A 111865-nucleotide genomic window follows, 5' to 3' on the forward strand; every position below is an offset into this window, starting at 1 on the left:
CTTTTGTAGCCGCTGCCGCAGGCTGCGAAAGGTCCGCAGGACCTCCAGCGGCATCACTATCAACGCTCCCGCTTCGCAGTATTCAGCGGTGCTTATCGGGCCTGATCAGAAAATGATCACCTGTCTGTAAGGCACAGCCAGCATGGTCTGCAGCCGCTTGCACTCAGGTTATCCACAAGCGGTTCCACAGAGATTGGGGGTAAGGCGCCCAGCTTTCAGTGACAACCTGATGACGTCCACACCCGTTGCGCACTGTGGTGGAGGATGCCGTGGCGGCGGGCCAGGGCCTGGCGGTCTTTGCTGTAGCCGCCGCCGATCACCCCGAGCACCGGGATGTCGCGGCCCAGGCAATGGCGCATCACCTGTTCGTCGCGGGCGGCGACGCCCTGGTCGGTCAGCTTCAGGTAACCCAGGGCATCGTCCTTGTGCACATCCACCCCGGCGTCGTACAGCACCAGGTCCGGCTGGTACAGCGGCAGCAGGTAATTGAGGGCATCGTCGACCACCTTCAGGTAATCGGCGTCGCCCATGCCCATCGGCAGGGGGATGTCCCAGTCGCTGGTGGCCTTGCGCGCCGGGAAGTTTTTTTCGCAGTGCAGCGAGACGGTCACGGCGTCCGGGGTATGTTCGAGAATCCGCGCGGTGCCGTCGCCCTGATGCACATCGCAGTCGAAGATCAGCACCCGGCCGACCCGACCGGCTTCGAGCAGGTAATGGCTGATCACCGCCAGGTCGTTGAAGATGCAGAAGCCCGCCGGGTGGTCGTAGTGGGCGTGATGGGTACCGCCGGCCAGGTGACAGGCCAGGCCATGCTCCAGGGCCTGTTCGGCGGCCAGCAGCGAGCCGCCGACAGCGCGCACGGTGCGCCGGGCGAGGGCTTCGTTCCAGGGCAGGCCAAGGCGCCGCTGGTCTTCCCGCGACAACTCGCCGGCCATATAACGTTCGATATACCCAGGATCGTGGGCCAGGGCGAGAATCTCCTTCGGGCACAGCTCCGGGCGCATCAGGTCGGCATCGCGGGTCAGGCCGCTGTCCACCAGGTGGTCGCGCAGCAGGCGAAACTTGTCCATGGGGAAACGGTGCTCCGCCGGGAACTCGGGGCTGTAGTCGTCGTGGTAGATCAGCGGCAGTGGCATGGCAATTTCATGTAGGAATCCGAAAAGGATCCTACCAGCGATGTAGACTGGCACGCATGGAAATGGAGGGGACGATGGAGCCGATACTGCAACTCGAAAGTGCTCGACTGCTGTTGCGCCAGTGGCGCGACGAGGATTTGCCGGCGTTTGCGGCGATGTGTGCCGACCCGCAAGTGATGCGTTACTTTCCGGCCCCCTTGAGCCGCCTGGAAAGCGCCGCGCTGATCGGGCGGATCCGTGGGCATTTCGCCGAGCACGGTTTTGGCACGTGGGCGCTGGAGCGCAAGGATACCGGGGCCTTTATCGGTTTTACCGGGCTGGGTGTGGTGGGCTTCGAAGCGCCGTTCACCCCGGCGGTGGAAATCGGCTGGCGCCTGGCGCGCGAGCACTGGGGCCTGGGCTACGCCAGCGAAGCGGCCTGGACCGCGCTGCGCTGTGGCTTCGATCGCCTGGCCCTGAAGGAGATCGTTGCCTTCACCACCACCAGCAACCTGCCGTCGCAGAAAGTCATGCAGGCCATCGGCATGCAACACGATGGGCACGACGATTTCGATCACCCAAAGCTCGGCAGCGAGCATCCGCTGCGTCATCATGTGCTGTATCGCATCAACCGCGAACAATGGTTGGAAACCTTGCATGGATAGCAGGTCGGGGGCATCTGGAGTGTGCCCATGTGTGTGAACCCGATTGAATCGACCGCGACAGCCAAGACTGCGCGGCATTGCTCTGTGTGAGGAGAGTCTGAATGAGCCACGTGTTGGATGATCTGGTCGACCTGTTGACCCTGGAACCGATCGAGGAAAACCTGTTTCGCGGTCGTAGCCAGGACCTGGGCTTCCGCCAGCTGTTCGGCGGCCAGGTGTTGGGTCAGTCCCTGTCCGCGGCCAGCCAGACTGTCGAAGAGGCCCGCCATGTGCATTCGCTGCACGGTTATTTCCTGCGTCCTGGCGATGCGGCGTTGCCGGTGGTGTACCAGGTCGATCGGGTGCGCGATGGTGGCAGCTTCAGCACCCGCCGGGTGACGGCGATCCAGAAGGGCAACCCGATCTTCACCTGCAGCGCCTCGTTCCAGTACGACGAGGAAGGCTTCGAGCACCAGGACACGATGCCCCAGGTGGTCGGCCCGGAAAACCTGCCGTCGGAGCTGGAGATCACCCAGCAGCGCGCACACCTGATCCCTGAGCACATGCGCGAAAAACTGCTGTGCCCCAAGCCCATCGAAGTGCGCCCGGTGACCGAAAAAGACCCCTACAACCCGCAGCCGGCGGACCCGATCAAATACGTCTGGTTCCGTGCCGACGGCGAGCTGCCGGACATTCCCGCGCTGCATAAATACCTGCTGGCCTACGCCTCGGACTTCGGCCTGCTGACCACCTCGATGCTGCCCCACGGCAAGTCGGTGTGGCAGAAGGACATGCAGGTCGCCAGCCTCGACCACGCCCTGTGGTTCCATGCCGACCTGCGTGCCGACGACTGGCTGCTGTATGCCATGGACAGCCCGTGGGCCGGCAATTCCCGTGGTTTCTCCCGCGGCAGCGTGTTCAACCGCGCCGGCCAGCTGGTGGCGTCGGTGACCCAGGAAGGCCTGATCCGCCACCGCAAGGACTGGGCATGAGCCTGGCCGAGGTTCGTCATTGGGTGTTCGACATGGACGGCACCCTGACGGTGGCCGTGCATGATTTCGCGGCCATCCGCGAAACGCTGGGGATCCCGCCGGAACACGACATCCTGACCCACCTCGCGGCCTTGCCCGCCGCCGAAGCCGCGGCGAAACACGCCTGGCTGCTGGAGCACGAACGCGACCTGGCCCTGGGTTCGCGCCCGGCGCCGGGGGCGGTGGAGCTGGTGCGGGAACTGGCGGCGCGGGGCTATCGCCTGGGCATCCTGACCCGCAATGCGCGGGAGCTGGCGCATGTCACCCTGGAGGCTATCGGCCTGGCCGACTGCTTTGCCGTCGAGGATGTGCTGGGGCGCGACGAAGCGCCACCCAAACCTCACCCCGGCGGCTTGCTGAAACTGGCCGCGGCCTGGGAGGTGGCGCCGGCCGAGATGGTGATGGTCGGCGACTACCGCTTCGATCTCGACTGCGGTCGCGCGGCGGGCACCCACACGGTGCTGGTGAACCTGCCGGATAACCCGTGGCCGGAGCTGGCCGACTGGCATGCCGAGGATTGCAGCGTTCTACGGCGGATGGTGTTGGCTTAAAAAGCATCGCGGGCAAGCCTCGCTCCTACGGATCTGCGGTGTAGCCCTCTGCCGGGTACGACAACGAACCTGTAGGAGCGAGGCTTGCCCGCGATAGCGTCCTTCCAGACACCACTACATCTACTGGCCGAACAACGCCTTCTGCCCCTCGGGCGAGGTGAACATCTTGTCGCCGTCATGCCCGACCCCGGGCACTTCGAGCAACTGCTGTTGCAATCCCTGCGGATGGCGCTGTTTCAGGTAGTCGAAATAGTTGTGCCCGCGAATCAAGCGGTAGGCGCCCTGGGCCTCGGCGGCGCAACTGGTGTCCAGCGCCGGGTGGTGCGGGTCGGTGTCCTGTTTGCCCAGCAGGTAGGTGATATCGCGTTTGACGTAGCGCTGCTCCAGTTGCTGCGCGGTCTGGCCGGCGGCGTAGGCTGGCAGCTTGAGCAGGCCGTACTTCCAGTGGTTGAAACCGGGGCACGCATTGGTGTCGACTTTCACTGGGCGCTGCTCGTCGAAGTAGGCATAGGACGACGGGTTGGCGATGACGTAGCGCAGCTTGATGCCGTCATCCACCAGGCCCGGATGATGCTGGCCGAGCAGGGCAAAACGCTGCACCACTTGGGCGCCACCGGAGTGGCCGGCGATGACGATCTCGGTCAGGGACGGAAACCGCTGGCGATCGCTCAGCCGCGTGATGATCGCGTCCAGCACCGCATAAGAGCTTTGTGGCTTGGGCCCGCTGGACGGCTCGCCGGCCATCCAGTCATTGCCCTGCCAGCGCAGCAGCGAACCGGGCAGCTGGTGACGCTCGATATCGCTCTGATTGAGAAACTGCGGCGCGATCACCAGGGTGGTCGCGCTTTGCCCGGCCTGGCTGGTGGCCTGTTCGGCGCTGTGCAGGTAGGTCTGGGCATTGCGCAGGCGCCCATGGACGATGATCAGTGCCCGCTGGATCTCAGGCAGCGGCTGTTGCCAGTCCTGGCTCAGGCCGACGGCCAGTTCGCCGCCTTCCAGGTTCAACCGCGCGGGGCTGATCGTCTTGACGCCACTTTCCGCTGCCTGCGCGCCGGCGCAGATCATCCATAACGTGAGCAGCACCAGTCCCCGGCGCATTACAGACTCTTCGCCGCGAAGGTGTCGCATTGGCCGATCTGGCCCTGAGTGAAGCCGGCCTTGAACCAGCGTACCCGTTGCGCCGAGCTGCCGTGGGTAAAGGAGTCCGGTACCACGCGGCCCTGGCCTTGCTGTTGCAGGCGGTCGTCGCCGATGGCGTTGGCGGCGTTCAGGGCTTCTTCGATATCCCCCGGCTCCAGCCAGTTCAGGCGCTTCTGCGCATGGTTGGCCCAGACGCCCGCCAGGCAGTCGGCTTGCAATTCCTGGCGCACCAGCAGGCCGCCGTCGCCTTCCATCTGCCGGCCCTGTTGGCGGGCCGCCTGGATCTTCGCCGAGACGCCGAGCAGGGTCTGTACGTGGTGGCCGATTTCGTGGGCGATCACGTAGGCCTGGGCGAAGTCGCCGGCGGCCGAGAAGCGCTGGTCCATCTCGCGGAAGAAGTCCATGTCCAGGTACACCTGCTGGTCGGCCGGGCAATAGAACGGGCCGGTGGCGGAAGTCGCCGAGCCGCAGGCGGAATTCACCCGGCCGCGAAACAGGATGAGCTTGGGTTGCTGGTAGGCGCGTCCGGCCTGCTGGAAGATCTGGCCCCAGGTGTCTTCGGTGTCGCCGAGGATGGAACGGACGAATTCCGCCTGCTCGTCATTGGCTGGCGGCGCCTGGCGGGTCTGCTGGGTGGTGGCGGGCGCCGAGGACTGATCCATCTGCCCGACGAGTTGTCCGAGGATCTGCAACGGGTCCTGGCCGGTGACCCAGCCGATGCCGACGATCAGGATGATGGCGGTCAGGCTCAGGCCCTTGCCGCCGCCAAAGTGCAGACCGCCGCCGCCACCGCCGCCACTGTCATCGCGAGCATCCACCACGTTGTCGCTGCGCCGTCCTTTCTTCCAAAGCATGGGTGAATCCTCGTTTTAATGTGCTGATCAGTGTTGCTGGTGAGCAGGGCCGACGCCAGTCCGATCGTCAGCCTTTTGCATGCACGCTACCATTGCCCGCAGCCGCATCGATTCTGTCGCGACACAGCCGGGGCCTCCTTTGAACATCGATACCCGCATCAAATTCCGTCACCTCGTATGTTTTCTTGAAATGTCTCGCCAGGGCAGCCTGGCGCGGGCGGCGGATGTGCTCGCGGTGAGCCAGCCGGCGATGTCGAAAACCCTCAAGGAACTGGAGGAACTGCTCGACACCCGGCTGTTCGCCCGGAGCAAGGCCGGGCTCAGCCTGACGGAGGCCGGCATGGCTTTTCTGCGTTACGCCGGGCCCTCGGTGCAGGCCCTGCGCGAGGGGGTCAACACTTTGCGCGGCGGTGAATATGCCGCCGGGGTGGTGCGCCTGGGTGTGCTCTCGACCGCCGAAAGCCTGCTGCTGCCGGAAGTGGTGCGGCGCCTGCACGAACGGCATTCGGCGCTGGTGGTGAGCGTGGTCACCGGCCCCAGCGCCTACCTGCTGTCGCAGTTGCGGGTCGGCGATGTCGACCTGGTGGTCGGGCGCATGACGGACAGCCCGCAGATCCAGGGCCTGAGCTTCGAGCATCTGTACAGCGAGTCCATGACCCTGGTGGCGCGCCCCGATCATCCGTTGCTGCACGGACCGCTGGATCGGCATGCGCTGGAGCAGTACCCGCTGGTGTTGCCGCTGGCCGGCACCACCATCCGCAAGTTCGCCGACAGCCTGTTCGTGCAGTGCGGCATCAGCCAGTCGCGCCAGCGCCTGGAAACCCTCTCGGTGGCCTTGAGCCGGCGCTATGCGCTGTCCAGCGATGCGCTGTGGATCGCCCCGCTGGACGCGGTGCGCCTGGACCTGGCCAACGGCGAGCTGCGCGAGATCGACCTCGGGCAGCGCGAGCCGGGTGGCTCGGTGGGCATCTCCAGCAATGCCAGCCTGCCGCTGTCGCTGGCGGCGCAGTGGTGCGTCGAGGTGCTGCGGGAAGTCGGGCAGGCTTATCGCGAGGGGCGTTATCCATAACCTTTTGGTTATGTTCTTGAAGGGCCTTTTCAATAGTCGTCGGGTTGCCGTTGTTTGAAACTGCGCGGGCTGCGCTCCATAAATCAAACAACAGGAGACCGACATGTCTGATGCAGACAGCAGTCGTTTCGTTATCCGTGACCGTAATTGGCATCCCAAGGCCCTGACTCCCGACTACAAGACCTCCGTGGCCCGTTCGCCGCGCCAGGCGCTGGTGAGCATCCCGCAATCGCTGAGCGAAACCAGCGGCCCCGATTTCTCCCATCTGAAGACCGGACGTTTCGATAACGACCTGCTGCTCAACTTCAATAACGGCGGCTTGCCGGTGGGCGAGCGAATCATCGTCGCCGGTCGGGTTTGCGATCAGTACGGCCAGCCGATTCCCCACACCCTGGTGGAGATGTGGCAGGCCAACGCCGGTGGCCGCTACCGGCACAAGAACGACCGCTACCTGGCGCCTCTGGACCCGAACTTCGGCGGCGTCGGCCGGGCCTTGACCGACCGTGACGGCTACTACAGTTTCCGCACCATCAAGCCCGGCCCTTACCCGTGGCGCAACGGTCCGAACGACTGGCGCCCGGCGCATATCCACTTCTCCATCAGCGGGCCGTCGATCGCCACGCGGTTGATCACCCAGCTGTATTTCGAGGGCGACCCGCTGATCCCGCTGTGCCCGATCGTTAAATCGATCGCCAACCCGGAAGCGGTGCAGAGCCTGATCGCGCGCCTGGACATGAGCAGCGCCAACCCGATGGACTGCCTGGCCTATCGCTTCGACATCGTGTTGCGCGGCCAGCGCAAGACCCACTTCGAGAATTGCTGAGGAGCCTGCCATGCCTATCCAATTGCTGCCTGAAACCCCCTCGCAAACGGCCGGACCTTACGTGCACATCGGCCTGGCGCTGGCCGCTGCGGGCAACCCGACCCGCAGCGACGAGATCTGGAACCGGATGGCCGGGCCCGACGCCCAGGGGGAAAAGATCCTGCTGATCGGCCATGTGTATGACGGCAACGGCCATCTGGTGCGCGACTCGTTCCTCGAGTTCTGGCAAGCCAACCATGAGGGTGTCTACGACCCGCTGTTCGATTCGGAGAAAGCCTTCAACAGCTTCGGGCGCACGGCCACCACCTTCGATGCCGGCGAGTGGACGCTGCACACCATCAAGCCGGGCGTGGTGAAGAATGCCGCCGGGGTGCCGATGGCGCCGCACATCAACGTGGCGCTGTTCGCCCGGGGGATCAACATCCACCTGCACACCCGCCTGTATTTCGCCGACGAGCCGGAAGCCAACGCCGCCTGCCCGGTGCTGAACCTGATCGAGCAGCCGCAACGGCGCGACACCCTGCTGGCGCACCCCTGCGAAGTGGACGGGCAGCGGGCGTATCGCTTCGATATCCGCATCCAGGGGGAAGGGGAGACGGTGTTTTTCGATTTCTGATCGGCCATCCTCGACCGCTCTCCCGGGGCGGTCTGGTCTGCCGCATCGGCCGGTTTGCGTCTCCTGCGGAGCCGATCGCAGCCTCGCGGGGCTCGGCAGCGGCTACAGGGATTCCGTGCTTCCTGTAGCCGCTGGCGCAGCCTGCGATAAGGCCCGCAGGGCCTTCCTGCGATCTCAAGTTTGCGTCTCCTGCGGAGCCGATCGCAGCCTCGCGGGGCTCGGCAGCGGCTACAGGAGTTCCATGCTTCCTGTAGCCGCTGGCGCAGCCTGCGATAAGGCCCGAAGGGCCTTCAAGCGATCTCAAGTTTGCGTCTCCTGCGGAGCCGATCGCAGCCTCGCGGGACTCGGCAGCGGCTACAGGGATTCCACGCTTCCTGTAGCCGCTGGCGCAGCCTGCGATAAGGCCCGCAGGGTCTTCCTGCGATCTCAAGTTTGCGTCTCCTGCGCAGCCGATCGCAGCCTCGCGGGGCTCGGCAGCGGCTACAGGGATTCCGTGCTTCCTGTAGCCGCTGGCGTAGCCTGCGATAAGGCCCGCAGGGCCTTCCTGCGATCTCAGGAACCACGCCCTTTTCAAGCTTGATTGCAGCCTTATTCGTAAGCGCTGGCCCCGGCGATATGCCGACCGGCGATGTAGCCGAAGGTCAGCGCCGGGCCGAGATTGATACCGCCGGCGGGGTAGTGGCCGCCCATGATGCTGGCCATGTCGCTGCCGGCGGCGTACAGGCCGGCGATGGCCTGGCCCTGGTCGTCGAGCACCTGGGCGTGGGGGTTGACCTTGAGCCCGGCGAAGGTGCCGAAGCATCCCGGTTGGACCTTCACCGCGTAGAACGGTCCCTGTTCGATGGGCGCCACGCACGGGTTGGGTTGCTGGCGCGGGTCGCCCTGCTTGCGGTTGTAGGGCGTCGAACCCCGGCCGAACTGCGGGTCCTGGCCTTGTCGGGCATGCCGGTTGTATTCCGCCAGGGTGGCGCGCATGCCGTCCGCATCGATGCCGCAGGCCTGGGCCAGTTCCTCGATGCTCTCGCCACGCTTCAGGTAGCCGCTGCGGATAAAGGGCGCCAGTGGCACCGGGAAGGGCCGGGAGATGCCCAGGCCATAGCGGCGCTGGAAGCTGTGGCTGCAGATCAGCCACGATGCCACTTCTTCACCCTCGGGCGCCGCCGCGACCATCGCCCGTACATAGTCGTAGTAACCGTCGGCTTCGTTGACGAAGCGCTGGCCGTTGCGCAGGACGCCGATGATCCCCGGTTTGCCGCGCTCGATGATGTGCGGGAAATGCCCGCGGCTGCCGTCCTTGTAGGGCACCGCGGAAACCGGGGCCCAGGCCACGGGAGATTCCATGTCGGTATCGACCCGGGCACCGACGCTTTCCCCCAGGCGCAAGCCGTCGCCCGAGACTGCCAAGGGCGGCAGGGCCAGATGCTCGTGGCCGGTGGGCGTGCGCGGGAACAGCGCCTTGCGCCGTTCGATGTCGTTGGGGAAACCGCCGGCCGCCAGCACCACCGCCTTGCGGGCGCGGATACGAATGGCCCCCCGGGTGGCGCTGCTGACAATCGCCCCGGTTACCGCGTCGCCGTCGCGCAGCAGCTCGGTGACCGGTGCCGATTCCCAGAGCAGCACGCCCAGGTCCTGCGCCGACTTGGCCAGGCGCGCCACCAGCGCCACGCCATTGACCAGTTGCAGGGCGCGGCGGTGAGTGACGAGGTCGCGCAGGTGGCGGCCGAAGCGCTTGCTCACGTGCCAGGCCGCCGGCAGCGAACGGCTCAGGTTGAGGAAGGCCGCAAGGTCGGCGCCGGCCATGATCGGCATGCCCATGAACGAGGTTTCGCGCAGGGTCTTGCGCAGGCGCTTGAGCAGCGTGCCGACCTCGCGCCCATCGTAGGGCGCGGCGATCACCGAGCGTCCGCCGGTGCCAGCGCCTGGCGTATCGCCGTGGATATCGGCGATGGCGTTGCCGTCGGCGAATTGCAGGGCGGTATGGCGCTCGAAGAACGACACCATGCGCGGGCCGGCTTCGAGGAAGGCGTCGATCATTGCTGGCTGGTAGCGTTCGCCCAGTTCGTGTTTCAGGTAGGTGCGTGGCAGTTCCACGTCCTCGACTATGCCGGCCCGTCGCGCCAGCGGGTTGCACGGCACCCAGGCCCAGCCGCCGGACCAGGCGGTGGCGCCGCCGAACACCGGGTCTTTCTCCACCACTATGACTTTCAGGCCATGCCAGGCCGCAGTCACGGCCGCCGAGAGGCCGGCGGCGCCGGAGCCGACGACCAGCACGTCGCAATCGATATCGGGGTGGTGCAGGGAGGCGGTGGCAGGCATGGAAGAAGCAACTCCGTTAAACGAACAGTTATTATTTTTGGAACTTGATTCCAAAAAATATACGGAGTCGAATAGTCGGCAGCAAGGCGAGGGCAGGATCATCTGCGCCGTGCCGAGGTTTTTATGGGCGGTTATCGAACGATGCCGCGGTGTGTTTCCCATTGCGCCGGTTGTCACTAGAATCGGCCAAATTTCGTCTGGACCCGACCATGGCCGGCAGTCAAATCGAGCGCGTCTTCAGCGTTCTGGAAAGTCTTACCAGCGACCCCCGCGGCCTGCCGATGCAGACCCTGGCCGAGCAACTGGACATCCCCAAAAGCGCCACCCACCGGCTGCTGGCGGAGCTGATCCGCCTGGGCTACGTGCGCCAGAACCCGGACAGCCTGCGTTATCACCTGTCGACCAAACTGGTGGCCATGGGCTTTCGCTACCTGTCCAGCAGCGGCGCGGACATCGTCCAGCCGGTGCTCGACCGGCTGGCCCAGGAAACCGGCGAGCTGGTGCGCCTCGGGGTGATCGAGGACGAGCGCCAGACCTGGATCGCCAAGTCCCAGGGCGCCCGTTCCGGGTTGCGCTACGACCCCGACATGGGGCGCGAGGCGCCGCTGTTCTACACCGCTTCCGGGCACGCCTGGCTGGCCTGCCTGAGCGATGCCGAGGCCTTGTCGCTGGTGGAGCGCCAGGCCGCCGAGATTCCCGCGGACCTGGGCCCGAACGCGCCGCGCTCGAACATCGAACTGCTCGAACGCCTGCGCCTGGCCCGGGAACAGGGTTATGCCTGGGTCGAGGAAAGTTCGGCGGTGGGCACCTCGGCGGTGGCCGCGGTGGTGCGTCATCCGGTCGATGGCCGGGTGGTCGGGGTGCTGAGCATCGCCGGCCCGAGCGCGCGCATGCCGCTGGCGCGCCTGCATGAACTGGCGCCGCTGCTGTTGAAGTTTGCCGATGAGCTTTCGGCTGCCAGCCAGGCTTCCGAGCTTTTCAGCTGAATCTGCAGAATTTCCTGTAGCCGCTGCCGAAGGCTGCGATCGGCCGCGCAGCGGCCGTGAAACTACCTGCCGAGTCTAGCCAGGCACACTGCGATGGCAGGCTTTGCGTCTCCTGTAGCCGCTGGCGTAGGCTGCGATACGCAGGGCCTTCATGATCTCAAGTCTTAAAGCTGTTCGCTGATCGGACACTATTTTGTTTTGCTCTTGTGTGAAAGTGGAACCGAGTTCTAAATATTTGGAATCTCGCGTTCCGATAACAATCACAAGAGGATCCCGTCTTGGACTCGCCTTTGCGCATTGCCCTGGTCGGCGCCGGCAACATGGGCCAGCAGCATTACCAGCACCTCAAGACCCTGACCGAAGCCACACTTTGCGCCGTGGCCGATCCCGGCCCGCAAGCCGCCGGGATCGCCGCGCAGTGGCAGGTGGCGCATTACCTCGACTATCGACAGATGCTCGACCAGGCCCGCCCCGACGCGGTGATAGTCGCCAACCCGAACAACCTGCACGTCGGCACCGCCCTGGATTGCCTGGCGGCCGGGGTGCCGATGCTGCTGGAGAAACCGGTCGGCGTGCACCTGGATGAAGCGCGTGAACTGGTGGCCGCCGTGAAAAACAGCGGCGTGCCGGTGCTGGTAGGCCACCACCGGCGCCACAACCCGCTGATCGTCCGCGCCCATGCGCTGGTGCAAGGCGGGGCATTGGGCCGGCTGACCACGGTCACCGCGCTCTGGCAATTGCAGAAGCCCGACAGCTATTTCGAGATTCCCTGGCGCCGTGAGCCCGGGGCCGGGATGCTGCTGACCAACCTGATTCACGACCTCGATCTGCTGCGCCACCTGTGCGGTGAGGTGCATCAGGTGCAGGCCGTCACCAGCAATGCGGTGCGTGGTTTCGCCAACGAGGATTGCGCTGCCGTCCTGCTGCAATTCGCCAACGGCGCCCTGGGCAGCCTGACCGGTTCCGACGCAGTGGCGGCGCCCTGGAGCTGGGAGCTGGATTCCGGCGAGAACCCGGTGTATCCGCGCCAGGCCGACCAGCCGTGCTACCTGCTGGCCGGCACCGCTGGCGCCCTGAGCATTCCGCAACTCAAGCGCTGGCATTACGCCGAGGCCGGTGCCGGCTGGCATCAGCCGTTGCTGGCGGTCGAGGAACCTTTCACCGCCGCCGAAGCCCTGCGCCTGCAATTGCAGCATTTCGTCAAAGTGGCGCGGCGCGAGGTCGAGCCGCTGGTCAGCGTGGCCGATGCGGCGCGGACCCTGGCGCTGATCGAGGCGATCCGCGAAGCGGCGGCGACCGGTCGCGCCTGCGCCCCGGCGCTGATCGAGGGATGAACATGAGCGAACGCATTCTTTCCCTGGCCAGCCTCACGGTGCTGGAAATTTCACCGCCGCAGATGGTCGAGGTGGCGGCCCGCGCCGGTTACAGCCACGTCGGTTTGCGCCTGGTGCCGGCGACGCCGCAGGAGCATCACTTTGCCCTGGTGGCCGATGCCGAGCTGCGCCGGCAGACCCTCAGCCGCCTGCGCGACACCGGCATTTGCGTGCTGGATGTGGAGATCCTGCGGCTCAAACCGCAAACCCGGGTCGCGGATTTCGAAGTGGTGCTGGCGGTCGGCGCCGAGTTCGGCGCCAGCGAGCTGCTGGTGGCCGGCAACGACCCCGACGAGGCGCGCATGACCGAGCGCTTCGCCGAACTTTGCGACCTGGCGTCGATCTACGGCTTGCACCCGCACCTGGAGTTCATGCCCTGGACCGATGCGCGCGATCTGCAACAGGCGGTGCGGGTGGTGGAGAACGCCGGTCGCGACAACGCCGCGGTGCTGGTGGACGCATTCCACTTCGATCGCTCGGCCTCGCGCCTGGAGGATCTGGCAAAGGTCGCGCCGTCACGGCTGCGTTATGCCCAGCTGTGCGACGTGGCCGGCCCGCGCCCGGACGATATGCAGGAGATCCTGCGTCAGGCCCGCAACGAGCGGCGTTTCCCCGGGGATGGCGATTGCGACCTGGCGGGGCTCTTGCATTGCCTGCCGGCCAACCTGCCGTTGAGCCTGGAGATTCCCACGGTGAAATTGCTCGAGCAGGGCGTCGGCGCCCTGGAGCGGGCACAGATGGCGTTGGACAAGACCCGGGCGTTGTTGGCCCGGATTTAATGGATAGCCCTGATGGCCCTATCGCGGGCAAGAACTGGGCGTCCCCCCTGCTCCTACAGACGGTGTTGACCGTAGGAGCGAGGCTTGTCCGCGAAGCTGTTTCTACAAACAAACCCTATCTTGAGAGACCCCGCGGATGACCCTCAGCACACCCCTTTCCGGTGTCAACCAGCCCTTCAAGGGCATCCTGCTGGTCGTCGTGGCGACCTTCCTGTTCGCCAGTCACGACGCCCTGTCGAAATACCTTTCGGGGTTCTATCCGATCGTGATGGTGGTCTGGGCCCGCTACCTGGTTCATACCCTGCTGATGGCCGGGATCTTCCTGCCGCAATCGGGCCTGCGGGTGTTGCGCACCAAGCGGCCGTTGCTGCAGCTGGCGCGGGCCTTGTGCCTGCTCAGCACCAGCCTGCTGTTCACCTCGGCGCTGCTGTTTATCCCGCTGGCCGAAGCCACCGCGGTCAACTTCCTGGCGCCGGTGCTGGTCACTGCATTGTCGGTGCCGCTGCTGGGCGAGCGGGTCACGAAGGGCCAGTGGCTGGCGGTGATCTGCGGTTTTATCGGCGTGCTGATCATCGTTCACCCGGGTGGCGACCTGTTCACCCCGGCGGTGCTGCTGCCTTTCTGCTCGGCGCTGTTTTTCTGCTTTTACCAACTGCTGACCCGCAAGCTCGCCGAGCACGACAGCCCGACCACCAGCAACTTCTTCGCCGGCCTGTGCAACACCCTGGTGATGAGTGCGCTGGTGCCGTTCTTCTGGCAGGTGCCGAGCGTTATCCATGGCGTGCTGATGCTGGCGCTGGGGGCCTGCGGCATGACCGCCCACCTGTTCCTGACCCAGGCATTCCGCCACGCGGCACCGGCGCTGCTGGCGCCCTTCGGCTATTGCCAGATCGTCTTCGCCGGGCTGCTGGGTTGGTTGTTGTTCAGCCATACGCCGCAGCCGATCACCCAGCTGGGCATCGCGGTGATCTGCCTCAGCGGCCTGGCGGCTGCCTGGCAACAACGCCAGCGCTGAGCGGCATTCGTAACGGGGCGTCAGTTGCCGGCGTTGGGCGGCATCGACCGAGAGAAGAGGGCGGAGGGAGAAAAAAAGCAGGCCCGGAACCGGGCCTGCGAGAGGAAAGTGTCAGTCTTCCACTTTCGGAATCTTGCGCGGAGCCATGAAGTACATCCAGGTCAGGGCGATGAAGTACATCGCCGGGATCAGGGTGAACAACACGGTGTAGTTGTTGTTGGTGACGGTCAGGATATGGCCCACCAGCTGGGTCATGAACATGCCGCCGATGGCCGCGCACATGCCGCCGAACCCGAACACCGTGCTCATCATGTGCTTGGGCGTGTAGTCCATCACCAGGCTCCAGATGTTGGCGGTCCAGGCCTGGTGCGCGCCGATGGCCAGGGAGATGGCGAACACCGCCAGCCACAGATTGCTGGCGCCCGCGGCCATGATCACACCGACGATGCAGCAGGCGAACAGCAGCATGGACATCAGGCGCGCCTTGATCGGGTTGACGCCGCGGCCGATCAGGAACGACGAGAGGATGCCACCGCCGACGCTGCCGAAGTCGGCGGTCAGGTAGATGATGATCAGCGGGATACCCATCTGGGTCACGTTGATGCCCAGGTTGTACTGCTGGTTGAGGAACGGCGGCAGCCAGTACAGGTAGAACCAGAACACCGGCGCGGTGATCGAGTAGGCCAGGGCGAAGGCCCAGGTGCCGCGCATGCGCAGGATGCGCGAGAAAGGCACGCGGGTCTGTTCCGGTTCGACTTCTTTCTGGATGTACTCGAGCTCGGACTGTTTGACGCTCGGGTGATCTTCCGGGTTGAAGTACTTCAGGCCCCAGAACAGCAGCCAGATACCGCCCAGCGCGGCCATGCACAGGAACGCCGCCTGCCAGCCCCAGGCGTGCAGGATCAACGGCAGCAGCATCGGGGTGAACATGGCGCCGACGTTGGTCCCGGCGTTGAAGATGCCGGTGGCCACCGCGCGTTCGCCGGCCGGGAACCACAGGCGCGTGGTCTTCACGCAGGCCGGGTAGTTGGCGGCCTCGGTCAGCCCGAGGATGAAGCGGCAGACCATGAAGCCTGCGGCCGAGGTGGCCAGGCCGTGGGCGCCGGTGGCCAGGCTCCACAGCAGCACGGCGAAGAAGAACACGCGCTTGACGCCGACCCGGTCGATCAACCGTCCTTGCAGGACGAAACCGACGGCGTAGCCGACCTGGAACCAGAAGTTGATGTTGGCGTAGTCCATCGCCGTCCAGCTCATTTCCTTGGCCAGGATCGGCTGCATCACACCCAGGGCGGCGCGGTCGATGTAGTTCAGGGTGGTGGCGAAGAACACCAGGGCGAGCATGCCCCAGCGGGTCTTGCCGACCGCCATGGCGCCGCGGATCTTGTCGCCGATGCCGCCGGAGGCGGTGCCGAGGCTCGGGGCCATGCGGGAGCTTTGAGAAGGAATCATGTGTGCCATCCGTTCAATGACTGACGAGGGACAACTCGTCGGGACTCAAGGGCGCGTGATCGATCGTCGGCTGGGCGGCCGGGCCGCGGGTGAACTCGATGATCGATCGGCTGAGTGCTTTGCTCGACGCGCACCGGGCGCGACGATTGAAAGCGGTCGGGTCAGCGTGCAAGCACGGTTCAGCCCAGGGGCCGTAGTGTGTCCGTCTGAAGGCGGCTGTTGGAAGTCTGGCCAGGTGAAAGCCGGAGGACCGGGCAGAGAGGTGTGGCGTTGAGTGCAAGCATGAGGGTGTACCCGATTTTTGAAATTTTTATGGTGTGTTCTGGGTCTTTGGCGATTGAAGCCGGCAGTTCGGTGCCGGCTCAATGTGCTGTCGATGGTGCGCAGTGGACGAAAAGTCGTCAATTCGCCAACGGCCATTTTGTTCGATAATCGCACGAAAAACTAACTGGTTCGTACACTTTGAATTGCTGTCTGTAATGCCCGGCTCAATAATCCGCCCCATCCAATAACAAACGTGCACCTGTAGCCGCTGCCGCAGGCTGCGATCGTCCGCGAAGCGGGCACGGGATCTTCAGTGCGCTGGAGGACCTGCGGCAGCGGCTACAGGCACGGCGCCCGATCTGTGGTCATTACCGGGAGTTGAAACATGCAGCGTTCCATTGCCACCGTCTCCTTGAGCGGTACCCTGCCGGAAAAGCTCGAAGCCATTGCCGCCGCCGGTTTCGACGGCGTGGAGATTTTCGAGAACGACCTGCTCTATTACGACGGCAGCCCCCGGGAAATCCGCCAGATGTGCGCGGACCTGGGCATCGCCATCACCCTGTTCCAACCCTTTCGCGACTTCGAAGGCTGCCGCCGCGACCGCCTGCAACGCAACCTGGAACGTGCCGAGCGCAAGTTCGACCTGATGCAGGAACTGGGCACCGACCTGGTGCTGGTGTGCAGCAATGCCGCCGCCGACAGTGTCGGCGATCGGCAGATCCTGGTGGACGACCTGCGCCTGCTGGCCGAGCGCGCCGGCAGCCGTGGCCTGCGGATCGGCTACGAAGCCCTGGCCTGGGGCCGGCACGTCAATACTTATCAACAGGTCTGGGACATCGTTCGCGAGGCCGACCATCCAAGCCTCGGTGTGCTGCTCGACAGCTTCCACACCCTGTCGCTCAAGGGCGACCCGGCGGCGATCGCCGAGATCCCGGGGGACAAGATCTTCTTCGTGCAGATGGCCGACGCGCCGATCCTGGCCATGGACGTGCTGGAGTGGAGCCGGCATTTTCGCTGCTTCCCGGGGCAGGGCGATTTCGACCTGCCGGGGTTCCTCGCGCCGATCATCAAGAGCGGCTACACCGGGCCTTTGTCCCTGGAGATCTTCAACGACGGTTTCCGCGCCGCGCCACCTCGGGCCAACGCCGCGGACGGCCTGCGTTCGCTGCTGTACCTCGAGGAGAAGACCCGCCAGCGCCTGGCGCAGGAAGCCACGCCGGTGGCCAATATCGATACGCTGTTCGCGCCGCCGCCGGCCAGTGAATACGGCGGCACCGAGTTTCTCGAGTTCGCCGTGGACGAAGCGCTGGGCGCCAAGCTCGGCGGCTGGCTGGAACGCCTGGGGTTTGCCAAGGCCGGCCAGCATCGCTCGAAGAACGTCAGCCTGATGCGCCAGGGCGATATCAATCTGATCCTCAACTCCGAACCTTATTCCTTTGCCCACAGCTTCTTCGAAGCCCACGGCCCCTCGGTGTGCGCCACGGCGATCCGGGTCAAGGACAGCGCCAAGGCGCTGGAGCGCGCGGTGGCCTACAAGGGCCAGCCGTACCGCGGGCTGGTGGGCCCCAACGAACTGGAACTGGCCGCGGTGCGCGAGCTGGATGGCAGCCTGATCTACCTGGTGGATCAGGAGCAGGGCGGGAACCTGTACGACACCGATTTCAATATGCTCCCCGGGGTCGTGGCCAAGGGCGGCCTCAAGCGCATCGACCACATGGCCATGGCGCTGCCGGCCGATAACCTCGACAGCTGGGTGCTGTTCTACAAGAGCCTGCTGGATTTCACCGCCGACGACGAAGTGGTGCTGCCCGATCCCTACGGGCTGGTGAAGAGCCGGGCGCTGCGCAGCCGTTGCAGCACCATCCGTCTGCCGCTGAACATTTCCGAGAACCGCAAGACCGCGATCTCCCATGCGCTGTCCAGTTATGGCGGCTCGGGCGTGCATCACATCGCCTTCGATTGCGACGACATCTTTGCCGAAGTCAGCCGGGCCAAGGAGGCGGGCGTGCCGCTGCTGGACATCCCGCTGAACTACTACGACGACCTGGCGGCGCGCTTCGATTTCGACGACGAGTTCCTCAGCGAGCTGGCCTACTACAACGTGCTCTATGACCGCGATGCCCAGGGCGGCGAGCTGTTCCACGTCTACACCGAACCGTTCGAGGGGCGCTTCTTCTTCGAGATCATCCAGCGCAAGAATGGCTATGTCGGTTATGGCGCGGCGAACGTCGCGGTGCGCCTGGCGGCCATGGCCAAGTCGCGCAGTGGCGGGGTGCGACAGGCCAAGTTGTAGGAGTTTCGTAACGGCGGCGGCAAAGGGCCGCCGTCCTGCTTTCCTTCGCTGCGCGACGCGGCCCATAATCGCCCGCGTGTGCAGCGATGGCCGTGAGCCCCAGAATGACAATGACCACAGAACTCTCCGTAGCGCCCGAGCAGTCCGTGAACGAGCCGCGCAAGAGTCGCAAGAACAACCCGGAAAAGACCCGCGAGAACATTCTGCAAGAAGCCATTGTGGAGTTTGTGCAGCAGGGCCTGTCCGGCGCTCGGGTGGATGCCATCGCCGAGCGCATCCACACCTCCAAGCGCATGATCTATTACTACTTCGGCAGCAAGGAGCAGCTGTACGTCGAGGTGCTGGAGAAGCTCTACGGCGATATCCGCAGCACCGAGAGCCGCCTGCACCTGGCGGAGCTGGCGCCGCGCGATGCGATTCGCCGGCTGGTGGAGTTCACCTTCGATCACCATGATCGCAACGTCGATTTCGTGCGCATCGTCAGCATCGAGAACATCCACAACGCCGAGTACGTGAAGCGCTCCGAGGCGATCAAGGCGATGAACAACACCATCCTCCATGCCCTGGGCGAGATCCTGCAGCGCGGGGTCGACGAGGGCGTGTTCCGCGCCGGCCTGGACGCTCTGGATGTGCACTTGCTGATCAGTTCGTTCTGCTTCTACCGCGTGTCCAACCGCCACACCTTCGGCGAGATCTTCCAGATCGACCTGCCCGACGAGGCGATCAAGCAGCGTCACCGCGAGATGATCTGCGAGTCGGTGCTGCGTTACTTGCAGGCCTGATCGCCTAGAGGGATGAATCCCGTTGCCGGTCGATCAGACGGCACAGGGTTGCAACCGCATCCTGCATCGACTCCGCCCGGGTATTGCCAAAGCCCATCAACAAGCCAGGACGTGGCTGACCCTGGGCGCCAACGAAAAAACCTGACAGCGGCGCGACGCCGATTTTTCGGGCATGGGCGGCGGCAGCGATAGCCTGGTCGTCGAGCCCATCGGGCAGTTCGGCGAGCAGATGCAACCCGGTAGCGCTGCTGGCTACCGTCATACGCTCGCTGCCGGCGTCGTGAATGGCCGCCAGCAAGGCTGCGCGACGTTGCGCATAAACCGCCTGGCTACGCCGGATATGGCTGCCGAGGTGGCCATTGCCGATGAACTCCGCCGCCGTCGCCTGGAGTGACAAAGGTACGCGGTGGCCGCTGCCATTGCGCACGTCGCGCAACAGGTCCACCACCGCCTCGGGGGCGACCAGGAACCCCAGGCGCAGACCCGGCGCCAGCAGCTTGCTCAAGGTCCCCACATAGATCACCCGCCCCTGATTGCCGTCCAGGGCCTTGAGCGCCGGTGTTGGCGCGCCGCCGTAGCGAAACTCGCTGTCGTAATCGTCTTCGAGGATGAAGGCATTGGCGTCGTGGGCCCATTGCAGTAAGGCCAGGCGTCGCGCCAGGCTCATGCCGACCCCCAGGGGATACTGGTGCGAAGGCGATACCAGCGCCAGCCTGGCGTCTGGCGCGAGCCGGCGGCCGGCCTGCACATCCAGCCCTTCTTTATCCACGGGAACGCCCACCGCCTGCACGCCAGCCAGCAACACGCTGCGGTAGGCCGCATCGTAGCCGGGGTTCTCGACCCAGACGCGATCCCCCTGGTCGGTGAGCGCCAGTGTTGCAATCGACACCGCCGCTTGGGCGCCGGGGGTAATCACGATGTGACGGGCCTGGCAGACCACCCCGCGTGCCGCGCCCAGGTAAGCCGCCAGGGCTTCGCGTAATGGCAGGAAACCCTGTGGGTCGCCGTAGGACAGGTCGGGAAGTGGCCGGCGTCGCCAGAACCGGCCCTCCAGGCGCCCCCACAGGGCATAGGGAAAGGCGTCCAGCGCCGGCAGGCCCGGAGTCAGCGGCCAGGCGGCGGGGACCATGGACATCGAGTCGTTCCCCGTCAACGCCCGGGCCCGGGTGGAGCCGATGACGGCCTCTGTCCGGGCGGGCGGCGAGGCCGTTGGTTCGGCGATGCGGGCCATGACATAGGTGCCCGAACCTGTCCGGGCCTCCAGGAACCCCTCGGCGATCAACTGCCCATAGGCCTCGGTCACGGTCATGCGGGACAGCCCCAGCTGGGCCGCCAACACACGTGAGGCTGGCAGGCGGATGCCGGCCTTGACGCTGCCATCGGCGATGCCTTTGCGCAGGAACAACAGCAATTGCTCGCGCAAGGACAAGTGGCCGTCCTTGGCCAGTTGCAGACGGTTCCAGATGGGATAGGCGGTTTTACGGGTTTTCATCGGGGGCCTGTGGGTCGTCGGACTGCGCGACAAGCTGGAAAAGTGGTCTGGGATATTGATGGAAAGTGGATATTTTATATAGACCATTACCTGCCGATACTCCCTCGCCTTGCCAACACATCCAGAGGGGCCCACCGATGAAAACCGCCAGCATCAGAATCGCTGACCTGCTGCATCCGAGCGTTGCCGCGCTGATTTCGGTCATCGTCAATTACGGGGGCACCTTTATTCTGGTTTTCCAGGGGGCCAAGGCGGCCGGGCTGAGTCCCGAGCAAACCGCTTCGTGGATCTGGTCGATCTCGATCGGCGTCGGTCTGACCGGCGCCTGGCTGAGCTATCGCTACCGCGAGCCGATCATTACCGCCTGGTCGACACCGGGCGCGGCCTTCCTGATCGCGGTACTGCCGAGCACGCCTTACCCGGAAATGATCGGCGCCTTCATGTTGTCGGCTGTCGGCTTCGTCGTGCTGGGGATATCGGGCTATTTCGAGCGGGTGGTGAAGCTGATCCCGCCGGGAATCGCAGCGGGTCTGCTGGCGGGCATTTTGCTGCGCTTCGGGATCGGCGCTTTCGACGGGGCCGGGGTCGATCCGCTGCTGGTGGGCGCGCTGCTGCTCAGCTATGTGCTGCTACGCCGCTTTACCGCGCGTTATGCGATTGTCGGGGTATTGCTGATCGGCATCGTGCTGTTGCTCGGGTTGGGGCAGGTCAGTTTCGCCAGCCTTGAACTCAAGCCGGCCCTGCCGGTGCTGACCTTGCCGGTGTTCTCGCTGAATGCGCTGCTGAGCGTGGCCCTGCCGTTGTTCCTGATCACCCTGACCGGCCAGTACATGCCCGGCATGCTGGTGCTGCGCAACGATGGGTTCAAGACCAGCGCCAATCCGATTCTCACGACGACGGGGCTGGGCTCCTTGTTGATGGCGCCGTTCGGTTCCCATGCATTCAATGTCGCTGCGATTACCGCCGCCATCTGTACGGGCAAGGAGGCGCATGAGGAGCCCGCCAAGCGTTATCTGGCCGGGCTCGCTTGTGGGGTGTTCTATCTGCTGGTGGGGATTTTCGGCAGCACCCTGGCGGCGCTGTTCGTGGTCCTGCCGGCGACCTTTATCACCACCCTGGCGGGCCTGGCCCTGTTGGGTGCGATCGGCGGCAGCCTCGCCACCGCGCTGGTCGAGCCGAGTGGCCGGGAAACCGCCTTGATCACCTTCCTGGCGACCGCTGCCAATATCACCTTGTTCGGTTTGGGCGGCGCGTTCTGGGGCTTGCTGGCGGGGTTGCTGGCGCACGGCGTGATGCACGGCCGGCTGCGGCCAGTCGGTCGTCAGGAACGTGCGTAGTCGCAAGGGGAGGAGTGCAACGAGGTGCCTGACCGTGCGGCAGGCATCGGTCGAGAGCGGAGCCGATCACAGCCCCGCCCTGAGCCGCTCATGCATTGTCAGCCATTCATGCTCTGGAAATGCGCGAGCATGCGCTGGGCATTTGGCGTTATGCCGCTGAACAGCTCGAACGCCTTCACCGCCTGAAACACCGCCATGTTGCCGCCGTCCAGGGTGCGGCAACCGAGGGCGCGGGCATTGCGCAGCAACTCGGTTTCCAGGGGGAAGTAGACGATCTCCGCGACCCACAACCCAGGGCGCAGCAACTCGACCGGCACCGGCATGCCCGGCAGCTTGGCCATGCCCATCGGCGTGGTGTTCACCAGGCCGTCGGCGGCGGCCAGGGTGGCGGGCAGGTCGACGCCGGCCTTGGCCCGGCCGGGGCCGAAATGCTGGTTGAGGTTGTCCGCCAGGCTCTGGGCGCGGGCGCTTTCCACATCGAAGATGCTCAGTTGCTGCACGCCTTCGCTGAGCAGCGCATGGGCCACCGCCGCACCGGCGCCGCCGGCGCCCATCTGCACCACACGCTCCAGGGCCACGCCCTGCAAACCGCGGCGGAAACCTTCGGCAAAACCCAGGCAATCGGTGTTGTGGCCGACGCGCTTGCCGTCCTTGAGCACCACGGTGTTCACCGCGCCGATGCCGCGGGCTTCCGGCGACAGCTCATCGAGCAGCGGGATGATGCTCTGCTTGCAGGGAAAGGTGATGTTCAACCCGGTGAAGTTCATGCGCTCGGCGGCCAGCAGCAGGTCGGGCAGGGCGTTGCTGTCGAGTTGCAGCTGGTCCAGGTCGATCAGTCGGTACAGGTAGCGCACGCCCTGGGCGTCGCCTTCGTGTTCATGCAGTGCCGGGGTGCGCGAGGCCTGGATGCCGGCGCCGATCAGTCCGGCCAGTACTGTGTTCTGCTGGGTCATGCCTGGGCTCCTTGAAAACGCTGGCTGAAATGCGCCAGTGCCAGGCGATAGCCATGGCTGCCGAAGCCGCACATTACCGCCAGGGCGATGCCCGAGACAAAGGAGTGATGGCGAAACGGTTCGCGGGCGTGGACGTTCGACAGGTGCACTTCGATCACCGGCAGCTCACTGGCCACCAGGGCGTCGCGGATCGCCACCGAGGTGTGGGTCCAGGCCGCCGGGTTGATCACGATCCCGGCGCAACGGCCACGGGCGCCGTGAATCCAGTCCAGCAGTTCGCCTTCGTGGTTGGTCTGGCGAAACTCCACGGTCAGGCTGAACTCCTCGGCGGCACGCCCGCACAGGGCGGAAATGTCGGCCAGGGTCTCGTGACCGTAAGTAGCGGGTTCGCGGGTGCCAAGCAGGTTCAGGTTCGGGCCGTTGAGCACCAGAACGATAGGGCGCATGAGGGGAATTCTCCGTTGTTATTGTGGGCGCGGCTTGAGCGGCCAGCGGTTGGAGCTAAATTGTACTAACTAGTTAATTTGGTCAATTGCGGCTGGATGGGGGACGGCGGGTCCTGTCATTAAGTGTTCGCTGATCGAACATATTCATGCCGCTGCCAGCAATAAAAGCCGGTACTGCAAGAAGGGCTTGCCACCTGGCCAGGGTTGCCGGAGCTTGCGGAACCGATCTCAATCACCCCAGGCGACGGTTCATCAATAAGAAAGGCGCAGGCGTTGGCATGCTAGGCAGTGGCCACAAAAAAGCCGTCGCAGGGACGGCTTTTTTGTGGTCCGCGACAGGCTATCAACGCCGGGTCAGCAAGACCCCGGATTCCATGTGGTGGGTCCACGGGAACTGGTCGAACATCGCGCAGCGGGTGATGCGGTGGGTGTCGTGCAACTGGGCGATGTTGGCCGCCAGCGTCTCCGGGTTGCACGAGATGTACAGGATGTTGTCGAAGCGTCGGGTCAGCTCGCAGGTGTCCGGGTCCATGCCGGCGCGCGGCGGGTCGACGAACACGCTGCCGAATTCGTAGCTCTTCAGGTCCACGCCTTGCAGGCGGCGGAACGGACGCACTTCGTTCAGCGCCTCGGTCAGCTCTTCGGCGGACAGACGCACCAGGGTGACGTTCTCCACCGCGTTTTCGCCGAGGTTGCTCAGGGCCGCGTTGACCGAGGTCTTGCTGATCTCGGTGGCCAGCACCTTGCGTACCCGGGTGGCCAGGGGCAGGGTGAAGTTGCCGTTGCCGCAGTACAGCTCCAGCAGGTCGTCCGGGCGATCGCCCAGGGCGTCGTAGGCCCAGTTGAGCATCTTCTGGTTGACCGTGCCGTTAGGCTGGGTGAAGGCGCCTTCCGGTTGGCGGTAACTGAAGGTGCGCCCGCCGACTTCGAGTTTTTCCACCACGTAATCGTGGCCGATCACTTCGCGCTTGCCCTTGGAGCGGCCGATGACGCTGACGTTCAGCTCGGTCGCCAGCTTGCTCGCCGCGGCGTGCCAGTGTTCGTCCAGCGGGCGGTGATAACACAGGGTGATCATCGCGTCGCCGGCCAGGGTGGTGAGGAACTCGACCTGGAACAGCTTGTGGCTCAAGGCGCTGCTGGCTTGCCAGGCGGCCTTGAGTTGCGGCATCAGCTGATTGATGCGCTGGCTGGCGATCGGGAACTCCTCGATCAGGATCGGCGTGCGTTTGTCTTCCTGGGAAAACATCGCGTAATGACGCTCGCCGGCTTCGCGCCACAGGCGAAACTCCGCGCGCAGGCGGAAGTTCTGCAGCGGCGAGTCGAAGACCTGCGGCTCGGGGGCATCGAACGGCGCCAGCAGTTCACGCAGGCGCGCGACCTTGTCGGCGAGCTGGGTGGCGTAAGCCTGGGAATCGAAAGTCATGCGTTGAACCAACCCAACTTGATCACAAACAGTACCGACAGGATCACCAGCGGCGCGTTCAACTCACGGGCGCGGCCCGACAGCAGCTTGATCGCGGTCCAGGCAATGAAGCCGAAGGCGATGCCGTTGGCGATGGAGTAGGTGAACGGCATGGCCAGGGCGGTGACTACCACGGGCGCGGCGACGGTGATGTCGTCCCAGTCTATTTCCGCCAGGCCCGAAGTCATCAGCACCGCGACGAACAGCAGCGCAGGCGCGGTGGCGAAGGCCGGCACGCTGGCCGCCAGTGGCGAGAAGAACAGCGCCAGGAGGAACAGGATCGCCACGACGATGGCGGTCAGGCCGGTGCGGCCACCGGCGCTGACGCCGGCTGCGGACTCGATGTAGCTGGTGGTGGTCGAGGTGCCCAGCAGGGAACCGGCCATGGCCGCGGTGCTGTCGGCGATCAGGGCCCGGCCCATTTTCGGCATGTGGCCGTCCTTGCCCATCAGGCCGGCGCGCTTGGCGACGCCGATCAGGGTGCCGGAGTTGTCGAACAGGTCGACGAACAGGAAGGCGAAGATCACGCTGACCAGGCCGATGTCCAGCGCGCCCTTGATGTCCAGTTGCAGGAAGGTCGGGGCCAGCGAAGGCGGCATCGAGGTCACGCCGCCAAACGGGGTGAAGCCCAGGGCGATGGAGACGATGGTCACCGACAGGATGCCGATCAGTACCGCGCCGCGGACCTTCAGGGCTTCCAGGGCGACGATCAGGGCGAAGCCCAGGGTCGCGAGGATCGGCGCTGGTTGCTTCAGATCACCGAGGCCGACCATGGTCGCCGGGTTGCCGACCACGATGCCGGCGTTGTGCAGGGCGATCAGCGCCAGGAACAGGCCGATACCGGCGGCGATCGCCGAGCGCAGCGGCAACGGGATGCTGTTGATGATCCATTCGCGGATCTTGAAGATCGACAGCAGGAAGAACAGCACCGCCGAAATGAACACCGCGCCCAGCGCCACTTGCCAGGTATGGCCCATGTGCAGGACCACGGTGTAGGTGAAGAAGGCGTTCAGGCCCATGCCCGGAGCCAGGGCGATCGGGTAGTTGGCGATCAGGCCCATCACGGTCGAGCCGATGGCGGCGGCCAGGCAGGTGGCGACGAACACCGCACCTTTGTCCATGCCGGTCTCGCCGAGGATGCTCGGGTTGACGAAGAGAATGTAGGCCATGGCCAGGAAGGTCGTGACGCCCGCAAGAATCTCGGTCCGCACGTTGGTGTTGTGTGCCTTGAGTTGAAACAGCCTTTCCAGCATGTCTGCTCCCCGTGGCGCGCTGGGCGCCGTGAATGTATCGACCCAGACAGCAAAGCACAGACCATAAAAAAGCGTCCGGGGATTTTGTGCGGGTCGGAAAAAGCCGCGCATCATACCAGCAGCGTAAGGCTATGGCTGCGATCGTCGGCGATGTTTTGCCCGGGTGGCGACTGGGGCATACTGCGCCGACGTTTTGGGGGGACTTATGCACAGCACGATAAAAGCGATGACCTTGGCGGTAGTGGCCAGCAGTCTGTGGTTGGGGACGGCGCCGGCCATGGCCCGTTCCGCACCGCCCTTGAGCCAGGTGGAAATCCTCAAGGTCGAGTCGTCGTCCTGCGGCCTGGAGGATGTGTCGGACGGGCGCGACAAGACCGCCTGCGATCACCAGGGGCCGAACATCAAGGTGTACGTGCTGGAAATCGGCTACGGCCGCCAGCCCCGCGTGGCGCTGGATGGCTTCGAGGTCAACGGCACGCGCGCGGCGGTCTGCGAAGAGGGTTCGAGCCTGGTGCCGTGCGGCAACTCCGGGATCACCGTCGGCTACATCTATACCTTCGACCTGGCCGGCAAGCAGGAAGGCACCTTCACCTTCAGCAACACCTCGCTGAATGCGCCGGGCAACAGCATGAGCGCGCAGATCTACATCAAGTAACGGCAGCGTCCGAACGCGGAGGGCTTTAAAGCTGACTAAGCTTTAAAGACCCTACCGCGGACACAGCCCATGACCTTTAGAGCCCTGATTCCCCTCGCCGAGGGTGTCGACGACCTGCAAAGCGTGACCCTGATCGATGTGCTGCGCCGCGCTCAAGTCGAAGTGCTGGTGGCCAGTATCGAAGGGCGGCGCATGCTCACCTGCGCCCGCGGCACCCGGATGACCGCCGACGGCATGCTGGTGGATGTGCTGGCCCAGAACTTCGACCTGATCGTGCTGCCCGGTGGCGCGGTTGGCGCGCAGCACCTGGCGGCCCATCAACCGCTGATGCAATTGGTCAAGGACCAGGCCGCCGCCGGGCGCTTGTTCGCCGGCATCGCCGAAGCACCGGCCCTGGCCTTGCAGAGTTACGGGGTGCTGCGCCAGCGGCGCATGACCTGCCTGCCCAGCGCCAGCCATCAGCTGTCGGGCTGCAACTTCGTCGACCAGCCGGTGGTGGTGGATGGCAACTGCATCACCGCGCAAGGCTCGGGGGCGGCCCTGAGTTTCGCCCTGACCCTGGTGGAGCAACTGTGCGGCAGGGGCCGGCGGACGGTGGTGGAGGGGGAGTTGCTGGTTTAGCGATCAGCAGACATGAGCGGCAATGGGCTCGATGCGCGGTAACAAGGCTTGTTCGGTCTGCCAGATATCGTAGTCCGCCTGTACCGCCAGCCAGACCTTGGCTTTACCTATTCCGGCGCGTTCCAGCCTTACCGCCAGTTCCGGCCGGATCGGCGCGTGGCCGTTCAGCACCTTGGAGAGATGGGGGCGGGCATAGCCAAGATGCCTGGCCAGTTCCGTCACGCTGATTCCCAACTCGGGCAATACGTCCACACGCAGTGTTTCACCGGGATGTGGCGGGTTGTGCATGGGCATGATCCTGCCTCCTGTTCAGTGGTAATCCAGATAGTCGACCAGCTCGATATCCGAACCCGTAAAACGAAAAATCACTCGCCAATTGCCCGATACGGTCAGTGACCAGTATTCGCGACGCTCGCCCTTGAGCGGATGCAACCGCCATCCCGGGAGGTCGAGGTCGTCAGGCTCTGTCGCGTGATCCATGAAAGGCAGCATGCGCGCCAGGCGCCTCGCATGATCGGCTCGGATCCCTCGAGTCGATCCCGTTTCATAGAAGGCCTTGAGGCCTTTGTGCTGAAAGGACTTGATCATGCGGCGAGTGTAAGGCGATACCTTACACTCTTCCCATCGGATATGTATTGCAGCGCGTGAATCGGACGATCAACGGCGACGTCCTGTGAGCTTCCTGCCTGTCTCGAATCAGGCCTTGGCTTCTTCTTCCGCCGGCGCATGCATGCGATCGCGATGGGCCAGGGTCGGGAACAGTTTTATCCACACCCCGGTCACCAGCAGGGTGCCGACTCCGCCGAGGACCACCGCCGGCACGGTGCCGAACCAGTGGGCAGTGAGCCCGGACTCGAACTCGCCGAGCTGGTTGGAGGCGCCGATGAACAGGCCGTTCACGGCGCTGACCCGGCCACGCATTTCGTCCGGGGTTTCCAGCTGTACGAAGGAGGCGCGGATCACCATGCTGATCATGTCCGCCGCGCCCAGCACCACCAGCACCGCAAGCGAGAACCAGAACGAGGTCGACAGGCCGAAGGCGATGGTGGCAACGCCGAACACACCGACCGCGGTGAACATCACTCGCCCGACATGGCGGTCGACGGCAAAGCGCGCCAGCCACAGCGACATCAGCAAGGCCCCCACCGCCGGCGCCGAGCGCAGCAGGCCCAGGCCCCAGGCGCCGGTGAGCAGGATGTCCTTGGCGAACACCGGCAGCAGCGCGGTGGCGCCGCCCAGCAACACGGCGAACAGGTCCAGGGAAATCGCCCCGAGGATATCCGGGCGGCTGCGAATGAAGCGCACCCCGGCGAGCAGCGAGTCCAGGGTGGCCTTGCCCTTGTTCAGCGGCGTCTGCCGCGCGGGCAGGTTGAGCATCAGGCAGCAGGCGATCACATACAGCAGCACGGTCGGGCCATAGACCCACACGCTGCCAAAGGCGTAGAGCAGCCCGCCGAGGGCCGGCGCGACGATGGTCGCCGATTGCTGGGCGGACTGGGCGGCGGCCACGGCGCGGGGGAACAGCGCGCTGGGCACGATGCTCGGCAGCAGCGCCTGGGTGGTCGGCATCTCGAAGGAACGGGCGGCGCCCAGCAGGAAGGCGAGGATGAAGATCATCTCGCGGGTGACATGGTGGGTGGCGCTGCCGATGGCCAGGGACAGGGCGATCAGCGCCTGTAGCGACTGGCAGATGGCCGCCACCTTGCGCCGGTCATAGCGGTCGGCCACATGTCCGGTGTGCAGCATGAACAGCACCCGCGGCGCGAACTCCACCAGCCCGACCAGCCCCAGGTCGAGCACGTTGCCGGTCAGTTGGTAGAGGTTCCAGCCAATGGCCACGGTGAGCATCTGGAAGCCGCTGGCGGTGAAGATCCGCGCCAGCCAGAAGGCAATGAACGGACGGTGATGGCGAAGCAGCAGAGGGTCTTGGCTGGGCATCTGAAAGGCAGGTCTGGGCGTGGAGTAGGGCGAGGTTATCACCAAGATGTAACCAATAGTTGCGCAATTGTTAGCTCCGCATCTATCCCTTTTGTTCGGAACAACCCAATCCCTGTAGCCGCTGCCGCAGGCTGCGAAAAGGGCCGAAGGACCTTCGACGGCGCAGAAATCGCCACGACCGCTCCGGCCGATCGCAGCCGGCGGCTGTTGCTACAGGGAGAGCAAAACTTCGGAGAAACCCCGTTCTTGACGTGGTGAGGCAACCTGTCACGCGACAAAAGACCACACAAACCGATGGCGAAAATAGGACTACTCTTTCAGCGTTGATTGATCCAGATCAAAACCTTTTCCAAGGTTAGGTCTGGCGGCCAGATGGCCAGACTCCCTGCGTTGCGATGGGTTTAAAAAGAACGAATTCGAATTCGCCACACTCCAGATCCGTGGGGGCAGTGGGTGCAGGCCTCCAGCCGGCAGCCGGTATTACCTGACAGAGGAAAGCTTATGTTCGGTTTGGAGGCACTAGATCTCGCCCGAATTCAGTTCGCGTTCACCATCTCGTTCCACATCCTGTTCCCCGCCATCACCATTGGTCTGGCGAGCTACCTGGCGGTGCTCGAAGGTTTGTGGCTCAAGACCCGCGACGATACCTACCGTGACCTGTACCACTTCTGGTCGAAGATCTTCGCCGTCAACTTCGGCATGGGGGTGGTCTCGGGCCTGGTCATGGCCTACCAGTTCGGCACCAACTGGAGCCGCTTCTCCGACTTTGCCGGTTCCGTTACCGGGCCGCTGCTGACCTATGAAGTGCTCACGGCCTTCTTCCTCGAAGCCGGCTTCCTCGGCGTGATGCTGTTCGGCTGGAACCGGGTCGGGCGCAAGCTGCACTTCTTCGCCACCGTGATGGTGGCCATCGGTACCTTGATTTCGACCTTCTGGATTCTCTCGTCCAACAGCTGGATGCAGACCCCGCAAGGCTACGAAATCATCGACGGCCGAGTGATTCCGGTGGACTGGCTGGCGGTGGTGTTCAACCCGTCGTTCCCATACCGCCTGGCGCACATGGCCACGGCCGCTTTTGTCGCCACTGCGTTTTTCGTCGGTTCGTCCGCCGCCTGGCACCTGCTGCGTGGCCGCGATAACCCGGCAATCCGCCGCATGCTGTCGATGGCGATGTGGATGGCCCTGATCGTCGCGCCAATCCAGGCTGTGATCGGCGACTTCCATGGCCTCAACACCCTCAAGCACCAGCCGGCGAAAATCGCCGCGATCGAAGGTCACTGGGAAAACGTCGGTAACGAACCGACCCCGCTGATCCTGTTCGGCTGGCCGGACATGAAGGAAGAAAAGACCAAGTTCGCCGTCGAGATCCCGTACCTGGGCAGCATCATCCTCACTCACTCGCTGGACAAGCAGGTGCCGGCGCTCAAGGAATTCCCACCGGAAGACCGGCCGAATTCGACCATTGTGTTCTGGTCGTTCCGGATCATGGTCGGCCTGGGCATGCTGATGATCCTCACCGGCCTGTGGAGCCTGTGGCTGCGCAAGCGTGACCGCATCTACCAGAACCGCGCGTTCCTGTACCTAGCGTTGTGGATGGGCCCATCCGGCCTGATCGCGATCCTCGCCGGCTGGTTCACCACCGAGATCGGCCGTCAGCCGTGGGTGGTCTATGGGCTGATGCGTACTGCGGACGCTTCGTCCGGGCACAGCCTGATGCAGATGAGCATCACCCTGGCGCTGTTTGTCGTGGTGTATTTCTCGCTGTTCGGGGTCGGTATCGGCTACATGATGCGCCTGGTGCGCAAGGGGCCGAAGACCAACGAAGGCGCGGAAGTCAGCCACGGTGGTCCTGGCCAGAAACGCACACCGGCCCGTCCGCTGTCGGCCGCCGACGACGATGCCGAAGACAACGGCACCAGCCTGAACAAGGGGAATTGAGTCATGGGTATTGATCTTCCGCTGATCTGGGCCGTGATCATCATCTTCGGCATCATGATGTACGTGGTCATGGACGGGTTCGACCTGGGCATCGGGATTCTCTTCCCGTTCGTCAAGGACTCCCGCGACCGTGACGTGATGATGAACACCGTCGCCCCGGTCTGGGACGGTAACGAAACCTGGCTGGTCCTGGGCGGTGCCGCGTTGTTCGGCGCCTTCCCGCTGGCCTATTCGGTGGTGCTCTCGGCGCTGTACATGCCGCTGATCCTGATGCTCATCGGCCTGATCTTCCGCGGCGTGGCCTTCGAGTTCCGCTTCAAGGCCAAGGAAGCCAAGCGCCACATCTGGGACAAGGCGTTCATCGGCGGTTCGCTGGCGGCGACTTTCTTCCAGGGCTTGGCGCTGGGTGCCTTCATCGATGGCCTGCCGGTGGTCGACCGCCAGTACGCCGGCGGTTCGCTGGACTGGTTCACGCCGTTCACCCTGTTCTGCGGCGTCGCGCTGGTGGTGGCCTATGCCTTGCTCGGTTGCACCTGGCTGATCATGAAGACCGAAGGCAAGCTGCAGGAGCAGATGCATGACCTGGCGCGGCCGTTGGCCTTCGTGCTGCTGGCGGTGATCGGTGTCGTCAGTATCTGGACGCCGCTGGCCCACCCGGAAATCGCTTCGCGCTGGTTCACCCTGCCGAACCTGTTCTGGTTCCTGCCGGTGCCGATCCTGGTGCTGGTGACCATGTACGGCCTGCTGCGCGCCGTGGCCCGCAATGCTCACTACACGCCGTTCCTGCTGACCCTGGTGCTGATCTTCCTCGGCTACAGTGGCCTGGGCATCAGCCTGTGGCCGAACATCGTGCCGCCGTCGATCTCGATCTGGGACGCCGCCGCGCCGCCGCAAAGCCAGGGCTTCATGCTGGTGGGCACGCTGTTCATCATCCCGTTCATCCTGGGTTACACCTTCTGGAGCTACTACGTGTTCCGCGGCAAGGTCACCCATGAAGACGGCTACCACTAGTCAATGCGCCGCTCCCTGTGCGGGAGCGGACGTGCTCGCGATGGCGCCCGAGCGACGCCATCGTCTCCATTCCGAGAGGAGTATTCGATGATGGCTGGCAAACCCACGTTGCAGGAAATCGAAGAAGCCGAGAAGAAACCGCTCTGGCAGCGCCTGGGCTGGCTCGCCGGAATCTGGGTCGGCAGCGTGCTGGCGCTGTTTATCGTCGCCAGCCTGATGCGCATGTTCATGAACGCCGCGGGCCTGACCACGCACTGAAATTCATCACCACTCATCCCATCCCGTTGCCTTGCGGCACGGTTTTATAACCCTCCTCTGGAGGGTTTTTTTTGGCCTGGGGTTTTATGAGAAAGGGGGGCTGGCGATGGCCGTGCAGTCGACCGCGAATGGGTCGGCTGCCGGGGGGATTATTTGCGCGCCTTGAGGATCACGAACTTGGGCGTGGCGGCCACTTGCTCGACGCCGCGGAACAGCCGCGCCAGCTTGCTGTGATAGCCCAGGTGACGGTTGCCGACGATGTACAGCGCGCCGCCCACCACCAAGGCTTCGCGGGCCTGCTGGAACATGCGCCAGGCGAGGAAGTCGCCGACCACCTGCTGCTGGTGGAAGGGCGGGTTGCACAGCACCACGTCCAGCGACTGCGGCTCCTGTCCGGCCAGGCCGTCGCCGGCGCGCACGGTCACTTCGCGCTCGCCCAGGGTTGCGCGCCAGTTCTCCAGGGCCGATTGCACGGCCATGAAGGACTCGTCCACCAGGGTGTAGTGGGCATCGGGGTTGTGCAGGGCGCTGGCGATGGCCAGCACACCGTTGCCGCAACCCAGGTCCGCGACCCGGGCCTTGCCGAGGTTTTTCGGCAGGTGCGGGAGGAAGGCGCGGGTGCCGATATCCAGGCCTTCGCGGCAGAACACATTGGCGTGGTTGAGCAGCTCGATGGCGGGCTCGTCGAGCTTGTAGCGGGTCGGGTAGGGCGAAACCGCCGGGGTTTTCGCCTCCGGCGTGGCGATCAGCAAGCGGGCTTTTTTCACCGCCAGCGAGGCCTGTACCGGGCCGATATAGCGCTCCAGCAGATCGCCGGCGGCCCGTGGCAGATGCTTGACCATCGCTGCCGCCACCACCTGGGCGCCCGGCGCCAGTTGGCCTTGCAGGCGAATCAGCTGTTCTTCCAGCAGGGCCAGGGTCTTGGGCACGCGGATCAGAACGCGGTCGAATGGCCCGGTCAACGGCTCGCTGGCTGGCACCACCGTGACGGCGTCGAATGGCAGGCCATTGCGCACCAGGTTTTTCTCCAGCGCCAGCGCGCCGAGAAACGAGTCGCCGCTGCTGCGCACCTGAACGCGCCCGACCAGGCTGGCCGCCAGCGCGCCGAAGCTGTCGTTGAGGACCAGCACCCGGGTGTCCGCCGTCGGTTGCTGTTCGGCCAGGTGATTGAGCAGGTACTCGTCCGCTGCGTCGAAAGCTTGCAGGGGCTCGTTCTGTTGTTCGGGCTGGCGGATCAGGTCGAGCTGGGCGAAGGGGCTTTCGAGCAGGGGCATGGGGCGGACTCTTGGTAATCGGTGAATGTCCTGCCGGCGGGAGGAGCGCGATGCGGGCTGGACCGTTCGGGCAGGTGGCGTGCAGGCCACGTGGCAGGTGCCCGAAGAGGGGGCCAATGGTACGTTTTTTTGCGCTCGATTGCCCGCGCTCTATGCCATTACAAACCGCCGGTGTTTCTGTCGCGCGCTTTGCGGGACACTAAGGGCATTCGCTTATTGGAGCCTGCCATGACTGCCAGTGCAGAAAAATACACGCGCCAGACCTTGCTCGACGTCCAGCCCCTGACTCCCAGCCTGTTTACCCTGCGCACCACGCGGGACGCAGGCTTTCGCTTTCGCGCCGGGCAGTTCGCCCGCCTGGGGGTGACCAAGGCCGACGGCAGCACGGTGTGGCGGGCGTACTCCATGGTGTCTTCGCCTTTTGATGAGTTTCTCGAGTTCTTCTCCATCGTCGTGCCCGACGGCGAGTTCACCAGTGAGCTGAGCCGGCTGGGGGAGGGCGATACCCTGATGGTGGACCGGCAGGCGTTCGGTTATCTGACCCTCGACCGTTTCGTCGATGGCCGCGACCTCTGGCTGCTGTCCACCGGCACCGGAATCGCGCCTTTTGTTTCGATCCTCCAGGACTTCGAAGTCTGGGAGAAATTCGAGCGGATCATCCTGGTCTACAGCGTGCGCGAGGCCAAGGAGCTGGCTTATCAGCAATTGCTGGCCGAGCTGAAGCAGCGCGATTATCTGGCGGAAGTTGCCCATAAGCTGCAAGTCATCACCACGGTGACCCGTGAGTTGCATCCTGGCAGCCTCAATGGGCGGATCACCCATTTGATCGAAAACGGTGAGCTGGAGCGCGTCGCCGGTGTGCCGCTGAGCGCCGAGCACTCGCGAGTGATGCTCTGCGGCAACCCGCAGATGATCGACGACACCCGCGCCCTGCTCAAACAGCGCGACATGCACCTGAGCCTGACCCGGCGGCCCGGGCAGGTGGCGGTGGAAAACTACTGGTAAAAAAATGGCGCCGCCTGACTTGCAGGGGCGCCGTTTTGTTGCGGCACAAGCCTCAGGGCTTGTTGTTCTGCGCCTTGAGCAGGTCGCGGATCTCGCCCAGCAGCGTTTCTTCCTTGGTAGGAGCGGCCGGTGCCACGGCTTCTTCACGCTTCAGGCGGTTGATCACTTTCACGCCCATGAAGATGGCGAAGGCAACGATGATGAAGTCGATCAGGCTCTGGATGAACTTGCCGTAGGCCAGCACCACGGCCGGTGTCTCGCCGACGGCGTCCTTGAGCGTGATCGCCAGATCACTGAAGTCCACCCCACCGATCAGCAAGCCGATTGGCGGCATCACCACATCGCCAACAAACGACGAGACGATCTTGCCGAATGCGGCGCCGATGATAATACCGACGGCCATGTCGACCACATTACCTTTGACCGCGAAGGCCTTGAACTCACTTAGCACGCCCATAGGTTATTCCTTGTTACAGATGAGGTTGGTGAACGCAGTGTAATTCAGCAAAAGGCATCTTGCTTGCAACAACTGCTTACAGCGTTCGGAGTTATCGACCGGGTTAACGGCAAATAGTTTACAAAGTGCCATCAATCGCGCGCGAAATACCCGCGCTTGCTCTTTCATACCAGAATATTTTTTCAATCAGACTGTTGCGACCTTTCTATTTAGATTTCGACTCTTTGGTCACTAGCCTCTGACAGGCGCACCTGGATGCGTTTGATTAAAACCAGAGGAATAAAACATGACCATGATCATTGGCCTTGGGAGTTTTTCCCAACGACGCATAGTGGGCGTACTCGCCGCCAGTATGCTTTCTCTTTCCGTACAGGCCGCTACTTTGACCCGGGATAACGGGGCCGCGGTGGGCGATAACCAGAACTCGCAGACTGCGGGCGCTACCGGGCCGGTATTGCTGCAGGATGTGCAGTTGATCCAGAAGCTCCAGCGCTTCGATCGCGAGCGCATTCCAGAGCGGGTGGTGCATGCCCGTGGCACCGGTGCCCATGGTTCCTTCACCGTGACCGACAGCCTGAGCGACCTGACCAAGGCCAAGGTATTCGCTGCCGGACAGGTCACGCCGGTATTCGTGCGTTTTTCCGCGGTAGTGCACGGCAATCATTCGCCGGAAACCCTGCGTGACCCGCGCGGTTTTGCCACCAAGTTCTATACCGCCGACGGTAACTGGGATCTGGTCGGCAACAACTTCCCGACTTTCTTTATTCGCGATGCGATCAAATTCCCGGACATGGTTCATGCGTTCAAACCTGATCCACGGACCAACCTGGATGACGATTCCCGGCGCTTCGATTTCTTCTCCCATGTTCCGGAAGCCACCCGGACCCTGACCGAGCTGTATTCCAATTCCGGTACTCCGGCCAGTTACCGGGAAATGGACGGTAATGGCGTGCACGCCTACAAGTTGATCAATGCCAAGGGCGAAGTGCATTACGTGAAGTTTCACTGGAAAAGTTTGCAGGGCATCAAAAACCTCGATCCCAAACAAGTGGTCGAGGTGCAGGGGCGTGATTACAGCCATATGACCAATGACCTGGTCACGCATATCAACAAGGGCGATTTCCCGAAATGGGACCTGTATGTCCAGGTCCTGAAGCCGGAAGACTTGGCCAAGTTCGATTTCGACCCGCTGGATGCCACCAAGATCTGGCCGGGCGTGCCTGAGCGCAAGGTCGGGCAGATGGTGCTCAACCGCAACCCGGCCAACGTGTTCCAGGAAACCGAACAGGTGGCCATGGCCCCGGCCAACCTGGTGCCGGGCATCGAGCCGTCGGAAGACCGCCTGCTGCAAGGCCGGGTGTTCTCCTATGCCGATACCCAGCTGTACCGCCTGGGCGCCAACGCCCTGCAATTGCCGATCAACGCGCCGAAAGTCGCGGTGAACAACGGCAACCAGGATGGCGCGATGAACAGTGGCAGCACCAGCACCGGTGTGAATTACCAGCCGAGCCGCCTGATGCCGCGCGAAGAGCCGCAAAGCGCGCGTTACAGCCAGCTGGCGCTGAGTGGCAGCACCCAGCAGGCGAAGATCCAGCGCGAGCAGAACTTCAAGCAGGCCGGCGATCTGTATCGCTCGTTGAGCCAGAAAGAGCGCCAGGACCTGATCGAGAACTTCGGCGGTTCCCTGGCGACCACCGATGACGAGAGCAAGCACATCATGCTGTCGTTCCTCTACAAGGCCGATCCCGAGTACGGCACTGGCGTGACCAAGGTGGCCAAGGGCGACCTGGCCCGGGTCAAGGCCCTGGCCGCCAAGCTGTCGGATTAACCTCAACCAGCGTCACGCCCCGGCGTGACGCTTCCTTTTTGTAGGAGCGAGGCTTGCCCGCGATGGGCCGCGCAGCGGCCCCAATACCGGTGACTGCGTTCTCCCTGACGAACGTATTTACCCGGGCCGAAGTCATCGCGGGCAAGCCTCGCTCCTACAGGTTTTTGCAAGGCAAGGGAGTCGCACCATGCGCTTGTTCATTTCGCTGCTGCTGGCCGCCTGCTCGCTGGGCGCTTATGCGCAGCAACCGGTGCCCACGGACCCGGCGGCGGTCAAGGCCCAGTTACAGAATTACTACTTCGATGCGGCCCGTCGTGGCGACGTCGAGATGCTCAATACCTTTATCGAGGCCGGTTATTCCCTCGATACCCAGGACGAGAAGGGCTACACCGCCCTGATCCTTGCGGCGTATCACGGCCAGGGACCGGCGGTGGAGCGTTTGCTGGCCGCCGGTGCCGATGCCTGCGCCCAGGACAAAAGAGGCAACACGGCGCTGATGGGCGCCATTTTCAAGGGCGAAGTGAAGATCGCCCGGCGCCTGCTGGCCACCGACTGCAACCCTGACCAGCGCAACGGCGCTGGCCAGACCGCAGCCATGTACGCCGGGCTGTTCAAGCGGGTGGAGCTGCTCGATGCCCTGGCGACCAAGGGCGCCGACCTGAATGCCGAAGATCCGCTGGGCAACAGCGCCGCGCGTCTGGCCGACGGTGAAATCCACACGGCCGCGCCGCGCTGATCCGCTCCAGCTGAGCTATCATCGCGGTTTTTGCCGGGGGATCAGATGGCCAAGGCCAAGCGCATGTACGGCTGCACCGAGTGCGGCGCAACCTTTCCCAAATGGGCCGGCCAGTGCGGCGAATGCGGAGCCTGGAACACCCTGACCGAAACCATGGTGGAAAGCGGTGGCGCCGCGGCCCCCAGCGGTCGCACCGGCTGGGCCGGGCAGCAGGCGCAGATCAAGACCCTGGCCGAGGTCAGCGTCGAAGAGATTCCACGCTTTTCCACGGCTTCCGGCGAACTGGACCGGGTGCTCGGCGGCGGTCTGGTCGACGGTTCGGTGGTGCTGATTGGCGGCGACCCGGGGATCGGCAAGTCGACCATTCTGTTACAGACCTTGTGCAACATCGCCACCCGCATGCCGGCGCTCTACGTCACAGGCGAAGAATCGCAGCAACAGGTGGCGATGCGTGCCCGGCGCCTGGGCCTGCCCCAGGACCAACTGCGGGTGATGACCGAAACCTGCATCGAAACCATCATCGCCACGGCCCGGCAGGAGAAGCCCAAGGTCATGGTGATCGACTCGATCCAGACCATCTTCACCGAGCAACTGCAATCGGCCCCCGGCGGGGTTTCCCAGGTGCGCGAAAGCGCGGCGCTGCTGGTGCGCTACGCCAAGCAGAGCGGCACGGCGATCTTCCTGGTGGGCCACGTGACCAAGGAGGGCGCGCTGGCCGGGCCGCGGGTCCTCGAGCACATGGTCGACACCGTGCTGTATTTCGAAGGTGAGTCCGACGGCCGCCTGCGCTTGCTGCGGGCGGTGAAGAACCGCTTCGGCGCGGTCAACGAGCTGGGCGTGTTCGGCATGACCGATCGCGGCTTGAAAGAGGTTTCCAACCCTTCAGCGATCTTTCTCACCCGTGCCCAGGAAGAAGTCCCGGGCAGCGTGGTCATGGCCACCTGGGAAGGCACCCGGCCGATGCTGGTGGAAGTCCAGGCGCTGGTGGATGACAGCCACCTGGCCAATCCGCGGCGGGTCACCCTGGGCCTGGACCAGAACCGCCTGGCGATGCTGCTGGCGGTGCTGCACCGTCACGGCGGCATTCCGACCCACGATCAGGACGTGTTCCTCAACGTGGTCGGCGGGGTCAAGGTGCTGGAAACCGCGTCCGACCTGGCGTTGATGGCGGCGGTGATGTCCAGCCTGCGCAACCGGCCCTTGCCCCACGATCTGCTGGTGTTCGGCGAAGTCGGCCTGTCCGGCGAAGTACGCCCGGTGCCGAGCGGCCAGGAGCGCCTCAAGGAGGCGGCCAAGCACGGTTTCAAACGGGCCATCGTGCCCAAGGGCAATGCCCCGAAAGAGCCGCCACAGGGCTTGCGGATCATTGCGGTAACCCGTCTGGAGCAGGCGCTGGATGCGCTGTTCGAATGACCCCTTGTGCCACTGAAAGGAAGCAGTTCATGCGGATGACAGCAGCGGGCCTGGGTGCCCTCGGTTTTGCGTTGTTGTGGGGTAGCGGCCTGGCTGTAGCCAGCCAGGAGGATGCGCCGCGCGGCTATCGGATCGCCCAGGAATTGCTGGTCGGCGACGGCACGGTGCTCGAGGTGCTGGAAGACCGGCGTATCACCGCGCAACTGCACGCGCAGAGCTGGGGCAGCGGCCTGGACGAGGAAACCTTCGACGAGTCGACGGACAGCGAACACCAGCCACAGCTGGAGGCCCGGGTGCGCCTGGTGTCGGAGGTCGGCGAGGTGCTTGCCGAGCAGTCCCTGGGCTACCCGCTGGCGAAGGTGGAAAAGGCGCCGCTCAGCGGCCTGCCATACCCGGCGTTTTTCCTCACCGTCGATCAGACGGCGCCGATGGGCAGCTACAGCGGCCCGGCCACGCAGCTCCTGGTGCCGACACAAAGCCGGCTGGAGCCGGTTCAGTATCGGGACGAAAGCGGGGAGCAGCGCCCGCTGGGGTTGGCCCAGACCGGCAAGGCGGCCTGGCAGATCCTTCCAGCGGCAGCGGGCGCTACCGAGGCGATTGCCCAGGTGTCTTCGGCGCCTGCCAGCGAGGGTGACGATTTTGTGACCACGTACCGGACTTATCGCTGGGTGGACGGGCAGTGGGTCGCCGCCAGTCGGCAACAGCCTGGTTATTGGGATATGGAAAGCGAATTCCCCGCGCCCTCGGCATTTCCTTGAGCGTCTGACGGGAAGAGGCGGGCGCTCAAACCTCCAGCAGCGCCCCCAGCTCACGCTCCAGCTCCTGCGGATCGGCGAGGTTCAGTTCGATCAGCCGGCGCAGGTGCTCGATCGATTCCAGGTCTATATGCAGGCAAACAAAGCCCAGTTGGCCGTGATCGTCGTGCGCCAGTCGCACGTCCATGCGCACTTCGGCGTCATCGCTCAAATGGATATCGGCTTCGAACGGCTGGCTTTCGTCCCCCAGCCAGGGATCGGGACGCTGGATCAGCATGCCCCTGAGCGAGAGATCGACCAGTTGCACGGACCAGCGATAAGGGCCCTGGCTCAGTTCGGTGCGGGCATCGAAGGCGATGCGTTTGAAACGGCGACGATCGGCATGGTGTTCGCTCATGAGCAGCCCCTCTGCGTGGTGAAATGACTATAGACCAGACCCGGGTGCGCTCCCACCGCTACAGCCAGCGGCGCACCTTGCGGCAATAGTCACGGTAGCGGTCGCCGAACAACTCCAGCAGATGGTTCTCGTCCGGCCGGATCACCGTCAGGTTCATCAGGTAAATCAGCAGCGGCAACAGCAGCCACGGCCACAGGCTGCCGAGCAGCAGGGCAATGGCGCAGTAACCCAGGGTGTCGCCGAGATTGATGGGGTTGCGCGAGATCGCGAACGGGCCGTCGCACAGCAGGCGCCGGGGTTCGCCGCGATTGCTGGTGGTGGTGTGCCGTTGCCTGAGACGCCACATCGCCCAGAACGACAGGCCCTGGCCGCCGATGATCAGCAGCAGGGCCAGGGTGCGCAGCCAGCCGTTGACCGGGACCGGCAAGGGCACAGCGTCGGCAAGCAACAGCGCTGCTATCAGGAACAGCAGATACAGCAGCGGCGGTGACAGCGGCGGTCCATCGGGCGGAGCGGGCATGGGCACTCCAGACGGCGAGTCGTTAAAGGTGCGACCGCTTTTTCGCCCGGGTGGTTCAGTGCTTCCAGAAGCGGTTGCACCGAGGCGGTGCAAAACCTAAGAAAAAACTCAAAAGGGCGCTCTAGACCAACGTGGGGGGTGGCCTTTGGGGCCAGTAGCGCTAAACTCCGGATGGCTGTCTTTCTTGTCCACCCTGGCTGGAATAATAAAATGAAAAATAATAATAGCCCGCTACGCCACTTACCCTGGCTGGTGCTGGCAATCGTAGGAGCGTGCGCCCTCGGCGTAGTGGCATTGCGCCGCGGCGAGGCGATCAACGCCTTGTGGATCGTGGTCGCTGCCGTGGCCATCTATCTGGTCGCATACCGTTACTACAGCCTGTTCATCGCTAACAACGTGATGCAGCTCGATGCACGCCGGGCCACCCCCGCCGTGCTCAACAACGACGGTCTGGACTATGTTCCGACCAACAAGCACATTCTCTTCGGTCACCACTTCGCGGCCATCGCCGGCGCGGGCCCGCTGGTGGGGCCGGTACTGGCGGCGCAGATGGGCTATCTGCCCGGCACGCTCTGGCTGATTGCCGGGGTGGTGCTGGCGGGGGCGGTGCAGGACTTCATGGTCCTGTTCATGTCCACCCGGCGCAACGGCCGTTCCCTGGGCGACATGGTCCGTGAGGAAATGGGCCGGATCCCGGGGACCATTGCGCTGTTCGGCTGCTTCCTGATCATGATCATCATCCTCGCGGTGCTGGCGCTGATCGTGGTCAAGGCCCTGGCCGAAAGCCCGTGGGGCATCTTCACGGTGATGGCGACCATCCCGATCGCGATGTTCATGGGCGTCTACATGCGCTACATCCGCCCGGGCCGCATCGGTGAAATCTCCGTCATCGGCGTGCTCCTGCTGCTGGGCTCGATCTGGCTGGGGGGCCAGATCGCCGCGGATCCTGTGTGGTCCAAGGCCTTCACCTTCACCGGCGTACAGATCACCTGGATGCTCATCGGCTACGGTTTCGTCGCCGCGGTGCTGCCGGTATGGCTGATCCTGGCGCCGCGAGACTACCTGTCGACCTTCCTCAAGATCGGTACCATCATCGCCCTGGCGATCGGCATCCTGATCACCATGCCCGAGCTGAAAATGCCGGCGCTGACCCAGTTCACCGACGGCACCGGCCCGGTCTGGAAAGGCGGCCTGTTCCCGTTCCTGTTCATCACCATCGCCTGTGGCGCGGTGTCCGGCTTCCACGCGCTGATCTCTTCCGGGACCACGCCGAAGCTGCTGGATAACGAAACCAACGCCCGTTACATCGGTTATGGCGGCATGCTGATGGAGTCCTTCGTGGCCATCATGGCGATGGTCGCCGCTTCGGTGATCGAGCCAGGCGTGTACTTCGCCATGAACAGCCCGGCGGCCATCGTCGGCGGTGACGTGGTAACCGTGGCGCAGACGGTCAGCAGCTGGGGCTTCGCCATTACTCCGGACGCCCTGCAAGCAGTGGCCAAGGACATCGGTGAAACCACCATCCTGGCCCGTGCCGGTGGTGCGCCGACCCTGGCGGTCGGTATCGCGCAGATCCTGCACACGGTGCTGCCGGGCGAGAACACCATGGCGTTCTGGTACCACTTCGCGATCTTGTTCGAAGCGCTGTTCATCCTGACCGCGGTGGACGCCGGTACCCGTGCCGGGCGTTTCATGCTGCAGGACCTGCTGGGTTCCTTCGTGCCAGCCCTGAAACGCACCGAGTCCTGGACCGCCAACCTGATCGCCACCGCCGGCTGCGTGGCCCTTTGGGGTTACTTGCTGTACCAGGGTGTGATCGATCCGCTGGGTGGCATCAACACCCTGTGGCCGCTGTTCGGCATCTCCAACCAGATGCTGGCGGGTATCGCGCTGATGCTCGGCACCGTGGTGCTGATCAAGATGAAGCGTCAACGCTACATCTGGGTGACCTTGCTGCCAGCTGCCTGGCTGCTGATCTGCACCACCACCGCGGGCCTCATCAAGCTGTTCGACGCCAACCCGGCAGTCGGTTTCCTGGCCCTGGCCAAGAAGTACAGCGATGCCCTGGCCAATGGTCAGATCCTCGCTCCGGCCAAGGACATCACGCAGATGCAGCACGTGATCTTCAACGCCTACACCAACGCCACGCTGACGGTGCTGTTCCTGCTGGTGGTATTCAGCATCCTGTTCTACGCCCTCAAGGTGGGTATCTCCGCCTGGGGTAAAAAAGAACGCACGGATAAAGAATCGCCATTCCATGCACTGCCGGATGCGTAATCGAGGATTGCAATCGTGTTCAATGACCTGAGTCGCCTCGGTAAATACCTCGGTCAGGCCGCGCGCCTGATGGTCGGCATGCCCGACTACGACAACTACGTCGAGCATATGCAGACCAAGCACCCGGACAAACCGGTGATGTCGTACGAGGCGTTCTTCCGGGAACGCCAGGAAGCGCGGTACGGTGGCAAAGCCGGGCCGAAATGCTGTTGATTCGTTAGTGTCTCTGTAGGAGCGAGCTTGCTCGCGAAAAACCTAAAGACGCCGAGTTCATTCTGAACGCATGTGGTGTCCTTGAGTTCTTCGCGAGCAAGCTCGCTCCTACAGTTGTTTTTGCGTTCCCATTTTTTTCAGGAGAACCGCTTTTGTCCTCTCCAATCCCCGTCACCGTTCTCAGCGGTTTCCTCGGCGCCGGCAAGACCACCTTGCTGCGCCATCTGCTCAAGGCCGAGCACGGCCTGAAAATCGCCGTGATCGAAAACGAATTCAGCGATGCCGGCATCGACACCCAGTTGCTGGGCGACGAGCCGGTGCAAGTGATGACGCTGTCCAACGGCTGCGTCTGCTGCACCATCCATACCGACCTGACCAAGGCGCTGTTCTTGCTGCTCGAGCGGGTGGACAGCGGCGAGATCGCCTTCGACCGGCTGGTGATCGAATGCACCGGGCTGGCTGACCCGGCGCCCGTGGCCCAGACCTTCTTCATCGACGAAGAACTGCGCGAGCGTTACATCCTCGACGGCATCATCACCCTGGTGGACGCCAAGCACGCCGAGCACCACCTGACCCAGACCATCGCCCAGGCCCAGATCGGCTTCGCCGACCGCCTGCTGGTGAGCAAGCGCGACCTGGTAGACGAGCAGACCTTCAATGCGCTGAGCGAGCGCCTGACCCGGATCAACCGTCGTGCGCCGATCCGTGTGGTCGAGCATGGCCGCATCGACCTGGCCGAGCTGTTGGATGTGCGTGGCTTCAACCTGAATGCCGACCTGGGTGGCGGTGTCAGCTTGCGTCCGGTGAGCAAGGCGCCCTCCATCGACCGTATTTCCAGCCTGGTGCTGCGCACCGATGCGCCGCTGGATATCGACCGGCTCAGCGAGTTCATGAACGAGCTGCTGGAAGAACACGGCAAGCAACTGCTGCGCTACAAGGGCGTGCTGAACATTGCCGGTGAGCCACGGCGCCTGGTGTTCCAGGGCGTGCTCAAGCTGTACGGTTTCGACTGGGATACCGAATGGGCCGAAGGCGAGACGCGGGAGAGCGTGATTGTGTTCATTGCCGACGATCTGCCGGAAGAGAAGATCCGTGCCGGGTTCGCCCGGATGGCGGCGCAATAGTTACAGATTTCAACGACATCATCGCGAGCAAGCTCGCTCCTACCTGTAGGAGCGAGCCTGCTCGCGAAACGATCTCAGACTCAGCGTGTTATTTCGATCCTGCACTGGCCTTGAGCAACCTGTCCTCCAGGTGATCCAGGTGCCCGGTCATCAAGGCGACTGCGGCCTTGACGTCACCGTCTTCGATGGCGTCGACAATCGCCGCATGTTCCTGCCAGGCGCAATGGCTGCAGGCGCGGGTTTCATGGTGGGCAATCGCCAGTGACGTCAGCGGCACCAGGCTGCCGAGGAAATGCGCCAGCGGCGCGTTGCCGGCCACCTCGGCCAATTGCAGGTGGAACTCGCCGGACAGGCGGATCGCCGGGCCACGCAAGCCGCGGTCGATGCAGTCGCGCTCAGCGGCGATCAGCTCCCGCAAACGCTTGAGGTTGCGCGGCGCCGGTTGCTGGCAGGCGAGCCTGACCAGGGTGATTTCCGTCAGGCGGCGGGCGTGCAGGATCTGCCGCGTCTGTTCATGGTCCGGTGCTGCCACCTGGGGACGGTGGTTGGGCCGCAGGATAATCACCTGCTGGTGGGACAAACGCGCCAGGACCTGGCGAATGATGCTGCGACTGACCCCGAACACTTCGCCGAGGCTGTCCTCGGTGAAACGGCTGGCGGGGGCGATGCGTTGTTCGAGAATGGCATCGAAAATCTGCGGATAGACATCGTCGACCAGCAGTTTTTTCTCGCCGGTGCGGCGCCGTGGCAGGGCACCGGGGAGGGGGAATGCAAGTTTGTTCAAGGCGTAGCTGACCATGGCCTGTCTCCAGTCCGGTTACCGATACGAAAGTGTTGTGCGGCTTAGTTGCCCAGATGGTCGTCCGGGATGTTCAGCTCGATGCCCATGCGCTGGCCTTCCTTGAGGATGTGCCGGCGCATTTCGGCACTGGCCAATGCGCTGTTCTTGTTGCGGATCGCCCGGACCACCGCTTCGTTTTCTTCCAGGCGTTCGGCCAGGTGCTCCGGCGAGTTGCGCAGGATTTCCGCGCTCTGCTTCAGGGCATTGCTGGTTTGCTGCACCACGTTCTGGAAGATCGGGTTGGAGGTCAGGGTGAACAGTTCTTCATGGAAGGCGATGTAGGCGTTCATCCCGGCTTCGCTGTCGTTGGCCTCCAGGGCTTCGCGCATGTCCATCAGGGTCAGGCGCAGCTGGCCCACTTCCTTGCTGCTGATGGATTGCGCCACCAGGCCGACGATGAAGGGTTCGAGGGTGTAGCGCAGTTGCAGCACGTCCTCGAGGCTGGCACCCGCCACGCCGCTGTCTCTGGCCGGTTGTTCGTTGAGGCTGGCCTCCAGGACCACCACGCCTTTGCCGGGCATGGAACGCACCAGGCCCAGGGTTTCCAGAACAGTCACCGCCTCGCGCAGGCTCGGGCGGCTGATGCCCAGCTGCTCGGCCAATTCACGTTGCCCCGGCAGCATGTCGCCGGAGCGCCATTGGCCACGGGCCAAGGCCGCGCGCAGCTTTTCTACCACTGAATTTACAACCGTTGACGAGGTGATCACTGTTCACTCCCTGGAATATGGCGGATGAGGCCCATGGCAGGCGCTGATTGTTGTGCCTGCCGGCGACAGGCACAAGGCATGCCTCAGAACTCCTGCTGCTGCGCGCCGGGCAGCGGTTTTCGCGGTTGGAAACCATAGCCCTGCTGGCCGCTCAGGACTTTGTTGGCGCGTTGGATATCGATGTCTCTTTCCCAGCGGGCAATGGCCACGGTGGCGACGCAGTTGCCGATCAGGTTGGTCAGCGCCCGGCCGATGCCCATGAACCAGTCCACTGCCAGCACCAGCACCAGGCCCACCACCGGGATGGCCGGAATCGCCGTCAGGGTGGCGGCCAGGATCACCAGCGCCGAGCCGGGAATCCCGTGGGCGCCTTTGGAGGTGATCAGCGACACCAGCAGGATGGTCAGCAAATCGGACATCGACAACGGCGTGCCGGTGGCATTGGCGATGAAGACGATGGCCAGGGTCAGGTAGATCGAGAAACCGTCGAGGTTGAACGAATAACCCGTCGGGATGACCAGGCCGACCGTGGAGCTGCCGATGCCCAGGTGCTCCAGTTTGCGCATGATCTGTGGCAGTACGGCGTCGGAGGAGGCGGTGCCGAGGACGATCAGCAGCTCTTCGCGCAGGTATTTGAGGAAAGGCAACATGCGCAGGCCGGAACAGCGCATGACCACGCCGAGAATGATGGCCACGAACGCGAAGCAGGTCAGGTAGAACAGGCCCACCAGGCTGCCCAGGTGCTGCAGCGAGTCCAGGCCGTACTTGCTGGTGGTGAAGGCGATGGCGCCGAATACGCCGATCGGCGCCAGACGCACGATCATGCCCATGATGCGGAAGATGATGTGGCTGAGTTCGTTGATCAGCCGCGAGATGCCGGAAGCCGCTTCGCCCACCAGGTTCAACGCGCTGCCGAACAGCACGGAGAACAGCAGCACCTGCAGGATATTGTTTTCGGCGAAGGCGCCCAGGACCGAGTTGGGGATCAGCCCCATCAGGAACTCAGAGGTGCCGTGCATGTGCTGGCTGCGCTGGGCGATGTCGCCCATGTCGGCGGCGGACAGCTGTTCCAGATGGATATTGGCGCCGCTGCCGATGCCGGTGGTGAAGGCGAAGACCAGGCCGATCACCAGGGCGATGGTGGTCAGGACTTCGAAGTAGATGACGGATTTGAGCCCGATGCGTCCGACCTTTTTCAGGTCGCCGGCGCCGGAGATGCCACTGACCACCACACAGAAGACGATCAGGCCGATCAGCATCTTGATCAGCTTGATAAAGGCATCGCCCAGTGGCTTGAGTTGCGAGGAGTATTCGGGAAGTGTCAGTCCGCACACGATGCCGAGCATCAGTCCGAGGACTACCTGGAGGAAAATCGAACGCGAGCACCATCTGAGCATGAGGGGAATCCTGGTCGGTGTCCCGGCTGCCGTGCGCGGAGCGCATCAGATTCGGGACTTAATTATTGTGGTCTTACCGGTATGTCCAGTGCAGGCGCAGTCTATGCCCGATTTTCCTGCGAATACAAGGGCAGATCCGAAAATTGGCATGACCGGTCTGACCAGTGGTGCTGGTCCTGTAGCCGCTGCCGCAGGCTGCGATAAGGCCGAAGGCCTTCCTGCGATCTTCAAAGTGTCACGGCCGTGCCGGCCGATCGCAGCCTTCGGCAGCGGCTACAAGTCCCGGGCCAGACAATTCGCGGACGAAAAAAAGCCCGGCGCGAAGGCCGGGCTTTTCATGCAACGCTCTGCGAATCAGGCGCCGTATACCGGCAGCTTCTTGCAGATGGCTTTGACTTTCTCACGAACGGCGTCGATCACCGCTTCGTTGTTCAGGTCGGCCAGGATGTCGCAGATCCAGCCAGCCAGTTCCTTGCACTCGGCTTCCTTGAAGCCGCGAGTGGTCACGGCCGGAGTACCGAAGCGCAGGCCGGAGGTGACGAACGGGGAGCGTGGGTCGTTTGGCACGGAGTTCTTGTTCACGGTGATGAAGGCCTTGCCCAGAGCGGCGTCGGCGTCTTTACCGGAGATTTCCTGCTTGATCAGCGACAGCAGGAACAGGTGGTTCTGAGTACCGCCGGAAACCACGTCGAAACCGCGCTCGATGAACACGCCGGCCATGGCCTGGGCGTTCTTCACCACTTGTTGCTGGTAGGCCTTGAACTCAGGCTGCAGCGCTTCCTTGAAGCAGATCGCCTTGGCCGCGATCACGTGCTCCAGCGGGCCGCCCTGGGCGCCCGGGAATACCGCGGAGTTCAGCTTCTTCTCGATGTCGGCGTTGGCGCGAGCCAGGATCAGGCCGCCACGTGGACCGCGCAGGGTCTTGTGGGTGGTGGTGGTGACCACGTCGGCGAAAGGCACCGGGTTCGGATAGACGCCAGCGGCGACCAGACCGGCTACGTGAGCCATGTCGACGAACAGGTAAGCACCGACCTTGTCGGCGATTTCGCGGAAGCGTGGGAAGTCCAGGACCTGCGAGTAGGCAGAGAAACCGGCCACGATCATTTTCGGCTTGTGCTCGACCGCCAGGCGCTCGACTTCGTCGTAGTCGATCAGGCCGTTGGCATCGATGCCGTACTGGATGGCGTTGTACAGCTTGCCGGAGGAGGAAACGCTGGCGCCGTGGGTCAGGTGACCGCCGTGGGCCAGGCTCATGCCCAGGATGGTGTCGCCAGCCGACAGCAGCGCCAGGTAAACGGCGGCGTTGGCTTGCGAGCCAGCGTGCGGCTGGACGTTGGCGTAGTCGGCGCCGAACAGTTCCTTGGCGCGGTCGATGGCCAGTTGCTCAACCACGTCGACGTATTCGCAGCCGCCGTAGTAACGCTTGCCTGGGTAACCTTCGGCGTACTTGTTGGTCAGTACCGAGCCTTGAGCTTCCATCACCGCAGGGCTGGTGTAGTTTTCCGAAGCGATCAGCTCAATGTGCTCTTCCTGGCGCTGGGCTTCTTGCTCCATGGCGGCAAAGAGATCGGCGTCGTACTTGGCAATAGTCAAATCACGGCTGAACATGGCGGTCCTCAAGGATCGGGGCAGAAAAGGGGGGCATTCTAACTCAACGGGTTTTAGATGGCATATGAAAGGACATCATGTCGCACGCAAATCAGCTTCAAGTGGAAAGCTGCAAGCCGCAAGCTAGAAGCCTGCAGGCGAACGGCTTCTATCTTGCCGCTCGTCGCTTGAAGCTTGCCGCTGCTTTTTAGTCGAACATGAACAGCGCGTCGTTGCTGAACTGCCCTTCGAAGCTGTTGGCCGGCATCGGCCGACCGAACAGATAGCCCTGGACTTCGTCACAGCCGTGCTCACGCAGAAAGTCCAACTGCTCATGGGTTTCCACGCCCTCGGCGATCACCGCCAGGTTCAGGCTGTGGGCCATGGCGATGATAGCGCGGGCGATCTGCGCATCCTGTTCGCCGGACGGCAGGCCGTCGACGAAGGTGCGGTCGATCTTCAACACGTCGATGGGGAACTGCTTGAGGTAGTTCAGCGATGAATAGCCGGTGCCGAAGTCGTCGACCGCGATGCTCAGGCCAAGGTTTTTCAGGCCGTCGAGGATCTGCATCGCTTCGCTGACTTCGCGCATCAGGATACTTTCGGTCAGTTCCAGCTCCAGGCAGGCCGGCGGCAGGCCGGTGTCCTTGAGGATGGTGGCGATCCGCATGCCCAGCTGGCCGTCGGAGAACTGGCGGGCCGAGATGTTCACCGAGACCTTCGGCACCCGGACCTTGGCCTGGTGCCAGGCCTTGAGCTGGCGACAGGCTTCGCTGATCACCCAGTCGCCGACATCCACCACCAGCCCCAGTTCTTCGAGCACCGGAATGAAGTCCCCCGGCGGTACCAGCCCGCGCCGCGGATGGCGCCAGCGCAGCAGGGCCTCGGCACCGGTCAGGCGCTTGCCGTCGCCGCTGAACTGCGGCTGGTAGTAGAGGATGAATTCCTGCTGTTCCAGGGCGTGGCGCAGGTCGCTTTCCAGCTCCAGGCGCTCCAGGGCGCTGGCGTTCATGTCGGCCTGGTAGAACTGGAAGTTGTTCTTGCCGCGCTCCTTGGCGTGGTACATCGCGGTGTCGGCGTTTTTCATCAGCTGGCTCAGCTCGTTGCCGTCCTGCGGGCTGAGGGCGATGCCGATACTGGCGGTGACGAAGAACTCACGGCCTTCGAGCACGAACGGCTTCACCAGGCTGGCGAGAATCTGCTCGGCGACGTGGATCGCCCGGTTCAGGGCGATCTCGCGGCTGGTCCGCGGTTGCAGGAGCAAGGTGAACTCATCGCCACCCATGCGCGCCACGGTGTCGTCATCGTCGACGCAATCGAGCAGGCGGGTGGCCATTTCCTTGAGCATGCGGTCGCCCGCGGCGTGGCCCAGGGAGTCGTTGATCGGCTTGAAGCGGTCCAGGTCGAGGAACATCAGCACCACCCAGGACTTTTGCCGCTCCGCCGACTGCAGGGCGGTGTGCAGGCGGTCCTGGAACAGCGTGCGGTTGGGCAGGTGGGTCAGGGCGTCGTAGTAGGCCAGGCGGTGAATGCGCTGCTCGCTGGCCTTGCGTTCGCTGATGTCGGTGAAGAAGCACACATAGCTGGCCAGATCGCCTTCGTCATCGAGCACCGCGGTGATGCCGACCCAGGCCGGATAGTGCTCACCGTTGCGGCGCTTGAGCCAGACCTCGCCTTCCCAGGTGCTGTGCTGGTGCAGCTGCTTGAGCACATAGCGCAGGTGGGCTTCCTGCTGTTCGTCGACGGTGAGCATGTTCGGCAACTGGTCGAGCACCTGGGACACCGCGTAGCCGCTGACCCGGCTGAACGCCTCGTTGGCCTGGACGATGTAGCCCGCCGGATCGGTGATCAGGATCGCCGAGGTCGAGTGCTCGAATACCGTGGCTGCCATGCGCAGGTCTTTTTCCGCGCGGCGCTGCTGGCTGATATCGCGGCCGACCCCGAGCACGCCTTCGAAGGCACCGTGTTCGTCCCACACCAGCACCAGGCGCAGCTCGATCGGAATCTTGCGCCCGTCGGCCCGCAGGCAGTCGAACAGGAACAACTGGGTCTGCACCTGGTTGCGCAATCGCGCCAGTTGCTCGGGTTTGTCCAGGGCCTTGCTGACCCGCTCCATCAGGGCATAGATGCCGGTCAGCTGTTGCGGGTTGGCGATGGTCGATTGCCAGCCGTTCTGGAAGATCCACTCGGCGTCATAGCCCAGTACCGACTGCACCGAGGGGCTGACATAGTTGAGGGCCATCTGGCTGTCGGTGGAGAAAATCACGTCGCTGATGCTTTCGGCGAGCATGCGATAGCGCCGTTCGCTGTCGCGCAGGGATTCGCTGGCCTCGATCTGGTCGGTGATGTCCTTGGCCACGCCGATGATGCGCGTGACCTGGTCGTACTTGTCCCGCGCCAGGGCCTGTTCGCGGATGTCGAAACAGCGCCATTGGCCGCTGCGGTGGCGAAAGCGCAAATGGCACTGCAGCAATTGCAGGTAGCCGGCATGCCGCTGTTCCTGGCGCAGGCGGTGATAGAGGTCGGCGTCTTCCGGGTGCAGGAGGATTTCCCAGAAGTACTCACCCATCTGGTGCAGTTCGGTCTTGTTGTAGCCGAGGGTCTGGCCCAGGTGGTGGTTGCTGAAGATCATCCGCTGGCTGATGACGTCCTGCACATAAAGATGGTCCGGCACGGTGCGCACCACGTCCGACCAGAAGCCCTCGCGCTCCAGCAGCGACAGCTCGATGAGCTTGCGGCTGGTGATGTCGCTGATGCTGAGGATCACCGCCCGGTAGTCGGCCGGGTCTTCCGGCAGGCGCAGCACCAGCCACAAGTGCTGGTCATGGCCCTGGGCGTCGCTGAGGCGGATTTCCAGCTCCAGCTGTTTGTGCTGGTTGATCACGGTTTCCAGCAGCTGGTTGCCGATGGCGCTGCTGTGGAGCGGGCTGCCTTCGATCAGCAGTTTCCAGGCCTGCTCGCAGGAGTCGACGTTGAGCAGCCGCAAGGCCACCTGATTGACCTCGGTGACGCGCAGTTCTTCCAGCAGCAGCTGGCGCTGCTGTGGGTTGTGCTCCAGCCAGGCCTTGAGTTGTTCGCTGTCGTGCAGTTGCGCCTTGTCGAGAAATGCCGGCAGCCCGGAGATATCCAGGACGCAGAGGGCGACCCCGGTGCCTTCGAAAATGTCCTGGTAGCGCCGGCGCCCTTCGTGCAGCTGACGCTGGCGGCGGCGCATGTTCAGCAGCGCAATCACCGGCAGCAGGGAGAACGCCAGCCCCAGCAGGCACTTGGCGATAAACGCCGGCAACAGTTGCTCGATCACCGCGCGATCGTCGAACAGGCCGCGCAATTGCCAGTCGCTGTTGCCCAGCGGCGCGACCAGCACGCTGTTGGCTATGTCGTCGGTGGTCACCGGGGTGCTGCTGCCGTCGTCGCGACTGAGGGCTTTCTGGTTCAGGCGGTTTTCAATGACCCAGGTCGGTTGGAAACCCTGGTCGGGGCTGGGGCTCAGGGACTGGGCGAAGGAGGGAGCCAGGCGCAGCACCCAGTAACTCTTGAGTGCACCGCTGGGCTGGTGCAGCAGCAGTTGGACCAGCGCGCCGTGGCTGGCATTGCTGTAGTAGTAGCGCTGGCCCCGGCTGCGGCTGGTCAGCTCGGCGAGCCAGGCGGCGTCCTGGCCGTCGGCGTCGCTGTCACTGATGAGCTGGCCCTTGGCATCCAGCAGCGCGATGCTTTGCAGGTCGGGCAGGGACAGTTGCAGCTTCTTCAGCAGCAGTTGCTGCTGTTCGGCATTCTGGGGTGGCTCGACGATCGGCAGCAGGTTAAGGGCGATCTGCGCATTGAGCGCCAGGTTGAGGCTGATGTGTTCGGCCAGGTCGGCGTTGTAGTCGATTGCGTGTTGACGCTGGTCTTTGCGGGTCTGTTGCAGTTGGTCGAGCAGTTGCCAGAACAGCAGGGCGAGCAGCAACAGGACCAGGGTCGCCAGCACGCCTTTCAGGGTACCGCGCAGGGGCGAGCCGGACGCAGGCGCAGTTGCGCGCAGGGAAGAGGGCGGAGTGGCATTGGACAAACTGTGATCCTGCGGTTTGGCTGGACTGGCGCGACGTGCACTATAAGCCGGACGCCCGAAGGGCGGCTAGCATGCCTTGAGTTGTGGCAAAGTGCCAGCCCTGGCTGGCTGGACCTTGCCCGGCCATTGAGGTAGCTTTGCCGGTTACGCGGGAGCGCTCCAGCTCCAGACAATCAGGCTTTTTCCGTACGCAGGCATTGATCGCGATCAAATGCCGGCGCCGCGCATGGCCTGGCCCGGGCTTCGCCCGCTCTTCATTCATCAGTCACTGACGCTAGGTTCATCATGGCTCAATACGTCTTCACCATGCATCGGCTGGGAAAAGTTGTTCCGCCGAAGCGGGAAATCCTGAAAAACATTTCTCTGTCGTTCTTCCCGGGCGCCAAGATCGGCGTGCTGGGCCTCAACGGTTCGGGTAAGTCCACCCTGCTGAAAATCATGGCGGGCGTCGACACCGAGTTCGAGGGCGAAGCCCGTCCGATGCCCGAGCTGAACATCGGCTACCTGCCCCAGGAACCTCAGCTGGACCCGGCCAAGACCGTGCGTGAAGTGGTCGAGGAAGCGGTCAGCGTGATCAAGGACGCCCAGGCACGCCTGGACGAGGTCTACGCGGCCTACGCCGATCCGGATGCCGACTTCGACAAGCTGGCCGCCGAGCAGGCCAAGCTCGAAGCGATCCTGCAGGCCAGCGATGGCCACAACCTGGAGCGCCAGCTGGAAGTCGCCGCCGATGCGCTGCGCCTGCCGGCCTGGGACGCCAAGGTCGAACACCTGTCCGGTGGTGAAAAACGTCGCGTGGCCCTGTGCCGCCTGCTGCTGTCCGCCCCGGACATGCTGCTGCTCGACGAACCGACCAACCACCTGGACGCCGATTCCGTGGCCTGGCTGGAGCACTTCCTCCACGACTTCCCGGGCACCGTGGTTGCGATCACGCACGACCGTTACTTCCTGGACAACGTCGCCGGCTGGATCCTCGAGCTCGACCGCGGCGCCGGCATTCCTTACGAGGGCAACTATTCGGGCTGGCTGGAAGCCAAGTCCGATCGTCTGGCCCAGGAATCCAAGCAGCAGTCGGCCCATGAAAAGGCCATGAAGGAAGAACTGGAGTGGGTGCGCAAAGGCGCCAAGGCTCGCCAGTCGAAATCCAAGGCCCGCCTGGCCCGCTTCGAAGAAATGCAATCGCAGGAATTCCAGAAGCGCAGCGAAACCAACGAGATCTACATCCCGGCCGGTCCGCGCCTGGGCGACAAGGTCATTGAGTTCAAGAACGTCACCAAGGGCTACGGCGATCGCGTGCTGATCGACAACCTGTCGTTCTCCATGCCCAAAGGCGCCATCGTCGGCGTGATCGGCGGTAACGGTGCGGGTAAATCCACCCTGTTCCGCATGCTGATGGGCAAGGAAACGCCGGACTCGGGCAGCATCGAAGTCGGCGAAACCGTGCAACTGGCTTGCGTCGACCAGAGCCGCGAGGACCTGGACGGCAGCAAGACCGTGTTCCAGCAGATCTCCGACGGCTCCGACCAGATTCGCATCGGCAGCTACGAGATCCCGTCGCGTACCTACGTCGGTCGTTTCAACTTCAAGGGCGGCGACCAGCAGAAGTTCGTCAAGGACCTGTCCGGTGGTGAGCGTGGTCGTCTGCACCTGGCCCTGACCCTGAAGGAGGGCGGCAACGTCCTGCTGCTCGACGAACCGTCCAACGACCTCGACGTCGAAACCCTGCGTTCCCTGGAAGAAGCCCTGCTGGACTTCCCGGGCGCCGCCATTGTGATCTCCCACGACCGGTGGTTCCTTGACCGTGTCGCGACCCACATCCTGGCGTACGAAGACGACTCGCAAGCGGTGTTCTTCGAAGGTAACTACACCGAGTACGAAGCCGATCGCAAGAAGCGCCTCGGCGACGCTGCAGCCCAACCGCACCGCGTGCGTTACAAGAAACTGGCCTGACCCGGGTCGGTTGCTTGAAAGAAACGGAGCCTTCGGGCTCCGTTTTTTTTGCGCGTGTTTCCAGGTGGAGCCTGCGGCTCTTATCGCGAGCAAGCTCGCTCCTACAGGGGCTGTGTCGTTCTTGTAGGAGCGAACTTGCTCGCGATGCGCCCTGACTGGCACCGCCAATTTTCGAGCTGCCCATCATGGGGCGAGGCCTGTGGTTTAGATCCCTTGAATGGTGCGTAAAAGGCCGAAAACAGCCAAATATTTATATCTATTGCACCATTTAAATTCATAACTGCGACATTTTGCTCTGTCATGGTGCTGTTCGAGTTGCTAAAGTCCCGGGCAAATCTCCGTTAACGACAATAAATTTGCCGAGACTTTCCCATGATCGAATCCGTCGAAGACTTCCTCGCCCGCCTGAAAAAGCGCGACCCGGACCAGCCTGAATTCCACCAGGCGGTGGAAGAGGTGCTGCGCAGCCTGTGGCCATTCCTGGAGGCCAATCCGCATTACCTGACCTCAGGCATTCTCGAGCGTATCTGCGAGCCGGAGCGGGCGGTGGTGTTCCGTGTGTCGTGGGTCGACGATCAGGGCAAGGTCCAGGTCAATCGCGGGTTCCGCATCCAGATGAACAGCGCCATCGGCCCGTACAAGGGCGGTTTGCGTTTCCACCCTTCGGTCAATCTGGGGGTGCTGAAATTCCTCGCCTTCGAGCAGACCTTCAAGAACTCCCTGACCTCGCTGCCCATGGGCGGCGGCAAGGGTGGTTCGGACTTCGACCCGAAGGGCAAGAGCGACGCCGAGGTGATGCGCTTCTGCCAGGCCTTCATGAGCGAGCTGTATCGCCATATCGGTTCGGATGTGGACGTACCGGCGGGGGATATTGGCGTGGGCGCCCGGGAAATCGGCTTCCTGTTTGGTCAGTACAAGCGCCTGAGCAACCAGTTCACCTCGGTGCTGACCGGCAAGGGCATGAGTTACGGCGGCAGCCTGATCCGCCCGGAGGCTACCGGCTTCGGTTGCGTGTACTTCGCCGAAGAAATGCTCAAGCGCCGTGACGGTCGGGTGGAAGGCAAGCGCGTGGCGATTTCCGGTTCCGGTAACGTGGCGCAATACGCGGCGCGCAAGGTCATGGACCTGGGCGGCAAGGTGATCTCCCTGTCGGACTCCGAAGGCACGCTGTACTGCGAGGCCGGGCTGACCGAGGAGCAATGGCAGGCGGTGCTGGAGCTGAAGAACGTCAAGCGCGGGCGCATCAGCGAGCTGGCGACGCAGTTCAATCTCGAATTCCTCGTCGGCCAGCACCCTTGGGCGCTGCCTTGCGATATCGCGCTGCCGTGCGCCACCCAGAACGAACTGGACGCCGAGTCGGCGCGCGCGCTGCTGCGCAATGGCTGCATGTGCGTGGCTGAAGGGGCGAACATGCCGACCACCCTGGAGGCTGTGGATATCTTTATCGAGGCCGGCATTCTGTTCGCCCCGGGCAAGGCCTCGAACGCCGGGGGCGTGGCGGTCAGCGGGCTGGAGATGTCGCAGAACGCCATGCGCCTGCTGTGGAGCGCCGGCGAGGTGGACAGCAAGCTGCACGGCATCATGCAGTCGATCCACCACGCCTGCGTGCATTACGGCGAAGAAAACGGCCGGATCAACTACGTCAAGGGGGCGAACATCGCCGGCTTCGTCAAGGTCGCCGATGCCATGCTGGCCCAGGGCGTGGTTTAAGCCGGGTCGATGCGGATCACCTCGATCAATTGATCGCCCGCCGGGCGCTGCCACAGCACTTCATCGCCAAGCTGGGTGCCCAGCAGCGCGCGGCCGAGCGGCGAGCCCCAATTGATCAGGCCCTTGGCGACATCGGCCTGATCCTCTCCCACCAGTTGCACACACTGCTCGGTACCGTGCTCGTCGGCGAAGATGACCCGGCTGCCGATCTGCACTTTCGACCGCGATGTCGCCTGGGGAACCACCTGGGCGCTTTGCAGGCGCTGGTTGAAGTAGCGCAGGTCGCGTTCGATATCGGCCAGTTGCTGTGGGTCCGCCTGGTCGCCCAGTGCCGACTGTTGGTTGTGCCGGGTTTGCAGGAACGCGACCTTGGCTTGCAGTTCGCTCAGGCCCTGTGGGGTGACGTAGTTGGGCTGCGCGCTGATCTGCCGCTCCACGGGCTGGTCGGCCTGGGCGGCAGTCAGTTCCTCATTGACGAAGGCTCGGCTCATGGGAGTTTTCCCGTAATGAAGGTTTGGGCCATGGTCGCAGCCTTTTGGTTTCGGGCCATGTCTGAAAGCGACTTACTGCGAGCGATAGGCTCGCGCGGCGTCGCGGTCTTTTTCCTCTCGCCAGGCGCGTTCGCGTTCGTCCCAGTGACGCTGCCGATAGTCATTGCGATCCTGGTTTTCCAGCATGGCCTGGCACTGGCGAAAACCGTCGCTCCAGCCCTCGGCGTATTGCGGGTCCTTGAGGTAGCGCGGCACGTTCTTGCGAAATTCGCCGTTGATCGCCCCGGCGGCCTGGCGACCGCTGGCGCAGCCGTCATCGAAGCCGTCGGCGAAGGCCGGTGGATAACCCTGCTTGAGCAACTGTTCGTGGGTCGTCTCACAACCGCTCAGCAACGCCAGCCATGCCACCACCGCATACCGCCACATCTCTGACTCCCACGCCGCTCAACGGCTCATAGAGAAAGTCTAGAAGGGGATTCGTCAGTGGTTTGTGAAAGCGCGGTGAGAATGCGACCGGGGGTCAGTAGTGGTACCACTTCAGCTCCAGCATCACCTCGTTTTCCGCCGTGGCCAGGTGGCTGAACTCGCGCTGGGCGCTCAGGCGCAGGCCCAGGTTGCGTGATAGCTCCCATTGCTGGTTGAGGCTCAAGCTGCGGCGTACCTCACCGTTGGTGAAGTAGTCGCCCTTGGCTTCGACGCTGAAATTGCCCAGCGGGTTTTTCCACAGCAGGCCGGTGTTGAAGCCGGCCGCCGGAGTGATGAAACCGGCGAAATCGGCGTTGTGCTCGACGCGCACGGTGCCCAGGGCGAAGCCGAGCATGTTCTCGCTGAGCTGCCAGGTGCCGCCACCGCCACCGTTGACATGGCTGACCAGGGTTTCATCGTCGTGTTTGCCCGGCACTCGCTCCAGGCCGCCGGTGACCTGCCAGGACCAGGGTTGCAGCAGTTCGTTGCGCGGCGTCAGTGAACGAATGGTCGCCAGGTCCAGTTGCTGCAACTGCCAATTGTTGCCTTCGTACTGGCGCAGCTTCATCTGCAGGATTTCGATCTGTGCGCCCAGGGGGAAACCTTCGGCATTGTCGTTGAGGTCGTGATAGGCCATGCGCAGCCCGTATTCGCCAAAAGCCTGGTCGCCGCGGGTGCCCACGCCGACCTGCCAGGTGCGCGATTCATGGCCGTCTTCCGGCAGGCCTGGGCGTTCGATGGACAGTTCGGGCGGCGGGTTGCGGTTGATCGCCCGCAACAGTTCGAAACTGCGCTGCGCCCGTTGCGGATCGCGCTCCTGACCGTTGGCCCGGTAGCGCTCGAGGCGATAGGCCGCATCGATGATCAGTGCCTGGCGGTCCCGTGGCAGGGCCTTGAAGGCCGGCTCCTGCAGCTGTTGCTGGTCGGCGCTGACCTTCAGCACCCATTGTTGCTCGTCGTTGCTCAGCAGCTTGGCGCGCTCCAGCAGCTCACGTTCGCGGGACGGGCGGTACTCGATTTTCTCCACCAGGCCGGCTTCCTTCACCGCCTTGACGGTGTCGGTGGGAATCGCCGTCAACGGGAATTGTCCGGTCAGGCGCAGGCTGGGGCGCGCCACTTGCAGCAGCTCGAGCAAACGGTAAGAGCAGTTCTCGTCGAAGAAGAAGTAGTCGAACTTGATCTGCTTCAGTTCCCAGACATGCTCGACCATGCGTTCGGTTTCCGCCTGGGTCAGGTTCAGCCGGTATTCCCACAAGTCGCGGTTTTCCAGGCTGCGGTATTCCGAGAGCTTCTCCTGGTAGGGCACCAAGGCGAACAGCCCGGGGTAGCCGCCCATCAGGCCTTTCCAGGCGTAGAGAATGCTGTTGTCCGAGCCTTCGATATAGGCGCCGAAGTTGATCGCGTAGCTGAGCAGGGCGGTGTGGTTGCTTTGCACATCGGCCTGGTCGATGCGCAGCAGGGTATGGCCGAACATCGACGACGGGCTGTTCAGGTAGGCCGCCGGGAAAATCATCACCGTGCTGTGGGGCGCGACGTCCTTGAACCACTGGTTGAACTCATTGCAGTCCACCGTCGGCAGATCGCTCAGGCTCAGTTGGGCCTTGAGCCAGCGGGTGCGGGCGGGGTACACGCATTGAGCATGCTGGTTGCCGCTGCTGGCGGGGGCGTAGAGCGCGTTCAGCGTGGCCTTGAGTTCGGCGTCGGGGTGTTCGGCGCCGTCGCTGGCGAGGAAAAACTTCGGGTCGCTGACATAACTGCGCCAGCCTCCGAGCTTGGCGGTTTCGTAGTGGCCAAGGGAAATCCAGAACGGATCGTTGGCCAGTTGCTTCAAACGTGAGTGGTCGATTTGTGGCGCGGCGGACAGCGGGGCGCAGACACAGAGCGCCAGGGAGGCAAGGCGTTTGAGCATGGTGGGCAACTTGAGTCGGAAAAAACAAAGACCCGGGAGGGGTCATGTCCGAAAAACAAAAGCCCGCTCCCCGAAAAGAGCGGGCGGGTCGAGATTAAGCCGGGGTGGCGTATTTGGCCAGGCGTGCATCGCTTTTCAGCACGGCCAGGGTGTTGGTGTGCACATCTTCCGCGGTCACGTCGGCTTTGCTGAAGATCTGCTGGAAGTGCTCGTGGGTGACGGCGGCGAAGTGCGCGCGGTCTTCGGGAGCGACGCCCAGGACCACGGCGTAGGTGGTCAGCGCTTCGCCTTCACCTTTGGCCATGTCTTCGGAGAGCTCGTTCATCATGCCATTCATGGCAAACCAGGATTTGCCGCCGTAAGTCAGCGCGCTGTTGGTCGAGCAGCCGTTGGTGCCGGAAGTCATACCGAAGGTCGCGTTACCGGAGGTGCCGTTGGTGGTGGAGGCCAGGAAGTGAGCCGGAGTGCCGCGCTGTCCTTCGAACAGCAGGTTGCCCCACCCACAATCCGGACCGCCTGGCGCTTGGGCCATTGCATTGATGGAAACAGCGGTGAAGAGAGTACCGAGAAGAATCCGTTTCATAGCTTTGTTCTCTTTGTGTGCAAACCAATGGACAAGGGTTCTGGCCCATGTCGGCGCCAGTGGGCCGGTTATTAGTCCAGCCGCGCAGCTTGGAGTTTAGGCAGATTCCAAGGGTTCCGTGTTTTTTTGCATGACATTCCTTGAAATAGACGGTTTTTATGCTGTCCGCGTGGCGCCTGGGATCTGTCCGCGCTTTCGCTGCCTCGCGCCTTGCCAGCCGCTGTACCCGGCGCCAGAATGCCCCATCTGCCCCGCCTGATGTAAGGAAGCCCGATGCCTGATCCTGTTGCTGCCAGCTTGCGTCTAGCGCCCGAAGCGCTGACCCGTCCGTTTTCCGCTGAACAGTTCAGCTTCTCGACCACCAATGATTTGGAGCCCTTTCGCGGTGTGCTTGGCCAGGAACGTGCGGTCGAAGCCTTGCAGTTCGGTGTGGCCATGCCACGCCCCGGTTACAACGTCTTTGTCATGGGCGAGCCCGGCACTGGTCGCTTCTCTTTCGTCAAACGCTACCTGAAGGCTGAGGGCAAACGCCTGCAGACCCCGTCCGACTGGGTCTACGTCAACAATTTCGATGAGCCGCGCGAGCCGCGCGCGCTGGAGCTGCCTTCGGGGGCCGCGGGGGCGTTCATCAGTGACATCAACGGCCTGATCGACAACCTGCTGGCGACCTTTCCGGCGGTCTTCGAGCATCCCTCCTATCAACAGAAGAAAAGCGCCATCGACCGCGCGTTCAACCAGCGTTACGACCGTGCCCTCGATGTGATCGAGCGCCTGGCGCTGGAGAAGGACGTCGCGCTGTACCGCGACAGCAGCAATATTGCCTTCACCCCTATGCTCGACGGCAAGGCGCTGGACGAGGCAGAGTTCGCGCAACTGCCCGAGGCCGATCGTGAGCGTTTCCACGAGGACATTTCCGCCCTGGAGGAGCGCCTCAACGAAGAACTGGCGAGCCTGCCGCAGTGGAAGCGCGAGTCGAGCAACCAGCTGCGTCACCTCAACGAAGAAACCATCACCCTGGCCTTGCAGCCATTGCTGGCGCCGCTGTCCGAGAAGTACGCGGAAAATGCCGGCGTGTGTGGCTACCTGCAAGCCATGCAGGTGTACCTGCTCAAGACCGTGGTCGAGCAACTGGTGGACGACAGCAAGACCGACGCCGTGGCCCGCAAGCTGCTGGAAGAACAGTATGGTCCGAGCCTGGTGGTCGGCCATCCGGCCAGTGGCGGCGCGCCGGTGGTGTTCGAGCCGCACCCGACCTACGACAACCTGTTTGGCCGCATCGAATACAGCACCGACCAGGGCGCGCTCTACACCACTTACCGGCAGCTGCGTCCGGGTGCCCTGCATCGGGCCAACGGCGGTTTCCTGATTCTCGAAGCCGAGAAAATGCTCAGCGAACCCTTTGTCTGGGATGCCCTCAAGCGGGCCCTGCAATCGCGCAAGCTGAAGATGGAATCGCCGCTGGGCGAACTGGGGCGCCTGGCCACCGTGACCCTGACCCCGCAACACATCCCGCTGCAGGTCAAGGTCGTGATCATCGGTGCTCGTCAGCTGTACTACACGCTGCAGGACCTGGATCCGGACTTCCAGGAAATGTTCCGCGTGCTGGTGGACTTCGACGAAGACATCCCGATGGTGGACGAAAGCCTCGAACAGTTCGCCCAGTTGCTGAAAACTCGCACCTCCGAAGAAGGCATGGCGCCGCTGACCGCGGACGCGGTGGCACGCCTGGCGACCTATAGCGCCCGGCTGGCGGAACACCAGGGGCGCTTGTCGGCGCGTATTGGCGATCTATTCCAGCTGGTCAGCGAGGCGGACTTCATCCGTCACCTGGCCTCGGACGAGATGACCGATGCCGGGCATATCGAACGGGCGCTCAAAGCCAAGGCCACCCGTACCGGGCGGGTCTCGGCGCGGATTCTCGACGACATGCTGGCGGGGATCATTCTGATCGACACCGATGGCGCGGCCGTGGGCAAGTGCAACGGCCTGACCGTACTGGAAGTGGGCGACTCGGCCTTTGGTATTCCGGCGCGGATTTCCGCCACGGTGTATCCGGGGGGCAGCGGTATCGTCGACATCGAGCGCGAGGTCAATCTCGGCCAGCCGATTCACTCCAAGGGCGTGATGATTCTCACCGGCTACCTGGGCAGCCGTTACGCGCAGGAATTCCCCCTGGCGATCTCGGCGAGCATCGCCCTGGAGCAATCCTACGGTTATGTCGATGGTGACAGTGCGTCGCTGGGCGAGGCGTGCACGCTGATCTCGGCCTTGTCGAAAACCCCGCTCAAGCAATGTTTTGCCATTACCGGGTCGATCAACCAGTTCGGCGAAGTGCAGGCGGTTGGTGGGGTCAACGAGAAGATCGAAGGCTTCTTCCGCCTCTGCGAAGCGCGGGGCCTGACGGGCGAGCAGGGCGCGATCATTCCTCACGCCAATGTCGCCACCCTGATGCTCGACGAGAAGGTACTGGCAGCGGTCCGCGCCGGGAAATTCCACGTGTATGCCGTGCGCCAGGCTGACGAGGCCCTGAGCCTGCTGGTCGGCGAGCCCGCGGGCGAGCCGGATGCGGATGGCCAGTTCCCGGAAGGCAGTGTCAACGCGCGGGTGGTGGAGCGTCTGCGGGTTATCGCGGAAATGATCAGCGAGGACGATCTCAAGGAAGCGGAAAAAGAGCAGGCACAAGAAGCATTGGCGCAAACCAAGCCGGCATGAGCTATGCCGCGGCGAGGGCTCGGCCTTCGTCGCGGCGCCGGTCCGCTGGCGTCAATTTTCTCGAATAGACCATTCGGCGCCTGTTCAGCCGGTCAACTTTGCTTCTCAGTCTTTTCTTCCTATTCTCAGGGCAGGAGAACGACAGTCGTCACTGGATCGAAACAGTCTTCACATGAGGGCTGAATACCGGATCTACCGAGGGTCGCCGCCATGTCGCGCAACCTCTGCCTTACCCGCCAGTGTCTTGGCCTGGTCACCCGTATCGAGTGCAGTATCCGCCCGCTGGCGGGAGATAACGGAATGTGGACCCTACTGTTCGCCGCCGGAATGGCTGGCGAACAACCTTCGGCCATCAAGGCCCAGGGACCTTTCTGCGGTCCCAGCGTGGCCGAATCCATCCTTGATTCCATCGTCGAAAGCCTGACCACCCATGGCTATGAGCTGGCCGACGATCCGCAGATCTGGTGCCTGCACCTTCAGGCGCAACTACGGCAGATCAATGGCGAACGCTGCCGCCATTGACGCGATCTCCCGTTAATCCCTACCGCTGAGTCCTACTCGGCGGGTGGTGGATTCTCCAGCTTGTCGAGCTTGACCTCAAAGCCATATTCGACGGTATTGAGTTCGCTGCGCTGGTAGGTTTCCAGCTCGGTGGGCTGCCCATAGAAGTAATGCACGTCGAACGAGGCCGAACCTTTTGCTGGCGCCTCATGGCTGACCGCAAGAATCTCCTTCAGGTACTGACCGCTGCTGTCCTTGGCGTAGAAGCGCCAGGCCTCGGTCGGGAACAGGCGCTGGTCGACGATCAGCGCATTGCCTCGCAGTTCAAGCCCTTTGGGCAACTGGCTGACGGGCAGGGCCTTCTTCTCGATGCTGGCCAGAAACAGTGGGATCGCACCGACGGCGTAAGCCGGGGTTTCCGGGAACAGGGTCAGGTCGTAAGTGATCGAGCTACGCAGTGGATCGACCTCGACCGCCTCCGAGGGCAGTTCGATGGGCTCGCCGCGTTTGCCGTTTTCGTTCTGGGTGAAGAAGGTCACCGGGCTGTCGCTGGTAGAGAAGGAGGTGCCCAGCAATTCGTCATTGAAGGTTTTCGGGTGGTCGAACTCGATCCGCGCCGCGCTGGCGTCCTCGGTGGATTGGTGAATGACCACGCTTTTTTTCAGGGTGTCTTCGTCGAGGTTGGCGCCCTTGAGGTAGTTCGGTGCCTGGTCGTCATACACCACTACCGGCATGGGCAGGGGCTGGATCTTGCTGTCGGTGGTCAGAGGGTCGAAGCGCCGCACCGGCAGGTTGAACTCTTTGCGGGTGACGGTGGCTCCAGAGAAATCCAGCACGTTGACTTCGAGCTTGTCGATCAGGCCGTTGAAATACACCTTGGTGTAATGGCTGTGCTGCTCGCGCTCGAAGGTTTTGCGCTCCTCTTCAAGCTGCTGCTCGAACGCCTGGCTCCAGGCCTTCTGCTTCTGCATTTCGGCGAGCTGCTTGGCGTAGAAGGCGATCTGTTGGCTGTTCTCGTTGATCGAACCGGAGCGCGAAAGGATCTGGCCGGTGGTGTCGCGTGCCTGCACCAGCAACGGGTTGAGCGGCGTCTCGCTGAGCCCGGGCGGCAGTGGGGCGCTGTTGGTCAACTCGATTTCGGCGCTGTTCTTGTCCAGGGACAGCAGTTTCACGCTGACATTCTTGTCGCTGCGTTGCTTGCCGACATCGGCCTTGCCCAGTTCGAAGGTGAGCACCTGGTGTGGCGCGATCACTTCGGCCTTGCCTTGCAACGTCACGGGTTGGGGCTGGTTCTTGTTTTCGACTTCCACGCCTTCGATGAACGGGTAGGTCACCGTCAGGTCATCCGGATTGGTCAGGTTGGAACTGGAGGGGCTCAACTGGATGCCGGGATCGGTTTCCGACCATTCGGGCTGGAAGGCGATGACCTTGCCGTTGCTCAGGGTTACGGATTGCCATTCCAGGCCGTGGGGGAAGGGGAATTGCGCCGGCATGTTGAAGCTGAAGGGGAACACCGGCTGCAGATCGGTCAGGTAGTCGGAGTTGGAGGTCTTGCGCAGTACGAACAGGCCATTGAGGTAGGTGTCGACCAGGGCCTGCGGGCTGGGGTAGTGCTTGAGCAGGGCCAGGGCGTCATCGCCGTATTCGGTCTCGATGGGCTTGCTCTTGAGCCGCAGTTGCGCTCGCTCGAGCAGTAACAGCGAACCGCCCAGGTCAGCGATGGCGTCCTTGAGCTTGGGATCCTGGATGGCGTCCAGGGATTGTTCGAACTGTGCGGTTTTCTGTTCCAGGCTGACTTGCTGCTTCTCGTCGCTGGGCGAGCAGCCGCTGCTGAGCAGTACCGCGATACACAGGCCGGTACCCGCCAAAGGCAATCGCAAATCCATTCTCCAGGCTTCCTGTCCGATGTCATTGAGCTGTTCAAGTGCTTGCGACACTAGCAGAAAAACGCTTTGGCAGACGCGCAGGCAATGGATTTCGTTGCGGTTTATGGGCTTTTGGCTGGCTGATATACTCGCCGCCGTTTTCAGACCTGTGTGAGATTCAATGGAACGTTTTATCGAGAATGCAATGTACGCCTCGCGCTGGCTGCTGGCGCCGATCTACTTTGGCCTGTCATTGGGGCTGCTCGCCCTGGCTTTGAAGTTCTTCCAGGAAGTCTTTCACGTCATCCCCAACGTGTTCTCCATGGCCGAGTCGGATCTGATCCTGGTGCTGCTGTCGTTGATCGACATGGCACTGGTCGGCGGCCTGCTGGTGATGGTGATGATCTCCGGCTACGAAAACTTCGTGTCTCAGCTGGACATCGACGAGGACAAGGAAAAGCTCAACTGGTTGGGCAAGATGGACTCCTCCTCGCTGAAGATGAAGGTGGCCGCGTCCATCGTGGCGATCTCCTCGATCCATCTGCTGCGGGTATTCATGGACGCGAAGAACATCGAGCCGCAGTACCTGATGTGGTACGTGATCATCCACATGACCTTCGTGATTTCGGCTTTCGCCATGGGCTATCTGGACAAGCTGACCAAGCACTGATCGCCTGACCACCGCTGTAGCCGCGCCGCCCGGCCGTTGTGAAACGGACGGGCGGCGTCGTTTGTGGCTTGTGCTTTTACCGGCCGAGGCATATCCCTGTAAGGGTCACGGGCTTGAACTGCGCGAGGTGCACCCATGAACCTGCACGAGTTGAATGCTTATGCCGTCGCCGGAAAAATCGACGAGCTGAACCTGATCTCCCTCGAAGGCGGTATCTATCTGCTCGAGGCGCGGATGCACGGGACGGCCTATCCGTTGAGCGACGCCCACGGGCAGATGTTGCATCTGCGTTCGGTGGAACATGCCAGGGAAGTGCTGCATGCCTTTCCCAAGCTGCCCTTCAACCTGATCCACGCTTCAGTGCATGATGAGATGTGCGGCCTCTCGGCCAATACCGATGACAGCCTGCGGGTGCCCCTCGCCGTCCGCTCGGCCTGACAGGCGGGGACGCACGTTCATCACCGTGGCATCTGTGCTAGTCTGCTCGCCCTTTTGGTTCCGGGCGTCCCGGGATGCGCTGTGTACGCACGGCGGATTTCCGAGCCGTCCGCACAGCGGAGCAGTGTCATGTCCGAAGTAAATCTGTCCACCGACGAAACCCGCGTCAGCTACGGTATCGGCCGTCAGCTGGGCGACCAGCTGCGTGACAACCCGCCACCGGGCGTGAGCCTGGACGCCATCCTGGCGGGCCTGACCGACGCGTTCGCCGGCAAGCCTAGCCGTGTAGGCCAGGAAGAAATGTCCGCCAGCTTCAAGGTGATCCGCGAAATCATGCAGGCCGAAGCCGCTGCCAAGGCTGAAGCCGCTGCTGGCGCGGGCCTGGCTTTCCTGGCTGAAAACGCCAAGCGCGAAGGCATCACCACTCTGGCCTCCGGCCTGCAGTTCGAAGTGCTGACCCAGGGCGAAGGCGCCAAGCCATCCCGTGAAGACAGCGTGCGTACCCACTACCACGGCACCCTGATCGACGGCACTGTGTTCGACAGCTCCTACGAGCGCGGCCAGCCTGCGGAATTCCCGGTCGGCGGCGTGATCGCTGGCTGGACCGAGGCGCTGCAACTGATGAATGCCGGTAGCAAATGGCGTCTGTACGTGCCGAGCGAGCTGGCTTACGGCGCGCAAGGCGTTGGCAGCATCCCGCCGCACAGCGTTCTGGTGTTTGACGTCGAGCTGCTCGACGTTCTGTAAGCCTCAGTTGCCGGGCTGAGCGTGCTCGCGATCCATACGCCGTGTGTGCGGTGTACGGATCGCGCGCAGGTTCGCCTTGGCAGAGGGTTTAGGTGGGGTCATAGACGTATTTTTGCGCTCAGGCCTTGCCCTTCGGCTGTTCCGGCAGGGCGCAAGGCCCGTGCATAGCAGAACAGAAACAGGTTGCGCACCAGCTCCTTGAGCACCACCGGCTCGCTGGAACTCAGGCCATTGAGATCCAGGTCGCCCTGGTCCTGCAGCTCGTTCAAGGCTTCTTCTTCCAGTACCGCACAGACTTCCCCGGTTTCCCGATGCAGGATTCGCAGGTAAGGGTGTGGGCGGTCCAGCCATGCGTCGATCAAATAAGTCATGAGTCTTATCTCCTTGATGGGTTTCAATGAGAATAATTCTTATTCAATGAATAGCAAGTACCTATTGGCGGTTTCTGCTTTTTTCTGTGTGGAAATTGTTGTGAGTCAAAAGGGCTGGCCTTTTGATAGGTGGCGGGAGAGGCGGGGAATCAGGCGGGAGCGGGGAGGGCTTCACCCCGTGGCTGGCACGGGGCGATAGCCGGAATATCAGACCTTGCGGACGAACTCGGACTTGAGCTTCATCGGGCCGATACCGTCGATCTTGCAGTCGATGTCGTGGTCGCCATCGCACAGGCGGATGTTCTTGACTTTGGTACCGACCTTGACCACCAGCGAGGTGCCCTTGACCTTGAGGTCCTTGATCACGGTGATGGTGTCGCCGTCTTGCAGGACATTGCCGACCGAGTCTTTTTTCACGGTTTCATCGGATGCGGCCTCGGCTTCGCCGTTGGCGGACCATTCGTGGGCGCATTCCGGGCAGACCAACTGGGCGCCGTCTTCATAGGTGTATTCGGAATTGCATTTTGGGCAGGGTGGCAACGTGCTCACTAAGACTCCTCGGATTCAGGAAGGCTAAAAAAGCGCACATTATATAGGGTTTTGCTCGGGGAAGGGGTATCGCGGGGGATTGGGCGAGAAAGCATCGCGAGCCAGCCCGCTCCTGCGCAGGGCTGGAGCGGGCTGGCGATCGAATCTTAGTGGGTGCGGGCTACAGCGAATTCGCTCAGTTCCACCAGCGCGTCGCGGTATTCGCTCGGCGGCAGGGCTTCCAGGCAGGCGATGGCGCGAGCGACATAGTCGCGGGCCAGTTGCGCGGTGTAGTCCAGGGAGCCGGAGGCTTCCACGGCCGCGCGGATGCTTTCCAGGTCTTCGATACCGCCTTTCTGGATCGCCTGGCGCACCAGGGCCGCCTGTTCCGGCGTGCCTTCGCGCATGGTGTAGATCAGTGGCAGGGTCGGCTTGCCTTCGGCCAGGTCGTCGCCGACGTTCTTGCCCAGGGTTTCCGCATCGCCGCGGTAGTCGAGCAGGTCGTCCACCAGTTGGAAGGCCACGCCCAGGTGATCGCCGAAGGTGCGCAGGGCTTCGCTCTGCTCTTCGGTGGCGCCGGCCAGGGCGGCGGCGCTGTGGGTCGAGGCTTCGAAGAGCATCGCGGTCTTGCCGCGGATGACTTCCATGTAGGTTTCTTCGGTGGTGCTGGCGTCACGGACTTTCGACAGCTGCAGCACTTCGCCTTCGGCGATGATGCGGGTGGCTTGCGAAAGGATCTTCATCACTGGCATCGAGCCCAGCTCGACCATCATCTCGAAGGAGCGCGAGTACAGGAAGTCGCCCACCAGCACGCTCGGGGCATTGCCCCACATGGCGTTGGCGGTCGAGCGGCCACGGCGCATGCCGGACATGTCGACCACGTCGTCATGCAGCAGGGTGGCGGTGTGCAGGAATTCGATGGTGGCGGCCAGCAGGCGCAGGTCGTCGCCTTCGCGACCCAGGGCCTTGCCACACAGCAGCACCAATAAAGGACGCAGGCGTTTACCCCCGGCCGAGGTAATGTAGTCGCCGATTTTCGATACCAGCGGCACTCGGGAGGTCAGCTGCTTCTTGATGATGCCGTCGACGGCGCTAAAATCGTCCGCCACCGCGCGGTAGAAAGCTTGGGGTTGCATCAGCGACAGGTGCTCCAGAAGGGTTGCGCGGCATGCTAGGACCCACGTCCGGGGCTGTCAAGGCGCGATGGACGGCCCCTTGCATCGCCAAGACAGCTTGCGTACAATCGCGCACCCTGAACTTCCTGGGCAGCACCTGCCTTACGCAATTGCACTTGGGCCGTTCCAGCCCCATGCAGCCATGCCAGCCAATACCTCTTCTTATAAAGAGCTGGGTGAGCAGGATTATCGGAGAAATACCATGTACGCAGTAATCGTTACCGGCGGTAAGCAATACAAGGTCGCTGAAGGTGAATACCTGAAGATCGAAAAACTGGAAATCGCCACTGGCGAATCCGTGACTTTTGACCGCGTTCTGTTGGTTGCCAATGGCGACGACGTGAACATCGGCGCACCTGTTGTTGCTGGCGCAACCGTCAAGGCTGAAGTGATCTCCCAAGGTCGTCACGATAAAGTCCGCATCATCAAGTTCCGTCGCCGTAAGCACCACATGAAGCGTATGGGCCACCGCCAGTGGTTCACCGAGATCAAAATCACCGGTATTCAGGCTTAATTTCAGCCTAATTCCTCACTAGGAGAATTGAACTCATGGCACACAAAAAAGCTGGTGGTAGTACCCGTAACGGTCGCGACTCAGAAGCCAAACGCCTTGGCGTGAAGATGTATGGCGGCCAGGTCATCAAGGCCGGCAACATCATCGTGCGTCAGCGCGGCACCCAATTCCACGCTGGCTACGGCGTTGGCATGGGTAAAGATCACACCCTCTTCGCGAAAATCGAAGGCGTGATCAAGTTTGAAGTAAAAGGCGCCTTCGGTCGTCGTTACGTGAGCGTTGTCGCGGCTTAATTGCGCGATCGCTGGAAAAGCCCTGTCTTGCGACGGGGCTTTTTCGTTTGTGGGGTGAGTCTCTTGCAAAACTGTTTGTATGGGCTGCCAGCGCTGGATGTTACGGCCGTTGATCGGGGTCGCTGCGCTCATTTTTGCAAGAGTCTTATGTCTTAGTGTTTTTCGGCTCGCCCGTGCGGCGAGAGGCGTTTTGTTATGAAGTTCGTTGATGAAGTTTCGATCCGAGTAAAAGCTGGCGACGGCGGCAATGGCTGCATGAGTTTCCGTCGGGAAAAGTTCATCGAAAACGGTGGTCCGAACGGTGGTGATGGTGGTGATGGCGGCTCGATCTACATGATCGCCGACGAAAACCTCAACACCCTGGTGGACTACCGCTACACCCGCCATTTCGACGCCGAGCGTGGCTCCAATGGCGGCAGTACCGATTGCACCGGCAAGAAAGGTGAGGATCTCGAGCTGCGCGTACCGGTCGGCACCACGGTGATCGACGCCGGTACCCAGGAAGTGATCGGTGACCTGACCAAGGCTGGTCAGCGTTTGCTGGTGGTGCAGGGCGGTTGGCACGGTCTGGGTAACACCCGTTTCAAATCCAGTACCAACCGCGCGCCGCGCCAGACCACTCCGGGCAAGCCGGGTGAGCAGCGTGATCTCAAGCTGGAGCTGAAAGTGCTGGCGGACGTCGGTCTGCTGGGCTTGCCGAATGCGGGTAAGAGCACCTTCATTCGCTCGGTGTCCGCGGCCAAGCCGAAAGTGGCCGACTATCCGTTCACGACCCTGGTGCCGAACCTGGGCGTGGTCAGTGTCGACCGCTGGAAGAGCTTCGTGATCGCCGACATCCCGGGCCTGATCGAGGGCGCTTCAGATGGTGCGGGCCTGGGTATCCGTTTCCTTAAGCACCTGGCGCGTACCCGTCTGCTGCTGCACCTCGTGGACATGGCGCCACTGGATGAAAGCAGCCCGGCCGATGCTGCGGAAGTGATCGTCAACGAGCTGACCAAGTTCAGTCCGTCCCTGGCTGAGCGTGATCGCTGGCTGGTGCTGAACAAATGCGACCAGATCCTCGAGGAAGAGCATGAGGCGCGGGTCAAGGAGATCGTCGATCGCCTGGAGTGGACCGGTCCGGTGTACGTGATCTCGGCCATTTCCAAGGACGGTACCGAGCGCCTGAGCCGCGACATCATGCGTTATCTGGAAGATCGTGCCGATCGTCTGGCGGCCGACCCGGCTTATGCCGACGAGTTGGCTGAGCTCGATCAGCGCATCGAAGACGAGGCGCGTGCCCAGCTGCAGGCTCTGGACGACCAGCGTGCCCTGCGCCGCAGCGGCGTGAAGAGCGTGCATGACATCGGCGACGATGACTGGGACGAGGAAGATGTGGATGACGAAGATGGTCCGGAAATCATTTACGTCCGCGACTGATTCGTTGCAGTAAACTACAAGCGCCGCTCACTGAGCGGCGTTTTAGTATCCAGGAAACGTAGTATCAAGAAGCTTAGTATCAAGAAACGTAGCCACGAATAACTTATGGGCGCGCTCGGTCGCGTGGCTCTCAAGCTAAGGTTGAAGAAGATGCGGAGTAAGGTGACAGGTGCGCAGCGCTGGGTCGTGAAGATCGGCAGTGCACTGCTGACGGCGGACGGCAAAGGGCTGGATCGCGCGGCAATGGGCGTTTGGGTCGAGCAGATGGTGGCCTTGCATGAGGCTGGCGTCGAGCTGGTATTGGTTTCCTCCGGTGCGGTCGCGGCCGGCATGAGTCGCCTGGGCTGGACCGCACGACCGAGTGCGATGCATGAGCTGCAGGCGGCCGCGGCCATCGGCCAGATGGGGCTGGTGCAGGCCTGGGAATCGAGCTTTGCCGAGCACGGCCTGCACACTGCGCAGATCCTGCTGACCCATGACGACCTGTCCGACCGCAAGCGTTACCTGAACGCCCGCAGCACCTTGCGTGCGCTGGTCGAACTCAAGGTGATTCCGGTCATCAATGAAAACGACACCGTGGTTACCGATGAGATCCGCTTCGGTGACAACGACACCCTGGCGGCCCTGGTGGCCAACCTGGTCGAGGCCGATCTGCTGGTGATCCTCACTGACCGCGACGGCATGTTCGATGCGGACCCGCGTAACAACCCCGATGCCCAACTGATTTACGAGGCGCGCGCCGACGACCCGGCGCTGGATACGGTGGCGGGCGGTACCGGTGGTGCGCTCGGGCGTGGTGGCATGCAGACCAAGCTGCGCGCGGCGCGCCTGGCGGCCCGTTCCGGGGCGCACACCATCATTGTCGGTGGGCGCCTGGAGCGGGTGCTGGATCGCCTCAAGGCGGGCGAGCGCCTGGGTACCTTGCTGTCGCCTGAGCGCGGCATGCTGGCGGCGCGCAAGCAATGGCTGGCTGGGCACCTGCAAACCCGTGGCACCCTGGTGCTGGATGATGGTGCGGTGTCGGCCCTGTCCCAAGGCAACAAGAGCTTGCTGCCGGTGGGGGTCAAGCTGGTTCAGGGCAGCTTCCGCCGTGGCGAGATGGTGGTGTGCGTGGCGCCGGACGGGCGTGAAATCGCCCGTGGCCTGGCCAACTACAGCGCCCTGGAGGCGCAAAAAATCATCGGTCAGTCTTCTGATGCGATTGTCGGTTTGCTGGGGTACATGGCCGAGCCCGAGTTGGTTCACCGTGACAACCTGATTCTGGTCTAAGGAAAAACCAATGCGCGTAGCAAGAGGATTGTTGGGGTTGCTGCTGGCGATGCCGCTGCTGGCCTCCGCTGAAGAGATCGGCCAGGTGTCGACGGTGTTCAAGTTTGTCGGGCCCAACGATCGCATTGTGGTCGAGGCCTTTGATGATCCGAAGGTGGAGGGCGTGACCTGCTACCTGTCGCGCGCCAAGACCGGTGGCGTGAAGGGTGGGCTGGGGTTGGCGGAGGATCGTGCCGAGGCCTCCATCGCTTGTCGGCAGGTCGGCCCAATCAGCTTCAAGGGTGAGCTCAAGGATGGCGAGGAGGTGTTCAAGGAGCGCACTTCGCTGGTGTTCAAGACCATGCAGGTGGTGCGTTTCCTCGACAAGAAGCGCAATACCCTGGTGTACCTGGTCTATAGCGATCGGTTGATCGAGGGTAGTCCGCAGAATGCGGTGACGGCGATTCCGATCCTGCCTTGGGCGCAGAACCCGTAAAGGCCTTCAGGGCTTGCTCCTGCAGGTTGTGTCATTCCTGCAGGGGCGGCCGGTCGGCGCTCGATTGCTGGTGATAGCGGTTCAGTACTCAAAGCAGCAAATCGCAGGTAATAAAAAACCGACCCTGGGGTCGGTTTTTTAACAAGCGTGTCGCTTAGGCTGCAGCAGCAAGCTTCAGAGCCTTGATGTGGCCATTCAGGCGGCCTTTATGGCGAGCAGCTTTGTTCTTGTGGATGATGCCTTTATCGGCCATGCGGTCGATAACTGGCACGGCCAGAACATAAGCAGCTTGCGCTTTTTCAGCGTCTTTTGCGTCGATGGCTTTAACTACATTCTTGATGTAGGTACGAACCATGGAACGCAGGCTGGCGTTGTGGCTGCGACGCTTCTCAGCCTGTTTTGCACGTTTTTTGGCGGAAGGTGAGTTGGCCACCGTCGAGCTCCTCGAAAGACTTTTTGGGAAATAGCAAACAAAATAGGCCGCGAATCATGCCGATGAGTTGAAGGCTTGTCAAGGGCAGCTGATGCGTTCCGCTGAGTGGTTGGATCTGAAGAGGCGGGATATTTATTTCCGGCGCTTGACCTGTAAACTCGCGAGCTTTGGCTCTGTGCTGTTGCGGCGCGGAGTATCGCACAAGTGGGCGCATTGTTCGCCTGCTGTTTATCTACAGGCAAAAAACCTTTCCATGAACCTGCTCAAGTCGTTGGCCGCTGTCAGCTCTATCACCATGCTTTCCCGGGTTCTGGGGTTCGTGCGCGATACCATCATTGCGCGTACGTTCGGCGCCGGAATGGCGACGGACGCCTTCTTCATCGCCTTCAAGCTGCCCAACCTGCTGCGCCGCATCTTCGCCGAGGGCGCCTTTTCACAGGCCTTCGTGCCGATCCTGGCGGAATACAAAAGCCAGCAGGGAGAGGAAGCGACCCGTACCTTTATTGCCTATGTGTCCGGCCTGCTGACCCTGGTGCTGGCGCTGGTGACGGCGCTGGGGATCATCGCCGCGCCCTGGGTGATCTGGGCGACGGCGCCAGGTTTTGTCGACACTCCGGAAAAATTCACGCTGACCACCGATCTGTTGCGCGTGACCTTTCCTTATATATTGCTGATCTCGTTGTCCTCCCTGGCGGGGGCGATCCTCAATACCTGGAACCGCTTTTCGGTCCCGGCGTTCGTGCCGACGTTGCTGAACGTCGCCATGATCGTGTTCTCGGTATTCCTGACACCTTATTTCGATCCGCCGGTCATGGCACTGGGCTGGGCGGTGCTGGCGGGTGGCCTGGCGCAGTTGCTGTATCAGCTGCCGCATCTTAAGAAGATCGGCATGCTCGTGCTGCCGCGCCTGAACCTGCGCGACACCGGGGTCTGGCGGGTGCTGAAGCAGATGCTGCCGGCCATTCTCGGGGTCTCGGTAAGCCAGATTTCGCTGATCATCAACACCATCTTCGCCTCGTTCCTGGTGGCCGGCTCGGTGTCCTGGATGTATTACGCCGATCGCCTGATGGAGCTGCCTTCGGGGGTTCTGGGGGTAGCGCTGGGCACGATCCTGCTGCCGACACTGGCCAAGACTTACGCCAACAAGGACCGGCATGAATATTCGCGGATTCTCGATTGGGGCCTGCGCCTGTGCTTCATGCTGGTGCTGCCTTGCGCGTTGGCGCTGGGGATTCTGGCCGAGCCACTGACGGTATCGCTGTTCCAGTACGGCCAGTTCAGCGCCTTCGATGCGTCGATGACCCAGCGGGCGTTGGTCGCGTATTCGGTCGGCTTGCTCGCGATCATTGTGATCAAGGTGCTGGCACCGGGCTTCTACGCCCAGCAGAACATTCGTACCCCGGTAAAAATCGCGATTTTCACGCTGATTGTCACGCAACTGCTGAACCTGGCGTTCATCGGTCCGCTGAAGCATGCGGGCCTGGCGCTGGCGATCAGCGCCGGGGCCTGTATCAACGCCGGTCTGCTGTTCTATCAACTGCGCAAACAGCAGATGTTCCTGCCGCAGCCAGGGTGGGGCAAGTTTGCCCTCAAACTGGTCGTTGCGGTGAGCGTGATGTCGGCGGTGTTGTTGGGGCTGATGCAGTTCATGCCGGCCTGGGATCAGGGGCATATGCTTGCGCGTTTCCTGCGTCTGGGCGTGCTGGTGGTGGCCGGCGTAGTGGCCTATTTCGGCATGCTGGCCTTGTTCGGTTTCCGCCTGCGCGACTTCAATCGCAAGGCGTTGCACTGAGGTCCGGGGGCGCTTGAACGCCAGCGAGGCAGTGGTTTTGTCGGTTCGATCACTTTGGCGCGTGCTGTTGCCTGTCACCGGCCGTCGGGTGTGGTTATAATCGACCACTTTATGAGCAAGAAGCGCGTTATGCAGCTGGTCCGAGGCCTCCACAATCTGCGCCCCCAGCATCGGGGCTGTGTCGCCACTATTGGCAACTTCGACGGTGTTCACCGTGGCCACCAGGCTATCCTGGGCCGGCTGCGTGAGCGTGCGCTTGAGTTGGGCGTGCCCAGCTGCGTGGTGATATTCGAGCCGCAGCCGCGCGAATTCTTCGCTCCGGATACCGCTCCTGCCCGTCTGGCACGCTTGCGCGACAAGCTGCAGCTGCTGGCCGAGGAGGGCGTCGACCGGGTCTTGTGCCTGGCGTTCAACCAGCGCTTGAGCAAGCTCAGCGCCAGCGAGTTCGTCGAGACCATCCTGGTCGATGGCCTGGGTGTGCAGCATCTGGAAGTCGGCGACGATTTTCGTTTTGGTTGCGACCGGGTCGGTGACTTCGACTTCCTGCAAAAGGCCGGTATCACCCACGGTTTTACCGTCGAGGCCGCGCAGACTGTCGAGCTGGATGGCCTGCGCGTCAGCAGCACCCAGGTCCGCAATGCCCTGGCGGCTGCCGATTTCGTATTGGCCGAGCGTCTGCTCGGTCGCCCGTTCCGCATCGCCGGGCGGGTCCTGCACGGACAGAAGCTGGCGCGCCAATTAGGTACGCCAACCATCAATGTGCAGCTCAAGCGCCGCCGTGTACCGCTGTCCGGGGTGTACCTGGTCAATGTCGACATCGACGGCAAGACCTGGCCGGGCGTCGCCAACATTGGCGTGCGGCCGACGGTGGCAGGTGATGGCAAGGCCCACCTGGAAGTCCATCTTTTAGATTTTGCCGGCGATCTGTATGACCGGCGTTTGACGGTGGTTTTCCACCACAAGCTGCGTGAAGAGCAGCGTTTCGCCTCTCTGGAGGCGCTGAAGACGGCGATCAACGCGGATGTCGCCGCCGCCCGTGCCGAAGTTGCACGTACCCATAGCGCCAATCGCTAATGAAGAGCCTTAAATGACCGACTATAAAGCCACGCTAAACCTTCCGGACACCGCCTTCCCAATGAAGGCCGGCCTGCCTCAGCGCGAACCGCAGATTCTGCAGCGCTGGGACAGCATTGGCCTGTACGGTAAGTTGCGCGAAATTGGCAAGGATCGTCCGAAGTTCGTTCTTCACGACGGTCCGCCCTACGCCAACGGCTCGATTCACATCGGTCATGCGGTCAACAAGATTCTCAAGGACATGATCATCCGCTCGAAGACCCTGGCGGGCTTCGACGCGCCTTATGTTCCGGGCTGGGACTGCCATGGCCTGCCGATCGAGCACAAGGTCGAGGTGACCCACGGCAAGAACCTGTCCTCGGACAAGACCCGTGAGCTGTGCCGCGCCTACGCCACCGAGCAGATCGAAGGCCAGAAGGCCGAGTTCATCCGCCTGGGTGTGCTGGGCGACTGGGCCAACCCGTACAAGACCATGGATTTTGCCAACGAAGCCGGGGAAATCCGTGCCCTGGCGGAAATGGTCAAGGGCGGTTTCGTGTTCAAGGGCCTCAAGCCGGTGAACTGGTGTTTCGACTGCGGCTCGGCCCTGGCTGAAGCGGAAGTCGAGTACCAGGACAAGAAGTCCTCGACCATCGACGTGGCCTTCCCGATCGCCGATGCAGACAAGCTGGCCGCCGCTTTCGGCCTGGCCAAGCTGAGCAAGCCGGCTTCGATCGTGATCTGGACCACCACTCCGTGGACCATCCCGGCCAACCAGGCGCTGAACGTTCACCCTGAGTTCAACTACGCCCTGGTCGATGCTGGCGACAAGCTGCTGGTCCTGGCCGAAGAGCTGGTGGAGTCCTGCCTGGCCCGCTACAACCTGGAGGGCTCGGTGATCGCCACCGCCCCGGGTTCGGCGCTGGAGCTGATCAACTTCCGTCACCCGTTCTACGATCGCCTGTCGCCGGTGTACCTGGCTGACTACGTCGAGCTGGGCGCCGGTACCGGCGTGGTTCACTCGTCGCCAGCCTACGGCGAAGACGACTTCGTGACCTGCAAGCGTTACGGCATGGTCAACGACGACATCCTCAACCCCGTGCAGAGCAACGGCGTGTACGCCAGCTCGCTGGAGTTCTTCGGCGGCCAGTTCATCTGGAAGGCCAACCCGGCCATCGTCGACAAGCTGACCGAAGTCGGTGCGCTGCTGCACACCGAAACCATCAGCCACAGCTACATGCATTGCTGGCGCCACAAGACCCCGCTGATCTACCGCGCCACCGCGCAGTGGTTCGTCGGCATGGACAAGCAGCCAACCAGCGGCAACACCCTGCGCCAGCGCGCGTTGCAGGCCATCGAAGAGACTCAGTTCGTTCCGGCCTGGGGCCAGGCGCGCCTGCATTCGATGATCGCCAACCGTCCGGACTGGTGCATCTCCCGTCAGCGCAACTGGGGCGTGCCGATCCCGTTCTTCCTGCACAAGGAAAGCGGCGAGCTGCACCCACGTACTGTCGAACTGATGGAAGAAGTGGCCAAACGTGTCGAGCACGAAGGCATCGAAGCCTGGTTCAAGATGGACGCGGCCGAGTTGCTGGGCGATGAAGCCTCGCAATACGACAAGATCAGCGACACCCTGGACGTCTGGTTCGACTCCGGTACCACGCACTGGCACGTACTGCGCGGCTCGCACCCGATGGGCCACGCCAGCGGCCCGCGTGCCGACCTGTACCTGGAAGGTTCCGACCAGCACCGCGGCTGGTTCCACTCGTCCCTGCTGACCGGCTGCGCGATCGATGGCAATGCGCCGTATCGCGAACTGCTGACCCACGGTTTCACCGTCGACGAGAACGGTCGCAAGATGTCCAAGTCCCTGGGCAACGTCATCGCGCCGCAGAAGGTCAACGACACCCTGGGCGCCGACATCATGCGCCTGTGGGTCTCGGCCACCGACTACTCCGGTGAAATGGCGGTTTCCGACCAGATCCTGCAGCGCAGCGCCGACGCCTACCGGCGTATCCGCAACACCGCGCGCTTCCTGCTTTCCAACCTGAGCGGCTTCAACCCGGCCACCGATATCCTGCCGGCCGAAGAAATGCTCGCCCTGGACCGTTGGGCCGTGGACCGTACCCTGCTGCTGCAGCGCGAGCTGGAACTGCATTACGGCGAATACCGCTTCTGGAACGTCTACTCCAAGGTCCACAACTTCTGCGTGCAGGAGCTGGGCGGTTTCTACCTGGACATCATCAAGGACCGCCAGTACACCACCGGCGCCAACAGCAAGGCCCGTGGTTCGTGCCAGACCGCGTTGTTCCACATCTCCGAAGCGCTGGTGCGCTGGATCGCACCGATCCTCGCCTTCACCGCCGACGAGCTGTGGCAGTACCTGCCGGGCGAGCGCAACGAATCGGTGATGCTCAACACCTGGTACCAGGGCCTCAGCGAGCTGCCGGAAGGCTTCGAGCTGGACCGTGCCTACTGGGAGCGGATCATGGCGGTCAAGGTCGCGGTCAACAAGGAAATGGAGATCCAGCGCGCGGCCAAGGCCGTCGGTGGCAACCTGCAAGCCGAAGTGACCCTGTATGCCGAAGAGGCGCTGAGCGCCGACCTGGCCAAGCTGAGCAACGAGCTGCGTTTCGTGCTGATCACCTCCACTGCCAGCGTCGCGCCTTTCGCGCAGGCACCGGCGGATGCGGTGGAAACCGAAGTCGCCGGCCTCAAGCTGAAAGTGGTCAAGTCGGGCTTCGCCAAGTGCGCCCGTTGCTGGCACTGCCGTGAAGATGTCGGCGTGCACCCTGAGCACCCGGAAATCTGCGGTCGCTGCGTCGACAACATCAGCGGCGAAGGCGAGGTTCGTCACTATGCCTAATGCCGCGGGCCGTTTCGGCCGTCTGGGCTGGCTGTGGTTGAGCGTGCTGGTGCTGGTCATCGACCAGGCCAGCAAGCTGCACTTCGAAAGCTCGCTGTCGATGTACCAGCAGATCGTGGTGATCCCGGATTACTTCAGCTGGACCCTGGCCTACAACACCGGCGCGGCGTTCAGCTTCCTGGCGGACAGCTCGGGCTGGCAGCGCTGGTTGTTCGCCCTGATTGCGGTGGTGGTCAGCGCGGTGCTGGTGGTCTGGCTCAAGCGCCTGGGGCGCAACGAAACCTGGCTGGCGGTCGCCCTGGCCCTGGTGCTGGGTGGCGCGCTGGGCAACCTGTACGACCGCATCGCCCTGGGCCATGTGATCGATTTCATCCTGGTGCATTGGCAGAACCGCTGGTATTTCCCGGCGTTCAACTTCGCCGACAGCGCCATCAGCGTGGGTGCGGTGATGCTTGCGCTGGATATGTTCAAAAGCAAGAAAACCGGAGAAGCCGTTCATGACTGAACAGGTATTGGCTGAACAACGCATCGGCCAGAACACGGAAGTCACTTTGCATTTCGCATTGCGCCTGGAGAATGGCGACACGGTGGACAGCACCTTCGACAAGGCCCCGGCGACCTTCAAGGTCGGTGACGGCAACCTGTTGCCAGGTTTTGAAGCGGCCCTGTTCGGTTTCAAGGCGGGCGACAAGCGTAACCTGACCATCGAACCGGAAAACGCCTTTGGCCAGCCGAACCCGCAAAATGTACAGATCATCCCGCGTTCGCAGTTCCAGGATATGGAGCTGTCCGAAGGCCTGCTGGTGATCTTCAACGATGCGGCCAATACCGAGCTGCCAGGTGTGGTCAAAGCCTTTGACGATGCCCAGGTGACGGTTGACTTCAACCATCCGTTGGCCGGTAAAACCTTGACCTTTGATGTCGAAATCATCGACGTTAAAGCGCTGTAACTAACGAACCCGGCCTGCTGTAGGAGCGAGCGTGCTCGCGAAGTTCTTCAACGATAACGCTGGCATTCTGAATGACCGCGGTGTCTTTGAGTTCTTCGCGAGCAAGCTCGCTCCTACAGCGCAAGACACGAGGCACAGCATGCAAATCAAACTCGCCAACCCCCGTGGCTTCTGCGCTGGCGTGGACCGCGCGATCGAAATCGTCAATCGCGCCCTGGAGGTCTTCGGACCGCCGATCTACGTGCGTCATGAAGTGGTGCACAACAAATTTGTCGTCGAAGACCTGCGCGCGCGCGGAGCGATCTTTGTCGAGGAGCTGGACCAGGTGCCGGATGACGTCATCGTGATCTTCAGCGCCCACGGCGTTTCCCAGGCCGTGCGCAGCGAAGCGGCGGGCCGTGGCCTGAAAGTCTTCGATGCGACCTGCCCGCTGGTGACCAAGGTGCATATCGAAGTGGCGCGCTACAGCCGCGACGGTCGCGAATGCATCCTGATCGGCCATGCCGGCCACCCGGAAGTCGAAGGCACCATGGGCCAGTACGATGCCAGCAATGGCGGCGCGATCTACCTGGTGGAAGATGAGAACGACGTCGCCAACCTGCAGGTGCGCAATCCTGAAAAGCTGGCGTTCGTGACCCAGACCACCTTGTCGATGGACGACACCAGCCGGGTCATCGATGCCCTGCGCCAGCGTTTCCCGGCCATTGGCGGGCCACGCAAGGACGATATCTGCTACGCCACGCAGAACCGTCAGGACGCGGTCAAGCAACTGGCCGACGAGTGCGATGTGGTACTGGTGGTGGGCAGCCCGAACAGCTCCAACTCCAACCGCCTGCGTGAACTGGCCGAGCGCATGGCCACCCCGGCATACCTGATCGACGGTGCCGAGGATATGCAGCGCAGTTGGTTCGACGGCGTCGAGCGCATCGGCATCACCGCCGGGGCTTCGGCTCCCGAGGTGCTGGTGCGGGGCGTGATCGAGCAATTGCACGCCTGGGGCGCCACCGGCGCCGACGAACTGGCCGGCCGCGAAGAAAACATCACCTTCTCCATGCCCAAAGAGCTGCGCGTTCGTTCGCTGCTCTGATCAGCCCTGGCTGTCGCATAACGCCTGCGCGGCCTTGTCGCTGCGCAGGCTGACCCGCCCGCTGCGGGAAAGCACCACCTGATGCTGGCTCGTTCCCGGATCGGCCCCGCAGATGTGCAGCGTCCCGGCCTGAAAGGCCCCGCTGGGCAGCAGCGGATCGCCCAGGCCACTGAAACGCACGAAATGCTGCACCGGGCGATTGCCGACAATCGCCACCCGGGCGTCTCCCCGGCGTTCGAGCAGCACCGGGTTATCGCCGTCCTGCGAGCCCTCGCCACTGATATCCAGAATGATCCGCCAACCCTGGCTCCAGTCGTCGTTCAACCCGTGAATGACGATTCGCTGCTGGCGCAGGATGGCTTCGGTGCGCGCATTGCGGATGCCGCTGGCAAGCATCTGTGCGGCATCCAGCCGGCGAGTCGACTGGAACAATTCCCCGAATGAGGTGGTGGCAAACAGCATCAGCAGGCTGGTAAGTGCCAGCCCCACGATTATTTCGATCAGGCCGAAACCCTTCTGCGGCATGGTTCTCCCTCCATGGAGTGCGACAGGCCCGGACAATCCTTGTCTGGCCATTGAGCAAAACCGCGAACCTTCGGTCTATGAAGGTTCGAAGTGCTAGAGCCAGTTATAGCCGCTGGCCGCTCAAGGGGATGGCATGCGTTACCGCACACAAGGGTTCACGCTGATCGAATTGCTGGTCGCCCTGGCAGTTTCGGCGATTTTGTTGACCCTGGTGGTTCCGGCATTCAGTCAGATGGCGCAGCGATCCAAGGCCGACAGCGACATCAGCGAACTGCTGCGCAGCTTGAATTACGCGCGTCTGGAGGCGATCGACCGTGGCTTGCCCATTCATCTGCGCCCGGCCGCCGTGGATTCGGACTGGAGCCGGGGGCTGTCGATTTATCAAGGCGACGGGCCGGCGACGAATGTATTGCGGGTTGTTCCCGCGGTCAGTCGCGGCGCCCGGCTGACGCTAACCTCTGAATTCGACAGCATCGGATTCAACGCGCTGGGTGGCGTATCGGCAGCGGTTCCGCCGGTCATGACCTATGTGCTGGGCGCACAACACAGGACGATCACGCTGTGCCTGAACGGACGGATAGCGGTAAACGGGGAGTGCCAATGACGGGCAGGAGCGTGCAGGCCGGGATGACGCTGATCGAGGTGCTGGTGGCGGTGCTGATTCTCGGCGTGGGCCTGCTTGGTGCGGCGGCGGTCCAGCTCAATGCCCTGCGCTACACCGACAGTGCCTTGATGGCCAGCCAGGCCAGCTTCATCGCCTATGACATGCTCGATCGCATCCGCGCCAACAGCGCCGCGGACTACACCGTGGCGGCGCCCGATACCGGCAATTTCAGCGTGGTTCGGGACCAGGACCTGTATGACTTCAAGCGCAATGTCGAGAGCTTTGGCGGGCCGACCGCCGAGGGCCATATCAGCCTCAAGCAGGGTGTGTTCACCATCAGCATCACCTGGGATGACTCCCGCGCCGCCCATGTCTCAGACCCGCCTGCTGAAGGCTCCCGCAGTTTTGTCGTGAGCAGCCGGGTGGCGGTGGATCCGGGGGATAAGCGATGAGACGCGAGAACAGCGGTTTCGGCCTGATCGAAATGTTGGTGGCGCTGGCGTTGAGCCTGATTGTGGCCTTGGGTGTGACGCAGATTTTCATCTCGGCCAAAAACACCTACCTCAGCCAGAGCGCCTCGGCCGGCCTGCAAGAGGACGCGCGTTTCGTGCTGAGCAAGATGATCCAGGAAATACGCATGGTCGGCATGTTCGGCTGCCTGCAGAGCATCGCCGATTCCAGCACCGCCTCGGACTTCGCCGGCCATGCACAGACACCCATCCGCTGGGACAACGCCAGCCACCGGCTGACGCTGGTCACGGCCGATATCGGCGACAGCGGTGGCGCCCCGACCTGGACCGTGCTGACCGATTGCCGCAACAGCGCCACCGCCTACACCGGCGCCCGCAAGGCCCCCACGGGGCAGCAGGCGTTTGCGGTGCGGCGTCTGGTGTACAGCCTGAAGAACGATCAACTGCTGATGGGCACCGGCACTGGCTCCAGTCAGGCGGTGCTGGTGAACAATGTCAGCGCTTTCGATGTGTCGTTCGGCATCGCCAGTACCGCTACGGATGTCGCGGCCTCTCGCTACAGTCGCGATCCAGGCGACCCGGCGCGGATCCGCAGCGTGCGCTTGAGCCTGACCCTGAGCGATCCCCAGGCACGCGTGCGGCCGCAGACGTTCAATGTGGTGGCCGCCTTGCGCAATCGTCTGTTGTGAGTGAGCTGCCGATGACTTCGTATCGAACGGCTCCCGGGGCGCAGCGCGGCATGGCGCTGCTGATGAGCCTGGTGTTCCTGTTGCTGCTGACCTTGATTGGCATTTCGTCGATGCAGAACGCCACGTTGCAGGAAAAGATGTCCGGCGGCCTGTGGCTGCGCAACCAGTCGTTCCAGGCGGCGGAGATGGCCCTGCGCATCGGTGAGAGCGCGGTGCAGCAGGACAGTTATTCGTTGCCGGTCTGTACCGGCGGCCAGTGCGCGCCGCCCGGCGAGTCCGCGGTCATCAGCGCCGCGGGCCACAACGGCCATTCGGGCGTGACCTGGATCGCCACCGATAATGGCTTTTACGGCGTGCAGAACATCGGTACGGCGCTGGGGGCGGTCAATGTGCCGAGCAACACTTCCGCGACCCTGTACCGGGTGACTGCCGTCGGGCTGGCCGGCCATTCGCGCAGTGTGCTGGAGAGCATCTATGCCAAGTACTGAAAGGCCTGGGGGATTGCTGGCTGGCGCTTTACTGGGCCTGTATCTGAGTGCTCCAGCCTATGGTTTCACCCCGGCCCAGGCGCCCTTGGCGAATGCGGCGGCGGTGGCGCCGAATGTGATGTTGCTGCTCGACGATTCGCAGAGCATGAACAGCATCGTCTATGCCCCTGGCTTCGATCCCGGGCTGGCGCGGGCGCCGCTCAGCCCCTGCCGGATGCAGGCGGGCGAGTGCCTGCCCGGAGCCAGTCCGAGCGCGGATTCGATGGCCCTTTCAACGCTGAGCCAGGCGGGCTGCGCCAGCGGTTATGTCGGGTTCTACCGCGACAATGCCCGGCCACAGTGCCTCAAGCTGCCAGATCCGGCTGGGCGCGGCAGCACCCGTTATTCGGCCGCCTATTTGGCCTATCTGCTTGCCCTGGCCGACGGCCGTGATCGGGATTTCACCGATGGCTCGATTCCCGCTCAGGACCGGATGGCCCTGGTCCGTGAGGCCGCCAGCAAGCTGGTGGCTGACAACCGCGCGCTGCGCATCGGCCTGGCGAGCTTCAACCCGCCAGCAGGCGGCGATCTGGCGCCGGGCGGGCGTATCGTGCGCGCCATCAGCGATCTGGCACCAGTCAGCGACCAGGTCAGCCAGGCTCAGGCCGATGCAAACTACCAGGCATTGCTGTCCGCCATCGGCGGGCTCAGGGCCTCGGCCGAGGCGCCGCTGGCGGAAACCTATTACGAGATCAGTCGTTATTTTCGGGGCCTGACGCCTTACTACAACAGCTCTCCGTCCACCTATGGCAGCCCGATCCAGTACCGCTGCCAGCGCAATTACGGCCTGGTGGTGACCGATGGCCTGCCCAGTTACGACCACAGTTTTCCCTCCCGTGAACCCCAGGGGGCGGCCAGCCTGCCAGATTGGGATGGAGTGCCCAATGACGGCATTGATCCTGGCGGCAACGAGGAGGGCAGCAGCCTGTATCTGGATGACATCGCCAAGCTGGCGGTGGATATCGACATGCGCGCAGCGGGCCTGGATATCGCGGGGAAAAGCTGGGATTCGACGGGTTTCGCGCAACAGCACATGAACACCTACACCATCGGTCTCAACGCGCAGTACCCCATGCTGGCGGATGCGGCGAACTATGGCCGGGGCAAGTTCTACCCGGTGACTGACAAGCTGGGGCTCGACGCGGCACTGGCCTCGGCTCTGGGCGAGGTTTCGGCTTCCGCGGCCCAGGCGGGGAGCACCACTGCGGGTGCCGCCGGGCTGGCCAGCGGTTCGAGTTATTTCCAGGCGTCTTATGACCCCGGCGATTGGCACGGCACCATCAGGGCGTACGGCATCAGCCCCGCCGGCGCGGTCGATACCAGCACGCCGCTATGGAGCACGGACTCGACCCTGGTTCCCGATGCATCGCCGGGAATCTTCCAGGCCTGGAACAGCGCCACTCGGACCGCCGTTGCCTTGCGCCATGACCAGCTGTCCGGCGCGCAGCAGGCCGCGCTCGCCCAGGATCTGCCGCCCGGCATCAGCGCAGCCGATCTCTTGGCCTGGAGCCAGGGGGCTAACAGGGCAGGGCTCAAGGTGCGTACCCGATTGCTGGGGGACATCGTCAACTCGCCGCTGGTCATGGCGGCGCCGACCGCCCAGGACGCCGCCGATCTGCAGGGCGACAGCGACTACAGCGCCTACCTGGCGAGCAAGGCCCAAGGCATGACCCCGAGCTTGCTGGTCAACGCCAATGACGGCCTGCTTTCGCTGATCGACGCGGAGAATGGCCGGCGTCGCTACGCCTATATGCCCTCCAGTGCCTTGCCGCTGCTGCATCACATCGCCGACCCCGGCTATGCCAATGGCGATCGTCACCGGTTCCTGGCCGATGGACCGGTGACGGTAGTCGATGCCCAGCTCGGCACGGCCTGGGCAACCCTGGCGCTGGCGGGCACGGGAGCCGGCGGCAAGGCGTTTTACGCGGTGCAGCTGTATGGCCAGGCCGGCAATACGCCCCAGGCGCTGTGGGAAATCGCCGCGCCTGCGTTAGCCGATATCAATCACCCGTTCAATGACCTGGGTTATGCCTACGCCCGCCCGGAAGTGGCACGCTTGGCCGACGGGCGCTGGGCGGCCTTCATCGGCAATGGTTATGGCAGCCATTCCGGGGTCGCTGCCTTGTATGTGGTGGATATTCGCGATGGCTCGCTGATCAGCAAAATCCCGGTCGATGGCGATGGGCAGGAGAACGGCTTGTCCTCGGTGAAGTTGCAGGTGGACAGCCAGAATGTGGTCCAGGCGGCCTATGGTGGCGACCTCCAGGGCCATCTGTGGAAGTTCGATTTGAGCGGTTCGGCGCCGGACAGCTGGGGCCTGGCCTTTGGCGGTGCTCCGCTGTTCAGCGCTCCGGGTGGCGCGACCCAGCCGATCACCGCGCAGCCGTTGCTGGTGGATCATCCCGAGGGCGGCAAGCTGGTGCTGTTTGGCACCGGCAAGCTCAGCGAACTGGCCGATAAGCGCAGCAAGGACGCCCAGGGCTTCTATGCGGTCTGGGATGCCCCGGGCGGGGTGGGGCGGATCGGCGTGGCTGACCTGCAGGCGCAAGCGATCACCGGGCTGTTTGCCGGCAGTGCGGGTTCCTATATCACCAGCACCCAGGCGGACGTCAGTTATCCGGCCGAGCAGGGCTGGTACCTGCCGCTGGGGGAGGCGTCGAGCGGTGAGCGGGTCATCAACCCGGCCACGCTGGTGGCGGGTCGCATTGTCTTCAGCACCGCTGCCGTCGAGGCGAGTGACCCTTGTTCCAGCGCGGGCAACGGCAAATTGGTCGAGCTGGAGGCATTCAGCGGTAAGATGCTCGATGACGCGGTGCTCGACACCAACGGCGACGAAGTGGTCGATGGCCTGGACACGCCTTCCAGCGGTGTCATTTTCACCGGCGGCATTCCTGCGTTGAGCGCTGTGCTTAACCGCGCTACCCGCAAAATTGTCAGCGATTCCGGCGGCGGTATTGCCTCCCTGGTCGAGAAACCGGGCGGTGGCAGCCGCCGCATCATGTGGCGACAAATACAGTAAGTGAGAGTGAGGCATGCGTAGATCCAACCAAGGTTTTACCCTGATCGAAATCATGATCGTGATTGCGATCATCGGGCTCGTCGTCACCCTGAGCCTTCCCAGCATCACCGAGTACGTGAAGAAAACCCATCGCACGCAAATCGCCGGCCTGCTGTCGGAGCAGGCGCAGAGCCTCGAGCGTTTCCACTCCAAGGGCGGTGTCTACAGCAACGCTCCGGGCCTCAGTGCCGGCAACGATGACTACAGCATCACGCCAGTGTTGGCCGACCAGAGCTTCACCCTGACCGCGACGCCGAAAAGCGAGAGCATGATGGCCGGCGACAAGTGCGGCGAGTTCACCCTTAGCCACACCGGTGCCATGGGCAACAACAATATGGCCGACGGGGTGACCAGCAAAGACTGCTGGGGACGCTGAGCAACCTTCTCGGGTGCTGGCGGTGCCCGGTGTTTTTTCTTCCTGGACTGGACTATGGCAAAGCAACAGCAAGTGGTGATTGTCGGCGGTGGAGTGATCGGCCTGCTGACCGCGTTCAACCTGGCGTCCGCCGGGCAGCAGGTGGTGCTGCTCGAGCGCTCGAATGTCGGCCAGGAATCCTCCTGGGCCGGCGGTGGGATCGTTTCGCCGCTCTACCCCTGGCGCTACAGCCCGGCAGTCACGGCGCTGGCGCATTGGTCGCAGGACTTTTATCCACAGCTGGCCGAACACCTGTTCGCCACCACCGGTGTCGATCCTGAAGTGCATACCACCGGCCTGTACTGGCTGGACCTGGACGACGAAGCCGAAGCGCTGGCCTGGGCCCGGCGCGAACAGCGGCCATTGAGCGCTGTGGATATCTCAGTGGCTCATGACGCGGTGCCGGTGCTCGGCGGCGGTTTTTCGCGGGCGATCTATATGGCCGACGTGGCCAACGTGCGCAATCCGCGCCTGGTCAAGTCGCTGAAGGCCGCACTGTCGGCGTTGCCGGCGGTGACCATTCACGAGCACTGCGAAGTCAGCGGGTTTATCCGCGAAGGTGAGCGAGTCCTCGGGGTGCAGACCTCCCTGGGCGAAATCCGTGGCGACCAGGTGGTGCTGGCGGCAGGAGCCTGGAGCGGCGAATTGCTCAAGAGCCTGGGCCTGGCATTGCCGGTGGAACCGGTCAAAGGCCAGATGATTCTCTATAAGTGCGCCTCGGACTTTCTTTCCTGCATGGTCCTGGCCAAGGGGCGTTATGCGATTCCCCGGCGCGACGGCCATATCCTGATCGGCAGCACCCTGGAGCACGAAGGCTTCGACAAGACCCCGACCGCATCGGCCCTGGAAAGCCTGAAGGCTTCGGCCATCGAGTTGATCCCGGCACTGGCGCAGGCCGAGGTGGTGGGGCATTGGGCGGGCTTGCGTCCGGGTTCGCCCGAAGGCATTCCCTATATCGGCCCGGTGCCGGGGTTGGAGGGGCTGTGGCTGAACTGCGGGCATTACCGCAATGGCTTGGTCCTGGCGCCCGCGTCCTGCCAGCTGTTCACCGACCTGATGCTGGGCCGGGAGCCGATCATCGACCCGGCGCCTTATGCGCCCAGTGGGCGCATCTAATCCAGGCCGAGTTTCTTCAGCCTGTAGCGCATCGAACGAAACGACAGGCTCAAGCGCTGGGCCGCCGCCGTGCGGTTCCAGCGGGTGTGCTCCAGGGCCTGGAGGATCAGCCGGCGCTCGACTTCCTGCAGATAACCTTCAAGGTCGATCACCTGTGCCGGGCCGGGCGCGATGGCCGGGTGTGCGCCGTTTGGTGTCAGTTGCAGGTCGCGTGCTTCGATCTGCCGGTTCTCGCACAGGGTGTGCGCCCGTTCGAGCAGGTTCTCCAGCTCGCGCACGTTGCCGGGAAAGTCGTAGCCCTGGAGTGCCAGCAGCGCGCCTGGCTGGAGCCGCGCCAACTGTTGGCCGTTGCCCTGTGCCAGGCGCTCGAGGATGGCTGTGGCCAAGGGTTCGATATCAGCCTTGCGCGCCCGTAGCGGTGGCACCGCCAGTTCGATCACGTTGAGGCGGTAGTAGAGATCCTGGCGAAAGCGCCCGGCATGCACTTCCGTCTGCAGCGTCTTGTGGGTGGCGCAGAGAATACGCACATCAACCTGGACCTCCTGCTGTCCGCCGACACAGCGCACCGCCTTCTCCTGGAGCGCACGGAGCAATTTGACCTGCATTGCCAGTGGCAGATCGGCCACCTCATCGAGAAACAGGGTGCCGCCGTGCGCTGCCTGGAACAGGCCGGGTTTGTCTTCGACGGCACCGCTGAAGCTGCCTTTGCGATGGCCGAAAAACTCGCTCTCCATCAGTTCCGGCGGAATAGCCCCGCAGTTGATCGGCACGAAGCCCTGGCTGGCCCGTGGTCCCTGGTCGTGAATCGCACGGGCGGCCAGTTCCTTGCCGCTGCCGGACTCTCCGCTGATATAGACCGAGGCCTGACTCTGGGCCAGTTTGTGGATCTGTCCACGCAGTTTGTGCATGGCGGTCGAATTGCCCAGCAAGGGGCCAGTAACAGGCTTCGGTGGTATCGATTTGGGCAGGGCGCCGTTCAGTAGCTCGCGCAAGCGGGCCAGGGCCACGGGTTTGCTCAGGAAGTCGATGGCGCCGGCCTTCAGGACCCGGACCGCGGTTTCCTGGCGGGCGCAGGTGCTGAGGATGGCCAGTGGCATTCGCAGCCGGTGGCGCTGGATATGCTCGAGTAATTCCAGCCCCGTGCCGTCGGGCAGATGCAGGTCGCTCAGGCACAGGTCGAAACCTTCCCGGGCCAGCCAGTGACGCGCTTCACCCAGGGTGCGGGCGCTACGGGTATGGCGCTGCATCCGGCCGAGGCTGATTTCCAGATATTCGCGAATGCCTGGATCGTCATCGACGATCAGGACTTTTTGCTGTGGGCTCATGCTGCTTACTGCTTCATCCGTGAGCGAAAGAGGTGCGAGAGCACCCGCCATCCTGGCGTGTCGTGAAGTCTAGGCAGGCTTGAGGTCGTTGGCCCTGCTCAGGGCCGGGTTGTTTGGCCGGGTTCAGGATGATGTGCAGGGCATATGCCCGGTTTGCCGAGGGTTGCCGGCCGGATATGGGACGAGGGTGGGCTGGAGGCTTTTTTGTAGCGAATTATTCAGCGGTGCAAACAACGCGCTTTCGACGTCATCTGCACCACTGCCGGTCGAGGCTCAGCGATCGCGGGAGATCGGGCCTTGCTCCAGGTGGGCCTGGCTGCAATACCACTGTTGCTCGAGGCTCAGCGCCCGGTCACGGGGCAGGTGCACGCCGCAATGGGCGCAGCGCACCATGGGCGTGGTGCTGGGTTCGCGGGGAGCAGCGGTGCCGGAGGCGGGCTGCTTGAATTTGCGCCAGAGCCATACCGCAGCAGCAATCAGGGCGATCCAGAACAGTAAACGAAGCATGGTAGCCAGCTATGTGAGTGAGGAACCGGCAGTTTAGCCAAGGTCATGTCGGGCGCACAGTGCAATCAGCGCTGAAATCCGCGGACAAAAAAAGGGAGACTCGAAAGTCTCCCTTTTGGCTAACCGCGGCGGTGTCAGTCGAACACGCCGAAGGTCATGTAGCTGAACCACGAGCGATCGCTGTTGTTGCCTTCGGCTTCGTGCTGTTCTTCTTCGACAGCGTCGCCATTGGCGTCTTTAGGCTTGAGCTCGGCCGGAATTGCGTCCTTGGCGTCCTGGTATTGCTTCATCACGTCCTGGTTGGCGCGGGTTTCTCCCGGCGGCAGCGGTGGACGGGACTCGATCAGGCCCAGGGTGGCCTTGCTCAGCCAGGAGCGGTTGTCCGCCTCGGCGACCCGTGGCACGAACTGGCCGTCGACCAGGCTCGGGTGATCGGGGTAGTTGAGCTTCAGGGTTTCCAGGCTGGTGGCGGCCAGTTCGTCCAGGTGCAGACGCTGGTAAGCCTCGGTCATCACCGCCAGGCCATCGGCCACCGACGGGGTTTCCTGGAAGTTTTCCACCACGTAACGGCCACGGTTGGCGGCGGCTACATAGGCCTGACGGGTCAGGTAGTAGTCGGCCACATGGATTTCGTAGGAGGCCAGCAGGTTGCGCAGGTAGATCATGCGCTGCTTGGCGTCCGGCGCGTAGCGGCTGTTCGGGAAGCGGCTGGTGAGCTGGGCGAACTCGTTGTAGGAGTCGCGCGCGGCACCCGGGTCACGCTTGGTCATGTCCAGCGGCAGGAAGCGCGCCAGCAGGCCGACGTCCTGGTCGAAGGAGGTCAGGCCCTTGAGGTAGTAGGCGTAGTCCACGTTCGGGTGTTGTGGATGCAGGCGGATGAAACGCTCGGCGGCGGACTTGGCAGCTTCCGGCTCGGCGTTCTTGTAGTTGGCATAGATCAGTTCGAGTTGTGCCTGATCCGCGTAGCGGCCGAACGGATAACGCGACTCCAGGGCCTTGAGCTTGGCGGTGGCGCTGGTATAGCTGTTGTTGTCCAGGTCGGTCTGCGCCTGCTGGTACAGCTCGACCTCGCTCAGGTTTTCGTCAACGACTTCCTTCGATGAGCAAGCAGCGGTCAGTGCGAGGATGGCGATCAGCAGCAGGTGTTTCACTTGCATGGCGGCTTGCGTCCCTATGACGGCCGCTGTCTTGGGCGGGGCCGTCCTGTTATGATGAGCGCCCCGTTGAAAAAGCCTCGGGGCAAAAGACGCCGTATTTAACCACAAGCGCGCAGCCGAAACCAAAGGCTGTGCCGACGCCTAGTCTGAGCATGTCCGATAAAATTGAACTTCGCGCAGAGGTGCCGTCCGAACTGGGCGGCCAACGCCTCGATCAAGTCGCCGCCCAATTATTCGCTGAGCACTCGCGCTCGCGCCTTTCCGCCTGGATCAAAGACGGCCGCCTGACTGTGGATGGAGCGGTTATCCGCCCGCGAGACATCGTCCATGGCGGCGCGGTTCTTGAGTTGACCGCCGAGCAGGAAGCTCAGGGAGAATGGATCGCTCAGGACATCGAGCTGGATATCGTCTATGAAGACGACGATATCCTGGTCATCAACAAGCCTGCCGGCCTGGTGGTCCACCCCGCCGCCGGTCACGCCGATGGCACGCTGCTCAATGCCCTGCTGCACCATGTCCCGGACATCATCAACGTGCCGCGCGCCGGCATCGTCCATCGCCTGGACAAGGACACCACCGGTCTGATGGTGGTGGCCAAGACCATCCAGGCGCAGACCCAGCTGGTTGCCCAGTTGCAGAGCCGCAGCGTCAGCCGCATCTATGAATGCATCGTGATCGGTGTGGTCACCGCCGGTGGCAAGATCAATGCGCCGATCGGCCGCCATGGCCAGCAGCGCCAGCGCATGGCCGTGATGGAAGGTGGCAAGCAGGCCGTCAGCCATTACCGCGTGCTCGAGCGTTTCCGTTCCCACACCCATGTGCGGGTCAAGCTGGAAACCGGTCGTACCCACCAGATTCGCGTGCACATGGCGCACATCAACTTCCCGTTGGTCGGCGATCCGGCCTACGGCGGCCGCTTCCGCATTCCGCCGGCGGCGAGCCCGACCATGGTCGAATCCCTGAAGCACTTCCCGCGTCAGGCGCTGCATGCGCGTTTCCTGGAGCTGGATCATCCGACCACCGGTGAACGCATGAGCTGGGAGTCGCCGCTGCCGGAAGACTTCGTCTGGCTGCTGACCCTGCTCAAGCAGGACCGCGAGGCCTTCGTCGGATGAGTGACTGGCTGATTCCTGACTGGCCTGCGCCGGCCGGGGTCAAAGCCTGCGTCACCACCCGTGCGGGCGGCGTCAGCCTGGCGCCGTTCGACAGCCTCAACCTGGGCGATCATGTCGACGACGATCCGCAGGCAGTAGCCGAAAACCGCCGCCGCCTGACCGATCATTTCTCCATACAGCCAGCCTGGCTGAAGCAGGTCCACGGTATTGATGTGGTCGAGGCGGATCCGTCCGTCGTCGCCACCGCCGATGCCAGCTGGACGGCCACGCCCGGAATCGCCTGTAGCGCCATGACCGCCGATTGCCTGCCAGCGCTGTTCTGCGACCGCGCCGGTACTCGTGTGGCGGCGGCCCATGCCGGTTGGCGCGGGTTGGCGGCCGGAGTGCTGGAGGCGACGCTCGCTAGCCTGAAGGTTGCGCCTGAGGATGTACTGGTCTGGCTGGGGCCGGCCATCGGTCCGCAAGCCTTCGAAGTCGGGCCGGAAGTCCGTGAGGCGTTCGTCCGCCACTTGCCGCACACCGAGCAGGCCTTTGTGCCGAGCCACAATCCCGGCAAGCTTATGGCTGACATCTATACGCTGGCCCGCCTGCGCCTGGCGGCATGCGGCGTCACGGCCGTGTATGGCGGTGGTTTCTGCACCGTGAGCGATCCGCGTTTCTATTCCTACCGCCGCAGCCCGCGTACCGGGCGCTTCGCTTCCCTGATCTGGCTGGAACGCTAGACTCTTCTGACCTGTGTCAAGCTCGACAGGCTTGAATCTTCCAGAATCGACCGCATCTACAGGGGTATCTGGCAGGTTTCTCTATTTAGGTGTGTCCATCGCTCCGACCTGCTCAAAAGGAAGGTGACTAATGCGTATAGACCGATTAACCAGCAAGCTGCAGCTGGCATTATCCGATTCTCAATCCCTGGCGGTCGGCCTCGACCACCCAGCCATCGAGCCGGCGCACTTGATGCAGGCCCTGCTCGAGCAGCAGGGCGGTTCGATCAAGCCGCTGCTGATGCAAGTGGGCTTCGACGTGAACAGCCTGCGCAAGGAGTTGAGCAAAGAGCTCGACCGCTTGCCGAAAATCCAGAATCCCACCGGCGACGTGAACATGTCGCAGGATCTGGCGCGCCTGCTGAACCAGGCCGATCGCCTGGCGCAACAGAAGGGCGACCAGTTCATCTCCAGCGAGCTGGTGCTGCTGGCGGCCATGGACGAAAACAGCAAGCTCGGCAAATTGCTGCTGGGCCAGGGCGTCAGCAAGAAAGCGCTGGAAAACGCCATCAATAACCTGCGTGGCGGCGAGGCGGTGAATGACGCCAACGTCGAGGAGTCGCGCCAGGCCCTGGATAAATACACCGTCGACCTGACCAAGCGCGCCGAAGACGGCAAGCTCGACCCGGTGATCGGCCGTGACGACGAAATCCGTCGGACCATCCAGGTGCTGCAACGCCGGACCAAGAACAACCCGGTGCTGATCGGCGAGCCTGGCGTGGGTAAAACCGCGATTGCCGAAGGCCTGGCCCAGCGCATCATCAATGGCGAAGTGCCGGACGGCCTGAAAGGCAAGCGCCTGCTGTCCCTGGACATGGGCGCGCTGATCGCGGGCGCCAAGTACCGCGGCGAGTTCGAAGAACGCCTGAAATCCCTGCTCAACGAGCTCTCCAAGCAGGAAGGGCAGATCATTCTGTTCATCGACGAACTGCACACCATGGTCGGCGCCGGCAAGGGCGAAGGCTCGATGGATGCGGGCAACATGCTCAAGCCGGCCCTGGCCCGAGGCGAGTTGCATTGTGTCGGCGCCACCACGCTCAACGAGTATCGCCAATATATAGAGAAGGATGCGGCCCTCGAGCGGCGCTTCCAGAAAGTCCTGGTGGATGAGCCGAGCGAAGAAGACACCATCGCCATCCTGCGTGGCCTGAAAGAGCGTTATGAGGTGCACCACAAGGTGGCGATCACCGACGGCGCGATCATTGCCGCGGCCAAGCTCAGTCATCGCTACATCACCGATCGGCAGCTGCCGGACAAGGCGATCGACCTGATCGACGAAGCTGCCAGCCGTATCCGCATGGAGATCGACTCCAAGCCGGAAGTGCTGGACCGTCTTGAGCGGCGCCTGATTCAACTGAAGGTTGAGTCCCAGGCCCTGAAGAAGGAAGACGACGAAGCGGCGATCAAGCGCCTGGAGAAACTCCAGGAGGAAATCACCCGCCTGGAGCGCGAATACGCCGACCTGGAAGAAGTCTGGACCTCGGAGAAAGCCGAAGTGCAGGGTTCGGCGCAGATTCAGCAGAAGATCGAGCAGTCCCGCCAGGAACTGGAAGCCGCGCGCCGCAAAGGCGACCTGAACCGCATGGCCGAGTTGCAGTACGGGGTGATCCCGGACCTGGAGCGCAGCCTGCAGATGGTCGACCAGCATGGCCAAAGCGAGAACCAGCTGTTGCGCAGCAAGGTGACCGAAGAGGAAATCGCCGAGGTCGTGTCCAAGTGGACCGGTATTCCGGTGTCGAAGATGCTCGAAGGCGAGCGCGACAAGCTGCTGAAGATGGAAAGCCTGCTGCACCAGCGTGTCATCGGCCAGAACGAAGCCGTGGTGGCGGTGGCCAACGCCGTGCGGCGTTCCCGTGCCGGGTTGTCCGATCCGAACCGGCCAAGTGGCTCGTTCATGTTCTTAGGCCCGACCGGTGTGGGTAAAACCGAGTTGTGCAAGGCGCTGGCCGAATTCCTTTTCGATACCGAAGAGGCGATGGTGCGGATCGATATGTCCGAATTCATGGAGAAACATTCCGTGGCTCGGTTGATCGGTGCGCCTCCAGGCTACGTCGGCTACGAGGAGGGCGGTTACCTGACCGAGGCGGTGCGTCGTAAGCCTTATTCGGTGATCCTGCTGGACGAGGTCGAGAAGGCCCATCCAGACGTGTTCAACATCCTGCTGCAGGTGCTGGAAGACGGCCGCCTGACGGACAGCCATGGGCGTACCGTGGATTTCCGTAATACGGTGATCGTCATGACCTCCAACCTGGGCTCGGTGCAGATCCAGGAACTGGTGGGGGATCGCGAAGCACAGCGGGCGGCGGTGATGGATGCGGTGTCGAGCCATTTCCGTCCGGAGTTCATCAACCGGATCGACGAAGTGGTGATCTTCGAGCCATTGGCTCGGGACCAGATCGCCGGCATCACCGAGATCCAGCTGGGCCGCCTGCGCGGCCGCCTGGCGGAGCGAGAGCTCAAGCTGGAGCTGAGTGGCGAGGCCTTGGACAAACTGATTGCCGTGGGCTACGACCCGGTCTATGGCGCGCGCCCGCTCAAACGAGCGATCCAGCGCTGGATCGAGAACCCGCTGGCGCAGTTGATTCTGTCTGGCAGTTTCCTGCCGGGAGTCACTGTGACGGCCAAGGTGGAAAACGACGAAATCGTCTTCGCCTGATCCAAATAGGGTGTCATTGGGAAGGAGGCCTCGCATTGCGAGGCCTTTTTTTGCATAGGGCGTTGAACTGTAAGGCAAAGGCTTGTAAAGTGCGCCCCGCAGTAAGTCACCCCAAGGGTTTTTCCTCCCCGAGGAAAAAACTGAAATAAGTTGCAAATCATTGTCTTGAAAGCAATTTAGGGGGTTGACAGAGGTTTTTAAGATTGTAGAATAGCGCGCCTCAGAGACACGAACGTAGCGATACGGACAGGGTCAACGAGGAGGCTTCTAGAAATAAAAGCCTGCTGTAAAAGCTGTAAATTGAAATGTTCAGTTCCGTGATAGCTCAGTCGGTAGAGCAAATGACTGTTAATCATTGGGTCCCAGGTTCGAGTCCTGGTCACGGAGCCAATTTCAAACCGGGGTATAGCGCAGTCCGGTAGCGCGCCTGCTTTGGGAGCAGGATGTCAGGAGTTCGAATCCCCTTACCCCGACCATATTTGGGTCGTTAGCTCAGTTGGTAGAGCAGTTGGCTTTTAACCAATTGGTCGTAGGTTCGAATCCCACACGACCCACCATTTTTGAGACCAGCTCGCTGGAATCGAATCTTAAGATCAGACGCCAAAAGCTCTGTTCGCAGAAGGCGCCTTTAAAAGGTGCCTTTTTTTTACCGGGGTATAGCGCAGTCCGGTAGCGCGCCTGCTTTGGGAGCAGGATGTCAGGAGTTCGAATCCCCTTACCCCGACCATACTGAAAATCCTCGTATCGAAAGATACGGGGATTTTTTTTTGCCCGGAATTTGGTGTCGGTTGTGTCTGTCCTTTCCTGAATAAGGTTCACACCTTCTGATCTCTTTTCAGGAGGACGTACTGGAAGCGAGAAAACGGCGCTGTCAGCGTGATTACACGCTGACTATTAAATTGCCGGTCGTCGACCAGGTTGAAAAGGAGCCGAGTCTAAAGAGGCTCAGGCGCGCTACGGCATTCAAGGCAAGACGACCGTTCTGATGTGGCTGTATACAAAGCACGGTCGGCAGGATTGGAGCGCAGGCACACATACTGGCTTGCTGAAGATGGTTTCATGCCTTGGGCGTGAAGCAAAAAAAGCCCCGATAATTCGGGGCTTTTTTGGGGGGAGATTTGGGTTGTCCGTTGCCGTTCTGTGCATATCCCCTTGCCGGCCCCTCGTTGCGAGGGGCGTTTACGGTGCTCACAAGGCCCGGCAAAGGCCATCCACGCGTTCGTATGCCAGCTCCTTGTTTGCCGCCGGGAGTGCGTAGTCCACCGTGCAGGAACCCTCGGCCCAGCGAATTTCCAGTCGGCCCTGGTCGGCAACGCCGAAGACCAGCAGGCGCGATAGGTTGTCGACCATGCCCAGGGGCTTGCCCTGCTCGTCGTAGCCTTGGGCGCCGAAGGGGATGGTGCCGCCTTTCTCTGCACGCAGGACGAACTGCAGGCGGCGACCGGTCTGGGCGGTGTAGGTCGTCTTGACGATGGCACCACGGGTCGGCACCAGCACCTTGGAGGTTTCGTTGATCTCGGTATCCGTCCCCAGGGTCTGGGTGTCCAGGTTCAGCCAGTTGTAACGATAAGGCTGCATGTAGGGCACTACCGCGTAACCCTTGCCATTGGTGCGTACGCCGCTCCAGCCGGATACCCCGACGCCATCGACATCCGGAACTTCCAGCAGGCCGAAGGTCTCGCCAAGCGGCTGGCCGAGGGTAACGCCGCCACTGTGCACCAGCAGAGAGCCAGAAGCACCCAGGTCGATATGCTTGTCATCGCGACCCTGGCTGTAGCCACCGCGCAGCTTGGCGACAGGGGTATCCCAGTCCAGGCCGGCGCCAGCCGTACTGCCGTTTCTTTTGCTGTGACCAGCCTGTGCCGAATAGCTGAGGGTGGCCTGGTCGTCCAGGTAGCCGGACACGTTCGACTGCAGCGAAGAGTCGCCCTTGCTCGAGCTGATGGCGTTGCTGGAAAGGCGGTGAGAACTGCCTCTTCCACCCAGCGGCAGGCTGACGCTGGCGGTGAGTTGCGTATCCGAACCGCCGTTCATGGGATCGCTCTGGGTGCGTGACACCGCCAGGTTGTAGCTGACGCTGGCAATGCTGCTGCCATAACCAAATTGCCAGTTGCGCGTACGGCCTTGCTGATTCCAGTAGCTGGTTTCATCCATGCTCAGATACAGCGAGCCTCGCTGTGACAGGCTCTGGTTCACCCGGAGGTTGATTCGGCTCTTTTGTGCGCTGAAGCCGGCACGCTCCTGATACATGAGGTCGTCCACGTGCTGGCTGAAGCTGCGATAGCCTTCGGTGGAGTAGCGGTAGCCGGCCATGGTGAAGGTGGTATCGGTGGCGTTCAGCGTCTTGGAGTACAGGAAGCGCGCACTGTGCCCCTTGTTGGTCCTGCCGTTCAGGGTTTTCGATTCACTGCTGGTGACGTCGAAGGAAATGCCGCCGATGCTGGAGTTCACGCCCGCGCCAAGGTTGACGGCGCGATAGTCTTGCGCGAGCAGCGCACCACCATAGCCGGTGAGGTTATCCGTCACACCGTAGACCGCTGTGCCTTGGGTGAACGACGGTGACGGTTGGTCGGTGGAGCGATATTCACCGGCAGTGACGCTATAGCGCAGGTTGCCGCGCCGGGTCATGACCGGCTGGTAGGCATAGGACTGCTGATATTCGCGTACCCGGCCATCCGCTTCGATGATCTTGATCTGCAGGTCGCCGTTGGAGCCGCTGGGATAGATGTCAGTGAACTCGAAGGCGCCAGGCGGCACCGAAGCGGAATAGATCACGTAACCGTTTTGCCGTACTTCGACGGTGGCATTGGTTTCAGCGATGCCGCGGATCACAGGTGCGTAGCCAACCTCGTTGTCAGGCAGCATGCCGAGGTCCGAAGCGATCTGGGCGCCGCGAAAACGCACGCTGTCGAAGATCTCGCCGGGGGTGTACAGCTCGCCCATCGAAAACTTGCCTTTCAGGCGCCGCACATCGCGTTCCAGATAGGTACGGTTGCTCTTGAATTCGTTTTTCATGCCGGTGCCGCCGGTCATGGCGGATTCGTTGCGAAAGCGCCAGCCGGCGATATTGAAGCCGTTGCGCAGGTTCAGGTTGTGGTAGTCGCTTTTCGTTCCCTGGTTGGTATTGCGGTTGAAGTTGGCCTGGTAGTCGCTGTAGAAGGCAGTGATGCCGTCGTCCCAGACCGATGGGTCGACATACCCACGGGAATAGCGCTGGACGTAGGCCTGCGGAATGCTGAGCTGCAATGCCAGGTTGGTGACATCGAAGTCCACCGCGGCGCCGGCGATCTGGGAACTGACGTCGAACGGCAGCTCATCCTTGGCGTCGGCGGCGATAAGCCCGTCCTGCTGGGCTTTGCCCGCGTTGAGCCCGAGCTCTTTGAGCAGCCCGAGCGAAAGGACGGGTTTGGCCTGCCCGGATGCGTCGGCACTGAAGGTGATCTCCTGGCGCTTGATCAGCACGTTGTTCAGGTAGAGGTCGACGCTGTAGGAGCCCGGCGGAACGGCGCTGCCTTTCTCGAAATACTTGAGGTCCACCGGAGCGCCCTCCATTTTCAGAAAGGACTCGCTGAATTCGACCTCTGCGGCGGACAGCTTCGAGGTCAGCCCCACTGCCATGAGGCAGGTCGCGCACGCCCGTCGGGCGATCCTGAAGCTGAGCTCTCTCTGAAAAATGGGCATGCGGAATCCTTTCGATCATGCATCGGGTAGCCGAGGCACTGACCTGAGTAAAAAGTCGAATAGGTAAAGCTTTGCGTTCTGGCGAGCGGCGCGAACGACTGCTGGGCTTTCGTTAGTTGGAAAGCTTGCTGGTGATGTGGTCCAGCCCGCCGTAATCGTTGATGCTGTCGAACTCCACCGTTGCGGCTCCGGAGCTCAGGCTGGGCGAACCTTTGATCGCGACGACGCGTGTTACTCCCGGCGCGAGCATTTCTGCGGCAACGGTATGGGGGCCAGCACCCTTGCCAGTGCGCAGCTCTACAGTGCTACCAGCAAAGGACACGTGGTACGCGGAAGGGTTGGTCACCGAAAGCGCGGTTTTGCCGCCTTGTTCCACCAGCTTCCATTGCAGGCTCTTGGCCGCATTGGCGGCGGTGTCCGGCAGGTTAGCCGGCCGGTAGAACAGTTTTATGCGCTGGCGGATGGCGATCTGCAGGCTGTTCTGGTCCTTGGCTTTTTGCGGAATCTCTTGCACGGCCAGCCAGAACACAGACTCCTTGTCGGTCGGCAGCCCCTGGCCTTGATAGAGGATGCGCAGGGTTTGCAGCTTGTTGCCTCCAAGGCGAACGAGGGGAGGGGTGATGGCGAACGGTATGTCGGTCGCGGGCCCGCTGCTATCTGGCTCGACCCAGGACTGGACCATGATGTCGTTCGAACCCTGGTTCCTGACGACGACGGATGTTTCCTTGGCTGGCGCAGCAAAGACGACGCGGGTGCCATCCAGCGTAATGCCGGCACTGGCCATCGACGCAGAGAGCGTCATGGCACTGGCGAGTGCAAGACGTGTCAATAATGAGGTTTTCATAGCGGCTCCAGGTCGGAGGGAGGGGCGCAGGCCCCTCCCTGTGGCGCGGGGGTTACTCGTAGGTCAAGGTAAACGGCAGGGTGCCGTTTGCAGGACCAGCTTTGACCGGCGCGCCGTTCGCCACATAACCTGCACGCAGGTTCAGCTTGGCGGTCTGCTTGACATCTGCGCCTTCGCCGCTCGTCGACAGCTCGCCATCGATGGTTTCGTTCGCGGCGAGGTTCAACAGCTGGTTGCTGCCGTTATAAATACCAATGCCCACGCCCTCTGCGCCACCGGTGACTTTCAGCAGCGAGAGGTTCTTGCTGTCGATGCCGGAGCCACTGTTCGGGTCGAATTGCAGCTTGACGGTTTTCAGTTTGGCTGCGCTGTTGCCGCAATCCAGGTTCAGGTTGATGCCTTTACCGCCGACGATGCCGCCGGCACCAGTAGAGCTAAGCGAGTCGACACTGACCTTGCCGAGGCTGATATCGATGTTCTGGTTACCCTTGTCACCACCAACGCTGGTGCCAGCACCGCCGTCGATTTTGCAGGATGCAGCGACGATTTCGCCGGTGAAGTTGATGGTGCCGTCTGCCGCGAGAGCGGAAGTGCTGACCGCGCCAGCGATAGCCATGGAGACGATGCTTTTGAGAAGTTTGGACATTTCATGTACCTGCTAAAGTTGGAGGTGCAATCTTGTGTCTTCACTCCGGTCGTTACAATAAGACCATTCTTAAACTATTGATTAGTCTGTGGATTTGAATGGTTGCTATTACTTTGTTTGTTGGTGAGACTTCAATAGGAAGATTCTTAAAATGTTGTCCCGTTAGGATTTTCTTGAAGAGAATAGTCTGTCTTGCCTGGTAAACAGGGGAGCGATTTGTATCGCCTTCGGTCGTTTTCGGGCACCCAGGAAGGGCAGTTCATTGGGCGGTGGGTGAGTCGAGAGGAGGAGTAAACTAACTGCCGATACAACTAGGTGGAGTACGGCTGTTACCTTGAATGCTATTTTCTCAACTTTATATATGTTGATTTAAAAGGCGCTGCTTGAGGCAGGGATATGCATTGCTCGCACTAGGGAGAACAACTTTTGAGTGCTGAGGATGAAGTGGGGCAGGTCTTTTAGTTTGGCTGGAAGGCTGGCTGTGTACTGCTCGGAAAGTATGATCTCAACTAAGGAAAGTTTCTTTTCTTCGATCTCCAGCCACTCTCTTGTTGGTCCCGAGCTGGGCGAAGGCCTGAGTCAACCTTGCACAGGTTGCAAAAAAAATGCCCCGATCGCTCGGGGCATTCCTGTCTTGAACGATTGACTCAGTGCAGCTTGAGTCGTGGCTCGGTGCCGCGGCCGATCCGGCTGCCGAGCATCAGCATGGCGGTCCGGAACGGGCCGTAGAGCGCCATCTGGTGCATGCGGTACAGCGACACATAGAACATCCGCGCCAGCCAGCCTTCGAGCATCACGCTGCCGGTCAGGTTACCCATCAGGTTGCCCACGGCGGAAAAGCGCGACAGCGAGATCAGCGAACCGTAGTCGGTGTACTTGTATTCCGGCAGGGCCTTGCCTTCGATGCGCAGTTTCAGCGACTTGGTCAGCAGCGATGCCTGCTGGTGAGCCGCCTGGGCCCGCGGTGGAACGTTGCGATCGGTGCCCGGTTGCGGGCAGGCGGCGCAGTCGCCAAAGGCGAAGATATTCTCGTCGCGGGTGGTCTGCAGGGTCGGCAGGACTTGCAGCTGGTTGATGCGGTTGGTTTCCAGGCCGTCGATGTCCTTGAGGAAACCCGGTGCGCGAATCCCGGCGGCCCAGACTTTCAGGCTGGCGGCAATCACCTGGCCATCGGCGGTAATCAGGCTGTCGGCGGTCACTTCGCTGACTGCGGCGTTGGTCATCACCTTGACCCCGAGTTTTTCCAGGGTCTTGTGTACCGGTCCGCCAATCCGCTCCGGCAGGGCTGGCAGTACCCGTGGGCCTGCCTCGATCAGGGTGATGTGCATGTTTTCCGGCTTGATCCGGTCCAGGCCGTAAGCCGCCAGTTCGTGAGCGGCATTGTGCAGTTCGGCGGCCAGCTCGACGCCCGTGGCGCCGGCACCGACGATGGCCACGCTGATCTGCTCGACCACATCAGTCTGCCCGGCGTGGGCGCGCAGGTAGTGGTTGAGCAGTTGCTGATGGAAGCGTTCGGCCTGCTTGCGGGTGTCGAGGAACAGGCAATGCTGGGCGGCGCCCTGGGTGCCGAAGTCGTTGGTGGTGCTGCCCACGGCGATCACCAGGGTGTCGTACCCCAGCTCGCGGGCCGGCAGCAGTTCCACGCCATTTTCGTCGTAGGTGGCGGCCAGCTGGATTTTCTTCTGCTGACGATCGAGCCCGCTCATGCGGCCCAGCTGGAACTCGAAGTGGTTCCATTTGGCTTGGGCGACATAGTTGAGTTCGTCTTCGGAAGAGTTCAGCGAGCCGGCGGCTACTTCGTGCAGCAAGGGCTTCCAGATGTGGGTCAGGTTCGCGTCGACCAGCATCACACTGGCGGTGTCGCGCTTGCCCAGAGTCTTACCCAGACGGGTAGCCAACTCCAGACCGCCGGCGCCGCCGCCAACGATGACAATACGATGAGTCATGGGGATATCTCGCAAGGCTAAAAGAAATCGGTACGGTTACCCGAGCGAGCGCAATGCAGCTCATAGCGTCAGGTAACTGATAAGTCGGCTCAGCAGGCCCAGGCCAATGGTGATGGTCAGGACTATCACGAGGAGCATCCACGGCCGGAAGGGCCGGCGCTCGACTCGGTGCTGGGCCAGTTGCAGGTATTCTTCGACATGGCGTTGGTCGTCGGGGTTCAGGCGGCTGGTCATAAAAAGCCTCGTCAGCTAGACGTTGCGAAAAGTATGAAGGTTACAGCGCAGTGCCATCTTGTCGGGCTATGCGGTATGGAACGGAGCATAGCTGCTCGCGGATGCGGACCTTGTCATCGCGCGGGTGATTGCGCTTTGTAACACTCGCAGGGTGTTTGCGCCATGCCACAACGGTCTGAAGGGGGGCTGGAAAAACCTTCGCTAAACGACCTACAGGCTGATCCCGACGTCGAAGAGGATGCTGCGCCCCAGGTTGCCACGCAGGAAGTCCGGCGCGTCGGGATGGGCGAACAGCACGCGGGCGAAGGTCGGTCCGACCAGCGACAACGAGCGCCAACCCTGGCGCAGATACTCGGTCGGTGGCGGGAAATGGCTGTTGAGGTCGAGCACTTCGCGCTTGAGGCTGGCGAAGGCGATGATGTCCAGTTCCCCCAGGTCCATGCCACGTTCCTTGTAGTTGTGGGCTTTCTTGCGCAGGGTCGGGGCCAGCCTGAGCAACAGTTCGTTGGCCGGAATGCGCTTGGGCTTGGCCTCGCGCCGCACCAGTTGGCTGAGGGAGAAGGCACTGCGGCGCCGTTGCAACTCGTCGCGCCATTCATCGTTGAGGCGACGGCCTTCGTCCAGCACGAAGAACACCTCGAAACAGGCCTCGCGAAACAGTACGTCCGGCGGCTCCTGCCCGGCGGGCGTGAATTCGTCGGCACGGTAGGGGATGTTCAAGCCTTGCAGCAGGCGCTGGCAGACCCAACGCTCACGCTCCCATTTGCGCGCATTGGACAGGAACGCGTTAGCTTGTTCGGCCTGAATGGTGAGCAGGCGCAGGTAATCTGAGTCATCCATAGTCCAAGCTTAGCGTCCAAACGCTGATCCAAGAAATACACTCTGCCGGGTCGGCGGGGGCTGACTGCACTTATAACGGATAAGTGTGACATCAGGTCAACCCTCTGCCGCTCGTTCACGCCCGCCAGGGTTTCAGCCAGAGGCCCAGGGCGATCAGCAGGAGCAGCCCGGCCACAGTGCTGAGCCCCAGTTGCAGCCAGACGTTCGGCAGCGGATGCAACAGCAGTGCCGCGGCACCCAGCAGGACGGCGCTGACCGCCCAGCGCACCGGCCAGCTGATGAGGCTGAGCAACTGCTGGCGCTGCATCAGCAACAGGTTGGTCAGGATCACGCCGCCGAGGGCGGCCAGGGGAATCGCATTCAGCCCCGCAATCAGCGGCAAGCCCGCCAGCAGCAAGGCGTTGAGCAGGCTGCCGAGCAGTTCGCAGTACAGCGGCGTTCGGGTATCGCCGGCGGCATAGGCGTAGCGCGCGAGCATGGCGTTCCAGGCGCCGAACACCAGGGACACGGCGAACCAGCCCAGCAGCGCCGGCAGTGGTCCGTCGGCGCTCTGGGCGGGCAGCAACCAATGGATCAGCGCCGGGCTGGCGCCCACCAGGCCGAGGGCCGCAGGCAGGCTCAGCAGGGTCGCGGCGTCGAGCCCGCGATGCAGCAGCCCCAGGCGTTGATCGCCGGACTTGCCGCTCATCAGGCCGAGCAGGACCTGGTTCAGGCTCATCAAGGCAATCAACGGCAAGTTGATCAGCTTGCGCGCCAGGTTGACCCAGGTCACCGCGCCTTCGCCCAGGTAGCTGGCGACCACCCGTTCCACCAGCGCCAGGCCCTGGCTGGCCAGGTTGCTGGTCAGCAGCGGGCCGAGGCGCACCAGCAATTCACGGCTGGCTCCAGCGTCCCCGCGGACCTGCCAGGGGCGCCAGCCGGTTTGCCAGACCGCCGGCACCAGCGACAGGCACATCAGCAGGCTGCCGAGAAAAAACGCCAGCGAAAGGCCGGAGCCCAGGCTCGCCTGGCCGTAGAAAAACAGATAAAGCACCGGCGGCAGATTGAACAGCAGCGAGCCCAGCCCCGGCAGGACAAAACGTTGCCGGGCGTGCAGCGGAATGCTGAACAGCGCATGCAGGAGCAGGCCGGGGATACAGGCGGCCAGACTGCGCAGGTTGGCGGCGGCTTCGGCCTGGGCTGCGCTGTCGAGCCCGGGACCGATCAGGCGGGTCCACAGCGGCGCGCTCCAGGCCAGCAGGGCATACAGCCCCAGGCCCAGGCCCAGCAGGCGCGGGCACAGGCCGGCCAGCCAGGCGTGCTGGCGCTGGGCGTCGCGCTCCTGATAGAGCGGCAGGGCCGCGGCCGCCAGGATACCGGCCGCCAGAGTCATGCGCAGGGCTTCGGGAATGAACACTGCGACCAGGAACGCATCGCTGCGGCTGCCCGCGCCCCAGGCCGCCACCAGCAGCCACTCGCGGGCAAAACCGGCGAGCAGCCCGGCGAGGGTCGCCAGGGTCAGTAGCAGGGTGCTGCCGAGCATCAATAGAACAGGGTGAACAGGCCTTTGCCACCCACCTTGTAGTTCAGGTCGTGAGGGCGCTCGCCCATGGGTTTGGCACCGCTGCCACCGATGATCTTGTAGGGAGGAACGGCCTTGGCCACGAGGGTGTTGGCGGTCACTACCGCCCCGCGACCGATATGCGAGCCATGGGCGAGCAGCGCCCGGGTGGCGATCCAGGCGTAGTCGTCGATGTAGATGGGCGCGGACACCGACCAGAACTCGGGGCTCATCGGGTCATGGCCGCCGGCGAGAATCAGCACGTGAGAGGCGATCGTCACATGATCGCCGATGATCAGCCCGGCCCGGGCGTCGATCTGACAATGCCAGGCGATCACGCTGTCATCGCCGATCACCAGGTTTTCCACACCCAGCACCTCGGTGTTGCGCCAGATGGTCGAACCCTTGCCGATTTTCGCGCCGCCCAGGCGCAGCCAGGCGATGCGCACGTGATGGCTGGGGATCTTGTTGATCAGGATGTTGTAGGCCTGTTCCCAGGCCCGCAACCAGCGGTCCTTGAGGGTGGCCAGGTTTTTGCCGTAGCGCGGCACCAGGGTGGTGGGGATGTCCTGTTTCAAACGACCATACAGGCGTCGGGCCAGGGGATGCTCGATGATCTGTTCGATGTCCACCGCGCAGACGCTGTAGCGCGCCTGCTCGCCGTCGCCCTCGACGAACAGCACGTCGTTGTTCAGCCCCCAGCTGTAGGCCTCGAGCAGTTCATCGTGGCTGACGCCCAGCTCCGAGGCCAGGGCCGGCAGGCGTTCCGGCAGATCCGCAGAATGGAAAATACGGTGTTTCATGCTTGGCGATCCTTGGGGTTGATGAGGGGGAGGGTGATGGCCGGGCGTAACCGGACCTGTTGCAGGCTTATGCCCATCAACAGCCAGAACAGACCGATCAGCACGAAAGTGAAGCTGAAGTAGTGGTCGAACAGACCCGTCAGCAACGCTGCCAGCAGGCCGGAAATGCAGCCCAGCCACAGCGCGTTGTCAGCGGTCACCTGACGGATCGGCGCCAGCGGGCGCACCTCGCGCCACCACAACAGGGTGACGGCGATGAACAGCAGCATCCCCGGAATGCCGATCTTGTAGATGAAGTTCAGCCACAGGTTGGAGATGCCCGGCAGGTCGGTGCCCGGTACCGGCGGATCGACCTTGAAGCCGATGCCCAGCGGGTAGCGCATCATTGCCTCGGGGAATTTCGCGTACTCGTCGAAACGCACTTCGGTACTGGCGTTGGTCGCCGAGAACATGGTCATCAGGCGTTCCTGCAGCGGCGGATAGAACATCACCAGGGCCACCGCGAAGGCCGCCCCGAGGCCGATGATCCGGCCGCTATAGGGCACGCGCTTGTAAGTCAGCCAGAGCAGCACCAGGGCCAGGGCCAGGATCGCCCCGCGGGAAATACTCAGCAGCAGCCCGGCGCAACCGAGGATCGCCACCGCCAGCCCCAGGGCCCGACGTGCGCCGGCGCGGGTCCAGCCATAGAGCAGCGCCAGGGGAATGAACAGCACCAGCACGCCGCCCGTGAGGTTGGGGTGAACCCAGGGCGATGCCATGCGCTGGTAGTTGGCGGAGAAGATGTCCTTCACCGCTTCCGGGTGGGCGTACTTGAGGTCGGTGAGGATCGGGATCATCGACATCGCGTTGCGCGACTTGATGAACATGCCGATCGACAACAGCAGCATCAGCAGGGTGCCCAGCAGCAGGGCGATCACTACTTTGTCGCGGTCGGCATCGGTACGCAGCAGCAGCGGCACCATGAACAGCAGCGACAGATTCATCAGCCAGCGCACCCAGTTCACCGGGCCGTTGCCCTCGGCATGAATGATCAGCATGCCCCAGACAAAGGGAATGGCGCTGAACAGCATCAGCCAGGCCATGGCCCGTTCGGTGGGGCGCCAGAGCATGAGGTTGCGGGTCTTGCCGATGAACGATTGCCAGAACAACCCGACCCACGTCAGGCCCAGCACCGCTTCACTGACCGTGGTGCGAATCCCCAGTTGCAGCGTGGTGTAAGGAATGCAGGTGGCCAGCACGGCGAAGATCAGCAGGCCCCACAGCGGCTTGCGGATCAGCGTCAGGGTCACGGCCAGGCCGATCACCACGAAGATGACTTTTGCCGGTGGCAGGGCCCACAACAGAACCCCGAAGATCACCCCCAGGGTCAGGCCAATGAATTTTCCTGGCAGCATCAGTGAAAGAGCCCTGTGAGCAAGGTATCGAGGCGCTGGCGGTAGGTCGGTTCGGCAAATTGCCGGGCCCAGTCGCGCAGAGTGTCCGGATCCGGTCTGTTGCTGTCCTGGGCCTGTTCGATCAGTGCGTTGCGCAGGCTGGCGCGATCACGGGCATTGAAGCGTCGCGCGCTGGGCGGAGACACCTCGTCGAGGGCCGAACCCCTGGCCACCGCCACCGGCGTGCCCTGCCACAGCGCCTCGACCACCGGCAGGCCGAAGCCTTCGGCGTAGGAGGGTTGCCACAGGCAGTCGGCATGCTGGTACAGGGCCTGCAACTGCTCGTCGCTGATGCCACTGACCCAATGCAGGCCGGGCAACTGGCTCAGGCTCGCCGGCAGGTCGCTGGCGTGGCCGACCAGGACCAGCTCCGGTACTTGCGGGTTTTCCTGGCGGCAGCGCTGCCACTGCTCGATGAAGAACGGCATGTTCTTGCGCGGCTCCCGCGTCCCGACGGCCAGCCAGTAGCGCTCGGGCAGGCCCGCCGGCAGCGGGCCGATGGCACCCTGGAACTCCGGCACCAGGTTGTTCAGCACGCGGAACTTCGGCCGCGCCCAGGGAAACAGCCGGGCCGCTTCGCTGCAGGAAAACCGCGAAGGGCACCAGACTTCATCGGCGACCCAGATCGACCAGGCGATCGACACGGCGTCGATCAGCCGATAGGCCAGGGCCTTGAGCTGCGAGCGGTGGAAGTTGCGCTGGGTCAGCTGGAACAGGTCATGCAGGATCAGCACATAACGGGTACCCGCCGGCTTGTGGCCGATGGGCAGGCCCATGTTGGCGGTGGCGATGTACAGGTCGACCGACTGCTCGCGAATGGTCGCCGGCAAGAATTTGCGTTCGAAGCGCAGGCGCACGCCGGGGCGTTGCACGCCATCGAGGGGGCTTGGCCAGGCCGGACAGAAGGCGGTCTGGCGTTGCTCATGCTCCAGTGGCGCTTCGCTCACCAGCAGCAATTCGGTGTCTTCACGGGCGCGCAGGGCCTGTTCCAGTGCCTTGACCTGACGGGCGATGCCCGAGGAGGGAGCGACCGTGGCCGGACGATAATCGAGGGCTACACGCATGCGGGATGCTCCTGTGTGGAGGGCAGGGTCCGGTAGATCTGTTCCAGCTCGTCGCCGGCTACGGCCCAGTCATGATGCTGGCGGGCATACAGGCGGGCGGCGCCGGCCAGTTGGGCGGCCAGGGTCGGCTCGCTCAACAGGCGAATCACGGCATCGGCCAGGGCCTGGGCATTGTCGCCTGCCAGGTAATGTTCCTCGGGGCGGATGGCCAGGCCCGAGGCGCCTTGTGCGGTGCTGACCAGCGGCAGGCCGGCGGCCATGGCTTCGAGCACCTTGAGCTTGGAGCCGCCGCCCTGGCGCAACGGCGCGATGAACAGCGCGCAACGTCGTTGCAGATCGGGCAGGTCCGGCACGAAGCCGACCCACTCGATGCGGCTGTCGGTCCAGCGTTCGGGCCAGTTGGCCGGCAAGGCATACCCGGCCACCGCCAGGCGCGCCTCGGGGCAGTGGCTCCAGACCCGCGGGAAAATCTCGTCGAGCATCCACTGCACGGCGTCCAGGTTCGGCGCGTATTCGTAGTTGCCGACAAACAGCACCCGCTGGCTCTGCGGGTCGGCCGAGACTTCGGCAAAGCTGCGGCTGTCGACGCCGTTGACCACCACCTCGACCGGGGTACGGGTCAGCTGGCGCATGGCCCGGGCATCGCTTTCGGTCACCGCGACCACCTGGCGGGCCGAATCGAACGCCTTGCGTTCCCACTGCCGGCAGCGCCATTGGTCATAGCGCACGAAGAGGCTGGCCCAGGCCGGGAAGCGGTCATAGGTCGCGCCGCCCAGGCTGGATTCGAGGTTGTGCTCGGTGAGCACGAAGTCCCGGCCGGCCCGCAGCAGCGGTTGCAGATAGGGTTGCAGGCTGTAGCTGTGTTCGACCTGGATCACATCCCAGGGCTCCTGCAGCAGGCTGTCGAAGCGCTCGCGCAACGGACGCGACACGCCGTTGACTGTGGTCAGCAGCGGCCAGGGCGCGAACAGCCCGGCCAGCAGCGTGACCGGATGTTTCAGCGGGCGCCGGGGCTCCACGATCAGGCGCTCCAGCCAGGGCTCGAGGGTGGCGCGGGTGGCGGCATCGGCCTCGGTCTTCGACTGCACCAGCAAGGTGATGCGATGACCCCGCTCGCTCAAGGTCCGCAGCAAGTGAAACTGGCGAGTCTTGCCACCGCTGGTCATGGGCCAGGGCAGGTAGGGGAGAATCCAGAGAATCTTCACGTACGGCACTCCAGGTCGAGATCGATTACCACACGAGAATCTGCAGGGACGATTTCACGGTCGGCTGGATGCCGTCCGCGGCGTCGAGACTGGCCCGGGTTCCGCTGAGCGGATCGTAGAGCTCGGCCTGGCGCACTTGCGGCAATTTGATGGTGCCGCCCTTGGCGCTCCAGAACATCAGCAGGCGCTTACCGTCGTCGCGGGTCCAGGACACGCTGTAGAAGGTGTCGGGCAGGTTTTCCAACACGGGCGTCTTGCCGGGTTTGAGACGCGCGCCGGTGATCTCGAGAAACCGCGCGAGCGCCTTGTACACCGGCTTGGGTTCGCCGTTGAGGTCGAGCAGGCCGTAATGCTGGTCGCGGGCCGAGGCGCGCGAGTCGAGATCGGAAAGGGCGAAGAGGAAGATCCGCTCGTAGTCCTGATCGCTCATCAACGCCAGGCGGCGCAGGGTGTAGTCAGCCTGGCCGTCGACGCCGATCAGCCGCTGCATCTCCTTGGGCCCGGCGTAGCTCGACCAGCCCCACTCGGTGGCCCAGACCCTCTTCAGGCCGGCGCCGTGCAGCATGTCGTTGAGCTGCTTGCCGCGCAGCAGCACTTCGTTCTTGCCTGGTTCATCCGTTTCCGGGGTTTCCGAATACGGGTGGTAGGCGGCGACCATGCCCAGGCTCTGCACGCCCAGTTCGCCGAGTTTTTCGAACATCAGCGCGTTGCGCTGGGTCGGCATCTGGCTGTAGTAGGCCATGCCGCCCATGACCTGGGTCTTGTCCGGCGCCACCTGGTTCAGCGCCTGATGAGTCGCCAGCAACAACTCGCCGTAGCCCTTGGCATCGGGTTTCGGCCGCCAGTTGTTGGGGATGTTCTGTTCGTTCCACACCTGCCAGGCGTCGATGTTCGGGTAACGCTGGGCCAGCATCGCCATGCGCGTGGCGAAGACTTTCGGATCGCGCGGCGGGTACTGATCCTGGAAGGGCCCGCCCTTGGGAGCGGTGGTCACGAAGGGCGCCGAGCCGACGAGGTAGAACAGCGACTTGAGTTTCGCGTCGCTCAGGGTCCGGTCCAGTTCGTCGAGGGTGCTGAGCTGGTAACCCTCTTCGGTGGGCTCGAGCCGGTCCCAGTGCAGGTCGACCCGCACCCATTGCAGGCCGAGCTGTTTATAGGCGGCGATCTGTTTGCGGTATTGCTGCGGGGTGAACCACAGGAAGTGCGCGTTGACCCCCAGGTAGTCCTTCCACACCAGGGTGCGATCGGGAGCCAGGTTGATCGGCGTGGCATCGACTTGTTCGCTGAGCAGCAGGGCGCCGCCCACCGCCAGCGCGGCCACCAGCGGCAGATAGCGCAATAGCGGGCGACGTTCGAGGCCTGGTCGGGTCTTCATATCGATCGCTCCTTGCACAC

At 63.0% G+C, this 111865-nt stretch carries 102 protein-coding genes, 4 tRNA genes and 1 pseudogene (1 of these 107 cut by a window edge); 59 read left to right on the forward strand and 48 right to left on the reverse strand.

Going from position 1 to position 111865, the window contains the following annotated elements:
* Positions 1-215: 215 nt before the first annotated feature.
* Entirely contained in the window at positions 216-1136 is a 921-nt protein-coding gene (locus PVZ80_RS25610) for a histone deacetylase family protein (protein WP_009051001.1), read from the reverse strand.
* A gap of 74 nt (positions 1137-1210) precedes the next feature.
* Between PVZ80_RS25610 and PVZ80_RS25615 the strand changes: the two genes are divergently transcribed.
* From PVZ80_RS25615 to PVZ80_RS25625, 3 genes are all read left to right on the forward strand, one after another.
* Positions 1211-1780 carry a GNAT family N-acetyltransferase gene (locus tag PVZ80_RS25615; RefSeq protein WP_009051000.1) on the forward strand — a complete coding sequence of 190 codons (570 nt, stop codon included), beginning with the start codon at positions 1211-1213 and terminating at the stop codon, positions 1778-1780.
* A 101-nt stretch (positions 1781-1881) separates the two neighbouring features.
* Positions 1882-2751: an acyl-CoA thioesterase II gene (gene tesB, locus PVZ80_RS25620; RefSeq protein ID WP_009050999.1), complete on the forward strand. Its 870-nt coding sequence runs from the start codon at positions 1882-1884 to the stop codon at positions 2749-2751.
* Positions 2748-3341 (forward strand): HAD family hydrolase, encoded by a 594-nt coding sequence (locus PVZ80_RS25625; protein ID WP_273864744.1) that lies wholly within the window; start codon positions 2748-2750, stop codon positions 3339-3341. Before tesB ends, PVZ80_RS25625 begins: the two co-directional genes overlap by 4 nt.
* Positions 3342-3461: 120 nt before the next feature.
* Here PVZ80_RS25625 and PVZ80_RS25630 read toward each other — a convergent pair whose 3' ends face one another.
* Both PVZ80_RS25630 and ypfJ read right to left on the reverse strand, forming a co-directional pair.
* Positions 3462-4439: an alpha/beta hydrolase gene (locus PVZ80_RS25630; RefSeq protein WP_273864745.1), complete on the reverse strand. Its 978-nt coding sequence runs from the start codon at positions 4437-4439 to the stop codon at positions 3462-3464.
* Positions 4439-5335, reverse strand: coding sequence for a KPN_02809 family neutral zinc metallopeptidase (gene ypfJ, locus PVZ80_RS25635; RefSeq protein WP_041987360.1), 897 nt, complete (start codon positions 5333-5335; stop codon positions 4439-4441). The genes PVZ80_RS25630 and ypfJ overlap by 1 nt, the downstream gene beginning before the upstream one ends.
* A 139-nt stretch (positions 5336-5474) precedes the next feature.
* Here ypfJ and pcaQ point away from each other — a divergent pair, with 139 nt between their 5' ends.
* The 3 genes from pcaQ (at position 5475) to pcaG (ending at position 7843) form a co-directional block, all read left to right on the forward strand.
* On the forward strand, positions 5475-6404 hold the full coding sequence (gene pcaQ, locus PVZ80_RS25640; RefSeq protein WP_009045756.1) for a pca operon transcription factor PcaQ: 930 nt from the start codon (positions 5475-5477) through the stop codon (positions 6402-6404).
* A gap of 103 nt (positions 6405-6507) precedes the next feature.
* Positions 6508-7227 carry a protocatechuate 3,4-dioxygenase subunit beta gene (gene pcaH / locus PVZ80_RS25645; RefSeq protein ID WP_009050995.1) on the forward strand — a complete coding sequence of 240 codons (720 nt, stop codon included), beginning with the start codon at positions 6508-6510 and terminating at the stop codon, positions 7225-7227.
* Between the two features lie 10 nt (positions 7228-7237).
* The gene (pcaG, locus tag PVZ80_RS25650; RefSeq protein WP_038635294.1) at positions 7238-7843 is read left to right on the forward strand and encodes a protocatechuate 3,4-dioxygenase subunit alpha; all 606 of its coding nucleotides are present in this window, start codon (positions 7238-7240) and stop codon (positions 7841-7843) included.
* 588 nt (positions 7844-8431) lie between these two features.
* Here the strand turns inward: pcaG and PVZ80_RS25655 are convergent.
* Entirely contained in the window at positions 8432-10159 is a 1728-nt protein-coding gene (locus PVZ80_RS25655) for an FAD-dependent oxidoreductase (RefSeq protein WP_273864746.1), read from the reverse strand.
* A 209-nt stretch (positions 10160-10368) separates the two neighbouring features.
* Here PVZ80_RS25655 and PVZ80_RS25660 point away from each other — a divergent pair, with 209 nt between their 5' ends.
* From PVZ80_RS25660 to PVZ80_RS25675, 4 genes are all read left to right on the forward strand, one after another.
* Positions 10369-11145: an IclR family transcriptional regulator gene (locus tag PVZ80_RS25660; protein ID WP_009050992.1), complete on the forward strand. Its 777-nt coding sequence runs from the start codon at positions 10369-10371 to the stop codon at positions 11143-11145.
* A gap of 278 nt (positions 11146-11423) precedes the next feature.
* On the forward strand, positions 11424-12479 hold the full coding sequence (locus PVZ80_RS25665) for a Gfo/Idh/MocA family protein (RefSeq protein ID WP_273864747.1): 1056 nt from the start codon (positions 11424-11426) through the stop codon (positions 12477-12479).
* 2 nt (positions 12480-12481) lie between these two features.
* Positions 12482-13297 carry a sugar phosphate isomerase/epimerase family protein gene (locus tag PVZ80_RS25670; protein ID WP_198919400.1) on the forward strand — a complete coding sequence of 272 codons (816 nt, stop codon included), beginning with the start codon at positions 12482-12484 and terminating at the stop codon, positions 13295-13297.
* Between the two features lie 136 nt (positions 13298-13433).
* Complete coding sequence (locus tag PVZ80_RS25675) at positions 13434-14312, forward strand: DMT family transporter (protein WP_016703719.1); 879 nt, start codon at positions 13434-13436, stop codon at positions 14310-14312.
* 111 nt (positions 14313-14423) lie between these two features.
* Here the strand turns inward: PVZ80_RS25675 and PVZ80_RS25680 are convergent, their stop codons facing one another.
* Positions 14424-15761 (reverse strand): MFS transporter, encoded by a 1338-nt coding sequence (locus tag PVZ80_RS25680; protein WP_009050988.1) that lies wholly within the window; start codon positions 15759-15761, stop codon positions 14424-14426.
* 649 nt (positions 15762-16410) lie between these two features.
* Between PVZ80_RS25680 and quiC the strand changes: the two genes are divergently transcribed.
* Together quiC and PVZ80_RS25690 are read left to right on the forward strand one after the other, a co-directional pair.
* Positions 16411-18318, forward strand: coding sequence for a 3-dehydroshikimate dehydratase QuiC (gene quiC, locus PVZ80_RS25685; protein ID WP_009050987.1), 1908 nt, complete (start codon positions 16411-16413; stop codon positions 18316-18318).
* Positions 18319-18422: 104 nt separating this feature from the next.
* Positions 18423-19100 (forward strand): TetR/AcrR family transcriptional regulator, encoded by a 678-nt coding sequence (locus PVZ80_RS25690; RefSeq protein WP_009050986.1) that lies wholly within the window; start codon positions 18423-18425, stop codon positions 19098-19100.
* Positions 19101-19104: 4 nt separating this feature from the next.
* Here the strand turns inward: PVZ80_RS25690 and pdxR are convergent, their stop codons facing one another.
* Positions 19105-20592 (reverse strand): MocR-like pyridoxine biosynthesis transcription factor PdxR, encoded by a 1488-nt coding sequence (gene pdxR, locus PVZ80_RS25695; RefSeq protein WP_273864748.1) that lies wholly within the window; start codon positions 20590-20592, stop codon positions 19105-19107.
* A gap of 137 nt (positions 20593-20729) precedes the next feature.
* Here pdxR and PVZ80_RS25700 point away from each other — a divergent pair, with 137 nt between their 5' ends.
* Entirely contained in the window at positions 20730-21929 is a 1200-nt protein-coding gene (locus PVZ80_RS25700; protein WP_053269980.1) for a benzoate/H(+) symporter BenE family transporter, read from the forward strand.
* Positions 21930-22027: 98 nt separating this feature from the next.
* Here the strand turns inward: PVZ80_RS25700 and PVZ80_RS25705 are convergent, their stop codons facing one another.
* From PVZ80_RS25705 to PVZ80_RS25720, 4 genes are all read right to left on the reverse strand, one after another.
* On the reverse strand, positions 22028-22882 hold the full coding sequence (locus PVZ80_RS25705) for a shikimate dehydrogenase (RefSeq protein WP_009050983.1): 855 nt from the start codon (positions 22880-22882) through the stop codon (positions 22028-22030).
* Entirely contained in the window at positions 22879-23328 is a 450-nt protein-coding gene (gene aroQ / locus PVZ80_RS25710; RefSeq protein WP_038635277.1) for a type II 3-dehydroquinate dehydratase, read from the reverse strand. The genes PVZ80_RS25705 and aroQ overlap by 4 nt, the downstream gene beginning before the upstream one ends.
* Positions 23329-23671: 343 nt before the next feature.
* Positions 23672-24751 (reverse strand): tRNA (uridine(54)-C5)-methyltransferase TrmA, encoded by a 1080-nt coding sequence (trmA, locus tag PVZ80_RS25715; protein ID WP_016703714.1) that lies wholly within the window; start codon positions 24749-24751, stop codon positions 23672-23674.
* The gene (locus PVZ80_RS25720; protein WP_009050980.1) at positions 24748-26043 is read right to left on the reverse strand and encodes an NCS2 family permease; all 1296 of its coding nucleotides are present in this window, start codon (positions 26041-26043) and stop codon (positions 24748-24750) included. The genes trmA and PVZ80_RS25720 overlap by 4 nt, the downstream gene beginning before the upstream one ends.
* Positions 26044-26248: 205 nt before the next feature.
* Between PVZ80_RS25720 and PVZ80_RS25725 the strand changes: the two genes are divergently transcribed.
* Together PVZ80_RS25725 and PVZ80_RS25730 are read left to right on the forward strand one after the other, a co-directional pair.
* Entirely contained in the window at positions 26249-26698 is a 450-nt protein-coding gene (locus tag PVZ80_RS25725) for a DUF4879 domain-containing protein (protein ID WP_009050979.1), read from the forward strand.
* 69 nt (positions 26699-26767) lie between these two features.
* A complete protein-coding gene (locus PVZ80_RS25730; RefSeq protein WP_009050978.1) occupies positions 26768-27319 on the forward strand; it encodes a DJ-1 family glyoxalase III in 552 nt (183 codons plus the stop codon).
* 3 nt (positions 27320-27322) lie between these two features.
* Here the strand turns inward: PVZ80_RS25730 and PVZ80_RS25735 are convergent, their stop codons facing one another.
* The 3 genes from PVZ80_RS25735 to PVZ80_RS25745 all read right to left on the reverse strand — a co-directional run bounded on the left by PVZ80_RS25735 (position 27323) and on the right by PVZ80_RS25745 (position 29257).
* Positions 27323-27613 (reverse strand): HigA family addiction module antitoxin, encoded by a 291-nt coding sequence (locus PVZ80_RS25735; RefSeq protein ID WP_009050977.1) that lies wholly within the window; start codon positions 27611-27613, stop codon positions 27323-27325.
* A gap of 15 nt (positions 27614-27628) precedes the next feature.
* Positions 27629-27907, reverse strand: a complete 279-nt coding sequence (locus tag PVZ80_RS25740; protein ID WP_009050976.1) for a type II toxin-antitoxin system RelE/ParE family toxin — start codon at positions 27905-27907, stop codon at positions 27629-27631.
* A 108-nt stretch (positions 27908-28015) separates the two neighbouring features.
* Positions 28016-29257, reverse strand: coding sequence for an MFS transporter (locus PVZ80_RS25745; RefSeq protein WP_009050975.1), 1242 nt, complete (start codon positions 29255-29257; stop codon positions 28016-28018).
* 501 nt (positions 29258-29758) lie between these two features.
* Between PVZ80_RS25745 and PVZ80_RS25750 the strand changes: the two genes are divergently transcribed.
* From PVZ80_RS25750 to PVZ80_RS25760, 3 genes are all read left to right on the forward strand, one after another.
* Positions 29759-31195: a cytochrome ubiquinol oxidase subunit I gene (locus PVZ80_RS25750; RefSeq protein ID WP_009050974.1), complete on the forward strand. Its 1437-nt coding sequence runs from the start codon at positions 29759-29761 to the stop codon at positions 31193-31195.
* A 3-nt stretch (positions 31196-31198) separates the two neighbouring features.
* On the forward strand, positions 31199-32206 hold the full coding sequence (cydB, locus tag PVZ80_RS25755) for a cytochrome d ubiquinol oxidase subunit II (protein WP_009050973.1): 1008 nt from the start codon (positions 31199-31201) through the stop codon (positions 32204-32206).
* Between the two features lie 90 nt (positions 32207-32296).
* The gene (locus PVZ80_RS25760; RefSeq protein ID WP_023969448.1) at positions 32297-32464 is read left to right on the forward strand and encodes a DUF2474 domain-containing protein; all 168 of its coding nucleotides are present in this window, start codon (positions 32297-32299) and stop codon (positions 32462-32464) included.
* A gap of 149 nt (positions 32465-32613) precedes the next feature.
* On the opposite strand, the gene PVZ80_RS25765 is transcribed toward PVZ80_RS25760, so the two are convergent.
* On the reverse strand, positions 32614-33738 hold the full coding sequence (locus PVZ80_RS25765) for a methyltransferase (protein ID WP_110175905.1): 1125 nt from the start codon (positions 33736-33738) through the stop codon (positions 32614-32616).
* A gap of 228 nt (positions 33739-33966) precedes the next feature.
* Here PVZ80_RS25765 and PVZ80_RS25770 point away from each other — a divergent pair, with 228 nt between their 5' ends.
* Complete coding sequence (locus PVZ80_RS25770) at positions 33967-34743, forward strand: ferredoxin--NADP reductase (protein ID WP_110175906.1); 777 nt, start codon at positions 33967-33969, stop codon at positions 34741-34743.
* Positions 34744-34795: 52 nt separating this feature from the next.
* Here the strand turns inward: PVZ80_RS25770 and mscL are convergent, their stop codons facing one another.
* On the reverse strand, positions 34796-35200 hold the full coding sequence (gene mscL, locus PVZ80_RS25775; protein ID WP_016703708.1) for a large-conductance mechanosensitive channel protein MscL: 405 nt from the start codon (positions 35198-35200) through the stop codon (positions 34796-34798).
* 286 nt (positions 35201-35486) lie between these two features.
* On the opposite strand from mscL, the gene katB reads away from it, so the two are divergent.
* From katB to PVZ80_RS25795, 4 genes are all read left to right on the forward strand, one after another.
* A complete protein-coding gene (gene katB, locus PVZ80_RS25780; protein ID WP_273864749.1) occupies positions 35487-37028 on the forward strand; it encodes a catalase KatB in 1542 nt (513 codons plus the stop codon).
* Positions 37029-37215: 187 nt separating this feature from the next.
* A complete protein-coding gene (locus PVZ80_RS25785) occupies positions 37216-37764 on the forward strand; it encodes an ankyrin repeat domain-containing protein (protein ID WP_009050969.1) in 549 nt (182 codons plus the stop codon).
* A gap of 45 nt (positions 37765-37809) precedes the next feature.
* The gene (radA, locus tag PVZ80_RS25790) at positions 37810-39177 is read left to right on the forward strand and encodes a DNA repair protein RadA (protein WP_009050968.1); all 1368 of its coding nucleotides are present in this window, start codon (positions 37810-37812) and stop codon (positions 39175-39177) included.
* A gap of 29 nt (positions 39178-39206) precedes the next feature.
* Entirely contained in the window at positions 39207-39935 is a 729-nt protein-coding gene (locus PVZ80_RS25795; RefSeq protein WP_038635259.1) for a hypothetical protein, read from the forward strand.
* 25 nt (positions 39936-39960) lie between these two features.
* Here the strand turns inward: PVZ80_RS25795 and PVZ80_RS25800 are convergent, their stop codons facing one another.
* The gene (locus PVZ80_RS25800; RefSeq protein ID WP_016703705.1) at positions 39961-40329 is read right to left on the reverse strand and encodes a PilZ domain-containing protein; all 369 of its coding nucleotides are present in this window, start codon (positions 40327-40329) and stop codon (positions 39961-39963) included.
* A 58-nt stretch (positions 40330-40387) separates the two neighbouring features.
* Positions 40388-40849, reverse strand: a complete 462-nt coding sequence (locus tag PVZ80_RS25805) for a methyltransferase family protein (RefSeq protein ID WP_009050965.1) — start codon at positions 40847-40849, stop codon at positions 40388-40390.
* A gap of 210 nt (positions 40850-41059) precedes the next feature.
* Between PVZ80_RS25805 and PVZ80_RS25810 the strand changes: the two genes are divergently transcribed.
* The 3 genes from PVZ80_RS25810 to yjiA all read left to right on the forward strand — a co-directional run bounded on the left by PVZ80_RS25810 (position 41060) and on the right by yjiA (position 44463).
* Positions 41060-43126 carry a carbon starvation CstA family protein gene (locus tag PVZ80_RS25810; protein ID WP_009045728.1) on the forward strand — a complete coding sequence of 689 codons (2067 nt, stop codon included), beginning with the start codon at positions 41060-41062 and terminating at the stop codon, positions 43124-43126.
* Between the two features lie 15 nt (positions 43127-43141).
* Entirely contained in the window at positions 43142-43339 is a 198-nt protein-coding gene (locus PVZ80_RS25815) for a YbdD/YjiX family protein (RefSeq protein ID WP_007930039.1), read from the forward strand.
* Positions 43340-43491: 152 nt separating this feature from the next.
* Positions 43492-44463, forward strand: coding sequence for a GTPase (gene yjiA, locus PVZ80_RS25820; protein ID WP_009050964.1), 972 nt, complete (start codon positions 43492-43494; stop codon positions 44461-44463).
* Between the two features lie 88 nt (positions 44464-44551).
* On the opposite strand, the gene PVZ80_RS25825 is transcribed toward yjiA, so the two are convergent.
* From PVZ80_RS25825 to PVZ80_RS25845, 5 genes are all read right to left on the reverse strand, one after another.
* Positions 44552-45262 (reverse strand): GntR family transcriptional regulator, encoded by a 711-nt coding sequence (locus tag PVZ80_RS25825; protein ID WP_038635253.1) that lies wholly within the window; start codon positions 45260-45262, stop codon positions 44552-44554.
* Between the two features lie 44 nt (positions 45263-45306).
* The gene (locus PVZ80_RS25830) at positions 45307-46011 is read right to left on the reverse strand and encodes a FadR/GntR family transcriptional regulator (RefSeq protein ID WP_273864751.1); all 705 of its coding nucleotides are present in this window, start codon (positions 46009-46011) and stop codon (positions 45307-45309) included.
* 83 nt (positions 46012-46094) lie between these two features.
* Complete coding sequence (locus PVZ80_RS25835) at positions 46095-47408, reverse strand: C4-dicarboxylate transporter DctA (RefSeq protein ID WP_009050961.1); 1314 nt, start codon at positions 47406-47408, stop codon at positions 46095-46097.
* 354 nt (positions 47409-47762) lie between these two features.
* Positions 47763-49016 carry a serine hydroxymethyltransferase gene (gene glyA, locus PVZ80_RS25840; RefSeq protein WP_009050960.1) on the reverse strand — a complete coding sequence of 418 codons (1254 nt, stop codon included), beginning with the start codon at positions 49014-49016 and terminating at the stop codon, positions 47763-47765.
* 187 nt (positions 49017-49203) lie between these two features.
* A complete protein-coding gene (locus tag PVZ80_RS25845; RefSeq protein WP_038635247.1) occupies positions 49204-53043 on the reverse strand; it encodes a sensor domain-containing protein in 3840 nt (1279 codons plus the stop codon).
* Between the two features lie 285 nt (positions 53044-53328).
* Between PVZ80_RS25845 and ettA the strand changes: the two genes are divergently transcribed.
* Positions 53329-54993 (forward strand): energy-dependent translational throttle protein EttA, encoded by a 1665-nt coding sequence (ettA, locus tag PVZ80_RS25850; RefSeq protein WP_009050958.1) that lies wholly within the window; start codon positions 53329-53331, stop codon positions 54991-54993.
* A 372-nt stretch (positions 54994-55365) separates the two neighbouring features.
* Complete coding sequence (gdhA, locus tag PVZ80_RS25855) at positions 55366-56703, forward strand: NADP-specific glutamate dehydrogenase (RefSeq protein WP_273864752.1); 1338 nt, start codon at positions 55366-55368, stop codon at positions 56701-56703.
* Here the strand turns inward: gdhA and PVZ80_RS25860 are convergent.
* The 4 genes from PVZ80_RS25860 to PVZ80_RS25875 form a co-directional block, all read right to left on the reverse strand.
* Entirely contained in the window at positions 56700-57194 is a 495-nt protein-coding gene (locus PVZ80_RS25860; protein WP_009050956.1) for a GreA/GreB family elongation factor, read from the reverse strand. The two genes, gdhA and PVZ80_RS25860, sit on opposite strands and share 4 nt — an antisense overlap.
* A gap of 72 nt (positions 57195-57266) precedes the next feature.
* A complete protein-coding gene (locus PVZ80_RS25865) occupies positions 57267-57620 on the reverse strand; it encodes a hypothetical protein (RefSeq protein WP_009050955.1) in 354 nt (117 codons plus the stop codon).
* 94 nt (positions 57621-57714) lie between these two features.
* Complete coding sequence (locus tag PVZ80_RS25870; protein ID WP_273864753.1) at positions 57715-59568, reverse strand: Lnb N-terminal periplasmic domain-containing protein; 1854 nt, start codon at positions 59566-59568, stop codon at positions 57715-57717.
* Between the two features lie 94 nt (positions 59569-59662).
* On the reverse strand, positions 59663-60151 hold the full coding sequence (locus PVZ80_RS25875; RefSeq protein WP_007924760.1) for a DUF3015 domain-containing protein: 489 nt from the start codon (positions 60149-60151) through the stop codon (positions 59663-59665).
* Positions 60152-60424: 273 nt separating this feature from the next.
* On the opposite strand from PVZ80_RS25875, the gene PVZ80_RS25880 reads away from it, so the two are divergent.
* Positions 60425-62863: a Lon protease family protein gene (locus PVZ80_RS25880; RefSeq protein ID WP_009050953.1), complete on the forward strand. Its 2439-nt coding sequence runs from the start codon at positions 60425-60427 to the stop codon at positions 62861-62863.
* A 210-nt stretch (positions 62864-63073) separates the two neighbouring features.
* Positions 63074-63385 (forward strand): PA4575 family protein, encoded by a 312-nt coding sequence (locus tag PVZ80_RS25885; RefSeq protein ID WP_007924756.1) that lies wholly within the window; start codon positions 63074-63076, stop codon positions 63383-63385.
* Between the two features lie 32 nt (positions 63386-63417).
* On the opposite strand, the gene PVZ80_RS25890 is transcribed toward PVZ80_RS25885, so the two are convergent.
* Complete coding sequence (locus PVZ80_RS25890; protein WP_273864754.1) at positions 63418-65250, reverse strand: hypothetical protein; 1833 nt, start codon at positions 65248-65250, stop codon at positions 63418-63420.
* Between the two features lie 160 nt (positions 65251-65410).
* Here PVZ80_RS25890 and PVZ80_RS25895 point away from each other — a divergent pair, with 160 nt between their 5' ends.
* The 3 genes from PVZ80_RS25895 (at position 65411) to PVZ80_RS25905 (ending at position 67084) form a co-directional block, all read left to right on the forward strand.
* Entirely contained in the window at positions 65411-65899 is a 489-nt protein-coding gene (locus PVZ80_RS25895) for a TIGR00645 family protein (RefSeq protein WP_007924753.1), read from the forward strand.
* 135 nt (positions 65900-66034) lie between these two features.
* Positions 66035-66337 carry a DUF6482 family protein gene (locus PVZ80_RS25900; RefSeq protein WP_009050951.1) on the forward strand — a complete coding sequence of 101 codons (303 nt, stop codon included), beginning with the start codon at positions 66035-66037 and terminating at the stop codon, positions 66335-66337.
* Between the two features lie 129 nt (positions 66338-66466).
* Positions 66467-67084 (forward strand): FKBP-type peptidyl-prolyl cis-trans isomerase, encoded by a 618-nt coding sequence (locus tag PVZ80_RS25905; protein ID WP_007924751.1) that lies wholly within the window; start codon positions 66467-66469, stop codon positions 67082-67084.
* A 98-nt stretch (positions 67085-67182) separates the two neighbouring features.
* Here PVZ80_RS25905 and PVZ80_RS25910 read toward each other — a convergent pair whose 3' ends face one another.
* The 3 genes from PVZ80_RS25910 to PVZ80_RS25920 form a co-directional block, all read right to left on the reverse strand.
* On the reverse strand, positions 67183-67455 hold the full coding sequence (locus PVZ80_RS25910) for a PA4570 family protein (RefSeq protein WP_009045712.1): 273 nt from the start codon (positions 67453-67455) through the stop codon (positions 67183-67185).
* Positions 67456-67662: 207 nt separating this feature from the next.
* The gene (locus PVZ80_RS25915) at positions 67663-68004 is read right to left on the reverse strand and encodes a zinc ribbon domain-containing protein YjdM (protein WP_007924748.1); all 342 of its coding nucleotides are present in this window, start codon (positions 68002-68004) and stop codon (positions 67663-67665) included.
* A gap of 146 nt (positions 68005-68150) precedes the next feature.
* Positions 68151-69119 carry a polyprenyl synthetase family protein gene (locus tag PVZ80_RS25920; RefSeq protein WP_009045711.1) on the reverse strand — a complete coding sequence of 323 codons (969 nt, stop codon included), beginning with the start codon at positions 69117-69119 and terminating at the stop codon, positions 68151-68153.
* Positions 69120-69360: 241 nt separating this feature from the next.
* Between PVZ80_RS25920 and rplU the strand changes: the two genes are divergently transcribed.
* From rplU to PVZ80_RS25945, 5 genes are all read left to right on the forward strand, one after another.
* Positions 69361-69672 (forward strand): 50S ribosomal protein L21, encoded by a 312-nt coding sequence (gene rplU, locus PVZ80_RS25925; protein WP_007924746.1) that lies wholly within the window; start codon positions 69361-69363, stop codon positions 69670-69672.
* A gap of 35 nt (positions 69673-69707) precedes the next feature.
* On the forward strand, positions 69708-69965 hold the full coding sequence (gene rpmA / locus PVZ80_RS25930; protein WP_003228360.1) for a 50S ribosomal protein L27: 258 nt from the start codon (positions 69708-69710) through the stop codon (positions 69963-69965).
* A gap of 195 nt (positions 69966-70160) precedes the next feature.
* The gene (cgtA, locus tag PVZ80_RS25935) at positions 70161-71384 is read left to right on the forward strand and encodes an Obg family GTPase CgtA (RefSeq protein ID WP_007924745.1); all 1224 of its coding nucleotides are present in this window, start codon (positions 70161-70163) and stop codon (positions 71382-71384) included.
* Positions 71385-71534: 150 nt separating this feature from the next.
* On the forward strand, positions 71535-72653 hold the full coding sequence (proB, locus tag PVZ80_RS25940) for a glutamate 5-kinase (RefSeq protein ID WP_110177006.1): 1119 nt from the start codon (positions 71535-71537) through the stop codon (positions 72651-72653).
* Positions 72654-72663: 10 nt separating this feature from the next.
* On the forward strand, positions 72664-73128 hold the full coding sequence (locus tag PVZ80_RS25945) for a CreA family protein (RefSeq protein ID WP_009050950.1): 465 nt from the start codon (positions 72664-72666) through the stop codon (positions 73126-73128).
* A 154-nt stretch (positions 73129-73282) separates the two neighbouring features.
* On the opposite strand, the gene rpsT is transcribed toward PVZ80_RS25945, so the two are convergent.
* On the reverse strand, positions 73283-73561 hold the full coding sequence (rpsT, locus tag PVZ80_RS25950) for a 30S ribosomal protein S20 (protein WP_009050949.1): 279 nt from the start codon (positions 73559-73561) through the stop codon (positions 73283-73285).
* A gap of 253 nt (positions 73562-73814) precedes the next feature.
* On the opposite strand from rpsT, the gene murJ reads away from it, so the two are divergent.
* The 6 genes from murJ to ispH all read left to right on the forward strand — a co-directional run bounded on the left by murJ (position 73815) and on the right by ispH (position 81309).
* Positions 73815-75353, forward strand: coding sequence for a murein biosynthesis integral membrane protein MurJ (gene murJ, locus PVZ80_RS25955; protein ID WP_009050948.1), 1539 nt, complete (start codon positions 73815-73817; stop codon positions 75351-75353).
* Between the two features lie 129 nt (positions 75354-75482).
* Positions 75483-76427, forward strand: a complete 945-nt coding sequence (gene ribF, locus PVZ80_RS25960; RefSeq protein ID WP_016703694.1) for a bifunctional riboflavin kinase/FAD synthetase — start codon at positions 75483-75485, stop codon at positions 76425-76427.
* Between the two features lie 13 nt (positions 76428-76440).
* The gene (ileS, locus tag PVZ80_RS25965) at positions 76441-79272 is read left to right on the forward strand and encodes an isoleucine--tRNA ligase (protein WP_273864755.1); all 2832 of its coding nucleotides are present in this window, start codon (positions 76441-76443) and stop codon (positions 79270-79272) included.
* Positions 79265-79777, forward strand: coding sequence for a signal peptidase II (gene lspA, locus PVZ80_RS25970; protein ID WP_025807545.1), 513 nt, complete (start codon positions 79265-79267; stop codon positions 79775-79777). The genes ileS and lspA overlap by 8 nt, the downstream gene beginning before the upstream one ends.
* Positions 79778-79784: 7 nt before the next feature.
* Positions 79785-80222, forward strand: coding sequence for an FKBP-type peptidyl-prolyl cis-trans isomerase (gene fkpB / locus PVZ80_RS25975; RefSeq protein ID WP_172833189.1), 438 nt, complete (start codon positions 79785-79787; stop codon positions 80220-80222).
* A gap of 139 nt (positions 80223-80361) precedes the next feature.
* The gene (gene ispH, locus PVZ80_RS25980) at positions 80362-81309 is read left to right on the forward strand and encodes a 4-hydroxy-3-methylbut-2-enyl diphosphate reductase (RefSeq protein ID WP_009050944.1); all 948 of its coding nucleotides are present in this window, start codon (positions 80362-80364) and stop codon (positions 81307-81309) included.
* Here the strand turns inward: ispH and PVZ80_RS25985 are convergent, their stop codons facing one another.
* Positions 81310-81834 carry a GspH/FimT family pseudopilin gene (locus PVZ80_RS25985; RefSeq protein WP_038635228.1) on the reverse strand — a complete coding sequence of 175 codons (525 nt, stop codon included), beginning with the start codon at positions 81832-81834 and terminating at the stop codon, positions 81310-81312.
* A gap of 133 nt (positions 81835-81967) precedes the next feature.
* On the opposite strand from PVZ80_RS25985, the gene PVZ80_RS25990 reads away from it, so the two are divergent.
* The 7 genes from PVZ80_RS25990 to thiO are packed head-to-tail and all read left to right on the forward strand — an operon-like array spanning position 81968 to position 88713.
* Entirely contained in the window at positions 81968-82438 is a 471-nt protein-coding gene (locus PVZ80_RS25990; RefSeq protein WP_096375498.1) for a GspH/FimT family pseudopilin, read from the forward strand.
* Positions 82435-82890 carry a type IV pilus modification protein PilV gene (gene pilV, locus PVZ80_RS25995; protein ID WP_009050941.1) on the forward strand — a complete coding sequence of 152 codons (456 nt, stop codon included), beginning with the start codon at positions 82435-82437 and terminating at the stop codon, positions 82888-82890. The genes PVZ80_RS25990 and pilV overlap by 4 nt, the downstream gene beginning before the upstream one ends.
* Positions 82887-83597, forward strand: a complete 711-nt coding sequence (locus PVZ80_RS26000; protein ID WP_273864756.1) for a PilW family protein — start codon at positions 82887-82889, stop codon at positions 83595-83597. The genes pilV and PVZ80_RS26000 overlap by 4 nt, the downstream gene beginning before the upstream one ends.
* An 11-nt stretch (positions 83598-83608) precedes the next feature.
* Positions 83609-84085 carry a pilus assembly PilX family protein gene (locus PVZ80_RS26005; protein WP_273864757.1) on the forward strand — a complete coding sequence of 159 codons (477 nt, stop codon included), beginning with the start codon at positions 83609-83611 and terminating at the stop codon, positions 84083-84085.
* Positions 84072-87143, forward strand: coding sequence for a pilus assembly protein (locus PVZ80_RS26010; protein ID WP_273864758.1), 3072 nt, complete (start codon positions 84072-84074; stop codon positions 87141-87143). The genes PVZ80_RS26005 and PVZ80_RS26010 overlap by 14 nt, the downstream gene beginning before the upstream one ends.
* A gap of 13 nt (positions 87144-87156) precedes the next feature.
* The gene (locus PVZ80_RS26015; protein WP_009050937.1) at positions 87157-87558 is read left to right on the forward strand and encodes a type IV pilin protein; all 402 of its coding nucleotides are present in this window, start codon (positions 87157-87159) and stop codon (positions 87556-87558) included.
* A gap of 54 nt (positions 87559-87612) precedes the next feature.
* Positions 87613-88713: a glycine oxidase ThiO gene (thiO, locus tag PVZ80_RS26020; protein WP_101283616.1), complete on the forward strand. Its 1101-nt coding sequence runs from the start codon at positions 87613-87615 to the stop codon at positions 88711-88713.
* Here the strand turns inward: thiO and PVZ80_RS26025 are convergent.
* The 3 genes from PVZ80_RS26025 to PVZ80_RS26035 form a co-directional block, all read right to left on the reverse strand.
* Positions 88710-90038 carry a sigma-54-dependent transcriptional regulator gene (locus PVZ80_RS26025; protein ID WP_273864759.1) on the reverse strand — a complete coding sequence of 443 codons (1329 nt, stop codon included), beginning with the start codon at positions 90036-90038 and terminating at the stop codon, positions 88710-88712. The genes thiO and PVZ80_RS26025 overlap by 4 nt on opposite strands.
* A 273-nt stretch (positions 90039-90311) precedes the next feature.
* On the reverse strand, positions 90312-90545 hold the full coding sequence (locus PVZ80_RS26030) for a PP0621 family protein (protein ID WP_007924721.1): 234 nt from the start codon (positions 90543-90545) through the stop codon (positions 90312-90314).
* Positions 90546-90679: 134 nt separating this feature from the next.
* A complete protein-coding gene (locus PVZ80_RS26035; RefSeq protein WP_009050934.1) occupies positions 90680-91702 on the reverse strand; it encodes an outer membrane protein assembly factor BamD in 1023 nt (340 codons plus the stop codon).
* A 152-nt stretch (positions 91703-91854) separates the two neighbouring features.
* On the opposite strand from PVZ80_RS26035, the gene rluD reads away from it, so the two are divergent.
* The 8 genes and pseudogenes from rluD to PVZ80_RS26075 form a co-directional block, all read left to right on the forward strand.
* Positions 91855-92817, forward strand: coding sequence for a 23S rRNA pseudouridine(1911/1915/1917) synthase RluD (gene rluD, locus PVZ80_RS26040; RefSeq protein WP_009050933.1), 963 nt, complete (start codon positions 91855-91857; stop codon positions 92815-92817).
* A complete protein-coding gene (pgeF, locus tag PVZ80_RS26045) occupies positions 92814-93539 on the forward strand; it encodes a peptidoglycan editing factor PgeF (protein ID WP_009050932.1) in 726 nt (241 codons plus the stop codon). The genes rluD and pgeF overlap by 4 nt, the downstream gene beginning before the upstream one ends.
* 130 nt (positions 93540-93669) lie before the next feature.
* Complete coding sequence (gene clpB, locus PVZ80_RS26050; protein WP_009050931.1) at positions 93670-96234, forward strand: ATP-dependent chaperone ClpB; 2565 nt, start codon at positions 93670-93672, stop codon at positions 96232-96234.
* A 314-nt stretch (positions 96235-96548) separates the two neighbouring features.
* Positions 96549-96624 (forward strand) — tRNA-Asn (locus PVZ80_RS26055).
* A gap of 9 nt (positions 96625-96633) precedes the next feature.
* Positions 96634-96710 (forward strand) — tRNA-Pro (locus tag PVZ80_RS26060).
* Between the two features lie 5 nt (positions 96711-96715).
* Positions 96716-96791, forward strand: a tRNA-Lys gene (locus tag PVZ80_RS26065).
* A 93-nt stretch (positions 96792-96884) separates the two neighbouring features.
* Positions 96885-96961 (forward strand) — tRNA-Pro (locus PVZ80_RS26070).
* A 121-nt stretch (positions 96962-97082) separates the two neighbouring features.
* Positions 97083-97264: pseudogene (locus PVZ80_RS26075) on the forward strand (IS3 family transposase); the annotation flags it as partial.
* 158 nt (positions 97265-97422) lie between these two features.
* On the opposite strand, the gene PVZ80_RS26080 reads toward PVZ80_RS26075, so the two are convergent.
* The 13 genes from PVZ80_RS26080 to PVZ80_RS26140 all read right to left on the reverse strand — a co-directional run.
* Complete coding sequence (locus PVZ80_RS26080; protein ID WP_053269961.1) at positions 97423-99915, reverse strand: fimbria/pilus outer membrane usher protein; 2493 nt, start codon at positions 99913-99915, stop codon at positions 97423-97425.
* A gap of 112 nt (positions 99916-100027) precedes the next feature.
* Positions 100028-100759 (reverse strand): fimbrial biogenesis chaperone, encoded by a 732-nt coding sequence (locus PVZ80_RS26085; RefSeq protein ID WP_053269960.1) that lies wholly within the window; start codon positions 100757-100759, stop codon positions 100028-100030.
* A 52-nt stretch (positions 100760-100811) separates the two neighbouring features.
* Positions 100812-101405: a fimbrial protein gene (locus tag PVZ80_RS26090; RefSeq protein WP_273864760.1), complete on the reverse strand. Its 594-nt coding sequence runs from the start codon at positions 101403-101405 to the stop codon at positions 100812-100814.
* Positions 101406-102052: 647 nt separating this feature from the next.
* Positions 102053-103351, reverse strand: coding sequence for an NAD(P)/FAD-dependent oxidoreductase (locus PVZ80_RS26095; protein WP_273864761.1), 1299 nt, complete (start codon positions 103349-103351; stop codon positions 102053-102055).
* Positions 103352-103411: 60 nt separating this feature from the next.
* The gene (locus PVZ80_RS26100; RefSeq protein WP_037006010.1) at positions 103412-103585 is read right to left on the reverse strand and encodes a DUF3094 family protein; all 174 of its coding nucleotides are present in this window, start codon (positions 103583-103585) and stop codon (positions 103412-103414) included.
* A 210-nt stretch (positions 103586-103795) separates the two neighbouring features.
* On the reverse strand, positions 103796-104425 hold the full coding sequence (locus PVZ80_RS26105) for a DUF1780 domain-containing protein (protein ID WP_007924708.1): 630 nt from the start codon (positions 104423-104425) through the stop codon (positions 103796-103798).
* 115 nt (positions 104426-104540) lie between these two features.
* Positions 104541-105947 (reverse strand): lipid II flippase MurJ, encoded by a 1407-nt coding sequence (locus PVZ80_RS26110; RefSeq protein WP_273864762.1) that lies wholly within the window; start codon positions 105945-105947, stop codon positions 104541-104543.
* The gene (locus tag PVZ80_RS26115; protein WP_028683409.1) at positions 105947-106768 is read right to left on the reverse strand and encodes an acyltransferase; all 822 of its coding nucleotides are present in this window, start codon (positions 106766-106768) and stop codon (positions 105947-105949) included. Before PVZ80_RS26115 ends, PVZ80_RS26110 begins: the two co-directional genes overlap by 1 nt.
* On the reverse strand, positions 106765-108162 hold the full coding sequence (locus tag PVZ80_RS26120) for an O-antigen ligase family protein (RefSeq protein ID WP_273864763.1): 1398 nt from the start codon (positions 108160-108162) through the stop codon (positions 106765-106767). The genes PVZ80_RS26115 and PVZ80_RS26120 overlap by 4 nt, the downstream gene beginning before the upstream one ends.
* Positions 108162-109265, reverse strand: coding sequence for a glycosyltransferase family 4 protein (locus tag PVZ80_RS26125; RefSeq protein WP_041987292.1), 1104 nt, complete (start codon positions 109263-109265; stop codon positions 108162-108164). The genes PVZ80_RS26120 and PVZ80_RS26125 overlap by 1 nt, the downstream gene beginning before the upstream one ends.
* A complete protein-coding gene (locus PVZ80_RS26130) occupies positions 109256-110470 on the reverse strand; it encodes a glycosyltransferase family 4 protein (protein ID WP_273864764.1) in 1215 nt (404 codons plus the stop codon). Before PVZ80_RS26130 ends, PVZ80_RS26125 begins: the two co-directional genes overlap by 10 nt.
* 25 nt (positions 110471-110495) lie before the next feature.
* Positions 110496-111845, reverse strand: coding sequence for a cellulase family glycosylhydrolase (locus PVZ80_RS26135; RefSeq protein WP_028683413.1), 1350 nt, complete (start codon positions 111843-111845; stop codon positions 110496-110498).
* Positions 111842-111865 carry the final stretch of a glycosyltransferase gene (locus PVZ80_RS26140; RefSeq protein ID WP_273864765.1) on the reverse strand. It continues 1158 nt past the right edge of the window, so only the last 24 of its 1182 coding nucleotides appear in the window; its start codon lies off the right edge, out of view — the gene reads right to left on this strand; the stop codon is at positions 111842-111844. Before PVZ80_RS26140 ends, PVZ80_RS26135 begins: the two co-directional genes overlap by 4 nt.

The organism is Pseudomonas sp. B3G-3 (assembly GCF_028640915.1).
GTDB classification, from domain to species: Bacteria; Pseudomonadota; Gammaproteobacteria; order Pseudomonadales; family Pseudomonadaceae; genus Aquipseudomonas; species Aquipseudomonas chlororaphis_I.

Excerpts from the sequence above, each read along its gene's own strand:
- PVZ80_RS25785 (WP_009050969.1), top strand. The coding sequence starts at position 37,216 with ATGCGCTTGTTCATTTCGCTGCTGCTGGCCGCCTGCTCGCTGGGCGCT.
- PVZ80_RS25765 (WP_110175905.1), bottom strand. The coding sequence starts at position 33,738 with ATGCCCCTGCTCGAAAGCCCCTTCGCCCAGCTCGACCTGATCCGCCAG.
- PVZ80_RS26095 (WP_273864761.1), bottom strand. The coding sequence starts at position 103,351 with ATGACTCATCGTATTGTCATCGTTGGCGGCGGCGCCGGCGGTCTGGAG.
- PVZ80_RS25725 (WP_009050979.1), top strand. The coding sequence starts at position 26,249 with ATGCACAGCACGATAAAAGCGATGACCTTGGCGGTAGTGGCCAGCAGT.
- ribF (WP_016703694.1), top strand. The coding sequence starts at position 75,483 with ATGCAGCTGGTCCGAGGCCTCCACAATCTGCGCCCCCAGCATCGGGGC.
- PVZ80_RS26085 (WP_053269960.1), bottom strand. The coding sequence starts at position 100,759 with ATGAAAACCTCATTATTGACACGTCTTGCACTCGCCAGTGCCATGACG.
- PVZ80_RS25750 (WP_009050974.1), top strand. The coding sequence starts at position 29,759 with ATGTTCGGTTTGGAGGCACTAGATCTCGCCCGAATTCAGTTCGCGTTC.
- PVZ80_RS25825 (WP_038635253.1), bottom strand. The coding sequence starts at position 45,262 with ATGGTCAGCTACGCCTTGAACAAACTTGCATTCCCCCTCCCCGGTGCC.
- PVZ80_RS25810 (WP_009045728.1), top strand. The coding sequence starts at position 41,060 with ATGAAAAATAATAATAGCCCGCTACGCCACTTACCCTGGCTGGTGCTG.
- gdhA (WP_273864752.1), top strand. The coding sequence starts at position 55,366 with ATGATCGAATCCGTCGAAGACTTCCTCGCCCGCCTGAAAAAGCGCGAC.
- ileS (WP_273864755.1), top strand. The coding sequence starts at position 76,441 with ATGACCGACTATAAAGCCACGCTAAACCTTCCGGACACCGCCTTCCCA.
- PVZ80_RS26010 (WP_273864758.1), top strand. The coding sequence starts at position 84,072 with ATGCCAAGTACTGAAAGGCCTGGGGGATTGCTGGCTGGCGCTTTACTG.
- PVZ80_RS25730 (WP_009050978.1), top strand. The coding sequence starts at position 26,768 with ATGACCTTTAGAGCCCTGATTCCCCTCGCCGAGGGTGTCGACGACCTG.
- PVZ80_RS25660 (WP_009050992.1), top strand. The coding sequence starts at position 10,369 with ATGGCCGGCAGTCAAATCGAGCGCGTCTTCAGCGTTCTGGAAAGTCTT.
- PVZ80_RS26115 (WP_028683409.1), bottom strand. The coding sequence starts at position 106,768 with ATGAAACACCGTATTTTCCATTCTGCGGATCTGCCGGAACGCCTGCCG.
- PVZ80_RS25670 (WP_198919400.1), top strand. The coding sequence starts at position 12,482 with ATGAGCGAACGCATTCTTTCCCTGGCCAGCCTCACGGTGCTGGAAATT.
- PVZ80_RS25705 (WP_009050983.1), bottom strand. The coding sequence starts at position 22,882 with ATGACCCAGCAGAACACAGTACTGGCCGGACTGATCGGCGCCGGCATC.
- rluD (WP_009050933.1), top strand. The coding sequence starts at position 91,855 with ATGTCCGATAAAATTGAACTTCGCGCAGAGGTGCCGTCCGAACTGGGC.
- PVZ80_RS25860 (WP_009050956.1), bottom strand. The coding sequence starts at position 57,194 with ATGAGCCGAGCCTTCGTCAATGAGGAACTGACTGCCGCCCAGGCCGAC.
- PVZ80_RS26035 (WP_009050934.1), bottom strand. The coding sequence starts at position 91,702 with ATGCAAGTGAAACACCTGCTGCTGATCGCCATCCTCGCACTGACCGCT.
- PVZ80_RS25675 (WP_016703719.1), top strand. The coding sequence starts at position 13,434 with ATGACCCTCAGCACACCCCTTTCCGGTGTCAACCAGCCCTTCAAGGGC.
- PVZ80_RS25900 (WP_009050951.1), top strand. The coding sequence starts at position 66,035 with ATGAACCTGCACGAGTTGAATGCTTATGCCGTCGCCGGAAAAATCGAC.
- pcaG (WP_038635294.1), top strand. The coding sequence starts at position 7,238 with ATGCCTATCCAATTGCTGCCTGAAACCCCCTCGCAAACGGCCGGACCT.
- PVZ80_RS25905 (WP_007924751.1), top strand. The coding sequence starts at position 66,467 with ATGTCCGAAGTAAATCTGTCCACCGACGAAACCCGCGTCAGCTACGGT.
- PVZ80_RS26015 (WP_009050937.1), top strand. The coding sequence starts at position 87,157 with ATGCGTAGATCCAACCAAGGTTTTACCCTGATCGAAATCATGATCGTG.
- ettA (WP_009050958.1), top strand. The coding sequence starts at position 53,329 with ATGGCTCAATACGTCTTCACCATGCATCGGCTGGGAAAAGTTGTTCCG.
- pdxR (WP_273864748.1), bottom strand. The coding sequence starts at position 20,592 with ATGAAAACCCGTAAAACCGCCTATCCCATCTGGAACCGTCTGCAACTG.
- PVZ80_RS26030 (WP_007924721.1), bottom strand. The coding sequence starts at position 90,545 with ATGCTTCGTTTACTGTTCTGGATCGCCCTGATTGCTGCTGCGGTATGG.
- ypfJ (WP_041987360.1), bottom strand. The coding sequence starts at position 5,335 with ATGCTTTGGAAGAAAGGACGGCGCAGCGACAACGTGGTGGATGCTCGC.
- PVZ80_RS26025 (WP_273864759.1), bottom strand. The coding sequence starts at position 90,038 with ATGAGCCCACAGCAAAAAGTCCTGATCGTCGATGACGATCCAGGCATT.
- mscL (WP_016703708.1), bottom strand. The coding sequence starts at position 35,200 with ATGGGCGTGCTAAGTGAGTTCAAGGCCTTCGCGGTCAAAGGTAATGTG.
- PVZ80_RS26105 (WP_007924708.1), bottom strand. The coding sequence starts at position 104,425 with ATGGATGACTCAGATTACCTGCGCCTGCTCACCATTCAGGCCGAACAA.
- aroQ (WP_038635277.1), bottom strand. The coding sequence starts at position 23,328 with ATGCGCCCTATCGTTCTGGTGCTCAACGGCCCGAACCTGAACCTGCTT.
- proB (WP_110177006.1), top strand. The coding sequence starts at position 71,535 with ATGCGGAGTAAGGTGACAGGTGCGCAGCGCTGGGTCGTGAAGATCGGC.
- trmA (WP_016703714.1), bottom strand. The coding sequence starts at position 24,751 with ATGACTTTCGATTCCCAGGCTTACGCCACCCAGCTCGCCGACAAGGTC.
- PVZ80_RS25890 (WP_273864754.1), bottom strand. The coding sequence starts at position 65,250 with ATGGATTTGCGATTGCCTTTGGCGGGTACCGGCCTGTGTATCGCGGTA.
- cgtA (WP_007924745.1), top strand. The coding sequence starts at position 70,161 with ATGAAGTTCGTTGATGAAGTTTCGATCCGAGTAAAAGCTGGCGACGGC.
- PVZ80_RS25835 (WP_009050961.1), bottom strand. The coding sequence starts at position 47,408 with ATGCTCAGATGGTGCTCGCGTTCGATTTTCCTCCAGGTAGTCCTCGGA.
- katB (WP_273864749.1), top strand. The coding sequence starts at position 35,487 with ATGACCATGATCATTGGCCTTGGGAGTTTTTCCCAACGACGCATAGTG.
- PVZ80_RS25990 (WP_096375498.1), top strand. The coding sequence starts at position 81,968 with ATGCGTTACCGCACACAAGGGTTCACGCTGATCGAATTGCTGGTCGCC.
- PVZ80_RS25805 (WP_009050965.1), bottom strand. The coding sequence starts at position 40,849 with ATGCCCGCTCCGCCCGATGGACCGCCGCTGTCACCGCCGCTGCTGTAT.
- quiC (WP_009050987.1), top strand. The coding sequence starts at position 16,411 with ATGCAGCGTTCCATTGCCACCGTCTCCTTGAGCGGTACCCTGCCGGAA.
- PVZ80_RS25615 (WP_009051000.1), top strand. The coding sequence starts at position 1,211 with ATGGAGCCGATACTGCAACTCGAAAGTGCTCGACTGCTGTTGCGCCAG.
- lspA (WP_025807545.1), top strand. The coding sequence starts at position 79,265 with ATGCCTAATGCCGCGGGCCGTTTCGGCCGTCTGGGCTGGCTGTGGTTG.
- PVZ80_RS25945 (WP_009050950.1), top strand. The coding sequence starts at position 72,664 with ATGCGCGTAGCAAGAGGATTGTTGGGGTTGCTGCTGGCGATGCCGCTG.
- glyA (WP_009050960.1), bottom strand. The coding sequence starts at position 49,016 with ATGTTCAGCCGTGATTTGACTATTGCCAAGTACGACGCCGATCTCTTT.
- PVZ80_RS25745 (WP_009050975.1), bottom strand. The coding sequence starts at position 29,257 with ATGCCCAGCCAAGACCCTCTGCTGCTTCGCCATCACCGTCCGTTCATT.
- tesB (WP_009050999.1), top strand. The coding sequence starts at position 1,882 with ATGAGCCACGTGTTGGATGATCTGGTCGACCTGTTGACCCTGGAACCG.
- PVZ80_RS26000 (WP_273864756.1), top strand. The coding sequence starts at position 82,887 with ATGAGACGCGAGAACAGCGGTTTCGGCCTGATCGAAATGTTGGTGGCG.
- PVZ80_RS25760 (WP_023969448.1), top strand. The coding sequence starts at position 32,297 with ATGGCTGGCAAACCCACGTTGCAGGAAATCGAAGAAGCCGAGAAGAAA.
- radA (WP_009050968.1), top strand. The coding sequence starts at position 37,810 with ATGGCCAAGGCCAAGCGCATGTACGGCTGCACCGAGTGCGGCGCAACC.
- pilV (WP_009050941.1), top strand. The coding sequence starts at position 82,435 with ATGACGGGCAGGAGCGTGCAGGCCGGGATGACGCTGATCGAGGTGCTG.
- PVZ80_RS26090 (WP_273864760.1), bottom strand. The coding sequence starts at position 101,405 with ATGTCCAAACTTCTCAAAAGCATCGTCTCCATGGCTATCGCTGGCGCG.
- pgeF (WP_009050932.1), top strand. The coding sequence starts at position 92,814 with ATGAGTGACTGGCTGATTCCTGACTGGCCTGCGCCGGCCGGGGTCAAA.
- PVZ80_RS25720 (WP_009050980.1), bottom strand. The coding sequence starts at position 26,043 with ATGCTGGAAAGGCTGTTTCAACTCAAGGCACACAACACCAACGTGCGG.
- PVZ80_RS25700 (WP_053269980.1), top strand. The coding sequence starts at position 20,730 with ATGAAAACCGCCAGCATCAGAATCGCTGACCTGCTGCATCCGAGCGTT.
- PVZ80_RS25770 (WP_110175906.1), top strand. The coding sequence starts at position 33,967 with ATGACTGCCAGTGCAGAAAAATACACGCGCCAGACCTTGCTCGACGTC.
- PVZ80_RS25680 (WP_009050988.1), bottom strand. The coding sequence starts at position 15,761 with ATGATTCCTTCTCAAAGCTCCCGCATGGCCCCGAGCCTCGGCACCGCC.
- PVZ80_RS25735 (WP_009050977.1), bottom strand. The coding sequence starts at position 27,613 with ATGCCCATGCACAACCCGCCACATCCCGGTGAAACACTGCGTGTGGAC.
- PVZ80_RS26135 (WP_028683413.1), bottom strand. The coding sequence starts at position 111,845 with ATGAAGACCCGACCAGGCCTCGAACGTCGCCCGCTATTGCGCTATCTG.
- PVZ80_RS25910 (WP_009045712.1), bottom strand. The coding sequence starts at position 67,455 with ATGACTTATTTGATCGACGCATGGCTGGACCGCCCACACCCTTACCTG.
- PVZ80_RS25610 (WP_009051001.1), bottom strand. The coding sequence starts at position 1,136 with ATGCCACTGCCGCTGATCTACCACGACGACTACAGCCCCGAGTTCCCG.
- ispH (WP_009050944.1), top strand. The coding sequence starts at position 80,362 with ATGCAAATCAAACTCGCCAACCCCCGTGGCTTCTGCGCTGGCGTGGAC.
- PVZ80_RS26120 (WP_273864763.1), bottom strand. The coding sequence starts at position 108,162 with ATGCTGCCAGGAAAATTCATTGGCCTGACCCTGGGGGTGATCTTCGGG.
- PVZ80_RS25795 (WP_038635259.1), top strand. The coding sequence starts at position 39,207 with ATGCGGATGACAGCAGCGGGCCTGGGTGCCCTCGGTTTTGCGTTGTTG.
- PVZ80_RS25625 (WP_273864744.1), top strand. The coding sequence starts at position 2,748 with ATGAGCCTGGCCGAGGTTCGTCATTGGGTGTTCGACATGGACGGCACC.
- rplU (WP_007924746.1), top strand. The coding sequence starts at position 69,361 with ATGTACGCAGTAATCGTTACCGGCGGTAAGCAATACAAGGTCGCTGAA.
- PVZ80_RS25865 (WP_009050955.1), bottom strand. The coding sequence starts at position 57,620 with ATGTGGCGGTATGCGGTGGTGGCATGGCTGGCGTTGCTGAGCGGTTGT.
- murJ (WP_009050948.1), top strand. The coding sequence starts at position 73,815 with ATGAACCTGCTCAAGTCGTTGGCCGCTGTCAGCTCTATCACCATGCTT.
- PVZ80_RS25895 (WP_007924753.1), top strand. The coding sequence starts at position 65,411 with ATGGAACGTTTTATCGAGAATGCAATGTACGCCTCGCGCTGGCTGCTG.
- PVZ80_RS25885 (WP_007924756.1), top strand. The coding sequence starts at position 63,074 with ATGTCGCGCAACCTCTGCCTTACCCGCCAGTGTCTTGGCCTGGTCACC.
- cydB (WP_009050973.1), top strand. The coding sequence starts at position 31,199 with ATGGGTATTGATCTTCCGCTGATCTGGGCCGTGATCATCATCTTCGGC.
- PVZ80_RS25800 (WP_016703705.1), bottom strand. The coding sequence starts at position 40,329 with ATGAGCGAACACCATGCCGATCGTCGCCGTTTCAAACGCATCGCCTTC.
- PVZ80_RS25630 (WP_273864745.1), bottom strand. The coding sequence starts at position 4,439 with ATGCGCCGGGGACTGGTGCTGCTCACGTTATGGATGATCTGCGCCGGC.
- PVZ80_RS25870 (WP_273864753.1), bottom strand. The coding sequence starts at position 59,568 with ATGCTCAAACGCCTTGCCTCCCTGGCGCTCTGTGTCTGCGCCCCGCTG.
- PVZ80_RS26125 (WP_041987292.1), bottom strand. The coding sequence starts at position 109,265 with ATGCGTGTAGCCCTCGATTATCGTCCGGCCACGGTCGCTCCCTCCTCG.
- rpmA (WP_003228360.1), top strand. The coding sequence starts at position 69,708 with ATGGCACACAAAAAAGCTGGTGGTAGTACCCGTAACGGTCGCGACTCA.
- PVZ80_RS25985 (WP_038635228.1), bottom strand. The coding sequence starts at position 81,834 with ATGCCGCAGAAGGGTTTCGGCCTGATCGAAATAATCGTGGGGCTGGCA.
- thiO (WP_101283616.1), top strand. The coding sequence starts at position 87,613 with ATGGCAAAGCAACAGCAAGTGGTGATTGTCGGCGGTGGAGTGATCGGC.
- PVZ80_RS25690 (WP_009050986.1), top strand. The coding sequence starts at position 18,423 with ATGACAATGACCACAGAACTCTCCGTAGCGCCCGAGCAGTCCGTGAAC.
- pcaH (WP_009050995.1), top strand. The coding sequence starts at position 6,508 with ATGTCTGATGCAGACAGCAGTCGTTTCGTTATCCGTGACCGTAATTGG.
- PVZ80_RS26110 (WP_273864762.1), bottom strand. The coding sequence starts at position 105,947 with ATGCTCGGCAGCACCCTGCTACTGACCCTGGCGACCCTCGCCGGGCTG.
- PVZ80_RS25655 (WP_273864746.1), bottom strand. The coding sequence starts at position 10,159 with ATGCCTGCCACCGCCTCCCTGCACCACCCCGATATCGATTGCGACGTG.
- PVZ80_RS25920 (WP_009045711.1), bottom strand. The coding sequence starts at position 69,119 with ATGCAACCCCAAGCTTTCTACCGCGCGGTGGCGGACGATTTTAGCGCC.
- PVZ80_RS26080 (WP_053269961.1), bottom strand. The coding sequence starts at position 99,915 with ATGCCCATTTTTCAGAGAGAGCTCAGCTTCAGGATCGCCCGACGGGCG.
- PVZ80_RS25880 (WP_009050953.1), top strand. The coding sequence starts at position 60,425 with ATGCCTGATCCTGTTGCTGCCAGCTTGCGTCTAGCGCCCGAAGCGCTG.
- PVZ80_RS25875 (WP_007924760.1), bottom strand. The coding sequence starts at position 60,151 with ATGAAACGGATTCTTCTCGGTACTCTCTTCACCGCTGTTTCCATCAAT.
- PVZ80_RS25740 (WP_009050976.1), bottom strand. The coding sequence starts at position 27,907 with ATGATCAAGTCCTTTCAGCACAAAGGCCTCAAGGCCTTCTATGAAACG.
- clpB (WP_009050931.1), top strand. The coding sequence starts at position 93,670 with ATGCGTATAGACCGATTAACCAGCAAGCTGCAGCTGGCATTATCCGAT.
- PVZ80_RS26005 (WP_273864757.1), top strand. The coding sequence starts at position 83,609 with ATGACTTCGTATCGAACGGCTCCCGGGGCGCAGCGCGGCATGGCGCTG.
- PVZ80_RS26100 (WP_037006010.1), bottom strand. The coding sequence starts at position 103,585 with ATGACCAGCCGCCTGAACCCCGACGACCAACGCCATGTCGAAGAATAC.